The sequence below is a fragment of the Acidicapsa dinghuensis genome, from assembly GCF_025685685.1.
Taxonomy (GTDB): domain Bacteria; phylum Acidobacteriota; class Terriglobia; order Terriglobales; family Acidobacteriaceae; genus Acidicapsa; species Acidicapsa dinghuensis.
Genome location: NZ_JAGSYH010000002.1, coordinates 691,230 through 806,151 on the forward strand (window position 1 = coordinate 691,230; position 114,922 = coordinate 806,151).

The following is a 114,922-nucleotide window of genomic DNA, read 5'->3' on the forward strand; positions in this document are numbered from 1 at the left end:
TTGGCGATGGAGTAAAAGCGGGCGGCTGCGGCGAGGGTGAGATCCTGGATCTTTTTGCCGGTCGATTGCGAATGCTTTTCGGGGAGCAGGCGCAGGAGCCAGTCAGAACGTCGGGCCAGGTATTCGTGGACGTTGGTGTGCCACGAAGCAGCTAGTGGTAGCTCGCGATGATAGGCAAGGCCAGCGCCGAGCATGCCGACTTCGCTGGGGCCAGTGATGTGGATGAGATTAGGCTGAAAGCGGTCGAGGACCTCGTGCATGATGGGAATGTGGCGCGGGAAAGCGGGATCGAAGCGTAGGTCTTTCTCAAGCGCGAAGGAGAAGATGCCGCGCGGTAATTCGAGAGTCCAGACGTTACCGTCTTGCTGGAAGCTTTCTGTGCGGTCGCCCGCCCGGATGCAGAGAAATGGTATGTCGCGGCGGCGCGCGAAGGCTTCGAAGTGGCGGCTGGTGTGCGCCACTCCGTTCACCTCATGAAAAGAGTCAGGAAAATACGCTACTCGTGGTGGGGTTGATTGCATGTTCTAGACAGATAGACGGCGCGGCAACTACAAGGAAATGAATAACTGCTGATTGTTCCCTCGCTCTGTATCGACGAGCCAGGCTTATTGATCTCCGAGTTCAAAACGAAGTTGAGTAGAGTCGTCCCAAGCATATCGCAGGCTGCTTGAGACAGGCCCTTTCCCCATCATACGTATCATGGCGAGCAGCGCTGAAAGTACGCGCGGGGGACGGTTGTTAGGCCAGAGTTCGCTGAGCGGGCGAACGTCGCCTTTGCTATCGGGATGGAAGACACGCTCATCCCAGGTGCGGGAGCCTTGCGGGAACTCGGGGTAATTGCGGATAGCATCCATGGTGGACTGCAGGATGCGGTGCTTCCATGGCTCGGCGTACTGATTCATGAAGAGCACAGAGCTGCGGCGCTCTTTGCGGATCTCGTTGACAAACTCATTGAAGCTGGTGGCGCCGGTGAGGTTGATGTTCGCGTTGGGCTCGACACCGTGACGGTCGCCGCCGGAGATAAGCACCATGTTCCAGCGCTCGGCGAGACGGCGGACCTTGCGATTCTCTTCCCAGTTGCGCAGGCCGTTGAGTTCGAGCGCGTGGAGATAGGCGCCGTTCTTCTGCAGGAATTCATTGACAAGAAACTCGTGCTTGTCCTGGCCGATGCGGTAGAGATCCCACAGCGGATGGTTGAAGATGACGAGGACGTTGGACTCCTGGTTAAGAGCGACGAGAAGCTCCGATAGGCGCGCGTCCGAGGGATTGGCCGTGAAGTCGTTGAGCGTGGCCATCCACTGTGAGGCGCGGGCACTGGGCAGATTGTGAATGCCGAGGTGGAAGGACTGTTCGCCGCCGTAAGGTGCGCTCCACTCAACGGAGATGGGAATGTGACGCGTGGAGGGCACAGAGCGCAACAGTAGCGGAGCGTTGATGTTGTCGTGATCGGAGACGGAGACAAGCGGCGCGAGATTGAGCTTTTCGATCTGGCGGCTCTCAAGATCGAAGGCCAGCTTCGGAGTCAGAGGTGGGGTCCAGTAGCTGCGCGCCCAGTTAATTTGAATGCCGTGTTTGCCGGGCGAGCGGCGCTCAAGGCGGTTGAGTAAAGGACGGATGAGCTTGTACTGCGCGCCCCAGTCAGCTACGAAGTCGAGAGTCTCCTGTGACTGATTGGTATGGCTGTGCAGCGAAACCCCGGTCTGATACGTGCATGCCGCGCGAGAATCGCGCCACAGGTAAGAGATCGTTGAGTTTGGCATATACGCTCCTGTCCCCGCTCAAGTTCTGGGAATGCTGCTACAGTATGCCCAGTTACCGGTAAATATGCTGTGAAAACGGTGCGAATGTCGGTTCAAAAGCGCTAGGAATCAAGGAAATAACGTTTATGTAATAAGCAAGGCTTTATATGCTCTGAGTCGAGCATGGGAAACCCGGTTTTCGATTGTGGTTCTATGCCCTTGAATCTGCGGCTGTAAGGCTGGTCGCGCAATAACTATCTGGTTTTAGCAAACTCAGGGCCTGCCTGCTCTTCAGAAGCGGGCAATTGGGTGGATTCCTGCGCGATATTCGTTTTTAGTTGGGCCGACTGGAGATGGTGCTCGGTAAGGCCTTGCTTCAGAATCTCAAAGGCTTGTTCCGGGGTGTCCGCGAAGTGGAAGAGATCTACGTCGCCGGGTGAGATGGCGCCGGTGTCGATGAGCCATTGGAAGTTGAAAACTTTCTTCCAATAGTCAGAGCCATAGATGACAACGGTGATGTTTTTGGCGAGCTTGTGGGTCTGCACAAGAGTGAGGATCTCGAACATTTCGTCGATGGTTCCGAAGCCGCCGGGGAAAACGACAAGCGCCTTGGCCAGATAGGCAAACCAGAGCTTGCGCATGAAGAAGTAGTGAAACTCGAAGTTGAGCGCCGGGGTGATGTAGGGGTTGGGGCGCTGCTCGAAGGGCAGACGGATGTTAAGGCCGATGGTTTTGCCGCCGGCTTCGTGCGCGCCGCGGTTGGCTGCCTCCATAATGCCGGGGCCACCGCCGGAAGTGATGACGAAGCGATGGCGTTTGTTTCCATTGGAAGGAATGGTCGCCGCCCAGGTGGTGATCATGTGCGCAAGGCGGCGGGCGTCTTCGTAGTAGCGGGCCATTTCGACAGCGGCGACGGCGCGACGGCGGCCAAGTTCACTGGCTTTGCCCTCAAGAATGTCGGGAATGGACGCTGGCTGCTCATGGGGTGGCGCTGGAGTGGCAGAACCGGTGTTATCGAGCAGTTCGAGCGCATGATCGGCCTCGGCCTTACTGTGAAAGCGCGCAGAGCCGAAGAAGACCACGGTGTCCTGGATGTGTTCTCGGCGAAAACGGGAGAGAGGCTCGGTGTATTCGGCGAGGATACGGATGACGCGACCGTCGGAACTGTTGAGAAAAGCCGGGTTCTCATAGGCAAGGAGGGCTTGCTCAAGCGCGGCTGGGATCGGGTCGGAATCGGATGCGACAGCAGACGGGGTAGCGGTAATAATTTTGTTTTCCGGTAGATCGCTCATGTTCTGTCTCGATAAGTCAACTCAACACATCAACGGGCAGAGCGGACTTGCCGCTCAAAAAGATGCCCGGATGATGAGTGTAACCGGTCTGGGCTGGATTGGCAGAGCAGAAGGGGATGCCGGAAGGGGCGGACGAGATTACTTTAGCGCGGGCCAGGGCGGTAGGGGCCGCCGATGGCGTCGCGGATGGCGATCCAGAGATTGAGAAGGCCAAGGCCGGAGATCAGACCGCGCACGGCTCCATGGGCGATGAAGGCCTGTAGCGAGGGTGAGGTGGAGAAGAGCGGGTTATTGTCCCACGCGGGCGGATACCAGGGAGCACAGCAAACGAGAAGTCCGAGATACATGCGAACGATGACGCGCAGGAAGCGCTCAGCCTGCTGTAGCCAGTAAGGAATGCGATGCGGAGAAGCGACAGGTTCTGCCTGGATGGGCAATGGTGGTGGAGGCGGAGGAATAGCGGGTGCGGTTGGCATTCCTGGATTTACTGGCGCCCGCTCACCGGCTTGTCCGTTCGCCGTCTCCGGGTCGAAGAGCGGAGGATATGACTCGGTAGGCTTGGGCAAACTCTCGGGCATTCCTGATTGATGGGACACCGCTTACGCGGCGCCCATAAGTGAACGGTACCATACCGGCTGCTGATGGGTCTTCCGAAACCCGGCTACTGAGGTCCTTCTCAGAGATCTCTGCCACCCCAACGACGAAGACCTGCTGCTGGGAACCCGTACAGCGCACCTCGGGTGCCCAGAGATGAGAAAAACACTACTTTACTCCTGGTTGCGGCGCTTAGGACGCTGATTGGCCTGGAGGATTTTCTTGCGCAAACGGAGGTTCTTAGGGGTGACTTCGACCAGTTCGTCCTCGGCGATGAACTCAATGGCTTGCTCGAGATTGAGGAGACGGTGCGGGGCCAGGCGAAGGGCTTCGTCTGCGCTGGATGCGCGCATGTTGGTGAGCTTCTTTTCTCGGACGACGTTGACGTCGAGGTCATTGTCGCGGGAGTGCTCGCCGACGATCATGCCTTCGTAGACCTCTATGCCATTGCCGAGGAAAAGAATGCCGCGATCCTGCAGGCCGTGAAGCGAGTAGGTGGTCGTCGTGCCCTGGCGGTCGCTGATGAGCACGCCGGAGGGCCGCTGCGGAATCTCGCCCTGGTAGGGGATGTAGCCGTCGAAGAGCGTGTTCATGACGATGGTGCCGCGGGTTTCGGTGAGCATTTCGCTGCGCAGGCCGATGATGCCGCGGCTGGGCACGCGGAACTCCATGCGGACGCGGCCGGAGCCGTGGTTGTGCATCTTGGTCATTTCACCCTTGCGGGGTCCTAGCTTTTCGATGACCACTCCGGTGTACTCTTCGGGAACGTCGATGGTGACGTGCTCGACCGGCTCCATGCGGACACCGTCGACCATGCGGGTGACGATTTCGGGACGGCCGACCATAAGCTCGAAGCCCTCGCGGCGCATCATTTCGATGAGCACGCCAAGCTGCATTTCACCACGGCCTAGGACCTTGAATGCATCGGGACTGCCGGTCTCTTCCACTCGGATGGAGACGTTGGTGAGCAATTCGCGATCGAGGCGTTCGCGCAGGTTGCGGCTGGTGACGAGCGAGCCCTCTTTACCGCAGAAGGGCGAGTTATTGACGGAGAACTGCATCGCGATGGTCGGTTCGTCGATGACGATAAGCGGCAATGGGGCAGGACGGTCAACATTGGTGATGGTTTCGCCGATTGTGATGCCCTCGACACCGGCGATGGCTACGATGTCGCCGATCTCGGTTTCGGTGGTTTCGGTGCGCTTGAGGCCGGCGAAGGTGAAGAGCTTGGTGATGCGTGTCTTGGTCAGCGAGAGATCGCGGCGGGAGATAGCGACTTCATCACCGGCATGCAACGTGCCCTGGAAGACGCGGGCGATGGCGATACGGCCGAAGTATTCGGAGTAGTCGAGGTTGGTGACCAGGATCTGGAGCGGAGCTTCGGCATCGCCGGTGGCGGGAGGGATCTCCTTGACGATGGCCTGGAAGAGTGGCTGCAGGTCTTCACCGGGGGTGGCGAGATCTGTGGTCGCGGTGCCGAGCTTGGCTACGCAATAGAGGACCGGGAAGTCGAGCTGGTCTTCCTGGGCGTCGAGGTCGATGAAGAGGTCGTAGACCTCGTTCAGTACCTCCTGCGCGCGGGCGTCGGGGCGGTCGATCTTATTGATGACGACGATGGGCTTGAGCTTGGCTTCGAGGGCCTTGGCAAGCACGTAGCGGGTCTGCGGCAGCGGGCCTTCGGCAGCGTCGACGAGGAGCATGACGCCATCGACCATCTTGAGGCCGCGCTCGACCTCGCCGCCGAAGTCGGCGTGACCGGGCGTATCGATGATGTTGATCTTGCCGCCTTCGTAGAAGATGGCCGTGTTCTTGGCGAGAATGGTGATACCGCGCTCGCGCTCGAGGTCGTTCGAGTCCATGACGCGCTCGGCTACCTGCTCATTGGCGCGGAAGGTGCCGGACTGGCGAAGCATGGCATCGACGAGGGTTGTCTTTCCGTGGTCGACGTGGGCAATGATGGCGATGTTACGGATAGTCTGGCTCACGGGCGTAGCGGTTCCTTTTGTTTCTAAGCCTTTGGGCTATGTCTGGAGTGAATTTCTGGTGGCCGAATGTGCGGCGGACGCCGGAAGGGCATCGTGCTGCGATGCGCTACCGCTCCCATTCGAGCGGGACGAACGCGCGGCCCGAGTAACGGGCGCGACCAAAGCCAGCTTTGCTCATGTTGCGAACGAACAAAGACTGGGATGATGCACAGTACGGCATAATTCCATTCTACCAGTTTGTGCAAATGCGGTTTGTTACCGGGAGTTGAATCGGCTTTTTCACCACTGGGTTCGTCCTATGATCAGGTTTTTGTGTAATCGTTTACAAACAGTGCGGAGGAAGCGGTGAGCTTATTTGCCTCGGTGGGTCTGGGAAAATCTGTCGAACGGCTGGAGAGATGTCGGAGAGTGGTTTCGCGTAATTGGGTAGCTGCGACTCTGATGATGGTGCTGCTGGGAGTCGGGGGTGCCATTGTGCGGGCGCAGGCGAGCGGCGATGGATCCATTAAACCGGGAGCAGCGTGGCTTGATGATCGCGGGCAGGTGATTCAGGCGCATGGTGGGGGCATCCTTTACTGGCACAAGACCTACTACTGGTTTGGCGAGGATCGGTCGCAGAGCAACGATCCGGAGAAGCGCTATGTTGCCTGCTACTCATCGAAAGACCTGACGCATTGGAAGTATCACCGGCAGGTGGTGGCGATGGCTGATCCGGAGCCATGGGGTGCGCATTATGTGCTGGAGCGGCCAAAGGTTTTCTACAACCGAAAGACGAAGAAATTTGTGATGTACGTGCATCTGGACGATGCCCGCTACGGCGAGGCGCGGGTCGGAGTACTGGTCAGCGACAAGGTGGATGGGGATTACAAGTATCAGAGGAGTTTTCGGCCGCTCGACCAGGAGAGCCGCGATATCGGGCAGTTTGTGGACGATGATGGATCGGCTTATCTGATTTTTGAGTCGAGGCCTACACATGGGTTCTTTATTGCGAAGCTTTCGGATGATTATCTGAATGTTGAGAAACAGGTGAGCTTTATCAAGGCTCCGCTGGAGGGTGGAGCGGTGGTGCACTATGGCGGCCTGTATTACGTGCTGGGGTCGCACCTGAGCGGGTGGAGTCCGAACCCGAATGTCTATGCGACGGCGCCGAGCCTTGCCGGGCCGTGGACGGAGATGCAGAATGTGGCTCCGCCGGAGACGAAGACGTATGACTCACAGTCGAGCATGCTGCTGAAGGTGACGGGAACGAAGAAGACGACGGTGATTTACATGGGTGACCGCTGGGAACCGAAAACGCTTTGGGACTCGCGGTATCTTTGGATGCCGCTGGAGATTGGGGATGGGAAGATGACGCTGCCCGAACCGCGGCCGTGGAAGATTGATGTGAAGACGGGAGAGACAACTAGAGGCAATGTCGAGTGAGGCAATTCTCATGCAATAAATTGCTCCGTACACGATTTCCTAACGTGTACTCTGTTCTCTAAACCATCATGAAAAAGCAACTGAAGATCGATGCAGTCAAGCAAGCTCCGCATCTTATTTGGAACTCATTTATCGATGTGATTGCTCGTAATTACTCAGAGATTGAGGATAATCAACGTTCCGCACATCTTGTTTTTCTCTATGACGTCGAAGTGCAGAACGGTGGTCATATGCAGTACTTCGAAAACCATCGCGCGACACGACTGAACGAGACCATGCAAGCTCTCATGCTGCTTGGCGCCAACTGTCAAGCGACTATTTTGGAAGATGCTGGTAGGCAATTTTTGAGTAAGAAGCGAAAGATCATTCGATCTATTTTTGAGTATGTTGAAATCGCACGGGAAGGTGAGTTCAACCTATTCGACCAGCGATACCATCAGTGCACTCCCGACTTGACGCTTTGCCTCCAGGCGCATTTGCATAATCACCTGCCGGACTATATCGAATTCGTTTGAGTTTTTCGTTTCTCTCTGTTGAACCGCCGCGTTCGCTGAAACGATCCGGTTGCCAAACGCACATTTGTGGAGTACGGTCTTGTGCACTGCTGGCTGGACCGTTGATCTCCGCGGCCGATTGTTTGTAGGCAATACGGCAAGAGGCAAACAAGGCCAAAGTGCGGCGCTGCCGCTGATGGAACACGGGAGATTCTCTTCTTTTTAGGGTTGTCCGGATCGATTGCGGGGCTGTGCTTGGCTGCGTTTCCGGCAACTTCCTTACCTCTCCTCCGTGTTTCCCTACCCTCTGCGCAATCAATCGATGCTCTTCCCGCGCGGCACAACGCTGCGGTGGATGGTTGTTGCCATTCAGATGCTCCTGTTGCCGGGCGGGGTGAATCTCACCTGCTCTGAACCCGGAAAGAAGGAGTTGCTATGTCTGATACATCTCAACAGGACAAGATCTCTCAGTTGCAGCAAACCGGTGAAGCGATGGGAAAGCTCGCCGCGGATGAGGCTGCGTTTACACGAGCAGCGGAAGCATTTCGCGCCCAGAATGCCGCTGCATTTCAGGCGGAACTGAGCAGGATAGGACTGCTGCCACTCTGCAGGCTGGTCTGTAGCTGGTTTTGCAGCAAGCACTGCGTTTTCTACTGCCAGAAGCTATGCCCGCCGCCGGTTGCCACGGAAGCGGAGGTGCCAATCTCGGAGTGGCGCGATTTTGCGGTCGTCACGGCGAATCTGACGAAGAACCAGCCTCTGTTGGAGCAGTTTCTGGCAGCGGTTGAGGATGAAGACGCCAAGCAGTTCCAGGCGTTGCTGGCGCAGAACAAATGGCAGATCTATTGCCATCAGCTTTGCCACTTCCTATGCGGCGTACGCTGCCGGCTGGCATGCAGGCTGATGTGCCCTCCACCGCCGCTGATCACTGAGGTATCGGAGATTCCGGCGTCGCAGTTTACTCCCTCCGGACCGGGACTGGGCCTGGCATCGGGTCCGAGTTTCCCTCCGGGGCCGACTCCCACCGATAACAAGCCGGCAGGAGTCGGGGATCATCCGATTGGTGGCTTGTCGAACATCCAAGGAGTCTTTGAGATTGCATCTCCGTTTCAGTACAAGGTGGAGTTTGCAACCTCTACGGCTGGACCATGGACACCGATTCTGACGCCGATCAGTGACTACCGCTTCAATCCCGGATATCCGCCGCCACCGCTGTTTCTGTACTACTCGCGGGTTCCCGATGCGAGCGGGTGGTACAACGTTGCGGACATGGGATTGCTTGGGCCTAACTATCTGACGGACTGGAGCACTCCTGCAGCCGCCGCGAACGATCAGTACTATTTGAAGCTGACAGTGCGGAACCCGGCGCTGGCGGAGTTTGAGAGCCCGATCATTCCGGTCAGAGTTGACAATCAGGCGCCGTCGAAGCCGGTGATCACGCTGCAGTTGCAGATGCCGGATGGATCGCGACGGACGCTCGGGTGCTGCGAGACGGTGAAACAGGGCGACGGGAACCTGGTGATCATTACGCTCCAGGCCTCGGACCCCAACTTCAGCGCGATCTCGGTGGAACTGCTCGGCGGATGCGGGGCGAGCTACGCCATCGTCGACACTGGCGGCAACAGCCTTTCGAAGACCTATAACGGGAACATCAATGACACTGGCTATCCGGTGCCGACGGAGTTCAAGTGGAATCCGTGGGCGGCGAAGATCAGCCCGTGCTGCTATCTGATCGACGTGCGTATCGACGATCGGGCCGTGGTCAACAATGCGTGGTCAGGTGGCCACTCGAACGGGAATTGGCAGTCGATTACCATCGCGTGATCTGCAGTCGTCTCATTTGTGCATTTGAGGAGTCCGGCGCAGGTTATCTCGCCGGACTCCGTTGTTCTTGAGAACGGTTGAATACTGAAATTGGCTAGATGAGAATCTTCTGCGAATCGTAGTCGGGGTGAGGTGTGAACGTCAGATCGGGCAGGTCTTCGACTGCGTTGCGCAGGGAGCGCTCCCATAGAGCGTGGATGGTTTCAAGCTCGCGGTCGCCGGCGGGCAAGCGACGGTAGTTGTCCAGGTGGAAGCTGTCTTTGCGGTAGAGAAGAATCTCGATCGGCGGGCCGACCGTCACATTGGAGCGCATGGTGGCGTCGAAGCTGAGCAAGGCATATTTCGCGGCGGCTTTGAGGCTGGTTTTCTGATAGACGATGCCACGATCTAGGATGGGGCGGCCGTACTTGTATTCGCCTAGTTGCAGAAAGGGTGAGTCTTCGGTGGAGCTGAGTGGGTTTCCCTGCGGATAGATGAGGAAAGAGCGAGGCTCTTCACCGCGCACCTGTCCGCCAAGCAGCAGATGGACATTGAAATCGTACTTATCGCGTTCCAAGGCGGCACGATCAAGATCGGAGACCTGTCGGACCACCTGGCCAACTTCTCGCGCAGCCTCATACATTGACGTGGCCTGGGCAATTCCCTCCCCTGCGTCAAAGCTGGCGCGCAGCAAGTTCATGATGGATTGCGAGAGCGAGAGGCTGCCGCTGGTGAGGATGACGAAGACGCGCTCGCCGGGCTGAACGAAGGTGTGCATCTTGCGGGCGATGTTGAGATCGTCGAAGCCGGCGTTGGTGCGTGAATCCGATGCCATGACCAGACCCTCACGCGTCATGATGCTCAAGCAATAGGTCATGCCATCCCCGAAAATTTTGAATGACGAGCGACGTTCTGCTTCCATCTTTCCACGGTGAGCTGCGGGCTGCAACAGACGACGTCCAAAGCGCATCCAAGACGAGCATGCTGATTCGATTGGGCTACGATATGCAGTTCGATCTGCCTGCGCCGGTAAGCAGCATTGCCCAATTGCGAATCCATCCTTCGCGTATACAAGATCTGCGGGAAAAAGACGAATTACGCGTTGAAGGAAGCGAGGGAACGGTCGCGACTCGCGATTACATCGACGCGTACGGCAATATCTGCACCCGTTTTTATGCGCCGGCTGGCGAGTTGCGGCTATGGAACTCGACCCTGATTGAAGATAGTGGGCTGACAGATGCCGTAAATGAGGAGGCTCTTGAGGTTCCTGCCCAGGATCTGCCGGACGATGTGTTGATTTATCTGCTAAGCAGCCGATATTGTGAGGTGGATTTACTGTCGCCGGTAGCGATGGATCTATTCGGAGAGACAGCACCGGGATGGCAACGGGTGCAGGCGATCTGTAGCTGGATTCACAGCAAGGTAACGTTCAATTACGCAACAGCGAGAGCAACGCGGACGGCGCTCGGTGTGTTCACAGAACGAGTCGGAGTGTGCCGGGACTTTCAGCATCTGGCGGTAACGTTCTGCCGGTGCTTGAATATTCCAGCTCGATATGTGGCGGGCTATCTGGGAGATATTGGCGTGCCCGCGACTTCTGCACCTATGGATTTCAGTGCGTGGTTTGAAGCGTATCTGGACGGGCGATGGTGGACATTTGATGCCCGGCACAATGCTCCCCGGATTGGCCGGGTGCTGATGGCCACAGGACGCGATGCAGCTGACGTGGCCTTTTTAACTTCATTTGGGGTCGCAAGCCTGCGAAGTTTTCAGGTAACTTCGGAGGAAGTTATGCCGGTTGCGGAATAGGCTTAGACAAAGAGAGAATTTACCGGCGATTGTTGGCGAAACCGTTGCAGCGTAAAGGTCTAACGGCGTAGTCTTGGGCCATGCCTCGATGTCGTTAGTGCCGTTTGGTGCTGAAGCCGAGGCGTACTTGCGCGGATTTCGGTCGTTCCTCTGAAATCCTTCCGCCGCAAGAATGGATAACCCGGCAAAATTCAGGACCTTGACACCGAGAGCATTCATCTTCTGGAGTGTGAGGGATTTGTCATGAGCATTGCAGCGGACATAACCGAGTTGATCGGGAAAACACCCCTGGTTCGTCTGAATCGGGTCACGGCTGGACTGCCCGCCACAGTCGTAGCCAAGCTGGAAAGCCAAAACCCGATGAGCAGCGTCAAGGACCGCATCGGGCTGGCAATGATTGATGCTGCCGAGAAAGAAGGCAAGATCAAGCCAGGCGAGACTGTGCTGATTGAACCAACGAGCGGAAACACCGGTATCGGCCTTGCATTTGTTGCCGCGGTGAGGGGATACCGCATCATCCTGATAATGCCGGAGACTGCATCGATGGAGCGGCGTATCGTGTTGCGCAGCCTGGGAGCGGAACTGGTTCTTACGCCGGGAGTAAACGGCATGAAGGGGGCCATCGCAAAAGCAGCGGAGCTTCTGGCCAAGACTCCCCATGGCTTTACCCCTGGGCAGTTTGATAATCCGGCCAATCCGGCGATTCACTACGCTACAACCGGGCCGGAGATCTGGAATGATACGGACGGCAATGCAGATATTCTCATCTCCGGTATTGGAACCGGCGGAACGCTGACGGGTGTGGCAAAGTACATCAAGGAGCGCAAGCCGGAATTCAAGGCAATCGCTGTAGAGCCCACAGACAGCGCGGTTCTGAGCGGAGGCAAACCCGGTCCACACAAGATCCAGGGGCTGGGGGCCGGATTTGTTCCGTCGATTCTGGACACACACCTGATCGATGAAGTGATCACCGTAACCAATGAAGAGTCGATTGTCATGGCACGGCGGCTTCCTCAGGAAGAAGGTTTGTTTGTCGGCATCAGTTCAGGCGCAGCAGTACATGCGGCGTTGAAGGTGGCGGCGCGGCCAGAAAACGCCGGTAAGCTGATCGTGGTTGTCATCCCGAGCTTTGGCGAACGCTATCTTTCGAGCGTGCTGTTTGAAGCGATACGTGCAGAAGTGCAGGCACTGCAGCCGCAGTCGGTGAATCTGTAGAAGCAGGAGTGAGTGTGAAAGTGTGAGTGCGGTCAGCATTTACGCTTTTATGCGCTCTTAAGGGATCATTCCATGGAGTGGCTTGCCAGAATTCGCGAGGATATTGACTCGGTGATGCAACGAGACCCGGCCGCGCAATCGCGACTGCAGGTCTTTTTGTGTTCTCCAGGGTTGCATGCGGTCTGGAGCCATCGACTGAACCATTGGCTCTGGAAGCATGGCTGGAGGTTTACCGCGCGGATACTCTCACAATGGACTCGATTCTTTACCGGTGTGGAAATTCATCCGGGGGCATTGTTGGGGCGAAGGCTTCTGATTGACCATGGCATGGGGGTGGTGATCGGCGAGACATCCATTGTTGGCAGCGATGTTACGCTTTATCAGGGAGTTACGCTGGGCGGAACGGGGAATGCTGCGTTGGGGAAAAAGCGGCATCCAACGCTATGCGATGGGGTTTTCGTTGGAAATAATTCGAACATTCTGGGCGACATCACGATTGGCGCTAACTCTCGCGTGGGCGCGGGGTCTGTAGTATTGCGTGATGTTCCACCAAATTCGACGGTTGTTGGCGTTCCGGCGCATATCATTTATAGAAACGGTCAAAGGGTGCTGATTACCGATCCGCACGAAGTAAAGGATCCTCTCTCGGATGCGTTAATTGCCTTGGCCGAACGAGTGGAAAGGCTGGAGCGGGCGGAAACTGGAGTGAACGAAACCCTTGCAGCAGCGCACGCGTTTGAGGCAGAAGAGGAAGAGCGCGAAGCGTACCGGCGGGAACTGGACCAACTTCGCGATTATGTATCGATGGGTGAGGGTATCTGAGGCGGAGAAATGTACGTTGGTAACCGCTGATAGTCTCACCAGGTTGCTACTACCATCCCCCGAATTTGGGATACAAGATTTGCGCTTTTTTCGCTACTCTTTGGCCATCTACTTCGGGAAGAATGATTTCCCGTCCATGCGCAGCTTGTATCGCAAGTTTCTGCTGTTTTTTGCTTTGGCTCTCACCTCAGCCCCGTTCGCCGGGGCGAGGGTTTGGCCGGTTCCCGTCCCGCCTGAGTTACGCTCGACGCGTTTTACGGTGGCGGTTGACGGGAAGCCGGTAGACGTAGTGCATGCAGCCGCAAGCTACGACTACGTCAGCATTGAAACCAACTCCGCAATCAAGGTAACGATCACTGCCGCGCAGCAAGGTTTCTGGGATCGTGGAGTGGATGTGCAGCCGTGGCGGCTTGGATTGCGGCCGACACGCAAAGGGCAGACGATTGAGCTGGAGATCAAGGATCCGGTTAAGCTGGCAATCTCGCGGCCGCAGGATTTCCTGAATCATGCGACGATGCTTTTCTTGTTCGTGACCAAGCCTACGGTCGAACCGAAGAAAGCTGTTACCTCGCTACCCAGCTATCACTACGTTGGGCCCGGAATTCATAAGGGAAGCATCAACCCAAAGAGTGGTGAGACGTGGCTTCTCGCGCCCGGCGCAGTGGTTCTCGGTAGCCTGAATCTATTTCACGTGCACGATGTCAATGTGCTAGGCCGGGGCGTGATCGTTTATAGCGGACCGCAGAACCCCGCAGACGATGACGGGTGGATGCAGAAGCCGGACTGGCACTGCATCGGCGCGCTGGATGCACACAAGATCCACATTGAGGGAGTGACCTGTCTGGTGCGAAGCCGCACATGGTCAATCCAGATGAAAGACTCAACGGACTTCTCGTACGAGGATCTGCGAGTTATCGGCGGCAACCCCGGAAATGCGAATCAGGATGGAATGGATTGGCTTGGTGGAGGCAACACAACCGTCAAAGACTCGTTCTTCCGCACGTCGGACGATGTGTTTGCGATCCAGGGAAACTGGGATGGATATGGTCACGACAAGATGATCCTTCCGGGCCACGATGTGGCCAATATTCTGATCGAGAATTCCGAGCTTTCGACGAGCATCTCAAACATCATGCGCGCAGGATGGCCGGAGAAGATATTCAACTCGCATAACGTGACCCTGCGGAACTCCGACGTCATGCATGGAGGAATCGGCTCATGCGGCCCGTCATTTGCACTATTTACTTTTTGGGGTGCGGATGGAGCAAAGGGCACGCATACCGGCTATACCTTTGAAAATCTTTGGCTCGATGACTGGTACACGCTCTTTCAGATTGAGCAGGAGCAGCCTGGGCTAAGCGGATTTACGTTCCGCAACATATGGGCGCTGCAACAACCACCTTTGCTGTCATCGAATCTGAGGGGCCCCATTAAAAATGTGCGCATCGAGAATCTGAAGTTCGGACAGGGGGTAGTAACGTCGGATACACAGATTCCGTTGCGTGTTTCAGACGGGGCGCAGCAGCCTGTGATTACGCCTGGCGACAAGGACCTTCACGCGTCATTTCAGTTTGAGCCTGCGTTCGTTCAGCCAAATACTCCCGTGATATTCAGCGCAGATACGGTCCTGGACAAGCATGCACGCTATACCTGGTATTTCGGCGACGGAACAACAGCACACGGGCAGCAGGTAAAGCATCGCTATGAGGATGCTCTCGGAACAGAATTAGATGGTACGGCGGCAAACGGGACGGGGCGTTTTCGTGTGCTGCTGGAAGTCGAGGACAAAAAAGGGAACCAAGATTGGTCAGAGCAAACAGTGGATGTGGTAAGCCACTTACGCGATCCAGGAGCACCGGGATATAACAGCAAAACCGCGGCGCCTGGACTTGACTATCAAATCTTTCCGGGAACCTGGCCAGAGTTACCGACTTTTTCAACGCAGACGGCGGTGTTTCGCGGCGTTGCGTTGACCGTCGGCAAGGCTGACTCTCGTGGCTTTACGCGATATGCGGTGGAATATGGCGGATATCTGCATACACCCACGGATGGAGCATATACCTTCCATCTGCTGGCGCGAGACGGTGCCCGGCTGAGAATTGACGGACAGGTCGTAGCGGAGACGGGACCACCTTTCAGCGAAGTGTGTGGCTCTTCTGTCAACGCCATGCGGTATGACTCAGGCTCAATTGCACTGCGCGAGGGCTATCACGTTGTCCAGCTTGATTCACTGGAGTCCATGAGTCCCGGCGCGCCGAGACTGATGTGGAGCGGGCCTGGGTTCGCATTGCAGGAGTTACCGGCCAACGCACTCAGCCATGCGACAGGCAACTCGATTCAGACACGGCTATCAAGCGGAATCAGCACTTTGCAGCCTTGAACGCACCATTGCTGCTCATGTTCGAAATAGCTCATTAAGCAATGTTCCTGCTTTATTTGGAAAACAAATATCTGTTTTTGCTTTCCGAGTCAGGAAATAGCCTGAAGAGTTACATTTAGCTGCTGATGCTGATGTTACATACCAAGGCGCCAAGACTCGTTTTGAACAGCCCTTCTTTGCATAAAACAACGTGGCACTTGCCGCAAGCATCCATGTATCCGTTCGCTTCGTTCATAAAGCGGCGAGGCCTAACAAGGAGAAAAGCAATGACACCAGCAACTACGACAACTACAAGCACTCATGATCGCGTCGAGGGCAAGGTTCATGAAGTGAAGGGTGCGATCAAGCAAAAGGTCGCTGACGTCAAAAAGGATCCCAATCTCCATGATGAGGGAACTGCTGAGCGGATTGATGGAACCATAGAACGGAAAGTGGGCGATATTAAGAAGGTGTTCGATAAATAGTCGCCATTTAGTTAAAAATTCCGATTTATACAAAGGGGCTGGCTCTGCGCCAGCCCTTTTGCTTTACGAGGGGCGCGGGCGATACCGCTGAACTACGCTCAAGAGCGCGTCAGAAAAAAATCTGCTGGAATCTTAGAGTGGTGGCCAGAGACGGGATCGAACCGCCGACGCCGGCCTTTTCAGGGCCGCGCTCTACCACTGAGCTATCTGGCCTCAGGGTGATGGAGGTTGCTCAAATCTGCGCGGAACCGGGGTGGAGCTTCCCGGTTATCGGGACTTCCCATGGTAGGCGGGAGTACAGCGCTTGTGCAGCAACCTGAAACAGTATAGCAAGAGCCGGGCAAGCAGCCAAACGCGGGAGCTACAACTCTAAGACCTGACGGCTTCGCTAAATCGGATCGGTTCCACAGGGCTGTATGCTCATCGATGTCATGAGTATGCGGAGATCGGAAAAGGCTGGCTCGCGAAAATCTGCGATCGCAGGACTGCTGTCTTTAAGTTTTCTGATGGCCCTGGGTCCGCTGCGGCGGGATCTGCTGCCCAATCTGACCGCAGCGCATGGCTTATCGGAAAATGCCAATCAGGCTGTCGTGCTGTCGCTTGTTGCTGTGACGACGTCTGTATTCGCGGGTTTACGGCGCATCCGTTGGCCGCGTGGGACAAATCTGCTTGAGTGTGGACTGATTGGACTTGGGCTATTTGTAGCGCCATCTCTGGCGCGAGCGATGCCGGAGCCAGTTCCTGCACTCACCGCCGTGGCACTGCTTGCTCTGGCGACGGTGTTCGCAGCCGTACTGGAGCCATATCTAAGGCGGTTCGAAGCACAGCCGAGTGGGCGTATTCTGCCGGCGATGGCGTGCGTTGGAGGAATGTTCCTGATCTTTCCGATAGCGACGCCGCGAACATTCGCGGCAGCCGAAGCGTGGATTGTCACCATCGTGGCTGCGGCGTGCCTGGCAGCGACGAATTGCGCAGGCGTGGCGCTGCTGCGGAAATCGGTGAATGAGAAAGCTCCAACACTGGCTGTTGCTCCCGCGCTGGCTGTCGCTGCGGGAACGGGCGCGATGGCGTTTGTTCTTCTGGCGATATTTCGCGGAAATGCTCTGCAACGTCCACTGGAGTGGAGCGACATTGGAGTGAGTCTAGTCTGGCCGGTAATTGTTGATTTGCCTGCGATTTTTCTGCTCTTCTGGCTGATGCAGCGAATGGCAGCGGCGCAGATGACTTTGCGATTCGTGATGTGGCCATTGATGGCTGTGGTTATTGAAGCGCTCGTGTTGGCCCAACGCTTGACTCTGCAGACCTGGACTGGCCTGGCGCTTGTCACCGCAGGTTCATGGTGGGCACTGCGGAACCGTGTACCGTCGGTCGATTCGCAGGGGCTGTTCTCTACAGACGAGCCATGAGAACCGCTCTGAAATCGATCCCCGAATATTCTGGCTTCATGTCTGCTTGTTACGGCTTACTCATGATCTTCCGTTACACTTACTTTCATTCCTTTGACTTGATGTGAGGCTCTATGCGCAATTTCCTATATCGATCGAGCGTGCTGATTGTTACTACTGCAGGATTGCTTTGTGGATGGCAAGGCACTGTCTCAGCGCAGGCCGTAAGAGACATTGGTCAGGCGCGGGTAGAGCGGGCCTTTGAGGCTGCCAAGAAGCAGGGACCGCTGGCGTTGCGCGACTTTCTCGTGAACATGCCAAAGGGAGCCGATCTGCATGTGCATCTGAGCGGCGCGGTCTATGCCGAGAGCTGGATTCGTGCGGCAGGCGAGGATGGGCTATGCATCGACGAGAAGGGATTGAAATTCGCAAAGCCTGATACGGATGGATGCTCGAAGATCTCTGGTGAAATCGCAGCTTCAGACATGCTGACGCATATGCAGGTTCCGGCCAATCAGGATCTGTATGACAAGCTGATCGATGCGTTTTCGATGCGCAGCTATGTGCCGTATGCGGGATGGAGCGGACACGATCAGTTCTTCGCAACCTTTGCGCATTTTGGGGGCACGGACAAAAAACATACGGGCGAATGGGTGGATGAGGTAGCAACCCGCGCAGCCGCGCAGAATGAGCAGTATATGGAGTTGATGGATACTCCGCCATTTCAGCATGCAACGGCGATTGCCAAGCAGATTGGATGGGACGCGAACTTTGCCGAGTACCGCCAGAAGCTACTGGATGCGGGACTCGATCAGGAATTGGATGCGGCGAAGGAGCGCGTGGAGTCGGCGCTGGAGTTGCGCAACCAGCTTGAACACTGCGGACAGCCGGATGCAGCACCCGCGTGCAAGGTTGAAGTGCGATTCATTTACCAGATACTGCGCGGCAATCCGCGGGAGCAGGTCTTTGCGCAGACGCTATTGGGGTTTGAAACGATCTCGAAGGTATCGGAGTTTGTGGGCATCAACTTTGTGCAGCCTGAAGACGGATATCTCTCGATGACCGACTACACGCTGCAGATGAAGATGCTGGATTATTTGCACTCTGTATATCCGAAGGTGCATATCTCGCTGCACGCAGGTGAGCTTGCTCCGGGGGTGGTGCCGCCGGAGGGGCTGCGCTTTCATATACGGCAGGCGGTGGAAATTGGCCATGCGGAGCGCATCGGGCATGGAGTGGATGTGATGTACGAGGACCGTCCGCAGGAGTTGCTGAAAGAGATGGCTCAGAAGCACATCATGGTGGAGATAAACCTAACGTCCAATGAAGGCATTCTCGGCATCAAGGGCGTGGATCATCCGCTTCCCCTCTACCGCAAGGTCGGAGTGCCGATGGCTCTGTCGACGGATGATGAGGGTGTTTCACGTATCGATCTGACGCATGAGTATGTGAAGGCTGTCGAGGACTTCAACCTTAGCTATGCAGAGCTGAAGCAGATGGCGCGTACGGGGATGGAGCACGATTTTTTGCCTGGGAAGAGCCTCTGGGCGAAAGAAGATGTATTTGGTGCTCCGGTAAGTGAATGCGCAGGACAGCCGCTGGGGGGCGAGAAGCCGACGGCGAAGTGCACGGCATTTCTGGGAGCAAATGAAAAAGCAGCAGCACAATGGGAGCAGGAGCGACGGTTTCGGGTGTTTGAGGCGAAGTGGTAGCCGGATTCGTCCGGTAGCATGAGCGAGGAGAGTCCTGCGTACCCGTGCGAATCGTTCTTTCGAACATAGGCACCTTCGGCGACATCAATCCACTGATCGCAATCGCGCTGGAACTAAAACGGCGCGGGCATGAGCCGGTGATGGCGGTGCCGGGGGTCTATGGACCGAAGATCCTTCCGCTTGGCCTGGAGTTCCGGGCGATCCGACCTGACCTTGACCCCGCAAATACTCTATTGGCGGAGATGGTGTATGACGTACGCAAGGGGACGGAACGGGGCTTAAGGGAATTCTTGTTTCCTGCGTTGCGGCACACCTATGACGACCTGCTGGGAGCCGCTTTGAACCCAGTACGGGCGGACTTGCTGCTGTTCGGCGAACTGAACTACGCCGGGCCGATTGTGGCGGAGATCACTGGAATTCCGTGGGCGAGCTATGTGCTGGCGCCGCTGTCCTTTTTTTCCGCCTATGATCCGCCGGTGCTGCCAATGTATCCAAGGCTGGCGCGGGCCGATAAAGCTGTGCCGGGAATGGGGCATGCGATCAGGCGGCTGGCGCGGCTGGTGAGCCGGAAGTGGCCGGAGCCGATTTACGAGTTGCGGCGCGAGCTGGGTCTGCCACGGGGACGGAATCCTCTGTTCGTTGCGAAGCACTCGCCGAATATGGTGCTGGCGCTGTTTTCGCGAGTGTTGGGGCATGAGCAGCCGGACTGGCCCGAGAACACCCTGATTGCGGGATTCTGTTTTTACGACGCGGATGCTGGAAACACGGCGTTGCCGGAGCACCTAGAGAAGTTCCTTGCGGCTGGACCCGCGCCGCTGGTGTTCACGCTGGGATCTGCTGCGGTTCTGGCTGCCGGACGGTTTTACGAGGTGGGAGCCAGGGCTGCACAGCGGCTTGGGATGCGCGCGGTGCTGCTGATCGGCTCGGACGAGCGGAACCGGCCCAAGCACGCTCTGCCGGAATCGATCTGCGTGGCGGAATATGCGCCTTATTCTGCTCTGTTTTCACGGGCGGCGGCAGTGATCCACCAGGGTGGGGTTGGGACGACGGCGCAATGCCTGCGGGCTGGAAAGCCGATGCTGATCATGCCGTATAGTCACGATCAGCCGGATAACGCGCGCCGGATGCGACGCTTGAAGGTCGCGCGAATCATCCGGCGGCAGGACTTTACGCCGCGCCGAGTGGTTCGGAAATTGAAGATATTGCTGGACGAGCCCGTTTACCAGCGCCGTGCGGCCCAGGTAGGCCAACGAATTGCCACCGAGAACGGCGTGGTGACAGCGTGTGACGCGCTTGAAGATCTGCTGCGTAGAAAGACACTGCTGTCCGGCAATGCGGACACCTGAGAAGTGCTTTCAAAACGGGACAGATAAGGTCTAAGAGACCGGAGGATGCAGACAACACGCTGTGGCCCGCCGGTTTGCCGTGAGAAACCGCTCAGGAGCACCATAGAGCAAAAGGGTGAAGCACAGAGACCTCACCCTTTTGGATACTTCTTGGCAGATTCCGCCAGGAATGCCTGGGACTAGAGCGGCTGAACGTCAGCAGCTTGCCAGCCCTTGGGACCCTTCACTACGTTGAACTGAACGGCCTGACCTTCTTGCAAGCTCTTGAAACCATTCGAGTTGATTGCCGAGTAATGCACGAAGACATCCTCGCCGTTCTGACGCGAGATGAAGCCGAAGCCCTTCGCGTCATTGAACCACTTCACAGTACCTTGTTCCATTTTGTTTCGTATTTCCTGAACTTTGAATTGCGCTGGAGTGAAACGGAGCGACCACTGGCAGAATCTTGCTCGGGTTTGGGCGAGTACTGCTCACGCCCGGTTCGGATCTAACGCTGAGGTCATCTTAGCATTGAACCGAAAATACCGGTAAGAAATTCTGCAACCGTTACTAACGGAATCGTTTTAGAACCAAGGCGATAGATCATGGTATGGTTTCCATCGTATGCCTTCGGCGCTCGATCCCGATTCTCTTTTGAGGCTCCTGGAGTCACCCCTCCACCGGCTTGACCAACAATTTGAGGAGCTTCCGGACGCAGTTTCTCCAGCGAATGAGCCCGCCGTGCAGAATGCAATGGCGAGTGTTCTGGAAGAGGTCGCCACGCGCATGGGCGATAACTATCCCTACTTCCATCCGCTCTATGCCGGGCAGATGTTGAAACCTCCGCATCCGGTGGCGCGCGCAGCCTACATGCTGGCGATGGCCATCAATCCGAATAACCATGCACGTGATGGCGGACGCGCCAGTTCGGAGATGGAAATTGAGGCGGTTGCCGAGATCGCGCGGATGTTCGGATGGGGTGAGCGCGGATTTCTGGGGCATCTGACTTCGAGTGGGACCTTCGCCAACCTGGAGGCTCTGTGGGTTGCCGGTCAGCTTGCGCCCGGAAAGCGGATTGTGGCGCAGGAGAATGCCCATTACACGCACAGCCGTATCAGTGCGGTGCTGCACCTTCCCTTCTCCAAAATTGCAGCCGACCGGCAAGGGCACATGGATCTAAATGCACTTGAGAATGAACTACGGCGCGGAGATGTGGGCACGGTGGTCGTTACGATGGGCACTACAGCGCTTGGAACGGTCGATCCACTGCCAGAGATTCTTGCGCTGCGGGATCGATATGGCTTCCGGGTACATCTGGACGCTGCCTATGGCGGTTATTTCCGACTGATCGCGGAGAATCTATCTCCTTCGGTACGAGCGGCTTACGAAGCGATGGGACACGCCGATTCGATAGTGGTCGATCCTCATAAACACGGACTGCAACCATATGGATGCGGCTGCGTGCTGTTTCGCGATCCTGCGGTTGGACTGCTCTACAAGCATGATTCTCCATATACATACTTCACATCCAATGAGTTACATCTAGGCGAGATCAGCCTGGAGTGCTCGCGGGCCGGCGCGGCCGCAGTGGCATTGTGGGCGACGCAAAGGCTGCTGCAGCTAGTGCCAGATGGCGAGTTTGCACGCGGTCTGACAGACGGGCGCAAAGCAGCCCTCGAGCTTGACCGGAGATTGCGGGAAGACGGGCGATTTGACCCATTCCCCATTCCTCCGGAATTGGATATTGTGGTCTGGCGGGTTCAGTCCGGCTCGGCCGAAGTGAGCTCAAAGCATGCTCAGGGAATTTTCGATGAGGCAGCCAAGCTGAATCTGCATTTGGCGCTAGTACAATTGCCCGGAGCGATGTTTAACGGAACCGTGTCCCCGGCGGCAAGCGAGCTGGCTGGTTCGCATGTTACCTGTTTGCGCTCGGTTTTGATGAAACCCGAGCATCGTGAGTGGCTTGAAGAAATTTGGCAACGGTTGGATGCAGCGGCGCATCGCATCCTTGACTCAACCGGGGTCTGAAGACTGAACTGGAGTCTGAACCCGACTCATTGGAGTCTAAATCCAGACTCAACCGGGTCTGAACCCAGGCAGGGGATGTAAGCATGGCAAGCTCGGTGGGTCCGATTGGCGATAACGCGGCTGCGGAGGAAAACGTTGTCATTTGCTCTGGCGGCTGTTCCGTCACCCTACTCCCCGCATTCGGCGGCAAGATCAGCTCTATAGAAGTAGACGGGCAGGAACTACTGCAGACTCCGCTGAACCCTTACAGCGCGCGCGGTCCTGAGACGGGCTTTGAGGAGAGTGACGCGGGTGGCTGGGATGAATGCGTCCCTACAGTTGCGGCGTGCAGGGTCGAGTATCCGGACGGGGAACTGCATGCTCCAGATCACGGTGATTTGTGGGGTATTCCGTGGCAGGTGCTTGAATCTGCAGCAGACTCGGCGACATTGCGCGCGCGCTGCACCTCGTTACCGCTGGAGCTAACCCGGTCATCGATTCTGACAGAAACCGATTCTGGATGGACGCTGCACTTGCTCTACACACTCGTGAATACCGGCAACGCGCGCGTGCCGTGGCTCTGGTCTGCGCATCCACTGTTTGCCGTTGACCCCGGAGACCGCGTGATCTTGCCAGAGGACGTTGCATCGGTGCGTGTCGAAGGTTCAATGGACGGGAAGCTGCGCGCAGGCCAGCAGATCTTATGGCCAGTGGCGGAGCAGACAGATGGCTCTCCAAGAGATTTGAGCGTAGCGCTCGATCCTGAAGCGAAAACAGGAGACAAGCTCTTCGCAGGACCGCTGCAGGATGGCTGGTGTGTCCTGGATCGCCGGCAATCAGGTCTTCGCCTGACGATGAGCTTTGAGAGTGCGATTACTCCGTGGCTTGGGCTTTGGCTTTGTTACGGAGGATGGCCAGAGCGGCCTGGGGCAAAACAAATATGTGTTGCCATCGAACCTACTACTGCTTCAACCGATTTGCTGGCCGCTGCCGGTGAATCGACGCGATGGCTGAGCCCCGGAGTCTCGGTTACGTGGCCTCTGGAGTTATGCATCGATCGAGTGACGAGGGAGACAGTCTAGGATAATTACAACTTTCTCTTCTCCAAAACCAAGAGCGGAAAACGTTTTAACCCTTTGAGGAACAAAATGCGATGAAGGACCCTGCCGCAGTTCGCACGTTGCACGAAACGAAATATGGATCTGGAGCAAAGGTCTTTGTCGCTCCCGGACGCGTGAATCTAATCGGCGAACATACCGATTATGCGGAAGGGTTTGTAATGCCGGCCGCCATCGATTTTGCAACTGTAGCGGCCATCACGTCACGTAACGACAGCAAGATCGTGATTTACTCCGAAAACTTCCACGAAGAGCGGGTATTCGATGCCGAATCGCTGCCTGCCACGAATACGGGCCACTGGAGTGATTATCCGCTAGGCGTGATGGTGTTGTTGCGCAGCGAAGGATTCACGGTGCCACCGTTGAGCATCACGTTCTGGGGCGATGTGCCGGTAGCATCAGGATTGAGTAGTTCGGCCTCTGTTGAAGTAGCAACCGCGTCGGCGATCCTTGGCCTCACCGGCGAAACGCTTCCGGGCCCGAAGCTCGCGCGATTGTGCCAGCGCTCAGAGAACGAATTCGTCGGCGCGAACTGCGGCATCATGGACCAGTTCATCTCAGCAATGGGCGAGAAGGATCATGCGCTGATGCTGGATTGCCGTGACCTGAGCTACCTGCTGGCGCCGATTCCACATGACATCGACCTTGTGATCGCCAACACCATGGTCAAGCATTCCGTAGCAGGCGAGGGGTATACAAGCCGAAGAGCGCAGGTAGAGGAAGCCTGCCGCATTCTTGCAACACATCGGCCTGAAATCAAATTCCTGCGTGACGCAACGATGGCCGATATGGATGCGTGGGGACATGAGATTCCACCGGTCTCATTTAAGCGCGCACGCCACGTCATCACGGAAAACGAGCGCACCGTCGCAGCCGCCAATGCGTTGATAAGCGGCGACATGAAGACGCTTGGCCGTCTGATGCACGAGGCACACGTAAGCTACAGCAAGGACTTTGAGGCAAGCTGTCCGGAAGCCGACATTATGGTTGATCTCGCGCAGGATCTGCCGGGGCTTATGGGCGCACGACTCACGGGCGGCGGTTTTGGCGGATGCACCATCAATCTGGTAGATAAGGCTCATTCAAAAGCCTTTGCACAGGCGTTGAAGTCCCATTACAAGAACGCGACAGGGATCGATCCTGAAATCCACATCTGTCACGCGTCACGCGGAGCGCATCCAATCGATTAACAGGGTCAGTTGTAGAGGGATCACTACTTTCTTTGCGAGTGTCAATGGGTAATGACAACTCACAAATCGCTCTGCAAAGAGGATTTGTACTACTATTTCGCTCCCGATGCTGTTTCATCTCATTGGACGCGAGATGACTGCACCATTGTGGGATGTGCGTTTCTGAGTACTTCGGTTACGCTCCCTACAGTCAGCCATCCGGACAGAATTCGCTATTCCTGAATTTTGTGTCTTGCTAAAATCGTTTGAGCTACCCGCTCGAAAGCAAGGCTTTCGGCAAAACCGGCCGATATTACAAAACAGGTCAGGAATTGAAGAACCAGGCCGGTTAGAGGTTGCGATTGTGTGGAAGGCAAGCTCTTCCACTCGCGATTCGGAGACAACCACATCATGTCCAACTCCTCTTACAGCAATTTCTCCTCATCCTCATCTGCGCGCCAAATCTCATACGAACCGTACATGCAAAGCGGCATCGTTGCGTATTTCTCGATGGAGATCGCCATCAATCCCAGCATGCCCACGTATTCAGGAGGCTTAGGGGTTCTGGCAGGTGACACGCTTCGTTCGGCAGCGGATCTTGGCGTTCCGCTGGTGGCCTTCACTCTGTTGCATCGCAAGGGTTACTTCCGCCAGCATCTGGATGCAAACGGAAAGCAATCGGAGGAAGCCCAGCCTTGGACAGTCGGCGACTTCTGCACCGAAGAAGCCCCGCGCGTAACCGTAAATATCGAAGATCGCATCGTCACGCTGCGCGCCTGGCGTTACGACATGGTAGGCCGGTCGGGGCATACGATTCAGATTTATCTGCTCGACTCCGACTTGCCCGAGAATACGAATTGGGACCGTAGCCTGACCGATCATCTCTATGGCGGTGATTCGAACTATCGCCTGCAACAGGAGATTATTCTCGGCATGGGTGGTGTACGCATGCTCAATGCGCTGGGCCATCGTGTAAACGTCTACCACATGAACGAAGGCCACGCCGCGTTGCTCACGCTTGCGCTGCTGGAAGCCCAGATGGGTGGCGGCCCGGCAAACAAAATCACAGAGCAGGACGTGAACATCGTGCGGCAGAAGTGTGTGTTTACAACGCATACTCCAGTGCCCGCTGGTCACGACCGCTTCGGCAAAGATCAGGCGATCCGCGTTCTCGGCAGCGACCGCTTTGGGCGGCTCGAATTGCTGGGCTGCTGCCATGAAAACATGCTCAACATGACTTACGTTGCACTGCGCTTCTCGCGCTATGTGAATGGCGTCGCGCTGCAGCATGGGAATGTCTCGCGTGAGATGTTCCCCGATTACGTGATTGATGCCATCACGAATGGCGTGCATGCGCCGACCTGGATTTCTGCTCCGTTTCAGGATCTGTTTGACAAGGGCATTGCTCACTGGCGGCGCGACAATCTATATCTGCGCAACACCATCGAGATTCCGACCAGCGAGGTGCTCGCTGCACACGCCCAGTCAAAGGAAACATTGCTTGCCGAGGTTGCATCGCGCACTGGACTGGTGCTGAACCCCAAGGTGTTGACGCTTGGCTTTGCACGACGTGCCGCAACATACAAGCGCGCCGATCTGCTCTTTACTGATCCGGAGCGTCTGTTGCAGATTGCGCAGGCTGCCGGTGGATTGCAGATCCTGTATGCAGGCAAGGCGCATCCGCAGGACGAGCCCGGCAAAGCGCTGATTCACAGCGTGATTGAGAAGGCGCAGAGGTACTCAGGCTCAGACCTGCGCGTTGTGTATCTCGAAAACTACGATTGGGAGCTTGGCGCGCTGCTCACCGCGGGCGTGGACGTTTGGGTGAACACGCCGCGGAGGCCGTATGAGGCCAGCGGCACCAGCGGCATGAAGGCCGCGTTGAATGGCGTGCCGAGCCTTTCAATCCTGGATGGATGGTGGATTGAAGGCTGCCTGGAAGGCTACACCGGCTGGGCCATCGAAGATGGCGAAGACGATGCTGCTGAAGCGAACTCACTCTACGAGAAGCTGGAAAACTCAATAGTCAAGCTCTATAACAAGTCGCCCGAAGCTTGGGGCGGCATTATGAAGACTACGATCGCCTACAACGGTTCGTTCTTTAACACCAATCGGATGGTCAAGCAGTACATTCGTAATGCTTACTATCCGGTGACGATGGTGGAAGAAGCGAACGTGGAGGAGCCTGCGGCTGTCGGCCGCTGATTACAGAACGACCCATCTGACAATTCACGATAAATAACATGCGCATCTGCGCGAAATCTCTAGCGAGATTCTGCGACGATGCGCATGCTTATGTCTGCGGCCTTTGCCGAGTGCGTAAGCGCACCTACAGAGATGAAATCAACACTCGCAAGCGCGTAGTCGCGGATGTTCTCAAGAACAATACCGCCTGAGGCTTCCGTCGGAATCCAGCGTTTGGGTTTCGCGCCCGGCTCCAGGGCTGCGCCTTCGGCTTCCGCCTCTGCCTGATGAATGCGCGCGACACACTTCTCTATCTGCGCAGGCGTCATGTTATCGAGCAGGATCGCTTCTGCTCCATTCGCCAGCGCCTCATCCAACTCCTGCATGGTGCGTACTTCAATCTGCACGCGCTGGCCGGGCTTGCGTCCTGCGAGTGCTTTCTGCAGCGTCTGCTTCACGCCGCCACCGAGGGCAATGTGGTTGTTCTTGATGAGAATGCCGTCGGAGAGATCGAGGCGGTGATTGGTGCCGCCGCCGCAGAGGACTGCGTATTTGTCCAGAGAGCGCAGGCCGGGCACCGTCTTGCGTGTATCGAGCACATGAGCCTTGGTACCGGCGAGAGCATCGGCATATTGGCGGGTGTTCGTTGCAATACCGCTGAGATGCTGCATGAGATTGAGAATGACGCGCTCGCAACTCAGCAACGCACGGGCATTGTGGCGAATGACAGCAAGGGTCTGGCCATTGCGTGCGCGCACGCCGTCGAAAATCTCAGGATGGCTGATCACCTCAAAGCGTGTCTGCGCCGAGGTACGTTTATCGAGCTTGCTAAAGATCTCGAGAAAACGCGGAATGCAGCCGAGGCCACAGACGACCAGATCCTGGCGCGCGATCACCGTGGCGGTGGCGCGCAGATCGGGATCGATGATGAGATTCGTGGTCGCGTCGCTGGCGGCCTTGTCTTCGACAAGAGCCAGTTCGAGAAGAGCGTCGATACGGTGATTTTTCCAGTCCACGTTGTTTATCGAACCACCTTGGGGGTTGAGTTGACTAGTCCTGACTCTTCGCGTTGAAACTGCTGTTTCTTACGCACGAGATAGCGATAGATAGCAGACTTGGCCTCATCGGTGACAAGGCCGGTAAGAGAGCAGAAGTGAGTTCCGTCACCACGGTAGAGATCAAGTGAGAATCGCTCTGGAACACCATGGAAATGTTCCGCGAGCGTGCTGACGATTCGCTCGCCAAGCTTATCCCAAAAACCACGTTTGGTATCTGATTCGCGATTGAGCAACTCAACCTGGCCAAAGTCTTCGTAACGCAGAAGTGCGACTTTGCCAAGTGAGTCTTTGAAAATGGCACCGTGCGAGGCAAGGAGAAAGAATCGGCGGAAGCTGCCGTCATATGCCAGATCGAAAATGGCATTTGGGTAATCGAAGAAACTCAGATGCTGGCTTACGACAGCGTCGGCTGATGGCGGGAGATCAGGTGGAACAAAACAGTTGGAAATGTTGGCGAAGAGCACCGAAGGCGCGATGGAGTTCCATTGGATACTCGGATTCGGCGCAGCTTCAGTTGCTTGCTCCTCCACGCTTTCAACATCGGCTGTAGCATCGTCGATCTCGGGCTCGTCCTGAGTTTCAGGATTATGCTCTGCCAGTTCACGATAGGCTGATTGAGCCTGCTTAAAATGCTCCTCTGCCTCATGCATTTTGCCTGGTTCACTGGCAAAGCGGTCAGGGTGCCAGGCCATTGCAGCGCGACGATAAGCCTGATGAATTGCTCGACGGGAAGCAGGGAATTTCTTCAGGCCCAGTGTGGCTCCATGAATGCGGCATTGGACACACGAGCAGGACATTCCCTACGCTTCCGGAGGTAAAGATGAGAGCGCGGCGCGAGCTTTTTCGAGAAGCTGCCGGTTCTCTTCGTATTGCTTTTTGAGGCCTTCAACAATGTTGGCCGGGGCCTTGGCGAGAAAGCTTTCGTTACCTAACTGCTTTTCTGCGGAGGCGAGATTCTTTTCGAGCTTGGCGATGTCTTTGGTTAGGCGGTCGCGTTCGGCTGCTACGTCGATGGTGCGCTCGTAGAGCACTGCCAAGTCGAAGTCTGGCGTCGAACGTTTGGTAAGCGAAGGAGAGATCTCGTCAACGAAACGAATCTCGCTCACGCGAGCAAGACGCTCAATGACGGCGCGATTTTCCTCTATCGTCGAGCTACTATCTGCACCAATACGCAACTCGATCGGCACTGTAGCCTTTTCTTCGACACCGCTTTCCTTGCGCAGCGCACGGACCTCGACAATGAGGTTTTGCAATTGCTCCATAGCCCTATCCGCCTGTTCGTCGAAGTCCGGATCCTCGGAAACGGGGAAAGGCATAAGCGCGATGGATTTGACCGGAGGCCGGTCTTGATAATACGCATGCCAAAGTTCTTCGGTAAGAAAAGGCAGGAATGGAGAAAGTAAGCGAAGTGCCGATTCAAATACGGTAAGAAGAACCAGCAAAGCCAAAAGCTTTTCCGGTCCATCTGGTTTGACGGGATCAAGCGGGAGCTTGATGATCTCGAGATACCAATCGCAAAAATCACCCCAGAAAAACTGGTATACGACGGATGCCGCATCGTCGAAGCGATAGCTTTCAAGCGCAGCATTGACACCGGCTGAAGCGCGATGCAGACGGGAAAGGATCCATCGATGCTCTAACGGGGATTGGGACTCGCTGGAAGCAGGTGCTTCGGGATTGGCGGGATAGCCCAGGAGCACGGAGTTGTGCCGGTCTACCTTCGTCAAATCGAAGCGGTGAGACATCGCGCCACCAGTTTGTTCAAGGTAGCGATCACGGGTCATGAAGATGAATCGCGCGGCGTTCCAGATCTTGTTGGCGAAAGCGCGATAGCCTTCGGTTCTGGCTACGTTAAACGCGATGTCGGTACCGGGTGAAGCCATCGAGGCCAGCGTGAAGCGCACGGCGTCGGTGCCGTACTGCTTAACGATCTCAATAGGATCGATAACGTTGCCTTTGGTCTTGGACATCTTCTCGCGGTTGGCGTCGCGCACCAGCGCGTGAATATAGACCTCGCGGAAGGGTACAGAGTCTTTCAGTGTCCGCTTCGATCCGTCGGCGAGCGGAACGTCCTGCGAGAACCAGCAATCGAGCATGACCATGCGCGCCACCCAGAAGAAGAGGATGTCGAAGCCGGTAACCAGCAGGCTTGTTGGGTAGAAGTTGTGAAAGTCCGCACTCGCAGTGCCGTCCGCGTCAGGCGCGAGGAATGGCCAGCCGAAAACGCTGACCGGCAGCAGGCCTGAAGAAAACCATGTATCGAGAACGTCGGTTTCCTGCGTGATCTCGGCGCTGCTGCAGTGTGTGCATGCGCTTGGATCGTGCGCGTCGCCGGGCTTGGGCACAGTAATCTGATGGCAGACTGCGCAGTGCCATGCCGGAATGCGATGGCCCCACCAGAGCTGGCGGCTGATGCACCAGTCGCGAATGTTCGTCATCCAGTTGAGATAGGTTTTCTCATACATGGATGGCGTGAAGCGCATGGGCTGCTGGCCGTATTCATTAGCTTGCACAGCGGCAATGGCGAGCTCGGCCATCGAAACATCGCGGCCCTCGGGACGCTTGTTGACAGCGACGAACCATTGCGTCGAGAGGCGCGGCTCGATCACGTCCTTGCTGCGGTCGCAGCGGCCAACCGAGAGCTTGTGATCGTGAATGGCTCCTAGCAGCCCTTCGGCAGCGAGGTCATCGACGATGCGCTTGCGCGCTTCGTAGCGATCAAGGCCATCATACGGACTGCCCGGCAGCGCAATGCGCGCGCGGTCGTCCATGACGTTGATGGACGGAAGATTGTGGCGCTGGCCGAGCGCGAAGTCGTTGGGGTCGTGTGCTGGCGTGACCTTGACCGCGCCGGTGCCGAAGTCGCGGCTGACCCAGGTGTCAAGCACAATCGGAATCTCGCGGCCAGTTAGCGGCAGAATCAGCCGTTTGCCATGCAGATGCGTGTAGCGCTCGTCGTCTGGATGAATAGCCACAGCCACGTCGCCCAGCATGGTTTCGGGGCGTGTCGTTGCAATCGTGAGATATTCGCCATTCGAATGTACGACCGGATAGCGGATCTCCCACAGCTTGCCGAGCATTTCTTCGTGGACAACTTCGAGGTCGCTGACGGCGGTCTGGCAGCCGGGGCACCAGTTGACGACGTACGCGCCACGATAGACCAGCCCCTCATGATAGAGGCGCGTGAAAGCTTCACGAACCGCAACCGACAGGCCTGCGTCCATGGTGAAGTATTCACGGCTCCAGTCGACCGAGGCGCCGAGACGCTTCATCTGGTCGAGGATGGCCTTGCCATACTGCTCGCGCCACTGCCAGACGCGTTTCTCGAAGGCCTCGCGGCCCAGTTGCTGGCGCGATGAGCCTTCGCTGGCAAGCTGCCGCTCAACCATCATCTGGGTGGCGATGCCGGCGTGGTCGGTGCCCGGAACCCAGAGGGCCTTTTCGCCGCGCATACGGTGCCAGCGGATGAGGATATCCATCTCCGTCTGGTTGAGCATGTGGCCCATGTGCAGGCGACCGGTGACGTTAGGCGGCGGCAGCAGGATAGTGAAGGCTTCCTGACCGTCTTTCTCAGTCGGTGTATCGACGGCAAAGAGGTTTTCGCGGACCCAGTATTCGGCCCATTTATCTTCAATGGCGGTGGGGTCGTAGGCTTTGGGCAGGTCGTGAGGCATGATCGTAAGGCGGCCACAGAGGTGTACGAAACGCAGGTATTTGCGCGCCGCAACGGGAGATTTTTCCGCTCAGGGCCAACTTTTCACGATAGCACAGCAACATGTTCCAGATGAGCCGCGCCCCATACGGCGAGGGCATTCAATGCCGGCCGAAGGGTTTCTCCATAGGAGCTTAACCGGTACTCGGACTGGAGCACTTTTTCGCCATAAACGCGCCGGGTAACTATATCGGCGCCCTCAAGCTGTCGGAGCTGTTCGGTCAGCACCTTGTGGCGGACACCTGGAATGGCGCGCCGTAATTCACCAAATCGGCGAGGCCCATCCTTGAGCTCCCGCAGAATCAGAGGCTTCCATTTGCCACCAATGACGTCAATGGCGGATTTGACCGGGCAATCCTCGATACGCATGAACGTAGTTTAGCGCCCCGCGATTCACACCATCACCCGGGCACAAAATTGTGCGTAATTGAGTGGTAAGCATGCCGCGCACTATAGATGGGTTAGCAGTTTGGAGTGGGCTGATGAAAATTGCAATTTTAGGGACGGGACACATCGGCAGTGCGCTGGCAGATCTATGGTTACGACACGGTCATTCGATCGTGCTTGGCGTTCGAGACAAAGGCAAAATTTCGGCTGCGGAGTCTTCGCATACAGGCGCAACTGCAAGCCTCGTGGCGGATGCCGCGCAGTATTGCGAAGTTGTTGTTCTGGCGGTGCCATGGGATGCGGCAGAATCTGTACTGCGGACAACAGGGGATCTTGCCGGAAAGGTTCTCATCGACACTACAAATCCTCTGAAGAAAGACCTGAGCGGACTAGAGAACCTCGGCGGCCGATCAGCTGCTGAGTTAGTACAGGAAGCGCAGCCGCAGGCACGGGTCGTCAAGGCATTCAACACAGTCGGAGCTCCGTTCCTTGGTCACGGTCAGGTGGGTGGCGCTGTGGCTGGCGGGTTCTACTGCAGTGACGACCTGGGAGCCAAGGCGATCACCGCCGGGCTTGTGGAACAGGCGGGGCTTTTTCCCACCGATTGCGGCGCTCTGCGTAACGCGCGTTATCTGGAAGCGATGGCGATGCTGTGGATCGACATGGCTTTCGGGTCGCGGCGCGGCCAGCGCTTCGCTTTCCATCTTCTGAATGATAATCAACCACTCAACTAAGAGCCCCAGTCCTTTACGAGGTCAACAATGGTCGTTGAATATATCCGTTATACGGTCACCGATGCGGCTCGGCGCCAGGAACTGGTAGCCGCGTACAAAGAGGCTCGGGCGAGTCTGGACGCAGCTCCGGAGTGCCTTGCCTACGAACTCACCGAATGCGAGGAAGATGAGATCTCTGCCGTGCTGCGCATCGAGTGGATCTCGACAGAGGCGCATATGCAGGGATTTCGCAAAGGACCGCATTTTTCTTCGTTCTTCAAGGCAATCGGCGGCTTCGTGAAAGAAATCACGGAGATGCGGCACTATACCCTCACCGAAATCCACCATCGCAAATAAGTTGATTCACAAAAACACATGCCGCCCGCGAAGGGCGGCATGTCGCGTACAGTTACCGTTTTAATTCGCAGCCAACTGCCGCAATACATACTGCAGAATGCCGCCGTGTTCGTAGTAGGCAATTTCCTGCGGGGTATCGATGCGGACCTGGGTTGCAATCAACTTAGTTACGCCGTCCGTGGAAGTGACCTTGACGTGCAGGGTCTTGCCGTCGGCAAATTTTGAGTCAAGCATGGCTTTGAGACCAGAGAAGTCGTAGGTCTCTTCGCCAGTGAGGCGGTGAGATTCGACGGACTCCCCGGGCAAGAACTGCAGCGGCAAAATGCCCATGCCGACAAGGTTGGAGCGGTGAATGCGCTCGAAGCTTTCGGCAATCACCGCGCGGATGCCAAGCAGTTTAGGACCCTTGGCAGCCCAGTCGCGCGATGACCCGGAGCCGTACTCCTTGCCTGCGAGAATGATCAACGGCACTCCACGCTCGGCGTACTTCACGCTGGCGTCATAGATCGACATCGTCTCGCCCTCAGGCAACAGGCGCGTGACGCCACCCTCAGTGCCGGGCGCAAGCTTGTTGCGCAGGCGCACATTGGCAAACGTACCGCGCACCATTACCTCATGATTGCCGCGGCGCGAACCGTAGCTGTTGAAGTCAGCTTTGGTGACGCCGTGGTCCGTGAGGTAAACGCCGGCAGGTCCGGCTGCTTTGATGGAACCGGCGGGCGAGATGTGATCCGTCGTGACGCTGTCGCCGAGAATGGCGAGCACACGAGCATTGGCAATGTCTTCGACAGGCGTGGGCTTAGATGTGATGCCGTCGAAGTAGGGAGCCTTGCGGATGTAGGTGGAATCACCTTCCCATCCGTAGGTGTCGCCAGAGGGAAACTTCAGCCCCTGCCAGTTTGCATCGCCGAGTGTGACGGTCGCGTATTCATGGGTAAAGCCTTCGCTGGTAACTCCGGCAGCGATGGCGTCGCTGACTTCTTTCTGCGAGGGCCAGATATCGGCAAGATAGACCGGCTGGCCTACTTCGTCGGTGCCGAGCGGCTCCTTGTCGAAGTCATGATCTATACGGCCGGCGATGGCGTACGCCACAACCAGCGGCGGCGACATGAGGTAGTTGGCGCGCACGTCGACGTTGACGCGGCCCTCGAAGTTGCGATTACCGCTGAGAACCGAGACTGCGACAAGACCGTGATCGTTGATGGAATCGGAAACGTCAGAAGGGAGCGGACCAGAGTTGCCGATGCAGGTGGTACAGCCGTAGCCGACGACATTGAAGCGCAGCTTTTCGAGATACGGCAGCAGGCCCGACTTCTGGTAGTAGTCAGTCACGACGCGGGAGCCGGGCGCGAGCGATGTCTTGACCCACGGCGGAACGCTGAGGCCCTTTTCAACCGCTTTCTTGGCAAGAATGCCCGCGGCGATCATGACCGAGGGGTTTGAAGTGTTGGTGCAGCTTGTGATCGCGGCAATGACAACTGAGCCGTGGTCAAGATAGTCATCCGGATTGACGCCGAAGCGGCCCTTCACCGTGCCGTTGTGACCATTACCCTGTGCGACGGCCTTTTCGAAGCCGCGATCGAGGCCTTCGTTCGTACCGGCGGCAACCGCTGAGACAAGCTCGCTGTCCTGGAAGGGTGTACCGGCGGCCCAGCGCAGAGCGGCGCGCTCGCCGAGGGGCTTGGCGGCAGGTCCAAGCAGGCTTGGAAGCTGCTTGCGGAAGCTTGCGCCTGCCTCGGAGAGCAGAACGCGATCCTGCGGGCGCTTGGGACCGGCGATACTGGGCTGGATAGTCGAAAGGTCTAGCTCGAGAGTCTGCGTATACATGGCTTCGGGCGAGTCGGCCGTGTGGAAGAGCCCCTGGGCCTTGTAGTAAGCCTCAACGAGCGCAATCTGCTCTTCGCTGCGGCCAGTGAGGCGCAGATAGCGGAGCGTTTCCTCATCTACCGGAAAGATGCCGCATGTCGCACCGTATTCGGGAGCCATGTTGCTGATGGTCGCGCGGTCGGCGAGGGGCAGTTCGCTGACGCCGGAGCCGTAGAACTCGACGAATTTGCCGACGACGCCAAGCTTGCGCAGCGCCTCGGTGACGGTAAGGACGAGGTCCGTGGCTGTTGCGCCCTCGCGCAGCTTGCCCGTGAGCCTGTAGCCCACCACCTGCGGAATGAGCATCGACACCGGCTGGCCAAGCATGGCTGCCTCGGCTTCGATGCCGCCGACACCCCAGCCAAGAACACCCAGGCCGTTGATCATGGTCGTGTGGCTGTCCGTGCCTACGAGCGTATCTGGATAGGCGATGGACTCACCGTTTTCATCCTTGGTGAAGACGACGCGCGCAAGGTATTCGAGGTTGACCTGATGACAGATACCCATGCCCGGCGGCACGGCTGAGAAGTTGCGGAAGGCCGTCTGGCCCCACTTCAAAAACGCATAGCGCTCGCGGTTGCGCTGAAACTCGAGCAGCGCGTTTGCATCATAAGCGCGAGGCGAGCCAAACTCATCCACCTGCACGCTGTGATCGATAACGAGCTCTGCCGGAACGAGCGGATTAATCTTTTCCGGATCGCCACCAAGAGTTTTCATCGCGTCGCGCATCGCGGCCAGATCGACGATGGCCGGGACACCGGTAAAATCCTGCATCAGCACGCGGGCGGGCATGTAGGCAATCTCGCGGCTCGGCTCGGCCTCGGCCTTCCACGTTGCGAGGAAACAGATATCGCCTGCGGTGACATTCACACCGTCTTCGCGGCGCAGCAGGTTTTCAAGCAGGATCTTGAGACTGAAGGGCAGACGGGCTAGATCGAAGCCTTGCGTGCCAACGGCGGGAAGGCTGAAGTAGGTATAGGTGCGCTTGCCGGATGCTGTCTGAACTTCGAGGGTCTTCCGGCTTTGGAAGGTGTTCATCTTCAGATGCCTTTCTAAGGTTGCAAATTCTAGCTGGCAGGTGCGCGTCTTCGCAGCGGGCTGCAACCGGAGGACCGCACGGTGCCGCTTCTGGTTGCGAAACGCATTAGCTGCGGGAAAGCTTGGACCGGCTACTGCCACGATCAACGCGGCCAAACCGGAAGCGCTTGGGCCGCCGGACGGGTGAAACGTAGCCGGCTTGGTAAATCTGGCTTGAAACAGCCTCGATAAGAAGAAATGCGGAGCACATACGACGCCAACATTTTAAGGCATTCCAGCAAGAGTTGGCTTGCGCGGCGCAGAGGGCTTTGAAACTCTAGCATCGCTACCAATTCATGAGAAAAGCTACTTCGCCGCACCTGGAGCAGGTGGTTGCGACGCATAGCCGGGTTGTCCTTTAAAAGGTCCATTGTTGTAGGTGATGATGAGCGTCTCTGCTACATCCACGGGCTGACCGTCGAGCTTGAATGGCTCATACTTCCAGCCACCTACACAATCCGAAGCCGCCTCGTTCAGATCAGGAGGCCCGCCAAATCCGCCCCCATTGCTCTTGACGCTGCCATCTTTGTGGATCACAACGGGTACCATGATGATGCCGCTCTCGTGATTAGTCTGAGCCGACATCGGATACTCGCACTCGCTAATGTGCGTCGATACCAATGGCGCATCGGTAGCCATGTGGTTGTAGGGCTCAGGCACTGTCTTTCCAGATGGAGCGACCTGCGCCTGATCTCCCGACGCCAACGGCTCCAGTGTGGTGATTTCAGCAGCAACATCCTGCTTGCCACCGTAGTTCACATCCATCTTTGTTGCCACCGATCGATTACCAAGCGGTTTGAAATTGGCGTACGTGGTCAACCGGTAGGTCGTCTTGACGTAACGCAACGTCGAGTCTGTCTCATCGAAACACATCGTTGGGTAGAGCAGATCTGGATCGACTTTGCCGGCCAGTGAGGCTGCATTGCCGACTGTGAGACAGTCGAGCGTGAGGCCGCCGAAGGTTCCAGCTTGATTATTGAGATCCGCATTGGAGCCATAGTTGACCAGGTAGTACAGGGGATTTGTCAGAGGTGTTGCCACACGCGCATCGAGCATCACGAAGTTCAGCTTAGCGCCCTTGGTCATGACGGCGTCGCCATGCTTCAGGCTCCACTCGCTACCGGCCTGCTTCTTTTCCGTGTAGACGCGATGCCAGGTCCAGGGTCCGGAGGCCCATTCTTCCAGCGTGCCGGATTCTGACTCATTGCCGCGGTCGTAGAGTGTGTAATTGGCCTTGATATGGAATCCAGGTCCGTTGGCAGCGGTGAGTCCGGTGATGGCCACTCCTTTGTCGAGAATGGAGCGCGGTGTTGCCTGTCCATGAAGAAAGGCGGTGGCCAGGCAAAATGCGATCGATGAAAAGACGAAGGGGACGGCACGCCTCATAAATTGCATGTTGGAAAGGCTCCTCGTAAGCGAAGAAAAGTGTATAACAACGAGCCCGCTGAACGCGCTATCAAACCCTCTACACAATCGTTTTATCTCGGCTGCAGCAAAACGCTGCCCATCCTCCTTCAGATAGAGCCGGACGGGCAGCGAATGACAGGTTAGGCCTTCCCGAGAGCAGCTCGGATAAAGATCATCAGCTCCGGTTTGGGCATGTTCTTTTCGGCTTCTGGCGAGACCGTACCAGAAGGCCAGTTGGCGCGATCGGCGTAGAGCTTATTCAACCCTTCAAGCACCGCCGGATTGCCGCCGGTGAAACCTTCCACCAGCTTCATCCAACGTGCCGCAAGCGCTTTGCCTTCGTCGCTAACGGGTTCGACGTTGCGGTCGATAGCGCTCTGCACATCGGCGTACATCTGCTGCCAATCGGCAGTGACCTTGGCCTGCATCTCTGGATTCCAGAGTGGCCGGCGCTCTTCGATTGCCTGTTGCGCTTCGGGCGAATAGTACTTCTGTGTCCAGTCTTGTGTTTCCTGCATGTGAATCTCCTCAAGGATGGTCTGGTAGAGGGACCAATCGGGCTTGTCGTTCTTCTTCATCGCAGTGCTTGCGCGGTCGATCGCGTGCAAGACGCGGTCGATACCGTCGCGCCGCTGGCGCAGAACAGAGGCCTGGCGAGCGAGCGTTGCCGCGAGATCCTGTTCCGGAAGCTGAGCTCCGGTGGCGAGCAGGTCGGCAATTTCTCGCAATGAGATGCCCAGGTAGCGCAAGAAGAGAATGCGCTCAAGCTGGGCCAGATCTTCCATGCGATAGAGCCGGTAGCCGTTCGCAGAGCGGAGCGTGGGCGAAAGCAGTCCTATCCGGTCGTAGTGATGCAGCGTTCGGACAGTAACGTTGGCAAGTTTGGCGAATTGCTGGATACGGAGCATGACCTGGTGTTCCTCTACTGAAGAGGAGTCTGCGTTATGACGTTACGTCAGGGTCAAGCGATAAAGCAAAGAAATCTCCGGTTCAGTGGATGTTGTACTGGAACCGGAAGCGAAGCTGCAGGTACGGACCGTGGAACTCTCGCGGCAACGGCGGGTAGTCGGCGCCTTCGATAGATCCCCAGGCCGCGCGGTCAAGAGCTACGTCGCCGGAGCGCCCGGTCAGGGTCATCGAATGCGCCTGCACGCGCCCATTGGGCAGAATAGTGAAGACTATTTCGCACTGGCCGCGCTTCAGGATGGGTGGATTGACCTCTTCGGGAATCAGCGGATCCCAGGTGCGGTACGTCTCGCGAATCACTTTTTGCAGATATGGGTTGAAATCAACGCCCTGTGTATCGGAAAGCACCTGAACGCCGCCGTCCGCGCCGCTGTGCTGATTGAGTGAGGGGCCGCTTAATTGCCCACTATCACCTGGACGCATGGAGTCGCGCATCGCCTGGCGGAGCTGATCGGCTGGATTCTGTGAGCCGAGCGAGAAATTCGGCTTGGCCGGCACCGGCGCAGGACGCGGAGCTTCCGGGGTAATCTGCTGACTGGGCTGCGGCATCGGTGGAGGCGGAGTTACCGCAGCCTGCTGCTGTGGCTGGGGTTGTGGTTGCGGAAGAGGTGCAGATTGTTGCTGCTTTACTTCCGGCGCAGGCTCCTTGGGCTTCGGCTGCGCCTTTTCCATCGCCTTCAGTGCATCAAGTGTCTTTTTATCGACCATCGCCTCGTTTGGCTTAAGTGCCGGAGGCTTCGGTTTTAATTTCTGCGCCTGCTTGATCGCATCGGGAAGCTCGTCCAGGTATGTCAGGTCCTTACGGTTGCGAATCGCCTGAATCGGATCGATAAGCTGCACCTGATGAAAGACATAGCGCGGAATATACGCAATCCCCAGGAAAAGCAGGAAGTGCAGAATGATGGAGATCCATATGCCTTCGCGGATGCGCTGCCAGCGGCGCTCATCTTCGTACTGGGAGATCTTCTCCAGCAGTTCGTGGGTGTCGTAATCCACCCAACGTGAGCTCGAATAGCCATCTTTGTCGCGCGAATTTCCCCGCCCGGCTGCCTCGGCTTCTGAGCGGTCGCTTTCTGTGGGCTCCGGTTCTGCGAGCGCAACCCCAGTAGGCATAGAGTCGTCATGTTCACGATGCGAGGAAGGCGAATTCGAAGGCGGCTGGTTGGTTGGCATCACTTTAGGTACATGAAAAGCGGGTGGGCTGCGATGACCGTAGCTTCACCGGAACGCTCTTCAATCCAAAAATCTCCCGGTCTTCCGTTTATTCTCTCATTCTCTGGAATTAGGGCCAACCCGGACTTTATCGCTATCGGCGCTTGTAGTTGCCCAGCGTCGACGACGAAACCCCACACCGTAGAATGGCATCAGTCTAAAAGACGTGTCCTAGAAGACGTGTCAAAGTCCGGCGCAGGACTCAGCCGATTAGACGAGTTCTGACCATGGTTGTTACAGCACAACAGGTAAGAAACACAGAATCAAGCTGATCGCGCAGAAATATGTTTGAAGAGATCGAGAGATTCCTGATTGAAACAACTGATTGTAAAGTGGATGTCCCGCTGGAACCTGGTGATCGTGCCGGCACTCATCAAGATGGGTTTCTGGGGCGTCGGCCTGATCGCCCTGGCCGATTCCAGCACCATTCCGGTCCCGATGGACGCGCTGCTGGCCGTCATGGTCTGGGAGAACAAGTCCCATTTCTTCATCTACTGCCTCGCCGGAGCCGCAGGATCGGCAATCGGTGGCCTGCTTCCCTATGGACTAGGCCGCGCTGGCGGCGAGCTTTTTTTGCTCAAACGTGTAAACCGTCAGCGCTTTGAGAGCATGCGCGACAAATTTGAGCGGCAGGAATTTCTGGCGGTCCTGGTGCCGAGCATGCTGCCCCCGCCGACTCCCTGGAAGGCCTTTGTTTTTGCTGCGGGTGTCTTTGAAATGCGGGTCTGGTCATTTGTGCTCGCAGTCTTCTGCGGTCGGATGATCCGTTGGACAGTCCTGTCACTACTGGTGATGAAGCTGGGACCTGGCGCTGTTTCGCTGATGCAGAAGCTGATCAGCCAACATCTGATCCTCTTCCTGACATGTCTCGTTTTGCTGCTTACAGCGATTGCGGTCTGGGCGGTACTGAAATTTCGGCGCAAGGGCGCTGCACAAACTAACGCAGCGGATTCGTAAACAGCCGAGGTTATCGCCGGCCCTATGCGGTCAGGAGAATTGATACCTCGCTTCCGGGATGTAATTCCTCGCAATCCGAGGGAAGTACCAGCAGGCAGTTGGAGCGGGCATAGGCGGCCAGATCGCCCGAGCCATGCCATGGAACAAGCTCTACCTGTGGATTCAGACTGAAGTCGCAACGCGCCGGCAGAAAACGTGTGAGACCGGGCTTTCCGCGCCATTCGCTAGCGTAATGTGCCGCGGCAAAGCGAGGCACTGCGGCAGTGTTTCCTCCCAGCGCAGCCAACACCGGTGCAGCGAACAGATGAAAGGTTGCTGCGCTGGATATAGGGTTGCCCGGAAGCGCAAGAAACGGAACCATGCGTCCAGACTGGGGTAGTGGAACCTCGCCAACGACAACCGGCTTGCCGGGCTGCATCGCAACACCTGCGAACAGGATTCGTGCCCCTGCACGTTCCAACCCGCCCCTGCTGAAGTCAAAGCGACCAGCCGAAATGCCGCCAGTGAGCAACAACAAGTCGGGATGTTGGTGAAAAGCCGATGCCAACGCGGCATCGACCGCTGCTTCCTCATCACGAACTACCGGCAAAATGAGTGGCTGCCCACCCGCAGACGCGACGAGAGCGGCCAGCATCGGCGAATTGGAGTTGCGAATTTGGCTAAGTGCCGGTGTCTCTGCCACGGCAACGAGTTCGTCGCCCGAAGAAAGAATAGCTACGACCGGCATGCGAAACACGGTCAACTCCGGATAGCCGCATTGTGCGGCAAGCGCGATATGCTGCGCTTCCAGACGTGTACCGCGCGGGATCACGAGTTCACCAGTGCGCGCTTCCGCTCCGGCCGGAACAATATTTTCTCCCTCGGCAATCTGGCGCGGCTCGCGCATGCGCACCGTGTTCCCGATCCGCTCGGAGTGCTCCACCATAAACACTGCATCCAGTCCATCCGGAACTGGAGCGCCCGTCATAATCTCCCATGCTTCTCCCGGCCTGGCTTTACTACTAGCTATTTCACCCGCCCGAACCTGACCGGCTACATGAAGCGGCTGATATGTATTGGCATCTGCGGCGCGACAGGCAAATCCGTCACGCGTCGATCGCGGAAACGGGGGCTGGTCGCGATCAGCGCGGATCTCCTGCGCAAGCACACGGCCAGCTACGTCCAGAAGAGAAACGGCCTCGGTAACAGCAGGCGAGGGCAATTGCCCGATGTAACGGCAAATCTCTTCCGCAGCCTCGGCATAACTCAGCAAAGTCTCTGCCATGACCTGAATTGTAGCCTCCGCCAAACACACAAAAGCCGCTGCTCAGGTGAGCAACGGCTTCGGCGCATTTCGTATTGCAGCTTATTTCTTGGCCTTGTACTTGGTTTCTACCTTCTCATTGCTCTGCGCCAGGATTCCCTTCACGTCATTGGCGAACTGGCCGTTAGGGGCAAGATCCAAGTATTTCTGGTAGGCCTCCGCGCATCCGGGGGGCAGTATGATCTTGTTGGTCTTGGAGTCCATGGTTGCCTTGCCGATGAGCGCCTGGCCCTTGAGATAGTAGGCAATGGCGTTATTTGGATCGGCCGCGATTGCCTTGTCCGCAGCAGCGCCCTGCGCATCAGCGTTGCCCGCCTGCGAAAAGACGATAGTTTCGTTGGAGTAGTAGAAACCAGCCTTTGCCGGATTCGCCTTGGCTGCCGCATCGTAGTCGGTCTGTGCCTCGTCAGCCTTATTGTTGCGCGCAGCCGCTTCGCCCATGCCGGCATCGGCTCCGCCCAACAACTCAGGATTGGGCTTCTTGGAGGCCGTTCCCAGATCCACTGCCTTCTTGAAGCTCGTGGTCGCATCATCCCACTTCTTCAGGCCAAGCTGCGAATTGCCCAGTTCGTACCAGAGTAGTTCGCTGTCCGGCTTAAGCGCTGTGTCCTTGAGCATCAAGGCCTCAGCCTCGTCGTACTTCTTATCCTTGTTGTTCTGGCGCGCTGTCGCAAGGTCCGCGTTCAGGTTCTTGATCACCGCGTTGTTCTTCATGACGTCGGCGTTCTTCTTCTTGAACTCTTCGACTTGCTTGCGCTGGTCCGGAGTCATTCTGGCGAGGAATTCGGCGCGCGACATATCGTCGTCCTGTGCCGTGTCCTGCCCCGCAGTGATCTTCACGTTCTCGATCTGATCAACCACCTTATCGGGCGGCGTGTCGGGAAGACGCAGGGTCATCAGGTACGTTCCGGGTGCGATTCCATCACCTGTAAAATCGCCGCTTGCATTGACCGGGAAGCTGTACTTCGCCGTTTTACCGTTATCGGTTGACAGGCCAATGGTGGCCGGTCCCTTAGGCTGACCAGTCGGGTCTGTCACGTGCCCGTGAATTTTGCCGGTAGGCTCCTGGGCAATAGCCATCGACGCAGAGATCAAAAGCGCTCCGGCGAGAGGAAACAACGAACTTAGCTTCATAACGTTCTCCTTAGAAATAGCGAGGGTAAGAGTCCGGCACGGTCATATTGACGAGTGCTGCGGTCAGATAGTTCTTCCTTCATGCCTCATATTCCGCCGGCTTTGGACGTCCCGCCGGTCGCGGCATAAGGAATCGGATCTTCTACGCCCGCCGCCGCAAATGCCCGCAAGCGCAACACACAGCTTTCACACGCCCCACAGGCTTGCTGCTCCTCCCTGTAGCAGGACCACGTTACATCCAAAGGCGCATTGCATTCAAGACCAAGGCGCACAATCTGAGCCTTATTGAGCGCAATCAACGGGGTCACAATCTGTATATTCCCGTCCCGGGTTCCCGTACGGATAAGCTGTTGAAACGCCTCGTAATACGCGGGCCGGCAGTCTGGATAGCCGGAGCTGTCCTGCTCCACGGCTCCGATATAGACGCGCGAGGCGCCAAGCACCTCAGCCCAGCTCACGGCTGCAGACAGAAAATGCGCATTGCGGAAAGGTACGTAAGTCACCGGAACATGCTGGTCGAGAATCCCCCGCTCGCGAAACTCCGGGCTGGCGTCGGGAACTTCGATGGACGAATCGGTGAGCGCCGAGCCTCCGATCCGCCGGAAAACATCCGTGTGCAGATGCAGAAATTCGCGAATATCGAGGCGGCTGGCGACGGCGCGGGCTGCCTGCAGCTCCCGATGCTCCGTGCGCTGGCCATAACCGAAATGGATGGCGTAAGCCTCGGTGTCACGCGCCGCCAGGGCGGCGGTGACGCAGCTATCCATGCCGCCGGAAAGACAGACGACCGAACGTTCGCGATATGCTGGAGTTTCCACGTTCCTATCGTATCGCTCGCAGGCGCAAAAACGCGCGGCACGGATCACGCATGCTGAGACAACCAGCCGCCCCTACAATACCTGTAGATGGCAACTACGATTCGCAAGGCCGTCCCGGAAGACGTGCCGCAAATTCTCGAATTCATTCGCGCTCTCGCCACCTATGAGCGCGAGCCTGACGCCGTAACGGCGACGGAAGCCGACCTGCTGCGCGACGGTTTCGGCCCTAACCCGTATTACCACTGCCTCATCGCAGAACACGATAGCCGTCCGGCTGGATTCGCCTTTTATTTCTTCAACTACTCCACCTGGACGGGCAGGCCTGGACTATATCTCGAAGACTTGTTTGTGAATCCGGAGTTTCGAGGTCTGGGAATCGGCAAAGCCCTGCTGGCGCGCGTTGCCGCGATCGCAGTCGAACTGGGCTGCCCGCGCCTGCAGTGGGAAGTGCTCGACTGGAACACACCGGCAATCGATTTCTACTCCGGTTTGGGCGCCAGCTTTCTGGATGAGTGGCGCAATGTGCGAGTCACGGGTGAGGCGCTCACGAAACTTGCTGCCATGGACACTCTCGAACCGAACGACGCAGTCGTAACATCGGACGCGAAAGGCTGATGATTATGCCTCAAAAGATTCGCGTTATCGGCGGCGGCCTTGCCGGTCCCGAAGCGGCGCTGACAGCGGCTAGGCTGGGCTGTGAAGTCGATCTTTACGAGATGCGCCGCGAAGTCGCCGGCAAGCCTGTCCTGACGCCCGCCCATCAGACCATCGACTTCGGCGAACTGGTCTGCTCCAACTCGCTGAAAAGCGAATCTCCAAATACTGCTCCGTGGCTGTTGAAGCAGGAGATGCGTCGAGCAGGCTCATCGCTGCTGGCCCTCGCTGATGCCACGGCCGTGCCAGCGGGCCACGCGCTTGCTGTCGACCGGGTCGAGTTTTCCCAGCGCATCGCCGAGGCCATCGCAGCCGAGCCACGCATTCGCGTTATCCGCGAAGAAGTGACATCGCTGGAGCCAATTGCCGACACGCTGACGATTGTCGCCACTGGCCCGCTGACTTCTGACGCCTTGAGCGCCGAGATCGGCAGACTTACCGGCTCCGAGCATCTTGCCTTCTACGACTCGATCTCACCCATCGTCGATGCTGAGACAATCGACCGCGATCGCGTTTACTTTGCCGCGCGGTGGGATAAAGGCACAGCCGACTACATCAACTGCCCCATGAACCGCGAGGAATACGACGCATTCCTTGCCGCTCTGCTGGCCGCAGAACCCGCTGAAACCAAGGACTGGGAGAAGACTGAGTATTTCGAAGGCTGCCTGCCGATTGAAGTCCTGGCACGGCGTGGCCCAGACACGCTGCGATTCGGGCCAATGAAGCCCGTCGGCCTGCGCGATCCACGCACCGGCAAAAATCCGTGGGCTGTTGTGCAGTTGCGGCAGGAAAATCTGCGCGCCGACAGCTATAACCTGGTCGGATTTCAAAATCACCTGAAGTACGGCGAACAGGCTCGCGTGCTGCGGATGATCCCCGGGCTGGAAAATGCAAAGTTCCTGCGCTACGGTCAGATTCACCGCAATACGTACATATGCTCTCCGCGTCTGCTCGATAACAGGTTGCGATTGCAGATACGGCCCGATCTGTTCTTTGCCGGGCAAATTTCCGGCGTTGAGGGCTACACAGAATCCATCGCTTCAGGACTGTTGACAGGTCTCTACGCCGCGGCGATTGCCCATGGCATGGATCCGGCTCCGGTTCCACGCGCAACCGCGCTTGGATCGCTGACTCACTACATCACGCATGCGGATGCTGCGCATTTTCAGCCGGCGAACATCACCTTCGACCTTCTACCGCAACTGGAAGAAGAAATCCGCCGAAAAGTGCGCGATAAGAAGGAGCGGCACCGGATGGTCTGCGAGCGCGCGCTGTCTGCTTTTGCCGAATGGCAGGCGGTACTTCCGGTTCATGCCGCCGTATAAGTGACTGTGCTAGGCTTCTGCGCAAGCACCCATGGCAACCTATCCAGGGCCCTACACCACTCCACCGATCTTCCCGCTAACGTACTCCGCCATGGATGCGATCAGCCCTGCCATCCAGCGAACCCGCGATTATCTCTTTCGCCCTTTCCGGCTAGGCCGGTTCGTGCTTCTCGCTCTAGTGGCGACCGTTACCGAAGGTGGAGGTAGCGGTGGTGGAGGTAGCTTCCGCTCGCCGTTTCCCAGCGGCAACACTGGCAAGGTTCCGATCCAGCCGATTCCCCATCCTCACCTGCCGCCCGTTTCGGCCTGGCTGCCATTTGTGATTGCCGGTGTAATCATCCTGCTGATTCTCAGCGCAGTACTCGGCTACCTGGTGATCCGGCTTCGCTTCAGCTATTTTGACTGCGTGCTCGATCGTCATGACCAGATCGCAGCCGGTTGGCGAAAATACAAGACGCAGGCATGGCGATATTTCGTTGCCTCGTTTCTGGTTGGGCTCGGGTTTGTAGCCGTGTTTGTTGCCGTCGGCGTCGCTTTATTCCTGCATTTCAAACCGCTTCTTTCCCTCTATTTTCCGGCAATAAGGATGAAACGCAGACGGTTCATTTCGGAGCTGTTTTAGCGGCATTCGCGCTGATCGTGGTGATCATCTTCACGCTGGCGATCATAGCCATCGTCGTCGAGACTGCGATGAGCCAGTTCATACTGCCCCGATTTGCTATCGAAGATGCCTCGTTCCGCGACGCCTGCATTGACGTATGGGACGATATACGGACCGAGCCGGGACAATTCGCCTTGTTCATGCTCATGCGCATACTCGTACCGATGGCAGCTGGCATCGCCTTCTTTCTGGTGCTGCTGATTCCAATGCTGGTGCTGATCGTGGTCGGGGTAGTGATCGCGTTCGTTATACACTCCACGCCGCATGCTTCGTTTTACTTTGCCCCGTTGGCGTGGTCCGGCATTCACTTCGCCCTTGCGTTGATCTTCCTGCTGACAATCTCCTTCAGCGGAACCTTAGGCACATGGCTGCGGAATTACGGAATACTTTTCTATGCGGGCCGCTACCCTGCATTGAGGATCCGACTCTGGCCTCCGCCAGAACCCGCAGCCCCGATAGAAACAGCTTCAGCGCCGTCATAAGCAAAGTTGGTTTTACAGACGGCCAATTTCTCCCGCGCCGGTGTCTAAGGAAATAGAGGGGGACCAGCGAGCGCATGACGGACTGGGGGGGGACGGAGCTTTTGTCGAACCGGTTCGTCGCCTGTGGAATCCGTGTTGCCCTGGGCGGATACGTGGCCTGGATGGCGCGCCGCTTCTATGCCGACCCGCTGGCCTACTTTCGCCGCTGGATGCCGCAACTGCCAGAAATGCCCTGGATGCGGTCCTTCGTCCGTTTCTGGGCCGCATTTTGCATCTGGGGCGGCTGCTTCATCGTAGCCACCGCCATCGCCACGCAGATTTTTGAAATGCACGGTTGGATCCCTGGAGCGCTGCTCGTGCTGCTGTCGGTCGCTGCGGCATTTCTGCTTTTACCCCCAAAGGCCGACGAACCACCGCCAGAATATCCGGGGGAAAATTCCGTCAGCCGCTGGAAGTAACCCGCCAGCTGTCGCAACATTTCCAATTTTGCTTGCAACAGCGCCGGCTATTCCTTGTCCTTCGCGTTGCGTGCGCGTACCTTGAACCAGATTGGCGTGCCCGCAAAACCGAAAGCGGCGCGGATCTGGTTCTCCAGAAATCGCTCAAAGGCGAAGTGCAGCTTCACATCACGATCTACAAACAGCATGAATGTGGGCGGCGCAACCGCAGCCTGCGTGATGTAGAAGATGCGCATTCTGCGCGACATAGGCACAGGAGCGCGCTGGAAATCGATCTTCTCCAAAAAGCGATTCATCTGGCCCGTGGTGACACGCTTACGCCGTTGCGCCGCAACGCGCTTGATCTCCTTCTTGACCTTGTCAAGATTCATCCCTGAAGCAGCGGAGATAAAGATCAACGGCGCATAGTCGAGATACTTCAGCGCACTACGCACCTGCTCTTCGTACACTGACTTATCCGCAGGCGGCTTACCATCGGTGCGCGCCGTCGTAACAAGATCCCACTTGTTCACCAGAATGATGACGCTGCGGCCGCTCTCATGCGCATAACCGCCAATGTGCGCATCGTTGGCCGTCACGCCTTCCGTCGCATCGATCATTAGCAACGCAACATCGCTCGCTTCCAGATGGCGGCGCGCCATGACCACCGACAGCTTCTCAGCCATCAGCTCAGTCTTGCCTTTACGTCGAATGCCTGCCGTATCCACTAGCCGGATAAGCTGGCCGTCGAACTCGATCACCTCATCGACCGCATCACGCGTTGTTCCGGCAATCGGCGAAACGATAGCCCGCGAAGTACCCGTTAGAGCATTGAGCAATGTCGACTTGCCCACATTAGGCCGGCCGATGATCGCAACCGAAGTCTCGCGCTGTTGATATTCGCCATGGGTGCGATGCACAGGCTTGCCGTCTTCATCCAACACCTCTTCCGGCTCGGAATCGTCCAGCGGCTCTTCGATGTCATCCTCCGGCCCCATGTCTTCCGCGGATTCCTCTTCCTGGCCTTCGTCGAAAACAACTTCGCCGTCGATATCCGCCTCTTCTGGCTCCGGCACTTCGCTGTAAACCGCAGACTCTTCCGCAGGGGAGCCAACCGGCGCAGGCAGCCGTTCAAAAACGCCATCGAGCAGATCACCAATTCCCTGCCCATGCTCGCTGCTGACCATGTAGACATCGCGGAAGCCGAGCTGGCGAAAATTCTCTGAAGCCGCAGCAATGGCAGCCGTTTCCACCTTGTTTACCACCAGAAAGACCGGCTTGCGCCCGCGAATCAGCGTACGCGCCAGATCAATATCGGGTGAAGCCAGCTCCGTCCGCGCATCCACAACAAACAGCAGCAAATCGGCCTCATCGAGTGCCGTGCGTGCCTGCCGGTAAATCTCGCTGGGGATCAGTTCTGGATCGTCAGGGATGATGCCGCCCGTGTCCACCAGACGAATGACCCGGCCATTCCACTCTACTTCGCCGTAAATGCGATCGCGAGTTATCCCTGGCTCATCACCGACGATGGAGCGGCGGGAATGCGTGAGACGGTTAAAAAGCGTCGACTTGCCCACGTTAGGCCGCCCGACGATGGCAACAAGAGGTATCCCGGAAATCGGCAATGGGGCGGGAACGACAGACTTATGGTACTTCGACATGAATTTGGCTCCGATCGGTGTTCCTCCGATCGCGGAAACCCTGCAGAATCGAGAACCCTTAGCTCTATTGTCGCTTATCCCCAGATTCGCTGCACGCCATAAAGGTCGAAAGCCCGATCCCGGCCAACAATTGGGATTTTCATATCCAAAGCCTGGACAGCAAGCATTCGGTCGAAAGGATCTCGATGATGGCGAGGAAGAAACCCCGAGGCTATAGCCTGATCGACTGTGAACGCCAGAATCGAGAATCCCGCTGATGATTCCCTGCTTTCAAAGCCATTCAAGAGTTGTGCTGCACTAAGCTTCCCGGTTCCGGACTTGATCGCAATCTCCCATGGTGTTATGAGCGAGATGTACCCCGTATGAGATGTATTGGTGAGCAAATCCAGAACATCCGGCGGCAACAGATGCGGAGCGCTACGAAACCAGAGATAGGTATGAGTATCGAAAAGGTAGGTCATTCCGCAGATTCAGATCGAGCCCTTCCTGTATCCACAAAATCCTTGTATCGCTCATCTTTTGCGGGATTATCGAATCCGTATTCGATCATCTGTTCATCCGTGAGGGGATCAAAGACACTATCGTCAAAGGAAACAAGCCCCTCGAAACCACCAGCCATCCGACGTTTAGCCGTATCAGGAACCGATGAAATCGGGATAATCTTCGCCACCGGCTTCGACCCGCGCATGACAATCACTTCCTTTCCCGCTTCCGCTTCGCGCAGCAGTTTGGAAAACTGCGTCTTCGCCTGATGAACCGTATATGTCATGGACTAAGTCTACTTAGTCCATGTTTCTTAGTCAACCGGACCGCATTTTGCCAACGCGAGGCTTCATTTCTACCACCGGCTTCGCAGTCGCGCCCGATCCTCACTATGATGAATTAAGCGACTTTCGCCTTTTCGATGCCCCCCAACGAGCCCTCATCCCGATCTCTGCCGACCCTGCACGCGTTTTTCGCACCCGGCGGCATACTGGCCTCCAGCGCACTGCCTTATGAGTACCGTCCCGGGCAATTGGAGATGGCCAAGTCCGTTGAGCGAGCACTCGAAGAGCGGCGTCACCTCATCGTCGAAGCGGGCACAGGTACCGGCAAGACGCTCGCCTACCTGCTCCCGGCGCTCCGAACCGGCCGTCGAGTCATCATCTCCACCGGCACGAAAGCTCTGCAGGATCAGCTATATCTGCGCGACATCCCTTTTCTTGAGTCGCTGCTCGGCGAGCTGCGCGTCTGCTACATGAAGGGCCGCTCCAATTACCTGTGCCGGCATAAGCTCGTGACGCTGACCACGCATCCAGTGCTCTCCGGTCTTGAAGAGATCGACCAGTTCCACAAGATCTCCGAGTGGGAAAAAGAGACGGAAACCGGCGATAGAGCGGAACTCGCCGGTATCCCCGAGGCCAGCGCTCTCTGGTCGCGTCTCGACGCGCGAAGCGAGGCTTGCCTCGGGCAAAACTGCCCCGATTACCAGCGATGCTTCATCACCGAGATGCGCCGCAAAGCGCAGGAAACCGACATCGTCATCGTCAACCACCATCTCTTCTTCGCTGATCTGGCCGTGCGTCAGCAGGCCTCTGGCGCGCCGGACGCGGGTGTTCTGCCGGAAGCCGGCGCGGTGATCTTCGACGAAGCACATGAGCTGGAGGAGGTCGCCAGCAGCTATTTCGGCCTCTCCGTGAGCAACGCACGCTTCGAAGACCTGGTGCGCGATACCGAAGCCATGCTCCGCAAGAGCGCCAGCTACGCCAGCCCCGAGAACACCGCGATACTCACGGCGGCGCAAAATCTGCGCGACCGTGCGCGGATGTTCTTCGCGCAACTACCCATGAGCGGCGATGGACGCCAGGGCGGGCGGGAGCCATTCGACAACCGCGAAGAGTTCCTCGAAACGCAGGGCGATCTTTACCTGAGCGTCAAGAATCACCTCGTCCGGCTTGACGCGGCGCTCGATCAGTCCCGGGGTGAAGACGAAGCGCCTGCACTGCGCAAACGCGTCGTCAATCTGCGCACCGAGCTTGAGTTCCTGATGGAATCGACCTCCGGCAATATGGTCTATTGGCTGGAGCGGCGCGTGCATGGAACAGACGCCTCCGCAGCCGGCGGTCGCGGAGGTGCGGGCGCGCTTCGTCAGTCGCGAACGACCTTTCTGCAGGCTACACCCATCGACGTATCCGGTCTGCTCGACGAGCAACTGTTTCAGCGCTTCCCAACCGTCGTGCTGACCTCGGCAACGCTCACGGTGCAGGGCAGCTTCGAGCACATCCGCCGCCGTCTTGGCCTTACGAACGCGCGCGAGCTCGTCGTACCAAGCCACTACCGCTATCAGGAGCAGGCACTCCTGTATCTGCCGCCCGAGATGCCCGATCCACGCGCCGCCGAGTTTCAGCAATCCGCTGCCCGCTGCATTCAGCGCGTGCTCGAAATCACCCGTGGCCGTGCCTTCTGTCTCTTCACCAGCTATGCGCAGATGCGCGATCTCTACGAACGCCTTCTACCGGTGCTCGACTACTCGATCCTGCTGCACGGAACAGCCCCGCGCAACGTGTTGTTGCAGCAGTTTCGCGAGACGCCCAACGCCGTTCTCTTCGGCACAGCCAGCTTCTGGCAAGGCGTCGATGTACAGGGTGAAGCGCTAAGCTGTGTCATCATCGATCGGCTTCCCTTTGCGGTTCCGAACGATCCAGTTGTAGCGGCACGCATGCGATTCATCGAAGAATCCGGCGGTAAGCCATTCTTCGACTATCAGGTACCCTCAGCCGTCATTTCGCTCAAGCAGGGCTTTGGCCGCCTCATTCGCTCACTTGAAGACCGTGGCGTACTCGTACTACTTGATCCGCGCATTCGTCAGATGCGCTATGGACAAACCTTTCTCGCCAGCCTGCCGCCCTATCGCATCACCAGCACCATCACCGACGTGCAGGCATTTTTCGAATGATTCGCTAGTTTATGTTCTTTTGATTCAAAGATCGCTTTGAGCGATAGCGCTCAGGTTTCTTGGGTCTTAGTGGCGCTGAGGCAGCTTCGGGGGCTCGGGTAGGATCAGGTGAACCTTCAGTAAAATCACCCAAGCAACTGTCCTCTACTTTCCCCGCTTCACGCAGCATCAATTCCCCACTCACTGTAAAGACAAGGCGATCTCGATGATCTCGGCCAGACCAGTCTGCGCCCTCCACTTCCTTGCTTGATGCATGAAAAGGATTCCATGCTGCGTCCTGGATAAATGAAATATTCAGCCCGACACCTGGATGTTTTGGATGAGCATCAGTGGGAAGCCACGGGATATGCCTCAGTACAACGCTCCGATCATCCGTGAATCTGCCACCACCTGCGTAAGTAGTTCCCTGCGGCCAGAGCCACAAGGCATCGAGCCATGGGCTCCTGCTTATTGCACTCCATGAGTCTTTGTAATCTGTGCCCAATTTGCTGCTCTTGTGCATAAAGCATAAAAGCAATTCTCCGTTTGGGGAGAGGTCGCATCGCTCCGGATAAATGCGGCCTTTGAACCACGCTCCGTGGAAAAAGGTATCGTTATCCGTATTCCACCGGATTAGATGAAACCAAGCTGAAGGACCTCGGCGAAAAATTATGGCCTCATGCGCCTGACAGGCGAATATAACGAATAGCTTGGGCTTGGCTTGTTTACGAGGCTTCGCTGAATTTTCCGACGCATTTATTAGTGGCATTGTGAGTGGCTCAGGTCGAGACTAGGATCGTCTGACGCCAGTCGTCAACTGGACTGTAGAATCAAGATTGGCGACATCCGCCACTTGTTATGTCCCGCAACTTCTATCTACTGGCCGCAACACTCGGGCTGCTCGCACTGGTCTCCTGCGGCATGACCTTCGTGCCATCGAGTTTTCAGCCGGGGCTTCCAGCCAACGGCACTCTGTGGAAGACGCTTTCCGAGTTTCTTCTGCTCCTCGCGCTCATTTCGGCTCTAATCGGGTCTATGTCGCATCTATTCGAGCAGGTTGACCGGCGCAGCGAGGAGCGGCGGCGAACCGAGCGCAGCCGCCGCAGAAAGAATCTCTGAAATCCCGGCACGCCAACTTTGATTTAAGGAAAGAAAGCAGATAAGAGCATGTATGAAGTAACCGTAGATGCCGGTTTCTCCTCTGGCCACTATCTTCGTAACTACTACGGCAAGTGCGAAAACCCGCACGGACATAACTACAAAGTGCGCGTGACGCTCGCCGGGCGAGAGCTTGATGAGACCGGCCTGCTTCTCGACTTCAAGCTGCTAAAGAATGTGTTGCGGCCCGTGATCGACCGCATTGACCACCAGATGCTTAACGATCTCGAGCCGTTCACCGTGCTTAATCCCTCAGCGGAAAATCTGGCGCGTTACTTTTATGACCAGACCAGCGCGCAATTGCGCGAGATAACCGGCGGCCGCGTGCGCGTAAAAGACTGCACTATCTGGGAAACCGATACCACGACTGCCACATACTACGAATAATCAAAGACCCCATTTCAGAGCACATTACTTAACCATCGCCAGCATTTTCCGCATACCATCGTCCTCAGGAAAAGTCTGGAGATAACGCTCCATCGCGGCTTGCGCCTCGTCGTAGCGTTTGCCATTGATCAGACGCAGGATCAATGTCTTTTGTATCGGAGCAGCATACGGATCAAGCTCGGCGGCCTTCTTTGCCGATGCAATCGCTGCCTCATTCTGCCCGCTCTCATCCTGTGCCTTCGAAAGATCGATATACGCCTCTGTGTCCATCGCATTGAGACGAATCGCATGCTGCAGATGATCGATCGCCTCGGTCAGCTTATGATCGGCAAGATCACGATGACCAAGCGCCGCCTGCACAATTGCGTTTTCGGGTAACGATGTCTCCAGGCTGGACAATGTCTGCAACCAGGAAGCGTGAAAACGCGAATCTCCTCGCTCCAGCTGCGCATATGCCTGCAGCCTGAGAATCGCAGGCGGAGCCACCGCATTCGCGCCGCGCTCGCCCTCGGGATTCAGCTCGATCAAGTCCGGCATGGCAGCCGTAGTCTGGTGAAATGTTACGTCGGGAAACGGCTCGTCTGGCGTCTTCACTATACGATGATTCGTCGCGCTCGAGTGCGAGATCACGCGAATGTCCCGCTGCTTCATGTGACAGCCGATGCAATTGTCGGCCGGTGTCGTTGCTTCGCGAAGAGCCTTGGGAGCGGTACAGCTCGCAGTCGTGTGGCAGTTCAAACACCTCGCCTTAAAGTACGCAGGAGCCTCTTCCTTCGTTGGTTCCACATGCGGATCATGACAGCTAATACAACGCAACTGTTTATCCGGAGCCAGTCCTCGCGTCGCCCGGAAGCACTTGCTCAGGCTCATCGAGTAGTAGTGCTCCACGTGATCGTCCTGTGGCGGCTTCTCCGGTGTCGGAGGAATCTGGAAGATAGCGACAGTGTGCTCAAGAGGCTGGCCGGGGCGAAAGTCCTGATAGGTCTTGCCCGGCTGCAGTACGCGCGCATCGCCCGCCTGATGACATGACATGCAGATGTCGTCCGCGCGCGGCTCGCTCAGCCGGTAAGGATTCACAATCTTGCTCAGTCCGTTCGCAAAGTCTCCAGTGCGCATCGCTGCGACATGCGCCGCACCCGGCCCATGGCAGTTTTCGCAGCCGATTGAATTCTGCGTAAAAACCGGCGTCTGGTATCTCCCGTCCTGCCCCGCTACGGGCCGCGAGCGGCCGCTATGGCAGTAAATACAGCCGGGAAGAATCAGTCGATTGAAACTGTAATTTTCGTTTTGATAACCGGGCGACAGGTTCCAATGCGCCTCGCGCGTGTAATACGACAACGGCCCTTGAAAAAGGAAATCGTCACGCTGCAGCAACAGCCCAAAACCATTCTCACCCGTTCCGATTACCCAACTCATCGGGTGCGAATTGCGAAACACCTCGCTGCCGTCTTGCGCTGTTTCATATTCCGTCTCGATCACCTTGCCATCAACAGCGCGCACCTCGAAATGATGATTCGAGTTGGGATCGAAATAACTCGTCGCCTCCGGCGAACTGAGCGGCATTGTCTTCAGCGATTCAGGCGTAATCGTCGTCAGCGAACGCCCCATGCTTGTTTGCGCAAAGGTTTTCGCGATCCCCGTGTGGCATGTAGCGCAGGTCTCACTGCCCACATAGCCGTCTTTGGTCGCTTCAACGGGAGTAGCAGCCTTTGTCTTATTCTGCTTATCCTTACCGGCAAAACCCGCGGTAAGTAAGACGAACGCAGCAATGACACAAATTCCCCAAAGACGGCGCAGCATCGGTGACAAAACCATCGCAGGTCAAAGGAGCAGTTGTCCAGCGCCAACACGCGGACAATCGCCCCTCTTACTCATTGGCTTAACTCATGCCATCCAGGATCGAACCGACGATACCCCCAACAACACCTGCCTGTGTCGTCTCGGCTCGCCCAGTCGGCATGTATTGCTGCAACTGGTGAGCAAGGCGCGAGATCGGCAGCGTCTGCAGCCATACACGGCCTGGCCCTGTGAGCGATGCAAGGAACAGTCCATCACCACCGAAGATCAGGTTCTTCAATCCGCGCACCATGGTGATCTGGAAGTTGACGCTCGACTGGAAGGCCCCCACATGCCCCGGGTGAACGCGCAGATTTTCTCCCGGCGCAAGATCCTTCACAATGACCTCGCCGGAAAGCTCAAGCCACGCCGTGCCAACACCGTTCACACGCTGCAGCAGAAATCCATCGCCGCCAAAAATTCCCGCTCCCAGAGACTGCTGGAATCCGACTCCAAGCTGGATCTGCTCCGTCGCGCACAAAAAGCCGTGGCGATGAATCATGTACTCGTATCCCGGCTGTACTTCGAGGGGCAGAATGTGACCGGGCACGCGCGTCGCAAACGCTACTTCCCCGGCCGATCCCCACGCGCGGTACTCGGTCATAAAAAGACTGCCGCCGCCGATCACGCGCTTGAATGCGCCGAAAAAGCCGCCTCCGCCCATCATCTGCGTGTGTGTCGTCATCTGGATGGAGCTGGACATCCAGGACAGTTCACCTGTCTCCGAGATGACGCATTCATTGGGCTGCAGTAGAAATTCGAGAACGGGCATCGTCGTGCCCACGATCCTGCTTTGCATCTCTCTTCACCTCAAAAGTTGCCATACAATCGGCATCTCCGCGCTGCGGCGTTTTCTCGGGAAGTATACATGCAACCGGGACAGGGCCTGTGAGAGATTCACCGGGTGAAATGCATCTTCGCCCTACCGCCAGGCTCCGAGAATCGTTCCCATTACTACTAAAGCGAAGGTAAGATAACCACCATTGATCAGCATGTAGCGGAAAGAACGGCGCTCAAAGAGCGCGACGATGCTCAGCCCCATCGCAGCCCAACCAAATCCCGCAAGGAAACCAGCAGTAGCGCCCCAGGCGATGGTGGTTTTCGCGTCATTCAAAAACATGGCAAGATTGAAGGCCATCACCAGGCTCAGTAGAAAACTGATCGCAAAGATCTTGGGCGTCGCGGGCGGCGGCTCGTTTGCCCCAAAGCCATCCGCACGCTTCCATGCGCCGGCAAAGAGCAATGGTGAATACCAGAGGCCACCAAGCACAAAGGCTGAAGCCGCCGCCGCGAGGATCGCCCATAGATTCAGAGTTCTTATATCCATGTCGCATCACCCTCTCGTGAAATCTTTCGTGGCACCGGACATCTATTGCGAAGCGTCGTCGCCCCATTCTTTTTTCCAGTCGATGGGTCCATTCAGGAAGCGTTTATGGAGCGTGGCCATCAACTGCGCGTTTCCTACCGTCAGGTACTCATAAGCCTTATCCCATTCGGGGCCTGATTTCCACCCTGTCTCCGTCAGGCGCACGACGGTCGAGCTTCCGTTGGCGCGGAACTCAAATTTCGCGCGCATTCTTTCTACGCGAACCGTTGGAAACGCCTCCGGAGCCAGTGCAGCCAACACAATCTCCTTCTCTGAAATGAAGCTCACAATCGTTCCGCCACCCGTCTTGCCTCCCGGGAAGTGCGCGGTCCACTCGCCGCCTGGACGCAGATCGACAACCGCACCGGGAGTCAACCACGTGCTCAGACCGTCGCTGGTTGAGAAAGCATGCCAAACATCGGAGAGCGGAGCAGGAACACTGATTTCGATGACCAGCGCCTTTTCAGCGGCCGGCTCCGGCCGATCCGGCCCAGCGAACACTGCCAACGGAGTAAGTGTTGCTGACGCCACAGCAAAACCGAGAATCCAATTCTTCACGTGCATGGGATTTCACCAGCTTCTTAGTTGATCGTTCAAGTAAACCTTCGATAACCTCATTCTGGCAAGCAAAAAATGTCAGAAAAATCTCCAACGACTCGTGAGCGCCTGATCAACTCTGCCCGTTACCTCTTCTGGGAGCGTGGTTATGCAGGCACCAGCATGGCCGACCTGCTTGCGCACGCGCAGGTGAATTCAGGCAGTTTCTACCACTTCTTCGAAAGCAAAGAAGCACTGTTGCGCGCGGTACTCGAAGAGTATTTGGTGATGTTGCGCCCTATCGTTATCGATCCGGCATTCGCAAGCACCAACGATCCAGTTGCGCGAATCTTTGCTGTATTGTCGGGCTATCGTGAGCGCATTCTGATGACTGAGTGCCAGTATGGCTGCCCTCTCGGCAGGCTCGCGCTTGAGATCGATCCGGAGAATCGGCCAGCGCATAAGCTCATCGCTGAAAACTTTCAGGGGTGGATTGCCGCTATTCGCGAATGCCTTGAGCAGCTTAAGCCTCAGCTTCCAAAGAACACAGACCTCGATGCACTTGCAGCTTATGTACTCATCACCATGGAAGGTGGCGTGATGCTGGCGCGCTCATACCGCTCTGTCGAACCATTCGACAAGGCCGTGCGGCAGTTGAAGCAGCATTTCGATCTATTGCTGAGTAGCCACATGACGCGGAGTCTGAAGCCGCAGCCATCGCGGCGCAAGTCCGCATCCCACTCGAAACCATAAGTTTGCCTCGCATACCTCTCCCTCGCGCGGCATTTGTGTCGAGCCCGTGAAACGTCGCGTGCCTCTGCCGCACTAATTCCACAAAGGCGGCAGGCAATGGTAGTGGTTTCTGCGCGGCCCGCTGTTGGACTCACCTGAGCCATTCCAAGGAGGGGTCAACATGTACACGAAACAGTTCGTCGAGAAGCAGATCGCGGTTGATAAGGAATTCAAGCGCGAATACAAGGAAATCAAGGACAAAGACAAGGAAAAAGAGAAAGAGAAGGAAAAGGAGAAGGAGAAGGAGAAGGAGAAGGAGAAAGAGGCATACAAGGAGCAGCACAAGGAAATCAGCAAGGAGCTTTATAAAGAAGCCCTGCTTGAGTATCCTCAAGGGCTCCCTCAGGCTGCTTCTCCAGAAACGGCCAAAGCTGAAGCAACGCCAGACTTGACCACCAACAAACTCGTTGAGCAAAAGCAGATCGTCGAGAAGTACATCTCGAAGGAATACAAAGTCGAGAAGCTTGAGCACAAAGAGTTCAAGGAGTACAAGGCCGAGATCAAGGAGTTTGCCAAAGAAAGCATTTTCGAAGGCAAGCAACTTGTCGACAACACTGGCTACGGACAGGTTGGCGGCGATCCTTATGAGCAGCGGCTTAGCGCTCTTGAAGCTGCAGTATCACAGCTTTCGCACTTTATTCCTGCAGAACTCCGTCCCGATCTTAGCCAGGGCGCGTTGAAGCAGGAGCCGGATGCACCCCAGGCAGCAGCGTCCGCTTCAGCTCCGACGAAAGATGTGAAGAAGTAAACCAACCCAACATCCTCTCGGGCAGGATTGTCGCACCTGGCGCCTGCCCGGATTCGGGAGTTCATGCCATGTGGCTCGTATTGTGTTCCTCGTCAGATGCGTCGGCGCACTGGGCCTTTCAGGGCCTGCTGCAGATGGGCCTTGCACCCTTGCAACTGGTCACTGCCGAAAGCCTCGCCTCGGCGCGTGCCTGGGAGCACCACGTAAACAGCAGTGGAGCACACGTTACGATAACGCTCGCTAATGGTGCCGTCATTCGCAGCTCGCAGATTCGCGGAGTGCTCAATCGCCTGGTTGCTCCAAGCGACTTCACTGCTCGCTGCGCAGTCGATGCGTATCGTCAATACGCGGCCGCCGAGACGCAGGCCTTTTACTTGAGTTGGCTTCATGCGCTGCCCGGAGCGGTTATCAATCGGCCCGCGCCACTTGGTCTCTCCGGTCCCTGGTTCCACGCGTCCGAATGGACATTGCGTGCGAGCCGCGCAGGTCTGCGCACATGCACCTATCGTCAAAGCGCGCGTGATTCAGCGGCAATCACTGATGCGCGACGCGCTTCTTTCAGCCGCGAACGCACTGCCGCCCATCATGTGATAGCACTGCACGGAGAGATCTTTGGAGCACAGGTGCCCTCTGATGTAGCACACGCCTGCGGACGACTTGCAAAAGCTGCAAATACCCGGATGCTGGGCCTTCAGCTCAATTCGCGCGAAGGCGACGAATGGACCTTTGCCGACGCGACTGTGCTGCCCGATCTTCGTGCCGGTGGAGTGCCCTTGCTGCGCCGCATGGCGCAGATTCTCGTAACTGGAGAACCATCATGATACTTCTATGCGGCATTCCCTCCGAAGCTCCTTTGCGCATGATCGCTTCACGCCTTGAAGAGATGAGCGCCGATTTCGTTCTGCTCAATCAGCGCGATTTCGCAAAGTGCGATCTATGGTTTGAGATTGAAAGTAGCGACATCACCGGCGAACTGAAGACGCAGGATCGCATCTTTCGTCTTGAAGACTTTACCGGCATCTATCCTCGCCTGATGGACGACCGCCTGTTGCCGGAACTGATGGGTGAAGCAGATGATTCTCCTCTGCGCGCTTTCTGCCGCGGATTTCATGACACGCTCATTCGCTGGATGGAGATAGCGCCGGCGTGCGTAATCAACCGGTGCGCGCCGATGGCCAGTAACTCGTCCAAGCCCTATCAGGCACAGCTCATCCGCCAACACGGCTTCTATGTCCCCGAGACACTGATCACCAACGACCCGCAGCTTGTGCGCGAATTTCGAAAGAAACATGGACGCATCATCTACAAATCCATCAGCGCCATCCGCTCCATCGTGCAGCAGCTTGACTCGGAAGACGAAGCGCGGCTTGAGCAGATTCGCTGGTGTCCAACACAGTTTCAGGCCTATGTCGACGGCGTCGACGTGAGAGTGCACACCATCAACGGCGAAGCATTTGCAACTGCTATCGACAGTGATGCAACCGACTATCGCTATGCTGGCCAGCAATCAGGACGCCCCGCCGGATTGCGTGAGGTAGAGCTCTGCGATGAATTGAAACAAAAGTGCATCGGCCTCACTCAATCGCTCGGGCTGGAGTTTGCAGGGATTGACCTGAGAATCACGCCTGAAGACGAAGTGTATTGCTTCGAAGCGAACCCCAGCCCCGCATTCAGCTATTACGAATCGCACACTGGGCAGCCAATTTCGCAGGCCGTCGCGCACAGGCTGGCAAGCCGCCCTTTCGTTCGCCATGAGCCAGAATTGGCGCTCATGGCGAGCTGACTCCTAAAATGCCGACATCAGTTCCAGGCACCTAGCAGACGACGTAAAAGGATGAGTTGGCCGACGTGGTAGGCATTATGGTCCGCAGTCAGGAGTGCTTGGCGCAGAATCGTCTGGCCCTCGCCATGAGGAATCTTCGCGTAGAGATCTGTCGCCGCATCTGTAACCAGATCGCATATTTCTTTCCGGTCGGAAAGAAATTTCTCTACGCTTTCATCCCACGCATTGTCATCGGCAGGCTCAGGCGATTTAGGCCAATAATCTTCAGGCCACCTCATATGCTCGTACTTCGGATTGCGCGAGAAATCGAGAATATCCCACTGAGCGATGCGCAGGTGTTCCAGCAGTTGCCACGCGGAGTACTCTGCTCCGTCAGGCACGATACCGCGCAAGCGCACCGGGAAATTCTCCACAGCCGCTTCAAAGTTTGCGTGAGCCTCGCTGCCAGTCAGAAGTCGAATCAGATGCTGGCGTAAGAGTGCGTCGTGATCCATTGTGATTTCCTTTTTTGTGATCTTGAATAAGTTTGACGATTTTGACGAGTTGGGCCGGTCTTCCTGGCTGCGCTTGAGTTAGGAAGCAATTTTCACCCTTAAGAGATGGCTGAGCAGGCATCAGCGGCGCAGAGGATTTTCAAGAACGGCAATAGCGGATCGGATCGGCCAACTACCAGTAGGTGTTGCGGTAAGGCATGAAATAGGTTTGAAGGTACCAATTGATTAAGAAGAGCACGAACAACACCGCGGTGGTCCAGCAGAAGATCTGCACTGGGAAGCTGCGGTAGAGACGCAGGATTGGATCTGTAGGCCTCATGTGCTGGGCGTAGAAGCTGCGGTCGTACCAGGGAATATCGTCCAGCGGATCACGTTCTGGAAACGTCAGACCGCTCAGCAACGCTATGCCTGCGGCGATAACCAGCATGCAAAGCGTGTTGTAGACACGCTGCTGAAAATCGATCTCAGGGCCGAAAAACGCAGTGCGGAGCAGCACCAGCAGCGACAGGATGGTGCCGAGCAGCGTGACCGGCCTGACCAGCTCAAGCCACATGCGTAAGTCTCTCCCGGAAGAAGTGTAGCGCGATTCTTTTAGCAGCGTCTCCTCCCACAAATCTAAAAGTTTCTCCCAAAAAAGATTGCACGAGGAATCAAAATAGTCATATTATAGGCGAACAAAAGGCGTATTCGTCTTTTGTTCGCCATTATATCGCTGTTTTGAGTAGGCTTTCTCAGAATTGCGTATTCGATGCAATCAACCAACCGAGGAGACAGGAGCATGGGAACCCAAGGATTTACCCAGAAGATGTTTGGAAATGGAGAAGAAGCAGTTCGTCTGTTTAACGCAGCGGTTGATCAGACCACTCTTTCGATGTCGCCGCAGATCATCGGTGTGAACCAAACTACGGCCGTTGTTACTACACAGCACAATCGCATCGCTGCATTGAAAAGACACTTTTGCGTGAAAAAGCATGATGCGACAAGACTGCATTACGATTTCAGGCTGGAATGGAACGGCGTGCTGTTGAGTTGGGCGCTTCCAACGGGTCCGAGCTATTGCATCGAAGACCGCCGGGAAGCAATTGAAATGGAAGACCACGACCCCGCAAATATCGCCTTCGAAGGAGTAATTCCTGAAGGAAGATATGGGGCTGGTGTCGTGATGTTGTGGGAGGTTGGGTACTGGGAGCCATTGCCCGAATATCAGGATGTTGAGCTTTGGATGAGGTATGGATACTTGAAATTTCGGCTGATCGGCAACAAATTGCAGGGTATTTGGATACTTCGCCGATGTCCAAATCGATATGCCAAAGGTGGTCAGCCTATCTGGTACCTCATTAAGGAATCTGACAGCTTTGCAAGAACCAAATCCGAGCCGGACATTCTGAAAGATATGCCAAATGGAGTACTTTCCCGAAGAACTTTGGCGGAGATTGAGCATTATTGGTTCGAGGGAGAAGACAAGGACTGCTTGCTTTATCCGAGACTTTTTGAGTTCTAACCAACCTCACACATTAATGTAGAAAATCACATGTTGCCCTCAAGAGATCCCATCCCAGAGAACGTCTGGGATGGGATCAGGTATTTAGTGGGGGTTGGCCAGCGATCCAGAAGGGTTCTGGGGCGGGAACGAATTTGATTGGGACTTCGGAGATGAAGGATTTTAGCCAGTCGGCGGCGAGGATCATGCCGCCTTGTTCGCTGAGGACGTGGCCGACTACGATCAGGGCTTTTTTGTTGCCAGCGCGGATGGAGTCCTGGCAGTACTCAACGAGCTCCCACTCGCGGGTTTCGCCGCAGATCAGGACTTCGGTGTCCGGTGAGGCGAAAACTGGGATACCTGATTCGCGCCCCATGTAGCCCCAGCTTGTGGTCACGTTGTGCACCGGCAGTGCGGGGTCGCCGAGGACTCTGATGCTGCGGGCGTTCAGGCTTTGGCGCATCTGGTCTACGAACTGCGCGAGCGGGATGCCGTCGAACTGGAGTTTCTTTGGATTTGCGGGATCGACTACGTTCTTTTGCCAGCCTAGCTGCGCGACCATGCCCTGGGCTATGCCGTCGGGATGGTGGGCATGCCAGTGGTCGTGGAAGTGGAAGATGGCGATGTCGCGCTGCTTGCAGTAGTCGAGTTTGTAGTTGAGGGTGGGATCGGACTTGATGTCTTCGATGTGATCCTGGTGGAGGTAGAACGGGGTTTCGTGGGTGACGATCATGTTGAGGTCATGTTCGGCGCAGTGCTGGACTACTTCGAGAGTGGCCATCATGGTGGTGGCGATTCCTTTCACCTGCGTTTGGGGCGTGGCGGTGAGGAGGTTGTCGACGGTTCTTGGAAACCACGGAACGCCGACGTTTTTCTTGATGCGGTCTATTACTTCACCTGCTGTTAGCTGACCGGAGGGGGCAAGCTGGGCCTGAGCTAAGTCCGTGCGGCTGAATGCGAGGTTGGCTGCGAAGGCGCTGCCTGCGGCTACGAAGGTGCGGCGGTTGAGCGTGGTCATTGGTCCTCTTTGCTTTCAGAGGACGAGTGTAGCGGATGCCGGGGCGGCTGGGTTTGGCCCTTCAAGTGTGCGGCTAGCGGGGGTGGGCGTGTGATTTTCGCAGGAAATGCGGCTTAGCCTATTGATTATGCTCAAGATGTTTCTTTTTGCATGGTGCGTCTAAGGCGGGTTTTCATGCGTTTTTGGTGCGTATTTCGACGTGTTTTTTAATGCCTGCTCTGTGCCTGATGGATGAATGTGAGAGCCGCCATGCTTCGATTGTGCCTGAGGTGCGGGTAATTCTACGCAACGGGCGAATTGAGGCAGGACACGGATGGGTGGCGGCGGAAAACATCGTTTACAAGTGGCAATGCGCGTGTGACGTTGCGCAATATTTGTCGAGCAATGCGCAATCGGTGTGCTGCAAAGTGCAATCCGCGCGCGACGATGTGCAATCGGCATCACGCAAAGCGCAGTCCTTGTGTGGAATGGAGACTTGACATGTGTTCGGTTCCGACGATGTCGTCTCGCGCTGAACTGATGGGGTGCCGTTCTGCCGGTAAAAGCGGCGCTTCGGGGATGAGAGATAGAAAGGCAAGAACAAAAAAGGTTCGCGCTATTCGCGAATTTGGTTTGCGGACTCAGTGTGTAAGCCTGAGCTGTTTCCCACCCTTTCCGCATAGTACGCGGAAAGGATGGGGCACCCCGAGTGGTGGTGATTCGAGCGAGAGGTCGGTTGTGTTGCGCCAGTTCTTACCAGACGTGGCAGGCGTTGGTGGGCATCATGGGCTGACCGGCTTTGCAGCCGAACGCTTTGCCGAATTCGGGCATGTTCTGGACTACTCCGAGGATGCGGAATTCTCGTGGGGAGTGAGGGTCGGTCTGGACTTGCAAGCGAATCTGCGCGGGACGGTTTTCGCCGCACCAGTCCTGGCCGTAGGAGAGGAAGAACTGCTGGACGGGCGTGAGGCCGGATGAGTCTTTGGCTTCAAGGTCGACGCCTTTACGCTTTGCGTCGATTTCGAGAGCTTTGAGGGCGAGGCGCAAGCCGCCGTTGTCGGCGGTGTTTTCGCCGAGAGTGAGCTTACCGTTGATCTTGAGGTCATCGACGGCGGTGAAGTTGCCGTACTCTTTCACTTCGCAATCGGTCATGCCTTCGAACTTCTTCTGATCGTCGGGTGTCCACCAGTTGGAGAGGTCGCCGCTACCGTTGAACTGGCTGCCTTCGTCGTCGAAGCCATGGGTGAGCTCATGGCCGATGATGGCACCGACGTGGCCGTAGTTTTCGGCGTCGGTGGCTCCGGGCGCGAAGAATGGCGCCTGCAGGATGGCGGCGGGGAAGTTGATGTCATTCATGCTGGGGTTGTAGTAGGCGTTAACGGTGGAGGGTGACATGCCCCACTCGCCGCGATCGACGGGCTTGCCGATCTTGTTGAGCTCGCGGTGAGCCTCAAATTCGACAGAACGCTCGGCGTTACCGATGGTGTCGCCGCGGACGATCTTGAGCGCTGAGTAGTCGCGGAAGTGATCGGGATAGCCGATTTTGTCGGCGACCTGATGGAGCTTGGCCTTGGCTTTTACTTTCGTGTCGGGGCTCATCCAGTCGAGCGTGTCGATCTCCTGATCCATGGCGTTCTCGATGTCTTTGACCATCTGGACGGTCTTGGCTTTGTTCTCAGGTGGGAAGTAGGTTTTGACATAGACCTGGCCGATGGCCTCGCCGAGCGCATCATCGGTGGCCTGGGCGCAGCGCTTGTAACGGGCGCGCTGCTCAGGCTGGCCGCGCAGATCGTGGCCGAAGAAGGCGAAATCTTCATCGTCGAGCTTGGTGGGCAGCGCATAGCCAGGAACACTGTTGACGTATTGCCAGCGAAGGTAGGTCTTGATGGTGTCGAGATCGGTAGATTCTAGAACGGTCTGAAGAGTTTTGAAGAACTCTGGGTTGGTTACGTTGAGATCGGTAAAGGTGGGCGCGCCAGTGGCGGCGAAGAACTTTGGCCAGTCGATGGCGGGCGTCAGCTTTGTGAGATCGCTGACGGACATCGGGTGGTAGATGTTATGCGGATCGCGCTCGGAGGTGATGTCGAGCGAAGCCTTGGCCAGCGTGGTCTCGAGATCCATGATTTTGTGCGCGTCGGCAGTGGCTTCGGTGTCTGACTCGCCGATGAGCTTGAGCATGTTTGCAACGTGTTCAACGTATTGCTGGCGGGTCTTTTCAGCAGCGTCGCCGGTGCGGAGGTAGTAGTCGCGCTCGGGAAGGCCCAGGCCGCCCTGATCGACGGTGGCGATCTGTTTCTTCGCATCCTTGAAGTCCTGCTGCTCGCCGTAGCCGAGGAAGGCATTCGCGTTGATTAGCTGGAAGTGGGCGAGGAGCGTTGTGAGCCCGGACTTGTCTTTCATGGCTGCGATGCGATCGAGCTCCGGCTGCAGAGGCTTGAGGCCGAGAGCGTCGATAGCGGCGGTGTCCATGCAGCTCGCGTAGTAGTCGCCGACCTTTTGTTCGGCGGGGGTACGGGATGAATTGTTTACCTGCATCTTATCGAGCAGGGTGTGTAGTTCGGCTTCGGTGCGGTCGAAGACGATTGCGCCGGTGCCGTAGCTGGAGCGATCAGAGGGGATGGGGTAGTACTTTGAGAAATTACCGCAGGCGTATTTAGCGAAATCGACGCACGGGTCGACGGACTTATCAAGAAAACGGTTGTCGACGGGCGCTGGAGCGGGCGGTACGCCTGCTACATCGGGAGAGAGAGCGTTTTGCGCTTGCATAGCCGGAGCGAGAGTGAGGAGCGAAGCACTGGCGAGGGTAAAGACAAATTTTGGAATTCTCATTCTGTCTGCTTTCTGAGTGAAAAGTCACTGGCCGGACGGTAGCGAAGCGATTGTCGCATATCGGTTGGCTCGCACGCCGTATGGAAAAGTGCTTAGGTGGCGCCTCAACCGTTTGTTGTAGCAGCTGATCGAAGTGGCCGGATGCAGAGCAAGGCGTTCGATTCACATACGTTACGCGGACGTGCAAAAGCCAGTTCCCTTTTTGTGGTGAACAGGGTAACTGGCTTTGTGTATGAAAAGCAGATTATCTACGGCGAAAACCGCCGCGACCGCCGCGGTCCCCATAGCCGCCACGAGAAGGCATGGTTGGGGTGGGGGCGGGAAGGTGGGTTTTGCCCTTGGGATAGACGACCAGGTAGCGCTCCTGACCCTCGCCGAGCGAGTGGGACTCGACGTCTTCCATGTCTTTGAAGGCGAGGTGAAGCATACGGCGCTCGCGAGAGTTGGAGGGCGGGAAGGCATAGGGCTGGCCGGATTCGCGAACCTTGTTGGCTGCGGTCTCAGCGGCCATCTGGATCTCCTGTGCGCGGAGGGCCTTGAAGTTGAGGGCGTCGAAGCTGACGAGGTCGTGCTCGCGCGGGTCGAGGCGGAGGATCTGTAGGGCGATGTGCTCGAGGGAGCGGAGAAGTTCACCGCCGCGCTGTGTGAGCATGGGAGCGTCGGGGCCGGCGATCTCAACGTTGAGCACCTGAGCTTCCGAGTCATCGATCAGCGAATCGGCAGGAAGGGCGCTGGCGCTGATGCGGTACTTGAGACGGAGACCGCCTAGACGGATAACGTTGTTTAGAAAGTTGGCGACTTGCTGGGCGGCCTGTTGCAGGTTGGCGAGGGGCATAACTTGTCAGTATCGCAAATCTGGGGTCGAGACGGACTCAGACCCCCCATTTCTTTATTTCTTTTACCCGGAAAAATCGCGGGTAGAAGAAACATGAGTTCAGGAAAGGATAACAACTCGAACGAGCTTTGCGGATGAGCGATAAGTTTGAGTTACAAAGTGGAGTGAGTAGGTAGAGCACGATTGTGCGCGAAGTGGCGGATGGCTACGGGCACTCCGAAGGCGAGAGTGAGCACGATGCCGGTGGAGAGCAGGTCGCGGCCATAGAAGGGCACGCCGGCGATGTAGCTGGTCATCAAGCCGGAAAAGGTCGGCGCGTAGATGCCGCCTGGCTTGCTCATGCCGAGCCACGCGGCGTAGTTGGAGGCGAGGAAGAAAGCTGTGGGGCCGAGCAACGTGGCAGAAGCTACGCGAACCACGGAGACCCGCGTGGAGAGCAGGATATGGCCGAGGACGATGGCGGCGGCGTACCAGGCCCAGGTGATGGTGTAATCCTGCCAGGCGAAGGCGTAGCCGTAGACGTGGGTGGTGAGGTAGTAGTCGACGCCAGCGAGGACGGCTACGGGAAGGAGTGCCTCGCGCCAGTTGCGGCGCGCGCCGAAGTAGAGCAGGGCTGCGCCGAGCATAGAGAAGTCGAGCCAACCGGGATGGGGCAGGATGCCGGGGCGAATCAGAATCGCGGCGAGTAGAAGCAGATAGGCGACCATGCGCACCTCAAAATCAGGAAAATCGAACGTTTGAGCCAGTGACTGGCTGAAACCGGAACAGGTCTTATTGTGAGGATAGGCCGGTTCGGGGTCAACTTTGATTGTTTCATAGAAACAGGGACCAGGAATCAGGGATCAGGGACCTGCCAGAAAACTCGCCACTGGATCAGATTTCGCCACCAGCCGGTTTCAGTACGGCGAAACTACTTCTGTTCGCGGCGGCCCATGAACTCGCCGGCGTCTTCGTGGCCGTCGAGGATGTAGACCCAAGCGGAGAGTCCGGTATGGGCGACCATGTGATCCAGTTGCTGGTTGGAGCTGCCGGCCATGCCTGTGTCGAGATAGGCGTAGGCGAAACGGAGGTCACTGAACTCGACGGAGGACCAGTCGCGGTTGGGGGCGACGCTGGGCGGGTCCTGATCAGGAATGGCCTGCTTGCCGAAGTCGCGGACGACGGGCCAGCTTGACCAGTCGAGGTAGACCTTGCCTAGCTCAGTCTGTTTGGCGGCCTGCACGGCTGGGGTAAGCGGAGGTTTATAGAGAGTATCAATATGCGGGTCGCTCTCGACTGCGCCGGTGCGAGTGTCGACCTCGGCGGTTTGCCAGGTGGCGTCGGTTTCGAGCAGGGCGTGCCAGCGCCACGGGTTGCTGGGGTACGGCTCCAGGGCGATGCGCTTTGCGGGGGTGGGGGTGACGAGGGCGGCCTGGACGAGATTGTAGGCGTCGGTGTGCTGCACCCAGCGGTAGCACCAGAGGAAGACCATGCCGCAGAGGGCGAAGATGGCCCATCCGCGGCCACGGAAGCGCTTGCGGCGCGCGCCGACTTCCCGGTCGGCGAGGGCGAAGATGGCGGGGAATAGCAGCGCGGCAACGAGCAGTCCCCAGAGGATGGGCTCGGCGATAAAGACGAGGTCGCCCTCGTACCAGTGGCCGTTGAAGGGATAGAAAGGGCGGATGCCGTAGTTGTTGGTCCAGTCGAGGAGCAGGTGGCTCATGTGAGCGATGAGAGCGGAGAGCCAGACCCACCACCAGCGGATGGGCTGGGCATCGGTTTTTTTGTTGCGAGAGAAGATGAAGCGGTCGAGGAGCCAGATGAAGCCGGTGATGGCAGCAGCCATGAAGGGCGCGGCGATGAAGGTGTGCGTAATGCCGCGATGATGCTTGAGGCCGATGACGGGGCCGAAGAAGTCCCAGATAACGTCCATGTCGGGCGCTTCGGCGGCGAGTGTAGCGGCCAGAGTGGCGTAGGCGGTTTTGCGGTTGAGCCCGGCGCGTCCGATGCAGGCCCCTGTAAGGAAGTGAGTGACGGGCTCCATGCTGGACCCATTCTAGTGGCTTGTTTTCCCTGGCGCTGCGTCTGAAGGCGCAGAGGATGGTTATAATCGCTGCCATGCCTCGCCCGTCATCTTTGCTTGGGGCAGAACGAGCCATCGTTCGCGCCGACGCATCGGATCCTGATCTGCGCATTTTCAAGACCAACATCTTTGTTCACGATCAGGACCGCAGCCTGGATTTTTATGTGAATCAGCTTGGATTTGATTTGCTGGCCGATGCGAGGTTTACGAACAACACGCGCTGGATAGCGGTTGCTCCCCCGAACGGAAGCGCGATACTGGCGCTGCTTTGCGGGACGCCGGGATCTGCGGAAGAGAAGTTGATCGGCAGGGAAACGCAACTGGCCTTTATCACCGAAGACATTCACGGCACATACGATCGCTGGCGCGCGCGTGGGGTGCGGTTTACGCAACCGCCAACAAGCATCGGTTGGGGAGGAACGCTGGCGCGCTTCGAGGACATAGACGGCAATCATTTTGAGCTGATGACTTCTGCTCACCTGAATCAGGAGATCGAGGGGGTGCGCCGCGAGCAGCAGACAAAACTGGAAGCAGAGCGGCGAGCGGCGCAGGAGCTGGAGATTGCACGGGATGTGCAGGCACGGCTGTTTCCGCAGGCCAGGCCGCAGCTTGAAACGCTTGAATATGCGGGGTTGTGTTTGCAGGCGCGGCATGTGGGTGGCGACTACTTCGACTATCTGTCGCTGGGTGGCGGACGGGTTGGGCTGGTGGTGGGAGACGTTTCAGGCAAAGGCATTGCCGCGGCGCTGCTGATGGCGAATCTGCAAGCGAATGTTCGCAGCCAGTGTGCGGGTGGGGGGTGCGATCCGGCGGGGATGCTGCGGCGGGTTAACGACCTTTTCTATGCCAGCTCGGCGCAAAGTTCATATGCGACGCTGTTTTTCGGGGAATATGACGACTGCTCGCGGCGGCTGCGCTATGCCAACTGCGGCCATCTGCCGGGTATGGTTTTGCGTGCGGACGGCGGGGTTGAGATGCTTGAAGCAACCTGCACGCTGGTTGGTTTGTTTGCCGAGTGGGACTGCTTTATCGGAGAGTGTCAACTCAATGCGGGAGACACTCTGCTGCTGTACACCGATGGCGTGACGGAGGCCTTCAGCGGCGATGAGGAGTTTGGGCAGCAACGGCTGCTGGATGCGCTGTGCCGCAGCCGGGGCAAAACAGCGATCGAAACGATAGAAGCCATTGCCGATGAGGTGCGGAGGTTTAATCCAGGCGAACAGAGCGACGACATTACTCTGATTGCGGCGCAGGTCAAAGATACGGCGGCTGAGAGTGCGGGAACGGCTGAACAGGCAAGTGCGTAGAGGTTCATCGGAACGGAGGATGCTTCGGGAGCTGCAGCTTGAATTAACTGGCTGACTCTGGCAGCATCGGTTCAACCCTCATGCGTAAGTCTCGCGAAGTACCTCTTACTCTTCTTGCCGTCGCGGCTTTGGCTTCGGTAGGCGCTGTTGGAACTACTGGATGTCATGAGCAGCCGGGGCATTGTGTCGATCAGCAAAACCGGTTGATGCCGGACCAATATTGCCGGGATCATGCTTCGGCGGGTTATCACTACATCTATGGCGGATCGAGCGGCGGCCACATTGGCGATATGGTCGTTGGCGGCAGTGTCAGCCGTGGTGGGTTTGGCGGCTTTGGCGGCGGCGATGGCGGGGGTGAGTGATGCGACGCCATACGATTGAGCCCCGGCGCAACTGGCAGTCCACGGTGGAACGCGTGGGGCTGACGTATCACACGCTCGACAATGGCGCGCCGTACTGGGATGAGTCGGCTTACTGGGAGTTTTCTGCTGCGGAGATTGACCGGCTTGAGGCTGCTACGGCGGAGATTCAGCGGCTGGCGCTGGCGGCGGGGGATGAGATTATCAACCGCGGCTGGATGGACAGGATGCATATTCCGGCGAAGGCGCAGCAGGCGATTCGCGATACGTGGGTGAGTGAGCCTCCGGCGCTGTATGGACGGCTGGACCTGGCGTATGACGGGCGGAAGATCAGGCTGCTGGAGTACAACGCGGATACGCCGACTTGCCTGGTGGAAGCTGCTGTCGCGCAGTGGTATTGGCTGGAGGAGCGGTTCAAGGGAGCGGACCAGTTCAATTCGCTGCACGAAAAGCTTGTGGCGAAGTGGAAGGATCTTGGGCCGTATGTTTCGGAGCCGGTGTACTTCTGCTTCGACGGGCCTGAAGAAGATGCGATGACGGTGACGTATCTGCGCGATACTGCACATCAGGCTGGGCTGAAGACGGTTGGGCTTGCGATGCGCGATATTGGGTGGGATGCGCAACGGCATGTGTTTGTCGATCTGAAGAATCATCCGATGGAGACGGTGTTCAAGCTGTATCCGTGGGAGTGGCTGCTGAATGACCGGTTTGGCGATGCCGCGATCGCTACGATGGATGCGCAGAGCCAGAAGCCGGTGCGCGGCAAGGTGCAGTGGATTGAGCCGGCGTGGAAGATGCTCTGGTCGAACAAGGCGCTGCTGGCGATTTTGTGGGAGCTGTTTCCGAATCATGAGCTGCTGTTGCCTGCTTATCTTGACGGGCCGCACAACATGCAGAACTATGTGCGCAAGCCGCTGATTGGACGCGAGGGCGCGGGGGTTACGGTGTTTCGCAACTGGGCTGAGGATGGGGTTGCTGCGCCGGCTAACTCACGCGATGCGTTTGCTGCAGATGGCGGTTATGTCTACCAGGAGATGGCGCGGCTGGCGGAAGCAGACGGGCGCTATGCAGTGCTGGGGAGCTGGCTGATCGATGGCGAGCCAGCGGGGATGGGGATTCGGGAATCGGAGGGGTTGGTTACGAATAACTTCAGCCGGTTTGTGCCGCATTTGTTTCGGTGAGGCTTCCGGACGAGAAGCGTCGCTGGGTTTGGCGGTTGGTTCTTTGTTAGCTCGGCTACAGGAATATACTGGTGCTGTCCGCGGAGCAAAACTAGGCGCTGGATAGTTCTAGGCGGCGTGCTGACGCGCTTATGACGGAGCCTAATTGGGGTAGACGCGATGAACAATACAGCGGCTGAAAAGGATAATCCACGAGTTCAAGAAGAACGGATAGTGCGGATTATCTCAAAGATAAACCCCATTTTCCGCGTGGAATTTTACCGTAACCGCGTAAATCCGCGCACGACAGGCATTCGATTCAAAATCTACGATACTTCCACCGATAGGATTATTTACTCGATAAAAGCGGACGGGGAATGGGAGTCGAGCGAGATAGCAGACAAGAGCGATTCAGAATTGCGGCGACGAATTATCGCTCTTATAAATGGCCAAGGTGCTGTCCAGAAAACACCTTAGGCTGGTATCCGTCCGGCGTGCTGCGCCCAATGCAGGCCTCACAGCGGATACTGCGTCGCTAGTTTTTGCGGTTCCCACTCTTACTGCAAAAAAGCTCTGGAAAAATGGGGCACATGGCCTCTTCCCCACGGTCCAAATTATCTGGTTTGGTGACATAAAATGGCTCCGAAAGGGAAAGCTGGAGATGAACAAAGAGGCCTTCGTGAGATTTGTCTCGATTGTCGCTGTACTGGTTGGCTCTATTTTGATTTACGGCAATGTGTTTAGCTACATTGACAACCTTGTGGTTCCGTACCATCCAGAAATTGGCGCCGGTTTAGGCGTAATCGTCCTTGCGGGTGGAATTACTGGATTATGGATAAAGAGACGGTAAGCTAAGGCTGAATTGGCGGCGTATATCGTGCTGTCATCCCCACGTCAAAGCAGGAATATCCGAGCAGTCATCTCGTCATACTAGCGGCTTCCGTGGCGGGAGTTGAAAAGCTCGCATCAGGCGCTGAAGCGCCCGTTACTTTGCTGGTTTTCGTGCCGGGGATGAATCCCCGGTCTACCTTGAAAGCAAAGACAAAAGCAAGTGCAAGAACAAATACGCGTTGATAGAGCTTGTGGCTTCTTCATGGAGAAGCAGATCCCCTTCGGGGATGACAGACAGAAAAACAAGAGCAAAAACAACGACCAATCTGCCGGTGCATGAGGGCTTCAAAATGGTTTTGGCATATACTTATGTATATGCCAGAGCGGGAGGCTTCCGTGCAACGTACAGCCAAGCTTTTTATGAACAATCGCAGTCAATCGGTACGCCTGCCGAAGGAGTTTCAATTCAACGTACAAGAAGTATTCATTCGCAAGGAAGGCGATGAGGTGATTCTTTCACCCAGGCCAAACGATTGGTCCGAATACCTGGCCACCGGTCCTGTAGCGTCCGAAGATTTCATGGAAAACGTGGAGGATCTGCCGGTACAGGAGCGGGATCTCTGATGCCGGTCTACTTGCTCGATACGGACATCTCCTCCTACATCATGAAGCGTAACAACGCGATGGTCCTGCGACGGTTGCAGACGATTTCCATGGGCGACTTAGCCATCTCCGTTATTACCAAAGGGGAATTGATGTTCGGCGTGGAAGTCTCTCCGCGCAAGCTCCAAGACCGCCTCGCGCTTGAGGGATACCTGAAGCATGTCGAAGTGCTCGATTATCCCGCTGACGCAGCCCAACACTACGCCGAGATTCGTGCGGCGCTTAAGGTTGCCGGGACGATGATTGGTGCGAATGATCTGCTGATTGCGGCGCACGCACGCTGTCTTGGCCTCACTCTGGTTACCAACAACATACGTGAGTTCGGGCGGGTTAAGGGACTTGCTCTTGAGAACTGGACTGCCGGTGTCCTAAAGAAATTGCAGAGTTAGCCTGTCCCTTTGCTCTTGGTGTGAATCAGCTAACAAGCTTGAAAAGCTCGCCTCAGGCGCTGAAGCGCCGTTTGCTTTGATGGGTTTGTGCCGGGGATGAATCCCCGGCCTACCTTAAGAACGAATGCAACTGCAAAAGCAACGACAAGAGCAAGGGCAAAAGCAACGGTAGTGAAATGAGTCACAGCAAAGGCGAGACTCATACAAAGACGCGTTGATGGGGTGGCGTGAGTTAGAAGCAGATTCCCCTAAGGGGAATGACAGAAAGAAAAGCAAGTGCAACAGCAAAAGCAGATCCTGCGCTGCGCTCAGGATGACAAATCTTTGGAGAGCTAATTCTCTTTGAAGAATTGGCTCTCCTTGAAGAAGCGAGTCGCCTTGGAGAATTGGATCGGGAGTGAGCCGCGTTTATTCGCGGCCCATGAATTCCTGGACTTCTAACATGGTTGGCATGGAGGCTTGTGCGCCTTTTCTTGTTACTGAGATGGCGCTGGCTGCGCTGGCAAACATGGCTGCTTCGAGTTTGGACTGGCCTAGCATCAGGGCGGCGGCGAAGGCTCCGTTGAAGCAGTCGCCTGCGGCTGTGGTGTCGATGGCGTTGACTTTGAAGGCCTGGATTTTGACTTCGCTGCCGTTGGCCTGGGCGAAGTAGCTGCCGCGGCTGCCGAGCTTTAGGATGACGCCTTTGGTTCCCTTTTTCATGAGCTGCTGCGCGGCGTCTTCTGCTCCGTTGTCGGGGATGGCGCGGCCCAGGTAGAAAGCGGCTTCGGTTTCGTTTGGGGTGATCCAAGCGAGCTTGCTGTAGAGCTCGGCGGGGAGCTTGCACGCGGGTGCCGGGTCGAGCATCAGCGGGACGTTGGCCTGGGCGCAGAGATCGGCGAGGTGGGTGATGGTTTCGAGAGGGATCTCAAGCTGGGCGAGGACGATGCCTGCTTTTTGAATGAGGGCGGCGTGCTGGTCGAGATGAGCGGGCGTGACCTGGAGGTTAGCTCCCTGGGCGACGATGATGCTGTTTTCGCCACTGGCGGCGACGCTGATGAGAGCGACGCCGGATGTGCCCTGGACTGTGCCGACACCCGTGGTATCGACTCCGGCCATGTTGAGGCCGCCGCGGAGCTGCTTGCCTATGTCATCGGAACCGAGCTGACCTATCATTTGCACACTTGCGCCGAGGCGCGCTGCGGCTACGGCCTGATTGGCTCCTTTGCCGCCGGGGTGGGTCTGGAAGTCGGTTCCGAGAATGGTTTCGCCGGGCTTGGGGATATGCGGCGCGGAGGCTACGAGATCCATGTTGATGCTGCCGACGACGACGACTGGCTTGGATGATGGCATGGTATAAGCTCGCTGGTCTTAAGAATGAATGACTGGCTGGTGATGAGTGAACAGTGCACGGCGGACAGTGTCCAGCAGTGATTAGTACAACGGAGCCAGGGCAACCAGGAGTAAACCGAACAGAAATAGTACGAACATCCAAAATAGCAGGCGCTTCGCACTGGATGGTGCAGAAGAAAACTCTTTCCAGATGAAAACACCCCATGCGGCCGTTACCATTGTGGCACCCTGCCCGATGGAGTAGGAAACGGCGGGGCCGACGATGGTGGTGCGGGAGGCGACGAAGTTGAGGGTGGCTCCGGCGCACCATATGAGGCCGCCGACGATTCCCCAGAGATGCCAGGAGGGCCTGGCTGCGGCGTATCCGCTCATGGCTACGGGGGCGCTGCCGTCGAGGGGTTTGCGCATGAGCAGGTAGTTCACAGGGATGGAGCAGAGGGCGACGCCGAGGGTGAAGATGAGGGATGTGGCGTAAGGGCCGGCTGCGTCGGAGCCTGACATGGCGCGCGAGACAAAGGGATAGAAGGTGCCCATGAGCAGGCCGGCGATGAGGCTGATGAGGATGCCACGGACGCTGGTGGTCTGGCGTGAGCCTGTTGCACTTTCGCGGGCGCGGTAGGCGAGGGCGTCACAGACAATGGCGGCGAGTACGAGAGCTACTCCGCCGAAGAGCATGAGGGGGTTGCCCTGGGGTGATTGCGCGTAGCTGGTGACTGCTCCGACGACGAGGGCGATGCCGATACCGATGGGGAAAGCGACGGCGAGGCCAGCGATGTCGATGGCGGCGACGAGGAGCAGGTTGGCGATGTTGAAGTCGATGCCGGCGATGAGCGCCCACTCAATGCTACTACTGCTGGCGTGATGGAGGTCTGCGAGGAAGGGCAGGCCGGTGTTGCCGATGCTGCCGAGAGTGAAACCGAAGAGGAGTGCGCCCAGAATGAGGCCTACGACGTAGTCCCAGTAGAAGAGCTGGAAGCGATAGCCGGGGGTGAGCTTGAGAGTGTTGGCCCAGGAGCCCCAGCACAGCATGGTGACGATCATGAAGGCCAGGGCTACGGCGTAGGATTCGGGCTGATACATGGGCTCGCCTTACGCTAGATGCGTTGTGGCGGAATCTTAATGCATTGGGGTTGGAGCATGTTGAATTTCGATGACGGATTTAGGCTGGGCCTGATGTTTATGCGGGCTTAATGGCCAGTTCGCTTCCTGAGCTGGGCTGGCACGGGTGCATGAAGGGCAGCAAGCTTTCAAGGCTTAGGGATGTTTTTCGAATGATCGGATTACTTCGATGGGACCGATGATCTGTGCATTGAATTCATCCATCCGCTCGGCCGGAATCCAATACTCGAGTGCCTCACGCGAACCGACCTTCTGCACGTCAAACTGGCTTAGATAGTCGGTCTTCACAGAAAAGCGGGTAACAAATCCGTCAAATCCAGAGGCTTCATCTTTCGTGTTCCACTCGCGCGCAATGAAGTCCGCATATTCCTCCGTCAACACCGGGTAAAAGATCGGCTGATGCTCCAGCCGAGGCGGAAACGCCTGAAACCCGCTTATCGCGATCAGCTCCAGTTCTTTTCGACCTACTGGCCGGTACAAGGTTGTTGTCTGTATCTCCATCAATTCGTCACCGATAAACATCGTGGTGAAAGCTCCCTTATATACTCCACTTAACGCTCCATCCCCGGTACATTTTCAACAGAAAGCTTTTGGAGACCGCCCGCAGGATGCCGCTCAAACGTTTCAGTTATCCACTCTGGATCGCCTTTCTGGTTGTTATGGCGGCCCTGCATGCCTGGCATCTGCGCGCCGATTTTCCTAATTTTTCCCCGTGGGAAGACTGGTCCAAGTATACGGACGAGGGTTGGTACGGGAACGCCGCCATTCGCGCTCATCTCTTTGGCAACTGGTACATTCCAGGCGACTTCAACCCAGCTGCAGCCTTGCCCGTCTGGCCATTTCTGCTGTGGATTATCTTTTTCGCCACTGGCGTCACCATCCAGGCTGCCCGCGGACTCGCGGTCGCCATCTTCTTCGTCAACCTCTTCCTCTCCTACAAGCTCTTCCGTGATCGCGGACCCCGCTGGGCTGGCCTGCTTGCGGTCACTTTCCTCGTCACCAGTCCGTTCCTCTACTGCTTCAGCCGCCTTGCCCTGCTGGAACCACTGCTGCTGTGCCTGACTCTGAGCGCGATGAATTTGTCGGTTCGCCTGTCGCGATTCCGTCATCCGGAAGCCATCGGAGCGCTCATCGGCCTGCTTTTCACAGCGATGATGCTCACCAAGACCACCGCTCTCTTTCTGCTGCCAGCCCTGGCGTGGACCATTGCCCAGCCCTTCTGGCGTGAGAAGGAAAGAATGTTTCGCCTGCTGGCTGCGGCCGGTGGCTCGGCTGCCATCAGCTTCTGCATCTGGATGTACCTGGTGGTCAGCAATGGCCTCTTTGCCGACTACAAATATCTCTTCTTCATTAACAGCTATAAAAGGCCGCACGACTTCTACGGGCACGTCATGAGCGCATGGTGGGCCTTCCACGGCGCGCTCTGGGCCGATATCATCCTGATTCCGCTCTCGGGCGCTCTGGTCGTCATCGCGATTACGCACACGATTGCGCATCGTCGTGAGCCCCGCCAGATACGCTCGGAGCGCTGGACTGCGGGTTTCTGGTCCGACCCGCTCTGCACCGGCTCTGTACTCGCCGCCTTCGGCTACATCGGCTTCATGGCCTACCAGAACCATCCGCAGCCGCGTTATTTCGTGGTGGTCGCTTTCTTCTGTTTCATTATCGTGGCGCGGGTCATCGCTCAGCTCTCGTACGCGCATCGTTCGCTCAATCCGTTGTCTGCGCGCAATCTTGGATTGGCCGCACTCACGGTTGCTCTGGCGACCGCCGCATTCAACACACTCTGGACTATCCGCTACGCGATTCATCCTCAGTACACCTGGATAGCCGCGGCGCAGAACCTGACCAATTACATCGACGAGCACCCCAATGGCAACCGCATCCTGCTGTCGATCAGCGGCGATGAAATCACGCTGATAACTCATCTTCCATCACTTTGCGACGACTTCAGCACCATCGATCTGCCTGCCAAGATCGCCCGCTATCAGCCAGGCTGGTACGCCACGTGGGACGATCTCGATCCTGACACACTCGAAGATCTGCATGTCCACGATTCGCTCGAACAGGCCGGCAGCTTCCCCGCCTTCGACGACCCCGATCGCAACATGCTTTACCTGCTCAAGATGCATCCGCTGCCCAATGGAGGGGCGCGCGACCCTGATAAGCAGAATCTCAAAGTCCAGCTGCCGGACGACAAATTCACGATCGATGTGGATTAGTGCGGAGCAATAAAAAAGGCGGCCGCAGCCGCCTCTTCGCTGTGATCGAGATTTCTTATTTTCCCAGATAACTCCGGTACTGCAGCTCAAGTACGCCTGTGCTGCGCGCCAGCCCAAGCTTGGCTACGTTGTACTGATACAAGCTCTGCACCAGATTGCTCTGCGCGCTTTGCAGCGTCGCCTGCGCCTGCACCAGTGGCAGCGTATCGTCGACGCCCGACCGGAAGCGATCTGTCTCATCCGAGAGCGACTGCTTCGCCAGATCGACGTTTGACTGTGCTACCGCAACCAGCTCGTGCGCCGCGTTCACGTCCAGAACCGAGGAGCGCACCTGCTGATCAATTCGCCCGCGCAACTCGTCGAGTTGTTGATTCACCTGGTCAAGCTGTGCCCGTGCGGCAGTACTGTCGCCGCGCAGCGAAGCTTCGCGGAAGATCGGGAAAGACAGCGTACCCATTGCCAGCAGAGTTCCGTGGGCACCGGCTCCGGTAACATCCGTCACACCATAGTTGCCGTTGAATTTCAGCGTCGGCAGCCGTTCCTGCTTCGTCGCGCCCAGTTCCATCCGGGCTTCTTTCTGTTCGTACTGAGTGTTCTGGTAATCCTGGCGGTTTGTATACGCTTCGGTCTTCAGATCATCGATTGATCGCGTGGCCAGATCGCAGTAAGGATTCGGATCGGTCAGTTCGATCTTCTGTCCCGGCGTGATACCGATCTCGCGCTTCAGCAGAATCTCGGCCTTTTCAAGCCGGTTCTGCGCGGCAATGACTGTCTGCTCCTGCTGCTGATACTGCACACGCGCTCGCAACTCATCCAGATTCGCCGCCACACCGGCGACATGCTTGTCATGCGCCTGATCGGCCAGCACCTTATCGGCATCGAGCAGCGCCTTGGCATTCGCCACGTCGGCCTGATCGGCAATGATCGCCAGATAGGCCGTCGCTACGCGCTGCACCACCTCGCCGCGGGCCGACATCTTCGCGTAATAAGCGGACTTTTCCGCCGCCCGCACCGCGCGATAGCCATCGATTACCGGTCCGGAAAACAGCGTTTGCGTGTAGTTGATCTGCCCCTGCGTCACGTCGGCTTTGGTAATGGTCGAAAACGTGGTTGTACCCGACGCGGGAATCAACGAGCTGAACTTTTTCACCACACCCGAACTGAAACCCAAGGCCACCAGGTTGTACTCGTTGTATCCGGTGTTGCCTGTCACAGTGATCGTTGGCAAAAAGTATTGCAGTGCCTCGTTTTCCTCGCCGTGCAGGTTCTTTTCACTCATCTCGGCTTCGCGCAGCCCGAGATTGGTTCCGAGTCCCCGCTGCACCGCATCGTCCAGCGACAACTTCAACACCTCATCCGTAGCAGGCTTGAGCGTAACACTGCCGTAATAGGGGCTCGACAGAGAGCTGGGGTTCGGATTTGGATTAGACGGCAGGTTGGCGTTCTGCGCCATGGCAGCTACAGAGGCAAGCAACCCGACGCCGGATAGTCCCGCGGCGCAGATTCCTGCCACAAACACCGCCTTCCGGCGCAATGTCAGACCTGTCTCGTGCATAAACATCATTGTCTCAGATGAAAAATCCGCCGCCAGGATTCTCGGATTCATCGATTTCCGAGCGATTTCTCATAAACCGCTAAGGCCTCAGCCCGTTCAAGCACCCTGCCCAATCCCGTCACTTAGCGTCCGTTCTTCTTATACTTCTTGGGATGCGCCTCGCCATACTTCTCGCAATTTCTGTCCTTCCCGTCGCCGCACAAACTGCCGTGCAGCAACAGATTCGGGCTGCCGCTCTCGCCGCCCACGGTAAGGTGTCGGTCGCCTGCTCGCTCCCGCAATCGCAGCTCAACTGCGACCTCGACCCACATGCTCATCCGCCGATGCAATCCGTCTTCAAGCTGCCGCTGGCAATCGTTGCCTTGCACCAGGTCGAGCAGGGCAAGTTCTCTCTCGATATGCCTGTCCGCTTTCGTCCAGAAGACCGTATCCCGCACGCCTACAGCCCGTTACAGGACAAGTATCCCGACGCCAACACCGATGTGCCTCTGCGCGAGCTCCTTCGCCTGTCCGTCTCTCTGAGCGACAACGTGGCCGCCGATATCGTCCTGCGAAAAATCGGCGGCGCTGAGGCAGCCAACGCCTACATTGCGTCTCTCGGCGTTCGCGGATTTCACCTGCGCGATGGTGAGGCCGCTTTGCATCGCGACAAACCGTTGCAATATCGCAACTGGTTTGAGCCCGCAGGCGCCGTGGCTCTGCTGCGCCGTATCGCCGATACATCTCCGCTCACCCCGGAACACACGGCGCTGCTCATCGACTGGATGAAAACTTCGCGGTTGTCCACACGCCTCAGCGGCGATCTCCCCGCCGGTACGCCTGTGGCTCACAAATCGGGAACCTCCGATGTCGATAACGGCCTTGCGGCCGCGACCAATGACATCGGTCTCATCACCCTGCCAGACGGGCGGCAACTCGCCATTGCCGTCTTCGTCACCGACTCGACCGCCGACGAGCGGATTCGCGACGAGGCGATCGCAACGATCGTCCGGGTTGCCTACGACGCCGCAGTCGCACAAAGAGAAAACGCCGAAGGCTACGTTTAGCGCAATTTTGAACGCACTTTTCGTTCGGACTCGCCGTTTCCTGGTGGTCTTGCGGTTGAAAACGTATCGCAAGCAACAGTAGTCCGCCATCGCGCTTCCTATCCATCGTGCTTCGTATCGGGCGTACAACTTGTCTGCATGTCGCGCGATCGAGGCGCAACAACAATGAGAGGACCTAATGTCACATCCATCGACGACCCTGCAAAATCAGGAATACGCGCTGCAAAACATCATCAAAGCACTCATTGACGGACAGCAGGGATTTCAATCCATTGGCGAATCCATGCAAGATGAAGCCCTTAAAACTTTTTTCCTTGCCGAATCGCTCGAACAAGCCAGATTCCGTGGAGAGCTTGAAGCCGATCTCCATATTGAAGGCGTCCGCGATATCGAGACTCACGGCACAGCCAACGGCACACTGCTCCGCATCTGGGGTGAGCTCAAGAACAAGCTTGGGGGCGGAGACAAAGCGCTGCTCACGACTGCAGAAGAAGCAACCCGCGACACGCTGCAAACCTACAATGAAGCGCTCGGCTATGAGCTACCCCTGCCCGTACGCCAGATCCTCGTAAACCAGGGCACACATCTCGAAGCCGTTCACGACCAGATCGAAGCGGCGCTGCTCGCCCGCGGTTAACTCAATAAAAATGCCCATGCCAGGAACACCTGACATGGGCATCTTTGTTTCACTTGGCGATCTATTCTTCTTCCGTCTCCACAGGCTTCTTCGCCGTAGCCAGAATTTTCTCGGCTACAGCCTGCGGCACCACATCGTAATGCTTCAGCTCCATGTGGAAGCTGCCGCGTCCCTGCGTCAGAGAGGTCAGTATCGTGCCGTAGCTCAACATCTCGGCCATCGGCACCTCCGCCTCAATCACTGTCGACTTGCCGCGCGGATTCATACCCTGCACACGTCCGCGCCGTCCGTTCATGTCGCCCATGAGCGCTCCGGCAAACTCCTCTGGAGCCTCGACTTCGACCTTCATGATTGGCTCGAGCAGGCATGGCCGCGCCTGTTCCATCGCCTTGCGAAAAGCCAATCGCCCCGCCACCTTGAACGACAGCTCGTTCGAGTCGACCTCGTGATAGCTACCGTCATACACCGTCGCCTTGAAGTCCACCATTGGGTAGCCTGCGAGATATCCGCGTAGCGCTGTCTCGATGATGCCTTTCTCGACCGCCGGCACATACTGCCTCGGAATCGACCCGCCAAATATTTCACTGGCAAACTCGAATCCCGCGCCGCGCGGCAAGGGCTCAAAGCGCACCTTGCAGTCGCCAAACTGCCCGTGACCGCCTGACTGCTTCTTGTGTCTCCCTTGCGCATCGGCCTTGCCGCGAATGGTCTCGCGATAAGGCACTTTGGGAGCTTTCAGTGTCACCTGCGTGTTGTAACGCCGCTTCAGCTTCGAGACAATCGCCTCAATGTGCTGTTGGCCAGAACCTGCCACGAGAAATTCATGCGTCTCGGCATCACGGAAGAAACGCACGAGCTGATCTTCTTCCATGATTTTGTGCAGTGCGCCGGCCAGTTTGTCTTCATCGGCGCGCGTCTTCGGTTCGATTGCGTAGGTCATCGAAGGCTCGGGCATCTCATAGAGCTCCACGCGAATCTCGCTGCCCTTCTGCCCCAGCGTGTCGCCGGTGAAGGTGTCGCGCAGCTTCGCGACGGCGCCCAGATCGCCTGCATGCAGCTCCGGTACCTCAACTGCCTTGCGTCCTTGCATCACGCTCAGATGGCTTAGCTTCTCCTGCCCTTTGCGCGCGTAGTTCTCAAGACACATATCCGTCTTCACCACGCCGCTTACCACTTTGAAGAAACTGATGCGCCCAGCAAATGGGTCACTCATTGTCTTGTACACAAAGATCGCTACCGGCTCATGGTCATCGACTGATCGCAGCATAATGCCGCTGTCGCTTTTGTCCATGCCGCGACCGTTGCCGAGACCTGTGCCGTAACCCGAAGGCTCTCCTTCAGTATGCCCGTTCGAAGCAGTAGCGACACTATTGCCGCCATTGCCGGCGGCTACCGCCTCCATCACTCCATTCGCAGCGCTCATCACCGCCATTGCTGTGCGTTCAGCGGCTGCCGGTGCATATACTTTGATGAAGTCCAGCAGATGATCCGTCGCAATATTCGTCTCGCCGCTTGCGAACAGCACCGGGAAAATTCGATCCTCACGAATCGCCTCATGCAGAGCTGTAATCAGATGCTGCTCTGGGATCGTGCCCTCGGCAAAGAACTCCTCCATGAGCTCGTCTTTGCCCTCGGCCACCAGCTCCACCAGCGCCTCATGCGCTGCCTTGGCCTGCGGCATCATATGTGCCGGAATCTCCGCGATTCTTCCCGAGCCGCTTCCATTCGGCTCATAGAAAAATGCCTGCATCGTCACCAGATCCACAACGCCCTGAAATCCCTCAGGCCCGGTGATCGGCAACTGCACCGGCACGCATGTTCGTCCCCAGCGGTCGTGCAGATCTTCCATCAACGCCGCGAGCCCACCACTGCCACCGGCACGTGGAGAATCCATCTGATTCAGCACCACGAAGCGCGGCAGATTCGCCTCTTCGGCAAATCTCCAGACCCGCTCCGTTACTGCTTCCACGCCGTTCTGCGCATTTACCAGCACCATCGCAGCCTCTGCCGGCAGCATTGCCGCACGCGACTCATGGGAAAACATATGAAAGCCTGGCGTGTCGATCAGATTTACCTTTACGCCCTGCCACTCGGCGAACGCCACTGCATTTTGCATCGTAGTGCCGCGGGCAATCTCTTCCTCGTCGTACGCAGTCACTGCCGATCCATCGGCCACACGGCCCTGTGTATTCGTCATTTTTGCGGCATGCAGCAGCGCGGCAATCATCGTGGTCTTGCCACTGCGCGCATGCCCCACTACAGCTACGTTGCGGATCTCACTTCCCTGGTACGTTTTCATGCAATCTCTCCTTGGGGGAAAAGAAATAAAGACAGCCGCTTCAGCAGCGATGACCGTTCATGCGCTTAAATTCGACGCAATGTTCGTCATCCTATACGAAACGAAGGATCTGCTTTTTTTCAGCGCCGGAAGTTCAATGACCCGCCCGCCCACAGCCGAGGAAATCCGTACTGAAGATTCCCCGGCGTGGGCACACCATGTCTCGCCTGCGAGACCTTGATTCGTAGAACTGTGCGTGGAAAGAGACCGTCCCGAGCCACAGGGACTTCGTTGCGGCGTCCAAAGGGGCGTCTGACCGGCCACCGAAGCCATTGTCTCCAGCGACCCATTCTCCGCTACTTCTGCCGACCATCGTCATGCCGACGTCTCCGGCAGGCGCATTTACCGGCCAGTAATACAGCGGCCACAAATGCGTCGTCACTTAAGAACGGAAAGGCTATCACAGCCGCGCACGACCCTCAATGTGATCTGGAACACCTTGAGTCGCATTGCCGCGTACATAATCCGCATCCATCGCGGACTTTGCTTCATCAAAATATTTGTTGCAACAACTATTTTCAAGGTGCGCCATGCTCGAAACTACCAAGCCAGACTCCACCAACCGTCAGCCCGTCATCTTCCTCCCCCACGGCGGAGGCCCGTGTTTTTTCATGCGCTGGACCTGGGGTCCGGCTGACACATGGGATAAGACCCGCGCCTTCCTTGAAAGCATCGCTGCCTCGCTGCCCGAAAAGCCCAAAGCGCTGCTGGTTATCAGCGGCCACTGGGAAGAATCCGTCCCTACCGTCAGCACCGCCGCCCATCCTGAGCTGATCTTTGATTACTCCGGCTTTCCGCCGGAAACCTACCAGATCACCTGGTCCGCTCCCGGTTCACCCGCCCTGGCCGCGCGCGTTCAGTCCCTGCTGCAGCAGGCCAATCTGCCCGTCGCGGCAAGCCCAGATCGCGGCTATGACCACGGCGTCTTCGTTCCGCTCAAAGTAGTCTTCCCAGCCGCAGACATTCCGGTCGTTACGCTTTCGCTGGCCAGTTCTCTCGATCCTGCATTTCACATCGCCGTGGGCCGCGCGCTTGCTCCGCTGCGCGATGAAGGCGTCCTTATCATTGCCAGCGGTATGAGCTTTCACAACCTGCACGCTTACTTCGGTGCGGATACACTCGCGCGCTCCGAAGAGTTTGACCAGTGGCTAACGGGCGCTGTCCAAGCCCATCCTGCCGAAAGCCACGCGCTTCTCACGAAGTGGTCCAGCGCACCGAGCGGCCGCTTTGCCCATCCCCGCGAGGAACACCTGATTCCGCTCATCGTCGCTGCCGGAGCAGGTCAGCCGGACCATGGCAAACAGGTCTTCCACGACACGCCTATGCTGGCCGCCATCTCTGCTTACCGCTGGGGATGATCTGCGTTACGATGGCGCATTCACATTAGCTCGCCCGGATATGCCATCCTGTCCTCAGCCGTGAAATACCTTTTTCTCCTCACCATTCTTGTTCTCGTCGGTGTCACGCTCTATGCCGACTACCTCTGGAAACGCTGGCTTCGCAGCCGTCAGGCGGAACACGACCGGGACCGCCGCGCTTAGCATCATAGCGATCGCCTTCCCCCGCCTGCACCGTTACAATCGCAGCGAGGCCCAGTCCAAACGCTATGTCCTTTTCTTTTCAGCTTCACTTCCGTGCATTCCTCTTCGGCACGTTTGCCGCATTTTTTGCCGTTACGCCTAATGTGAATGCGCAGACGCCGCAGTCTCCAACTCCAGCAGCGCTGAGGCCGCCAGCCGGTTCGCGCGTCGCTATTGTCGAGTTTGCTGATCTTGAGTGCCCCTTCTGCGGCAGCATGAACTCAACCGTCACCGCCGCTGCCGAGAAGTATCACATTCCCCTGGTACGCCACGACTTCCCGCTCTCGATGCACCCCTGGGCATTCCAGGCAGCGGTCGACGCACGCTGGTTCGATTCGCAATCCAAAAAGCTCGGCGAGGAGTACCGCAACGCCGTCTTCTCCAACCAGTCCTCCATCTACAACCTCGGCGTGCTGCACAACTTTACTGAAGATTTCGCATCCGCTCACAAGCTCCAGCTTCCCAGCCCCATCGATCCGCAGAACAAATTCGCGGACGAAGTGAAAGCCGATCAGGCCCTCGGTCTCAAGCTGGGCGTCCACCTGACGCCTACCATCTGGATCGTCGCCAGCCCCACCAAAGGGGCGCCCTATACCGAAGTCAAAGATCCGCAACGCGATCTCTACACCACTATCGACCAGGCCCTGGCTGACTCCAAAGCCGCCAAATAGGGCTTCGCCAAGGGGGCTCCGTTCGGATCGCCGCCATCAGCCGATTCCCGGCGCGTCACGCCGGTGTTCTCGCTACAATAAAACTCAAAGGACGCCGTCCAACGCATATGGCCCGAATTCGTCTCATTCCTCTTTCGATTGCCGCCCTTGCCCTGATCAGCCTTTCTTCAGGCCTTTCTGCCCACGCCCAGTTCGCCGGCTCGCAGGGCACACAGGTCCATGATGCTACCGCTCTCAAGCCCCCCGCCGGAGCGCGCGTTGCCATCGTTGAGTTTGAAGACATGGAGTGTCCGGATTGCGCCCGTGCTAATCCGCTGCTCAGGGAAGCTGCCGAGCAGTACAAGATTCCGTGGGTTCGTCACGACTTTCCGCTCAGCTTCCATCCCTGGAGCTTCCAGGCCGCCGTCAATGCGCGCTGGTTCGACCTGAAATCGAAGAAGATCGGCGACGACTACCGCGACGCAGTTTTCGCCAGCCAATCCTCTCTGACTTCGTTGAATGATCTCCGCAGCTTCTCCGAAAAGTTTGCCAAGGATCACGGTATCGCTCTGCCATTCGCTGTCGATCCCACGGGCAAACTGACCGCTGAAGTCAAAGCAGACTACGCTCTTGGTCAGCGTGTCGGAATTGAGCACACGCCTACCATCTGGGTCGTTACCAACCACACCAACGGCGCACCGCCGTTTGTCGAAGTGGTTGATCGTACCAAGCTCTATCAGCTTATCGATGCTGCTTTGGCCGAGACACGCGCGAGCAAGTAAACGAGCTACTGAAACGAGAAATGGCGTGTCTTAGGACACGCCATTTCTCGTTTTCGATTCAAATCGTAGCGTCCGCTCATTCGGGCGTGCGCACCATCCTTTTATTTATGCCAGACGTGAGATTTTCAAGTAATTTTGAAAATTAATTTCGCGGTTAATTTGCTTACCGGTTGCCTCCAGTAACTGGACTTGCTTTTGGTGCTCGGCCCATGTGGCAGATATGCTTCCGTTTTTCAACATATGAAGAACAACACCCGAATCGTATTTTTTGCGTGCACCAAAGTTCTTCGTCAATAAAATCGTATCATCTTGAAAAAGTGTGTGATATTTAACTCCAAACTGGAGCGCGTGGGCATATGTAGTTCTGTCACTCGAATTGAGAATTGAGTATCCAAACACCAATTTTGATCCATCTTCTATGCTTGCCACCTCTCGATTCAACACCATTATCGTAAAAAGAAAAGCTGGGTAAATCAGAAGAAGCCGATACAGTGGAAAAGCCTCGCCATGGGAAAATAACGGGCTAAATTCCAAATCTCGCAATTGGTTTAATTGAGAACGATATCGATGTTGGATTCTACGTTCAAATCCGGGGGAAACAATTTGTATACACTCAACGGTTCCAACAAGATATTTGCCAAATAAAGACAATATCCAAAACAAAACGAGGATTGCAATTTGGACCTCCCCAGACACGTGGGCAATCTGCAGTAGAGCGTTAAAAGCTCCTAATAATAAAACTGTCAAAACAAGAAATCTCACAATGCCCACGTAATTCTCCTCGTAAATTGGAGCAATTGAAGAACAACGCCGAAACTCAATTGAGGGAGTGTTCTCGAAGACTAACACAACCCGGCAGCCAATCGGAAAGCACTGATCGACTGGCTACACGCCTGCAGTTATCCTGCTTTGAATGTGCTCTGACGAATGGGAATTGTTTTCTTTGCGCACTCTCTCAGTTCATCTCCGCTTATCTGGACAGAGGCAACCGCCTCGATCCTTTTGCGTGGAGAATCACAATGATCTTCTATGGCTGGGGCAAGCGCGTACATCCACTACTTAACATCGGCACCTATCACTGCTCGCAGTGCGGCGACCGCCCATTCCACATCATCGTCAACTACTCCTACTTCCATCTCTACTGGATCTTCGGGTTCATCACCGGCCGCCGCTACATCGCCGCCTGCACTAACTGCAGCCGTGGAGCACTGCTTGAGAAAAGACAGGTTGCTCCACTCTTCGCACCCAAGCCAATCGCAGATCCTATCCCGTTCATGGAGCGCTGGGGCTTCGCCGTCCTCGCTTCGGCAGCTATTGTTTTCTTTATGGCCGCCGCGCATCGCTAATGAGCTTTCGCAGCTTCCAGGCGATCAGAGCTGAGTCATACTAACCAAATCGCGCGACTCAGTTTTCGCTCCGAATAAATCCATTGTGTGCTGAAGACTTTCGTCCTAACATCGCAGCATCATGGTCACCGCGGGCCCCGAGTCCAACTTCCTCCTCGATACCAGCCGCCAACGCCGTTCTCTCTGGACAGCCATCTTTGCCGGCCTCTTCGCGGCGCTGTCCGCGGCAATGCTCCTCTGCCGCTCGCCGCAGACAAGCATCTCTCAGATGACCGTGGTCCTGCTCGCAGGTGCGTATCTGACCGCCACGGCCCTCTTTGGCACCACTGGCAGCTATCTCTACTGGGTTCGCTCCTACGCCCGCTCTGCATCCAGCATTGCATCGGGGCTTCCGGCGCTGCTGCAAAGCACCGTCCGCGGCTGGTACTGGATTCCCGCCATCGTTCTGCTCTTCCGCAAAGACTCCGCATTCGCCCCTGCCGTCGCTGCTGCCGGGGCCGCCATCCTTGCGTTCTCACTTCGTCGCGAGGGCCCTGCTGCACTCACTCCCGAGTTACCTGCGGCGTCAGAGCAGCTCGACCATACCCTCTTCGCCCAGTCCCTGCGGACCGCGCGCGCCGAATGGTCGGGCTATGCTGTCGCCATCTGCGTCTACGCCGCTGTTCTCGTCCTAACCCGCGGATGGCTCTTTCTTGCCTGCACATTCCTCGCGCTCGCCGCCTTTGTCTTCGCGTGGAACCGCACACCTGCCTCCAACGCGGCCCAGTACAGCCTCAAGCTGCGTTCCATCAATCTTGGCCAGGCCCGCTCCGCCATCCCTGCCCTTATCGTGACCGCGCTCGCCATGCTCGCCGGCGCCGGTCACGATCTCCATCTCTGGGGCATGGGTCTTGGCCACGGCGGAGCCACAGATCTACCGAAGCTTCACCATCCACCCGTACCGGCTGGCCTTTCCGGCCACGTCAGCATCATCCTGCTCACCGCACCGCAAAAGCAGCAGTTCTTCGCTCCGCACCCCACGCAACCACTGCTGCAGGGTACACATCTCAACAAGCCCCTCGTCATCCAGTTCGACGGTGAATACTGGTATTTTCAGCCGCCCGACTCCGGCCCCGGACCCGGCGCATATATTGCCCGCGAGAGCCCGCTCGTGGCTAACGTTCACTCCGTGCTGCACATCCCGCTGCTTATGCAGGCTCATCAGCGCCTTGACTCGCCGCTGCCGCTCACCTGCTGCCATGCAATTGAAATCGATCTCGAAAACCGCGACCAAAGCCCCGGCGCACTCGACCTGAGCATGTCGGTTTCGAACTCTGCCAATCCCGGCAAACCGGTTCTGCTTGGGCTTCAGCATCTTCAATCGAGCGAGGGCAATCTCTGGCAGACGCACGCCACTCCAGCGCACGAAACCCTGCGGTTTTCCATCCCCGTGCACGCCGACATCAACCAGTTCAACCAGATCGATATGCTCATCATTCCCGGCCTCACACGCATGCAATCCGGAGCAAAAATCGCTATCCAGACCATTCGATTGCTTCCATGAATCAGGCAAAATACGGTCGTCTGCACGAGTCATCCGTGCAATCCTGAGCTACTATCATGTGAGAGAATTTTGAATCGGCCGGTTCTCCTGCCAGACTCCGGCTCGATTCCGACTCATTCCAATGCGATTTGGTACTCACAAGCACACGCTCGCCGCACGCCTGCCTCAATGGCTGGCCATACGCGCAGCTGTGTGCCTGTTCCTGCTTGTCAGCGTCAGCTTCGCAGGCGTCGCACATAACCATACTCTCGGCCTCTCAAGCGCCAGCGGTCCGACGACCGTCGTAGCGGCGCACCACGGCCCGCATTCGAATCTCCCTGGCAGCGAAGAGACCTGTCTCCTCTGCGTCACGATGCACTCGGTGCTGATCGGCACCGTTGTCATCGCCATCGCGACAGCGCTGCTTGCCATCCTGGCAGCTACTCTTTTCCAGCAGCGGCCGATCGCGCAGCTCTGGCATTTCTGCCTTTTCAGCCGTCCTCCGCCCTGCCTCCTCTAAAGCGAATTCCGAGTTTCCGTTCCGCTGAGCTGTTCAGACGCGCCGTTCATTCCGCGTCTGAATATGCTTCGCCGACTCACGCAAACTCCGGACTCGCTCCATATCTCTCCATCGGATATTCCAGAACACCGAATCGCTCGCGCTCCGCAGGAGTTCGCGCATTCGTCCATCCGTCTCGTCCGCAGCTCATCGCGGACGAAGAGATCAGGAGTCTTTATGAAGGCGGCCAATCGTCGCAGTCGTTTCCTATTCGCATATTGCCTGCGAAATGCATTCATCCTCGCTCTTATTGCAACCGTTCTCCCTGTGGCACTTCTTGCGCAGAGCACCTCGGGCGTTCTCACGGGCACCGTCAAAGACCCAACGGGCGCAGCCATCGTGGGCGCTACCGTTACTCTGCAAAACCAGGTCAGCGGTTACTCCCACACGGTGAAGACTGGCTTTGACGGCACCTTCCGTTTCCCCAACGTGCCTTTCAATCCTTACCAACTCGTCGTCACCAATTCCGGCTTCCAGGCGCAGAGCAAGACCCTCGACGTTGAAACATCTGTTCCGCAAACCATTTCTGTCACTTTGCAGATTGGCGCCAGCACTACCGTCAGCGTTGACGCAGGTCCGGAGCTGGTCGAGAGCGATCCAACTTTCCACGCCGATATCGACCGCTCCGTAATCGACCGCCTGCCGGTCGAGAGCCCGTCGAGTGCTTTGAGTTCGATCGTCACGCTGGCCTCGCCCGGCGTCGCTGCCGACTCCAACGGGCTCATGCACGGCCTTGGCGACCACGCAGAAAACTCTTTCAGCATCGACGGCGAGCCGATCACCGATCAGCAAAGCAAGGTCTTCTCCAATCAGGTGCCCGCTGCCGCTGTGCAGTCGCTTGAGGTCATCGATGGCGCACCACCGGCCGAGTTTGGCGACAAGACTTCGCTCGTCGTCAAAGTCACGACTCGCTCGGGCCAGGGCATCACCACCCCCACCGGCAACGTGCGCTTCTCTTATGGATCCTTCGGCTCAAGCGATGTTGCCTTCGACACCGCATACGGCGGAACGAACTGGGGCAACTTCATCGCCGCTGACGCTCTCGAGAGCGGACGCTTTCTGGACGCTCCCGAGTTCTCTGTCTTCCATGACAAGGGCAACGAAGAAAATTTCTTCGACCGCGTTGACTACAACTTCTCCAACCACGACTCTGTGCACCTTAACGCGCAATACACGCGATCCTGGTTCCAGACACCCAACGATTTCGAAAACGTCGGCGTCCTCGATCCCTCGGGCAACAACATCGGTGACACAGACCAGCGCTCCAAGATCGGGACCATTAACGTTGCTCCTACCTGGACGCATATCCTTAATCCCAACTCCGTCGCCAATCTCGGGTTCTACTTCCGCCGCGACGCCTACAACTACTACCCCAGTAACAATCCATTCGCCGACTACGCTCTGGATCAGCAGCAGGAGACCGTCACACAGGACCGCACCCTGACCAACACGGGCGCCCATGGCGACATCTCCTATGTTCGCGGCATCCATAGCGCCAAGTTCGGAGCCACCTACGAGCAAACGTTCCTGCGCGAAAACGACTACGTCGGCATCATCGATCCCTCTGTTAACCCGCAGTGCCTCGACGCCAACGGCAACCCTGCAAGCTGCACTACAGCGGCAGCCACTCCCAACCCCAACTACAACCCCATCCTCGCTCCGTATGACCTGACGCAGGGCGGATCGGACTATGGATGGCACGGCCGCACTGATGTGAAAGAGCTTGCCCTCTACGGTGAAGACCAGATCACCGCAGGCGACTGGCAGTTTAATCTCGGCCTTCGCGGTGACTTCTACAACGGGCTCACCGTCCAGCGTCAGGCTGAACCTCGCGCAGGCATCTCTTACAACGCGCACAAAACCCACACGGTACTGCGCATCTCCTACGCTCGCACCCAGGAGACGCCCTTCAACGAAAACCTGGTGCTCTCCTCTACCGGCTGCGCCGATCCGGTCGTCTTCAGCATCTTCGCCACCCTTCCCGCAGGCAGTTGCGCGCAGGAAGCAGTCACGCCGTTCAACCCCGGCTTCCGCAATGAATTCCACGCGGGCTTCGGCCAGTCGATCGGACGCCACTTCGCTTTCAATGGCGAATACCTATGGAAATACACTCACAACGCCTACGACTTCAGCGTCTTTGGCACCACCCCTATCACTTTCCCGATCGAGTGGCATAACTCCAAGATTCCCGGTGTTGCCATGAGCGCCACCTTCACCGATTGGAAAGGCCTTTCGGTCCGCTTCAATGCCTCATCTGTAGCGGCCCGCTTCTTCAATCCGCAGATTGGAGGCGTGGGGGCCACTCCCGGCATCGCAGGAAGCAACTTCCCCTTCCGTATCGATCACGACGAGCACTTCAACGAAACCACGCACTTCGAATATGCAATGCCATTCCGCAAGAGCCTCTATTACGCCTTCAACTGGCGCTATGACTCAGGCCTCGTCGCCGGAGCAGTGCCCTGCTACGGCATCACCGATCCCAACAGTGGCTGCGGTGCTACTTCCATCACCATTAATGGGCAGCCGGGCGTCAATCTCTCTGGTCTGAGCCCTGACCAGCAGTTCCAGGCCGGTATTACCTGCGACGGAGTTCGTGCCACGCGTACCGCTGGCCTCACGCAGTGCCTGGCTTCGCAATACACATCTAATCTGGTCAAGATCCCCGCGGCAGGCACCGAGGATGATGACCTTAACCCGCCCCGTATCCAGCCGCGCAATGTTTTCGACATGAGCCTCGGGGATGACCGGATCCTGCAGTTCGGTGAAAACGACCGCTATCGTCTCGGTCTGCGCCTGACCGCCATCAACATCGCGAACAAATACGCGCTTTACAACTTCCTCTCTACCTTCTCAGGCACACACTACCTGACCCCAAGAGCCATGACCGCTGAAGTGGCCTTCCACTTCTAACGGAAGTCAACCGCAACCGGGGCGCCCTATTTCTTTCGGAGCATGTTGCGAATGAATGGGGCGCCACCAGAGCACGCACCACCACCGAAGGCAAGACTCCACGGAGAACCCCATGAAGCCCACCATGCGCGTCATCCGTCAGGCTCTTCAAAAACAAACCGTCTGGTATGGCAAGCTCCGCAAAGATTCGTTCGCGGTTCACTTCACTCGCGACGAACTGATCAGCCTCTTGCCCTGGATTGTCGCCATCCTCATTGCCATGGCGGTTGGCACCTGGCTTGGCCTGACCTTCCCCGGCGATATCATTTCTGACTGAAAACGGAACCCGAGCTTCTCAGAGGCACCCGAGCATCGACTAAGTCACAATCTGGGCGCAAGTACTAAGCTTGCGCTTGTTCCAGAGCCTTTTTCATGCCGGCCCAGCTTATGCGGGTGGAGGCTTCGGGGGTGCCTGCGCCGCGCCAGTGGGTTTCGAGGCTGACGGCCTGGTGATAGCCGATAGCTTTGAGCGCTTTGAACTGGGCGACCCAGTCAGGCAGTCCACCGCCTACGGGAGCCCACTCGAAGCCGGATTTGGTGCCGGGTTTAGAGACGGCGCATTTGACGTGGCAATGGCCGATGCGGTCTTTGGGCAGAGCATCCCATCCGCCGGGGAAGGCGTCGAGCTCGCCGCGGGCTACAGCGTTTCCGGGGTCCCAGTTGAGCCTGAGGTGCGGCGACTGCACGGCGGCGAGGGTGCGGGCGGCTTCGCGGCCGGTGGCGGTGTTGCACTCGTATTCGTTTTCGAGGACGAGAAGGATGTTGTGCTTACCTGCTGTGCCTGCGGCTTCGATGAGCTTCTCGTCGATGGATTTGCGATAGGGAGCCTGATTGTCGAGACGCCAGAAGTCGAAGCAGCGGACGCGGTCGGTCTTGAATTTCTTGGCCAGCTCGATGCTCTTTTCGAGCACTTCCTGCTGCTGCTTGAAGGTGAAGTCAGCTTTGAAGGTGTCGGACTTCTCTTTCTTTTGCGGGCTGTAGCTGGAGACCGGCGCGCCGGGCCAATCAACTTTAAAGAGTGGGCTACCGATGTCGGTAACGCGCAGCTTGTACTTGTCGAGGACGGCGTTGGCTTTGGCGATATCGGCGTCATCGAGGTCCATGATGTTTTTGCCCCACATGCCGCGCAGCTCGACCCAGCTTAGGCCGAAGTCATTGGCGATGACGGAGCAGGCATGGTCGAAATCCCGCGATATTTCGTCGCTGATGACGGCTACGCGAAAGGGCGACGCGAAGGTAGCGGCGCGCAGAGCGGGAGCGAGTGTAAAGGCAGCAGCGGTACCAGTTGCGGCTTTGAGGAAAGTACGGCGAGAAGTAGGTGACATCGATGAATCCTCACAGGGAAAGACGGTTGAGGCGTGCGGATAGTCGCGAATGGAATGGCGTATTGAAAGCCGTGAAGTTGCGGTTTAGTGAATTTAGTTCGAAGACTGGACAAAATCAGCGAAGCAAGTTTAGTATCCCGGCCATGAGGAATGCAACGGTGACGGATGCAGTGAAGATGGACGCGATGAATTTGCAGGCAACTAGCCGCAGAGGATTTTTGCGAACGGGAGCGATGGCAGCCGCAGCGGCATGTGCGCTTGGTTCCGATGGCTTAAGCCTGAAGGCTGGCGCGATGAGTGGCATGGCGAAGAGTGAGGGCAAGCCGAAAATCAGGCTTGGCGTGTGCAGTTACTCGTTTCACGAGCTGGACCGCGCACATGTGATTGAGGGTATGAAGCAGCTCAATGTGAAGTGGCTGAACGCGAAGGATGCGAAGGATCATTTGCCGATGTCGCCACCGTCTGCCACGCTGGAAGCAGTTGCCGCATATAAGGCTGCGGGCATTGAGCTGACATCAGCGGGGGTTATCTATTTCCAGAAGAAGGACAGTGCCGATATTCGCGCGAAGTTTGACTATGCACAGCGAGCTGGTGTTTCGCTGATCATCGGCGCGCCGACGCGCGAGGTGCTGCCGGATGTGGAGAGCTTTGTGAAGGAGTACGACATGCGGCTGGCGATTCACAACCACGGGCCGGAGGATAAGGAATGGCCTTCACCTCTGGATGTGTTGAAGGCCGTGGAACACATGGATAAGCGCATCGGGTTGTGCATCGATGTGGGACATACGGAGCGGGCGGGAACTGATCCGATTGAGGCAATTCACAAGGCGGGGCCGCGATTGTTTGATTTGCACATGAAGGATCTGGCCGACCTGAAGGTGAAGGAGAGCCAGGTGGCGGTGGGTGATGGAAAGATACCGATACGCGGCATCTTTGAGGCGCTGCACGCGATTGGGTACAACGGCTATGCGGATCTGGAGTACGAAATTCATGCGGATGATCCGCTGCCGGGGATGATCAAGAGCTTTGCTTATATGCGGGGTGTGCTGAATGGGATGGGGTATGAGGATTAGTTAGCAGTGGACAGTGCGCAGTGGATAGTGATTTGTGGTTTGTATATTAGATTATTCACACGCCTAAGTCGGATATAAAGGAACAAGCTGGAAAGGGGGGCTTCGTTGAAGCTCCCTTTTCTACTTTGGCGAAGTCTTTGGGCTACAGCGGGATGGATTGATGTGTATTCGGATACGTTATAGAACGCCGATGGCAAAGTAAGGCGCCTAACTACGCTGAATTGTGACGGCAGTAACGCCTGTGATTGCTATCCCGTGGAAAATTGCGCTTCACTTTATTGTGCTGGAGCATCGGAGAGAGGTGAGATTAGCTGTATGTAGCTGAATACGTACAACGCAAGCCTGAGTGAAGCGTGACGACTGAGGTGCAATTGTGTACAGGCGGCTATTGGTTTGACGCGAAAGAATGTTGATATTCCAGCGGCTTCAATGCGATACGAAATCATGAGGGCCGCAGAACGAGGATATAGAAATGAAGATTTCCCCCCGAGCACAAATCTCTCTGTTTGTAGCAGCAGCCGTGATCGCACTGGGAGCGGCTGGCTGCAAGTCGAAACAACAGCAGGCAATTGATCAGGCGCAGGCACAGGCCGCGAAGACGGGCCAGCCGCAGACGATTACAACGACGGACAGCAATGGTAATACGGTAACGACGACAGTGCAGCCGCCTGCGCCGGGACAGAAGGAAGGCGCGGTAACAACGACGGTCACTCCGAAACCTGCTGCGGGTACGGCTGCGAGCAGCGCCGCTACGAGCAGCGGCGCAACGGGTAGCGATGCGAGCGCATCGGGCGGCCAGACGGCAGGTTCCGCTACACCACAGCCTGCTCCTGCACCTGCTCCGCCTCCAACGATTGAGGTTGCCGCCGGAACGCCGCTGACTATCCGCATCAATGAGCGGCTCAGTGCAAGAAGGAGCCATGCGGGCGAGCGGTTTACGGGTGAGGTGGTGGACCCGGTGATGGATAGCGCGGGCAATGCGGTGATTCCGAAGGGTGCGCCGGTGACGGGCAAGGTGGTGTTTGCGAAGGCTGCCGGACATTTCAAGGGTGCGGCTCATCTGGATTTGCGGCTGACATCGTTGACGCTGAACGGCAAAGAATATCCGCTGGATACGAAGAGCGTGCAGCGTTCGAAGAAGGGCAAGGGCAAGCGCACGGGCGCTTTCATCGGAGGCGGAACCGGCCTTGGGTTGCTGCTGGGCGGCGTTGCCGGTGGCGGCAGTGGGGCTCTGATTGGCGGACTGGCTGGCGCGGGCGCGGGAACAGCGGGCGCGGGCCTGACGGGTAACCGTGATCTGGTGATCCCTTCGGAGTCGATTGTGCGGTTTAAGCTGGCGGATGATCTGGAGATCCAGACGGCGGGATAGATCACGCGAAATACTCGAAGGAACCGAGGGCGCTTGCATGGAATTGCAGGCGCCTTTTGGCTTTTGCAACGAAGTCAGTAAATACGCATTGTTTTAGAGAAGCTGGTCTATAGTGCTTGCATGCAAAGCGACAGATTTACCAAGTTTCTTCTGGCGGTGATTGCCTTATCGCTTGTGGCGCTCGTGGGCGAGGGCTGGAGACGACAACCGGTGGTGCTGGCTGCGGATGGGACGGCGGCAAAACAGGTGTGGGAGTACAAGGTGATCGAGCGGTCGTTTCGATGGAAAGACAATTACGTGACCGGCGTGGATAAGTGGTACGAAGACGGCAGGGCGCTGCCTGCTCCGGGAGAGGATGGGTGGGGTGCGCTGCGAACGAAGCTTGCGGAGCTTGGAGCGCAGGGATGGGAGCTGGTTAGTGTGACGCCTTACTCCGATGGCATGCGCATGACGCTGAATACGAATAAAAGCCCGCTGGGACTGACGCTGCCGGTGTCGGAGGCGAGCTCGCTCAGCGGTTTCTCTGCGGGCGGAATGACAACAAACGATCAGTGGGTGTTTAAACGGATCAAGCCTTGATTGCCCGTTCATTGTCATATCGGAATCGTGAGTGGCCATACGCGCTAACTCAGGTAAGAAGCTACTTTTTCTTTAAGCGTGGCTACCAGTTCGTCGTCCATGTATGTGTAGCGATCAGGTATGCCAAGTACAATCACTCTCCGGTCTTTGAGCAGGTGAGGAAATCGCTGTTTCAGCTTGTTCTTGTGCGCTGTTTCCATCGCGAAAATCATGTCCGCCCACTCGACCAAATCGGCTGAGACCACATTTTCGGCATCCGCAGCGGTTCCAGCAGATGCCGTAGCTATCCTGGGATAGCCGGAAAATACAGTTTCAGCGGTAGGGCTACGGAGTCTATTCCGACTGCAAACAAACAAGACATTCACTCATTCAGAATAGTTGAAGACTTGCTCCCTCGAAAAAGCCCTCTACGGTAACTAACTCAGCGTTGAGATGTTAGCTAAGGCTGAACTGCCCCCAGCATATGAATTGTGTGCAGCCATTTGTCTACCAGATGCGGCCATGCGGTGACGGGCCAGTTGGCTTGGGGGCGCAGGCCGTAGCCGTGGCCGCCTTCGGTGTAGATGTGCAGCTCGGCGGGGACTTTTGCCTGTTTTAGCGCGAGGAAATAGGTGGTGACGTTCTCGACGTGGACCGGATCGTTTTCGGCCTGGACGAGGATGGTGGGCGGGTTGTTGGCGTCGGGATGGATGTCGAGTTCGTCAAGCATGCTGTGTTCTGTGTCGGCCAGATAGCCGGGGTAGATGACGACTGCGAAGTTGGGCTTGCAGGAGAGCTGGTCGGCTGCGTCGATGGGGGTGTATAGGCGCTTGTCGTAGTGGGTGCTTAGGGCTACGGAGAGATGACCACCAGCGGAGAAGCCGAGGACGCCGATGCGGTTGGGATCGATGTGCCACTCTGCAGCGTGACTACGGACTAGACCGACGGCGCGCTGGGCATCTTCGAGCGCGGCCTTGGATTTGGGATAGGGGCCGGTGGCGGCGAACTTTTGATCTGTACCGGGGACGCGGTATTTGACGAGAATGCAGCTGACGCCCTCGGCGTTGAGCCACGCGCAGACTTCTGTGCCTTCGAGATCGATGGCGAGGATGCGGTAGCCGCCGCCGGGGAAGACGACGACGGCTGCGCCTGTGTTTTTGCCTTTGGGCGCGTAGAGCGTCATGGTGGGATCGTTAACGTTGCCGAGGCGGATCAGGGGCTTACCGGCGATGAGGTTGTTGTTGCCGGGGCCGGTGGTGTCGACTTCAGAGCCGGAGGTTACGGGGCCATCTGGCGCGGCGCCGGGCCAAAGGCGGACCTCTTTATGGCCGGGGGCGGGCTGCCATGCGGGTTTTTGTGCATATGACGTTATAGCGAAGAACGCAGCGGCTGCTGCGAGAGCTAGGAGTGGTTTACGCGCCAAGTTGCCCCCTGAAGAATGAACGCTGTCATGATTGCAGCCCCGCGTGAGGATGGCAACCGGGGATTCAAGGAAGAGTGTAGAGCGTGGATGTTCGTCGGGAAGCACCGGTTTCGGTGGGGTGCAGACAAAAAGCAACGGTGATTCGTGCTTTCGCACGAATTTGGACCAACATCTCTCCACACAAGACGCGGATAGACATGAGGCACCCGGCGTCAGTAGACGAACTTCTGCGGTAGCATGGCTGGCATGAACCTTAGAGACCGCGCTCGCTGGACAGTGTTTGCTATCGCAGTCTCTTTCAGTTTGTATGTGTCCTTTTGGGGTACGGCCTTTATGGGACTATGCTCCGGACCCTCCGCAATCCAATGCTGGCCGCACACCTTCGCATGGACACTTCTGGCTCCATCTCTGCTACTGGTTAAATTGTCTTTTCGCGCTACTGCAATCGCAGCAGCATTGCTTCTTATCACGCATTTATATGTTGAGCTTCATTTTTATGGGGAGAATATCGCGGCTCTTTGGGACACAGACATGGGACTGGATAAATGCTTCTTCGCAGTAGTGGTTCTTTTAGTCGTTTCAGCATTGTTCCCGAGGGAAATTTCAAACCGACCCACTACCCAATAGAGGATTCATTTACCGGAAGTATGGCCCATGATTTATCTTGGCTTGCAGCCGACTAGAAAGCTCGCAGTACAGCATGAGTGGCGGGCAGCCGCGGCCGGGGACGCATGAATTGGACGATGCGAGGCCGCCTGGGCCTCATGATGTTTATGGAGTACTTCATTTGGGGCGCCTGGTATGTGACGTTTACGACCTGGCTCTCGCAAACGCTGAACTTCTCAGGCACAGAGGCTGGCGTGGCGGCAGGCGCTACGGCGATTGGCGCGATGGTTTCGCCATTCTTTGTCGGGCTGGTGGCGGACAGGTTCTTTGCTACACAACGCTTACTCGCTGTGCTGCATGGATTTGGCGGCATCGTGCTTTTCCTGGCGGCGCGGCAGGTGCAATTCACCGGTCTTTACAGCCTGGTGCTGATTTATTGCCTGTGCTACATGCCGACGATGGCGCTGACGAATTCGCTGGCGTTCCGGCAGATGAGCGATCCGCAGACTGAGTTTGGGCCGATTCGCGTGATGGGCACGGCGGGATGGATTGTGGCCGGGCTGACGATTGGGTCGCTGCGCATTGAGGCGACCGCGGTGCCGATGCAGATTGCGGCCGGATGCTCGGTTCTGATGGGCATTTATTGCCTGACGCTGCCAGATACGCCTCCGCTGAAGACGGCGGATGAACTAACGCTGGCGTCGGTCTTCCCTGTGGATGCGTTCAAGCTGCTGGCAGAGCGATCGATGGCTATCTTTGCGATTGCTTCGTTCCTGATCTGCATTCCGCTGCAGTTTTATTACGCGTTTACGAATCCGTTTCTGAACGAGATCGGCGTGACGAATGCCGCGGGCAAGATGTCGGGCGGGCAAATGTCGGAACTGATCTGCATGCTGCTGATTCCGTGGTTCTTCCGGAGGCTGGGTGTGAAATACATGCTGGTGGCCGGCATGTCGGCTTGGGTGCTGCGGTATCTGTGCTTCGCTTACGGCAATGCGCATGCGGGCATGTGGATGCTGTGGGTGGGCATCGTGCTACATGGCATCTGCTACGACTTCTTCTTTGTGACGGGGCAGATCTATATCGACCGCAAGGCGAAAAAGGAGCTGCGAGCCGCGGCGCAGGGATTGATCACCTTCCTGACGTATGGCGTGGGCATGTTTGTCGGCTCGTGGATTTCGGGGGCGGTGGTACAGCGCTACTCGACGAGCGCGACACAGCATAACTGGCCGGCGATCTGGCTGGTGCCTGCGGCGGGGGCTGGCGCGATTCTGCTGCTGTTCCTGGTGACGTTCTCGGATAGAGCGAAGGGGCGCGTGGTGATCGATCCAGCGCTTGAGCCGCAGACTCCGTAAGAGCAAGTTTGAGGCAGCGTGATGTGCTGCCTTTGTTTTTTGCACGACACAAATATTCGGCCAGGGAGGGCACCTTGATGAACGCGATTTCACGACGTGATTTCTTGTCGCGCACGGCATATGCCGGTGCGGGCGCGGTGGCGTTATCGGCTTTGCCGCGAGCTTCATGGGCGAATCCGCTGGGGCTGCCGATCGGCATTCAGCTTTACGCGGTGAGCAAGCCGCTGCATGACGATCCGGCGGGGACGCTGAAGGAGCTTTACAGCATTGGGTATCGCGAAGTGGAGTCGGCGGGTTCGCAGGCTGGAATGACGACTGAAGCTTTTCGCAAGCTGATTGATGATGCGGGCTTGAAGTGCCCGAGCGCTCATTTGCAGCTCGCCGAGGGCGACCTTGGCAAGCAGTTCGATCAGGCACATGCGTTGGGCGCGCACTATGCGGTGAGCTCGGTGTTGCGATCATTCAGTCCCGAGTTTATGAAAGCGGTGAAGGCTGCCATGGATAGTGGCGGTAAGATTCCGGCTCCGAAGATGGCGCCCATGGGACTGGATGATTTCAAACGCACTGCCGAGCGCATGAATGTAGTGGGCAAGGCGGCGAAGGCGGCGGGGCTACAGTACACCTATCACAACCACAATTTCGAGTTTGTGAAGATGCCGGATGGCGGCCCCGGATATGACGTTCTGCTGAAAGAGACCGATCCGGAGCTAGTGAAGTTTGAGGTGGACTGCGGCTGGATGGTGGTAGCCGGAGGCAATCCGCCAGAGTATTTTGCGAAATATCCGGGACGGTTCCGCATGCTGCATATCAAGGACTTCAAGCCGGTTGCAGCGCCGACGACAGACCTGATGGGCAAGGGGCGCCCACTGGGGACGGATCTCGGGACTGGGTTTATCGACTATGGGCCGATTTTTGCCGCGGCGAAAAGTGTGGGGATCAAGCATATTTTTGTGGAACAGGAAGCTCCTTTTGCTGTGTCGCAGATGGCGTCGGCGAAGGTGGATTACGCGTATCTGCAGAAGTGGAGTTAGGCAGAGGCGAGTGTGATGCTTCGTCAGGGAAAAGCAGATCCCCTTCGGGGATGACAGGCAAGAGAGACAAGAACAAAAGCAAAAACAACAAAGCTTAAGACACAAACAATTTGCGTTATTGAATTATTGGAAGGCAGACACAACAGTAGAAAAAAACAACGGAGGGGTTGCAGAGGAGATGTTTGAAATCAATCGAAGGAAGTTTTTGAAGACTGCCAGTATTGCGGCAGGCTCTATTGCCGGAACCAAATTGCATGCCTTGGCTTCAGCGCCCATGGAAGGCGCACGCACGATCTCAGCCAACGATCACATTCAACTCGCTCTGATCGGCGCAGGTGGCCAGGGACAGGGCGATACAAAGACAGCGCTGGAAGTACCCGGCGTAAAACTGGTAGCTGTTTCCGACTGCTATGAAGGGCGTCTGGAACACAGTAAGGAGCTGTGGGGCGAAGACATCTTCACCACAAAACGTTATGAGGAGATTCTGCAGCGGAAGGATGTGGACGCAGTACTGATTGCAACGCCTGACCACTGGCATAAGCAGATTGCCGTGGACGCAATGAAGGCGGGCAAGGATGTGTATTGCGAGAAGCCGATGATCCATCTGTACTCGGATGGCCCGGAGTTTATCGAAACAGCGAAGTCGACGGGGCAGATCATTCAGATCGGCAGCCAGCGCGTGAGCTCAAAGATATACATCAAGGCGAAGGAACTGCTGGAGTCGGGAGCGATCGGCCAGTTGAACATGATTACGGCGTACTGGGATCGTAACTCATCGATTGGCGCGTGGAACTACACGGTTCCGCTGGATGCTTCGCCGGAGACCTGCGACTGGCCGCGCTTTCTGGGTACGGCGCCGAAGATTCCGTGGAATGCGGAACACTTTTTCCAGTGGCGTAAATGGAAGGCTTATGGCTCGGGCGTTGCGGGCGATCTGTTCGTGCATCTCTTCAGCGGCACGCATTTCATCACCAGCTCGAAGGGACCGACGCGGGCCGTGGCAAGCGGTGCGCTGCGCTACTGGAAAGATGGGCGCGATGTACCGGATGTGATGCTGGGTATCTTCGATTATCCCGAAGGCTTCAACCTGAATCTGCGCGTGAACTTTGTGGACGGAGGCGAGGAAAGTGAAGGCTTCCTGTTTGCCGGTTCGGAAGGCACGATGGAGATCAGTTGGAAGGGTGTGTCGGTGCATCGTTCGCCGCGTGAAAAGGGACCGGGATACACGGTGAATACGTTCACGGAAGCGATGCAGGCGCGGCTGCTTGCGCAGTATGACAAGAAGTATCCGCCGCAGCATACGGGCCAGAGCTACCAGAACGAAGAGATGTATGATGTGCCGCCGGGTTATTCGGATAGCTATGATCACTTCGCGAACTTCTTTGAAGCAGTGCGGACGCGCAAGCCAGTAGTGGAGGATGCGGTTTTTGGCTTCCGTGCGGCGGGTGCGGCGCTGCTCTCGAATCTCAGCTACGAACGCGATGCAGTCGTGCACTGGGATCCGGTGGCGATGAAGATTGTGGAGAAGGGGTAATGCTGCGACCGTCAGATTTCCGCGTTGTCTCAGGTCTCAAAAGCGAGACCTAGGGCAATCGGTAATACATCCCTCAGCGGCTGAAGCCGCGTTTATTTGTGGCTTTTAGGGCACGAGTAAACTCGTGCCCTTTCAAAGCAGAGATTTCAGCGGTCTAACGAGGTGTCCGGAAGCGGACGCCTCGTTTTGTTTTTGAACATAGAAGATGCCGCTTACGTACCGGAAGTGCAAGGAAAGCAGTGTGCGCCGAATGGCGTTTGGGTTGCAGCTAGTACTTTACTTGATTTCTCGGTTTGCTTTCCGTTCCCTTTCCGTTGAATCCAAATGAGGAGGCTTGGCATGTACGCAGTTTGGCAGGATTTGCGTTTGGCGTGGAGACAGTTGCGGCGGTCGCCTGCGTTTACGATCGCGGTGATTCTGACGCTGGCTGCGGGCATTGGCCTGAATGCGGCGATCTTTACGATGGTGGATTGCGTGCTGCTGCGGCCTCTTGGCTATCACGATGCCGACCGGATTTATGGACTGAACACGCGGTTTCTGGATGAGCATCGCGCGATTCCGCGGCTGGGTGGTGGCGATTATGCGGATTTGTCGCAACACATGCAGTCGCTGGAATATTCGGCGTATTACCAGGGAGCGTTTGATGACGGCCTTGAAGTCAGAGGACGGACGCTCTATCTGCGTATCGCCAATGTGAGCCCGGAGTTTGGCCAGGTAATGGGCGTGGAGCCGGTGGCCGGGCGGATCTTTCTCGCGACGACGGGGCAGGTAACGGCTCATGGCAAGGAGAACGTCAAGGATCCAACGGAGGCGATGGTTTCGAATGCCTTTGCGCGTGAAAACTTTGGCGGCGCAGCACAGGCACTGGGTCAGACGCTGACAAACAACGGCAAGCTGCGGACGATTGTCGGAGTGCTGCCGGATGGATTTGGTTTTCCGGACAAGGCGCAGGTCTGGCTGGAGGCACCGTCCGTGCCGGAAATTGCCGCGCGGTCTGCATATAATCAGCGCGCTATCGGGAAAGTTAAACCCGGAGTCAGCGCCGAGCAGTTGAATGCAGAGATGGACACACTGTCGAAGCAACTGGCCAGGGCCTATCCAGAAGACAAACGAAAAGCGTTGGAAGCAGTGCCGCTGCAAGAGCAGATTGTGGGCAAGATCAAGCCGGTGCTGCGGCTGCTGATGGGCTCGGTGGGCGTGCTGCTGCTGATTGTGTGCGCCAATATTACTCATTTGCAGCTTGTACGTGGAACGCAATTGAAGCGCGAGATTACGATCCGGACAGCGTTGGGAGCTTCGCGATGGGTGCTGGCGCGCCGCGCTGCGCTTGAGGTGCTGGTGCTGGCTGTTTCTGGATGCGTGGCCGGCATATTGGTGGCAATGCCGGCACTGAAGCTGCTGATCAGGATGGCTCCGCCGGAGATTCCGCGACTTGGGGATGTGCATTTGAATCTGGACGTGATTCTGTTTTCATTCCTGATCAGCTTGGTGACGATGGCGGCTACGGCGCTGCTGCCACTGTGGCGAAGCTGGCAGGTTGATCCTGCCTCGGCGATAAAACAGGATGCGGCGCGCGGAATGGAAAGCCGCGGATCAGGGAAATTGCGGCAGACTCTGGTTGTGGGCGAGGTAGCGTTGACGCTGATGCTGAGCGTGGCGGCGATTCTGCTGGTGCGGCAGTTAATTGCGCAAGCACAGCAGGATCTTGGCTTCTCGCCAGAGAAGCTGGTGGTGCTGGACACGCATATGACGAGTCATGTGCTGCCATTGCTGATGGCTCAAATACCGAATTCACAGCCCACAAAGGAACAACAGGCGGCGATTGCACAGGCAGTGACGATGGATGTGCAGGCGCTTCATTCGCTATTGGAAAGCATTCGCGCGATACCGGGAGTGGCTGGCGCCGATGCGATCTATAGTGCACCGATGCGGCCCGCGGGCTCCGATGTGTCCTATGCGGTGCACGGGGTCAGCAAATTCGAGCCGGGCGCGAAGCTTCCGGATGCCAACATCACGTCGATGACGCCGGGTTATCTGGCGACGATGGGGATTCCATTGCTTAAAGGTCGAAACTTCACCGATGCGGATGGGCAAGGGTCGGAAAAGGTGCTGTTGATCAGCGAATCGATGGTGCAACAGAGTTTTGCGGGGGTTGATCCGATCGGCAAGCAGATCATGTGTGGCTGGGACTCGAGCGGAGACTGGATGACGATTGTGGGCGTGGTGGGCGATGTGCGGCAGGATTCGCCGGGCAGTCTGCCCGCGCCGACTATCTATGTGCCGGTGACGCAGCATCCTTTTTCTGCGTCGGAGATGCAGGTGGTAGTAAGGACGCATGCCGATACGGGCGCGATGATTCTGACGCTGACACAGTTGCTGAAGCGGCAGTATCCACAGGTCGCGGTGAAGACCACCACCATGCGTGAGGATGTGGGTGAGAGCGAGCGGGCGCAGCACTTTCGCACGCTGCTGTTTGGCAGCTTTGCGGGGGTGAGCATTCTGCTGGCAGTGGTTGGAATGTTTGGCGTAACAGCCTATACCGTGGCGCAGAAGCGGTTTGAGTTTGCTCTGCGATTTGCTTTAGGCGCGCAGCGCGGGCAGGTGCTGGGGTCGGTGGTGGGCAGTGCACTGATGATTTCTGCCATAGGGGTGGTGTGCGGAGCGGCTTTGAGCGTGGCGCTGATGCGGGTGATGGGAACGCTGCTGGGCAAGGTGGCAGGGTTCGATCCGGTGGCGTATGGTATTGCTGTAGCGGGGGTGCTGCTGGTGGCGCTGCTGGCCACGCTGCAGCCTGCGTGGCGGGCGGCTACGGTGGATCCTATGTGCGTGCTGCGGGATGAGTAGTTAACAGGGCTTGGTGTGGCCGCGGCTTCAGGCGGTGGTGATTCCCACCCTTTCCGCAACGAACGCGTCAAGGATGGGGCACCCGAATTCCCGAAAGAAGCAGATCCTTCGCTACGCTCAGGATGACAACCTTACAGAATTAATGACTACTCGGCCAGTGGCTTGAGCATGACGGTGCGGCCGGTTTTGGCGGATTCGCGGGCTGCTGCGAGAATCTGAACCACGATCATGTTCGTTGGCAGCGAGGTCAGGTCGTGGTCGGGCTGGATCTGACCGTGAAGGACGCCAGCGAGGTAGTCGAGCGAATCCTGCTGGCCGTTTTCTAGGGCGGGAACATTGACCTGCGATTCGGCCTTTTCGGGGACGTAGCGAGCGCGCATGTGATCACTGGCTTCGGTTACGACGTAGCCCTTGTCGCCGTAGACTTCCATATCTTTGCGGGCGAAGCTCCATGCCCATGAGGGCTGCAGCACGGCCTCTGCGCCCTTGTAGCGGACGATGATGGTGGCGTCGTCCTCGACTTTGGGGTAAATGTTGGGCTTGTCCTGGAGAGCGACTGCGGTGACACTGACTGGTGTTTCGTCGTGCATAAGCACCGTCATCAGGTCCGCGCCGTAGCAGCCGAAGTCGAACATGGCGCCTGCGCCGTTCTTGACCGGGTCGGTGAGCCAGCCAAAAAATGTGGGGCTGACGCCGATCTCCTTTGGCCCCTCGTGGCCGTCGTGGACGACGACGCGACGAATGGTGCCGAGCTTGCCATCGTTGGCTTCGCGGATGGCTTCGGCATTGCTGGAGTACCAGGTGGTTTCATAGTTGACGAGAACCTGGACGTGGTGTTCAAGAGCGGTTTTGCGGATGGCGAGGGCGTCTTCGACGGTGGTGGCGAGCGGCTTCTCGACCATGGAGGGAATGCCGCGCTGGGCGGCGGCCTCGATGACTTTGCGGTGGTCAAGAATGTCGGTGTAGACGAGAACGGCGTCGGGATGGAGCTTGTCCATCATCGTGTTCATATCGGTGTAGAAGAGGGCGTGGTCGAGATGGAAGCGGTGCTCGTACTGCTCGGCCAGCTTGGTATCGGGCTCTGCGATGCCGACGAGTTGAACACTGCTGTTGGTGGGCAGCGCGTGCAGCAGCCCCAGGGCATGGTCATGCACCAGCCCGATGATGGCTACTCGCACGGGAGTGTTGGCGGCTACGGGAGCGCCGGCGGAAGCGAAGAGTGGAGTGAGCGAAAGAGCCAGGGCGGGAGCGAGAGCTGCGCGAAGAATTCGATGCACGGGAGACCTCATGTTTGACAGGAAGTGGGTGTAGGCGCGATTTCCGGGCGATGGAACCGATACCAATCCTATTCCCCGAGGCTCGCTATGGCAACGGACGTGTGTCCTGGAGAAAAGTTGCAGATGAGAGATTGTGGTGGAATTGCGGAGGATGGAAACGGTCCCAATCGGATATACTTCGGCCACGGTACGGCGGCACGGCTCAAGCGTAACGAAATGTTGCGTGTCGATTTCGAAGTAAAGATTGCATTCACGTAAATCGAGGCCGACTCCATCTCCGCTGCCGGTTGCTGTCCGCTCCTCAGCTTTACGGATTGCGCCGGATGTATCGAGATAACTTACGATGCGATTCAATTCTTCCCGTCCCATTGCCTTGGCCGCCCTGCTCGCCGTGGCTGCTCCGTTGCTGGTTCAAACAGCGATCGCTCAACAAACAGAAAAGATGAAACCGGAAGACACCGAGATCTGGCAGCCTGTTCCCAAGGTTGTTACGCCGGGCGCAACGTGCAGCTCCGCACCATCTGACGCCATCGTTCTCTTCGACGGTAAGAATGAAGACGAGTGGGTTTCGGCGCAGGATCAGACACCGGCGAAGTGGGTTGTTCACGACGGCATTCTGACTGTGAATAAAGATCATGGCGTCGGCAATATTGAAACCAAGCGCAAGTTCAAGGACTATCAGCTTCATCTTGAGTTTCGTATTCCGGCGGACATTGCGGGAACGGGCCAGGGACGTGGCAACAGTGGCGTCTTTCTTGCCTCGACGGGACCGGGCGACGATGGTTATGAGCTGCAGGTACTGGATGGATATAACAATCCCACGTATGTGAACGGCATGGTCGGCAGCCTGTATAAGCAGGCGATTCCGCTGGCGAACCCGGCGCGCAAGCCCGGCGAGTGGGAGACGTATGATGTGGTTTGGACCGCACCTCGTTTTAACGAGGATGGTTCACTGAAGTCACCGGCCTTCGCCACGGTCTTTCTGAACGGCGTGCTGGTTGAGAACCACTTTGAGCTGAAAGGGGAGACGCGGTATATCGGTAAGCCGTTCTATAAGGCATTTGACGGCGCTCCGATCAAGCTGCAGGCGCACGGGGACAAGAGCGAGCCGCTGAGCTTCCGGAATATCTGGGTGCGGGAGATCGAGTAGCTGTTCAAGTAACCTGCGTCATGAGAGTTGCGGGCATCTTGACGGCGGAGATGCTCGCGCTAGGATAGCCGCGAGGCTTCGTCCGGGCGCTTGTGGAGTGCAGCTACCTTGGAAACGCTATAGGATAGCGACCATGCGTCTCCACCGTTGTGCTGCACTTGTCGCCGCTGTTGCCGTTCTGCCCACACTATTCGCGCAGAAAACGCCGGTCCCTCTCAATGAGAGCAAGGGATTTGCGGGCCTGAACGAAGCCTCGTTGCGTGCTGATCTGAGGTATATCGCCTCTGACAAGCTGGCGGGCCGCATGAGCCTGCAGGCTGGCGATGATGCCGCGATCCAGTGGATTGCGGATCAATTTGCGAGGGCAGGCTTGAATCCCGCGGCGACAGGCCCGGACGGCAAGTCGAGCTATCTGCAGAGCTTTGAGCTGATTGAATATCGGCCTGACAGAGACGAATCGAGCATTGAGATTTCGCGGAAGTATCCTGCCGGTACATGGATGCCGATTGAATGGAAGGCTCCGAACGCTATTGGCGCCTACAAACAACAGGTGGATATCAAGGATGCGCCGGTGGTGTTCGCCGGGTATGGCATTACTGCGCCCGAGCTGGGATATGACGACTATAAGGGCATCGATGCGAAGGGGAAGATTGTCTTCGTTTTCGATCATGAGCCGCAGGAAGACGATCCACACTCGATTTTTAACGGCACTGGCAATACACGTTATGCCACAACGCGCGTGAAGCTGCTGAATGCGCAGGCTCATGGGGCGGTTGCTCTGATGGTGGTTGCCGAGCCAAACCGCAAGCACCCCACCAACGCGGAGCGTGCGGCACGCATTGGGGGCAGGTCCAATCAGTCCCCGCCTATACCGAGTCAGGCAATTGCGGACGATGAACTGTACATTCCAGCCATTGTGATTCGCGATGAGGTTGCTGTGCAACTTTTCTCGACATCGGGAAAAACGGGAAGTGCATTGCAGGCGGCGATTGACAAAAATTTGAAGCCGCAGAGCATGGACCTGCCGGAGACGAAGATGTCGATTCATCTGCGCAATACCATTTCGCGGCGAGGCATGACGAGCAACGTAGCCGGCATATTAGAGGGCAGCGATCCGACGCTGAAGGCGGAGACGATTTTGATCACGGCGCATCACGATCACAATGGAGAGACGCCGTGCCCTGAAGGCGAGGGCGGAGTGGACGAACACGGCAACGCTACGCCTGCTGGCCCAGGATGCATGTACATATTTCACGGTGCGGACGATAACGGGTCGGGGACGGTAGGTGTGGTGAATCTGGCAAGGGCCTTTGCCGCAAATGGTTTGCGGCCGAAGCGGTCGATTCTGTTTGTCGTGTTTGCCTCAGAAGAACGTGGCTTACTTGGCGCCTACTGGATGTCAGCGCATCCGTTGCGTCCGCTGACGACTACGCGTGCGCAGATTAACTTTGACATGATTGGCCGCGATGAGAAACCAAGTCCGCAGACCGATGGGGCTATCGAAATTCCAGCAGACACCACCAATCGGCTGAACCTCATTGGGGCGCTTTACTCGCCGGACTACGACCGCGTCGTGAAGCAGGAGAATGAACACATTGGCCTGACGCTTGATGACCGCTTCGATCACGAGAATGCGCTCAATGTTTTCTTTCGCTCGGATCAGTTTCCGTTTGTATTGCACAATGTTCCGGCGTTCTGGTGGTTTACCGGGTTTCACCCCGATTATCACCACATTACCGATACGGTGGAGAAGATCGACTATGCGAAGATGAACCGAATTCTGCAGCTTGCGTATTTAAGTGCGTGGCGGTTTGCGGACGATGCGCGCACGCCAAAATTTGTGGAGAATCCGATGCCAGCTGGGGCACGGCGTTGAGAGCTTAGGTTGGGAATGGGTGCTGGGTCGCGAACTTCGATACACTGGAGAGAGAAACGGGCCTATAGCTCAATCGGTTAGAGCAGCGGACTCATAATCCGTTGGTTCCAGGTTCAAGTCCTGGTGGGCCCACCAGGTTTACGCACAACAAGAAAGGCCCGGATACGCTGATTCGCGTACGGGCCTTTCTTGTTGTGGCTGATCTGAGTCTATGGCTGCTCGTCGCCCAGGGAAGGCGGTGCGTCGTTTGCGGCTGATCCCCAGGACTCGTTGGGAGATGCGCCGAGGACGAAGCTGATGGATCCGCCGTTGCTGATGCTATGGAAGTCGATCCAGTTGTGCGTGTTGTTTGCTCCGTTGAGTTTCACACTCTGGATGTAGGGTGTGCTTTCAGGGTTAGGAGTGGCCTCGATGGTGAAGGTCTTGCCCTTATAAGGCGCCTGCAGGTGGATGACGACCTTAGTGAAGACGGGGCTGGTCAGCTCGTAGGCGAGACTCGCGGGATCGACCGAGTAGAAACCCATCATGCTCATGGCTGCCCAGGAGGACATTTCGCCGCAGTCATCGTTGCCGGGGATGCCGTCTGGGGTATCGGGATAGTCTTCCCTGAGTACACGGCGCACGACACGCTGCGTCTCCCACGGCTTGCCTGAGAAGTTAAATTCGAAGGGTGCTTCGAGATCCGTTTCGTTGTAGGGGTTGTAGTATTGGCCGTACCAGCCGGGGGTTTTGTAATTGAAGAATTCGGTGAGGCGCTTGTTGAAGAGATCCTCGCCGACGGCGTTCACCAGCCATTTCAGATCAGCCGGAGCGAACCACTGATAATGCCAGCCGGAGCCTTCGATAAAGCCGTGACCGTCCTGCGCGGGATCGAATGGCTCAACCCACTTTCCGTCGGCATTGCGCGGGCGGAAGTAGCGGTCTTCTGTGTCGAATAGGTTGCGGTGAAAGAGGGCGCGTTCGTAGAGTTTTTTCGCGTCATCCGTCTTGCCGAGCGCTTTCGCGAGCCTGTAGAGCGAGGCATAGGCGATTGTGTCCTCTTGTAACTGAGAGACTGAGCCGTAGTCGACTTTATCGTTGGGAACATAGTGGACGTTGTTGATCCAGTCCATTCCGAGCTGGCCCTGATAGAACTTGCCTGCGGGCGCGGCTTCGGTAGCGTCCTTCCACATGCCTTCCCACGCGGTATTGATATCGAAGTCATGCAAGCCGTCGAGATATGCGGTGCTGACGATGACGGAGAGCGGGCTGCCGGCCATGACGTTGGTGTAGGCATTGATCTGAGGCCAGCGATCGATCCAGCCGCCCTGCCGGTACATGAGGGCTACGGATTCAGCCATGTCTTCGGTACGCTTTGGCTCAAGCAGGGCAACGAGAGGCATCTGGCTTCGATAGATATCCCAGCCCGAGAAATTGCCGTAGAGCAGGTGGCCCGGTTTGACCTGGTGGATGGCGTGGTCGAAGCCAATGTAACGGCCATCAACATCGCTCAGGATATTTGGCATGAGCAGGCTGTGATAGAGAGCGGTGTAGAAGACGCGCTCATCGGTTTCTGTTCCGCCGGAAACGTCAATGACGCTCAGGGCCTCGTTCCATGCGGCCTCGGTGCTGTGGTGAATCTGATCGAAGGTCTTGCCGGTGGCTTCGGTTTTGAGGTTGTTCTTTGCGCCTGCGAGATCGACGTAAGAGATACCGATTTGCGCGGTTACGATTTGCGGTTGCGCAGAGGAGGGCCATGTTGCATAGGCGCCGACCCACTGATCTTGATTTGTCTGCGTGATAGAGCGGGTGCCTGCGGCTGGTGCGGCTGCTCCTCCCTTAAGAGTGCCGTTCCAGGTACCGAACTGGCTGAAGGCTCGGTCGAAGTGAATGATGAAGTAAGTTTTGTAGGTCTGCTTGACGTCGCAGAATGCTTCGTTTTCAACGTAGCCTTCGATGTCGCGACCGCCCACGATGCGCGCCTCGGCGGCCGTGGTGTGATTGAGCGTGTGGCTGATGGGAAGCAGGAAGTTAGCAGGCTGACCGGCGGGATAAGTGAAGCGCACCATGCCGGTGCGTTCTGTCGCTGTTAGCTCAGCGTTGACGCCTGAACGGTCGAGACGGACCTGAAAGTAGCCGGGCGAGGCTGACTCCTGATTGTGCGAATAGGGCGACTGGAACTCGGACTCCTGCGTGGCGACTGCGCCGGTGGTCGGCATCATGAAGACTTCGCCTTCATTGGGACATCCCACGCCGCTCATGTGGGTCATGCTGAAGCCCTTGATCGTCATCTGGTCATAGTGGTAGCCGAGGCCGTGATCTTCCGTGTCAGGGCTGAGCTGCACCATCCCGAAAGGCGCGACCGGACCTGGGTAGAGATTTTCGGTGTCTCCCGGTCCTTTTCCTGTTCCGATGAAGGAATTGACCTTGCGCGCGAGGGTTGCTTCGCTGGCGGTTTTACCGGCGAAGGCGCTGGCAGTTGTTCCATTGATGGCGAGAGAGACCAAGACCAGTGAAACGACGCCTATCCGGCTCGTGGAAGAGAGTTGCAGGAAGGGAGATCGGACGGACATATGCTGCTCCTGACTGAGTTTGTAGCCGTTGCGCGAGGCAGAACAGAAGGCGGAGCGGAAGTGGCCTGCGGCGGTTCGCAACAATGGTATCGTTTCCACCGCTGTTCTGGATAGGGACGTTACACTGCAGTTTGCGTAAGATCAATCGTGGCGCAGAGCTTGCCTGAAACCATCGATTTCTACGCATACGAGGAGACATTGACTGAACAGCGCGCAGAGATAGCCGTTGTAGGAGCAGGAATACTGGGCCTGGCGCATGCGTATCTGGCCGCGAAGGCTGGCAAGCGCGTCGTGGTGCTTGAAAAGAGCCCCCGCGTGACTGGGGCATCGATTCGCAACTTTGGCATGATCTGGCCGATTGGGCAGCCTGCAGGAGAGATGCTTTCGCTGGCCCTGCACAGCCGCGAGCTTTGGATGGAGATTTTGCGCGAAGCTGGACTGCCGTTTCGCGAGACGGGTTCGCTGCACCTGACGTATCGAAGCGATGAGGCGCACGTAGCGCAAGAATTTGCCGCGGTTGCGCCGGGGCTTGGCTATCGCTGTGCGTGGCTTGACGCCGCAGGAGTGTTGGAGCGATCAGGAGCTGTGCGGTCCGAGGGGCTGCTCGGTGGACTTTGGAGTGATACTGAGTTCACTGTCGATCCGCGGCAAATCATTGCTTCACTGCCACTATTTCTTGAGGAGCGCTACGGGGTGCGGTTCGTCTTCGGCACGCTCGTGCGCGAGATTACGCTGCCGGAGATTCACACGAGCCGTGGCATCTGGCATGCTGACGCAGCGGTAGTGTGCAGCGGCGATGATTTTCAGAGTCTGTATCCGCAGGAGTTTGCCGCGAGCGGGTTGACGCGCTGCAAGCTGCAGATGATGCGCACCGTGCCGCAGCCTAATGGATGGCAACTTGGACCATCGCTGGCTGCGGGGTTGACGCTGCGGTTTTATCCCGCATTTCAGGTATGTCAGTCGCTGCCGGCTCTGGCACGGCGCATTGGCGAAGAGACGCCTGAGCTTGACCGTTGGGGGATTCATGCGCTGGTTTCGCAGACGGCGGATGGTGCGCTGACGCTTGGCGATTCGCATGAGTATGGGCTTGACGTGGATATCTTCAACAAGCAGGTGATCGACGACTTGATTCTCGATTACACGCGGGGATTTTTGCGTGCGCCTGATCTAACGATTACGGAACGATGGCATGGCGTGTATGCGAAGCATCCGGAGAAGGCGGTGGTGACGATGACGCCTGCCCCTGGGGTGCGGATTGTTGTTTCGCCGGGAGGGTCGG

At 57.1% G+C, this 114,922-nt stretch carries 102 protein-coding genes, 2 tRNA genes and 1 pseudogene (2 of these 105 only partly in view); 61 read left to right on the forward strand and 44 right to left on the reverse strand.

The features are described from left to right. The 5 genes from OHL22_RS06505 to typA form a co-directional block, all read right to left on the reverse strand. Positions 1–461, reverse strand: the start of a protein-coding gene (locus OHL22_RS06505; RefSeq protein WP_263334555.1) for a glycosyltransferase. It extends 697 nt beyond the left edge of the window; only the first 461 of its 1,158 coding nucleotides appear in the window; the start codon lies at positions 459–461; its stop codon lies off the left edge, out of view. A 144-nt stretch (positions 462–605) separates the two neighbouring features. After that, the gene (locus OHL22_RS06510; protein WP_263334560.1) at positions 606–1,760 is read right to left on the reverse strand and encodes a hypothetical protein; all 1,155 of its coding nucleotides are present in this window, start codon (positions 1,758–1,760) and stop codon (positions 606–608) included. A gap of 233 nt (positions 1,761–1,993) precedes the next feature. Further along, positions 1,994–3,031 (reverse strand): LOG family protein, encoded by a 1,038-nt coding sequence (locus tag OHL22_RS06515; protein ID WP_263334562.1) that lies wholly within the window; start codon positions 3,029–3,031, stop codon positions 1,994–1,996. A gap of 143 nt (positions 3,032–3,174) precedes the next feature. Next, positions 3,175–3,597 (reverse strand): hypothetical protein, encoded by a 423-nt coding sequence (locus tag OHL22_RS06520; protein WP_263334564.1) that lies wholly within the window; start codon positions 3,595–3,597, stop codon positions 3,175–3,177. A gap of 201 nt (positions 3,598–3,798) precedes the next feature. Beyond that, entirely contained in the window at positions 3,799–5,610 is a 1,812-nt protein-coding gene (gene typA / locus OHL22_RS06525) for a translational GTPase TypA (protein WP_263334567.1), read from the reverse strand. A 408-nt stretch (positions 5,611–6,018) separates the two neighbouring features. On the opposite strand from typA, the gene OHL22_RS06530 reads away from it, so the two are divergent. The 3 genes from OHL22_RS06530 (at position 6,019) to OHL22_RS06540 (ending at position 9,350) form a co-directional block, all read left to right on the forward strand. Beyond that, a complete protein-coding gene (locus tag OHL22_RS06530) occupies positions 6,019–7,032 on the forward strand; it encodes a family 43 glycosylhydrolase (protein WP_263334569.1) in 1,014 nt (337 codons plus the stop codon). A 68-nt stretch (positions 7,033–7,100) separates the two neighbouring features. Continuing rightward, positions 7,101–7,547 (forward strand): DMP19 family protein, encoded by a 447-nt coding sequence (locus OHL22_RS06535; RefSeq protein WP_263334570.1) that lies wholly within the window; start codon positions 7,101–7,103, stop codon positions 7,545–7,547. A 414-nt stretch (positions 7,548–7,961) separates the two neighbouring features. Beyond that, positions 7,962–9,350: a hypothetical protein gene (locus tag OHL22_RS06540; protein ID WP_263334572.1), complete on the forward strand. Its 1,389-nt coding sequence runs from the start codon at positions 7,962–7,964 to the stop codon at positions 9,348–9,350. A 94-nt stretch (positions 9,351–9,444) separates the two neighbouring features. Here the strand turns inward: OHL22_RS06540 and OHL22_RS06545 are convergent, their stop codons facing one another. Next, positions 9,445–10,164: a peptidase gene (locus tag OHL22_RS06545; protein WP_263334575.1), complete on the reverse strand. Its 720-nt coding sequence runs from the start codon at positions 10,162–10,164 to the stop codon at positions 9,445–9,447. A 62-nt stretch (positions 10,165–10,226) separates the two neighbouring features. Here OHL22_RS06545 and OHL22_RS06550 point away from each other — a divergent pair, with 62 nt between their 5' ends. The 5 genes and pseudogenes from OHL22_RS06550 (at position 10,227) to OHL22_RS06570 (ending at position 16,019) form a co-directional block, all read left to right on the forward strand. After that, on the forward strand, positions 10,227–11,138 hold the full coding sequence (locus OHL22_RS06550) for a transglutaminase-like domain-containing protein (RefSeq protein WP_263334577.1): 912 nt from the start codon (positions 10,227–10,229) through the stop codon (positions 11,136–11,138). A 243-nt stretch (positions 11,139–11,381) separates the two neighbouring features. Further along, entirely contained in the window at positions 11,382–12,353 is a 972-nt protein-coding gene (gene cysK / locus OHL22_RS06555; protein ID WP_263334579.1) for a cysteine synthase A, read from the forward strand. Positions 12,354–12,425: 72 nt separating this feature from the next. Then, positions 12,426–12,930: pseudogene (gene cysE / locus OHL22_RS06560) on the forward strand (serine O-acetyltransferase); the annotation flags it as partial. Between the two features lie 324 nt (positions 12,931–13,254). After that, positions 13,255–15,555: a PKD domain-containing protein gene (locus OHL22_RS06565; RefSeq protein ID WP_263334583.1), complete on the forward strand. Its 2,301-nt coding sequence runs from the start codon at positions 13,255–13,257 to the stop codon at positions 15,553–15,555. A 266-nt stretch (positions 15,556–15,821) separates the two neighbouring features. After that, positions 15,822–16,019: a CsbD family protein gene (locus OHL22_RS06570; protein WP_263334585.1), complete on the forward strand. Its 198-nt coding sequence runs from the start codon at positions 15,822–15,824 to the stop codon at positions 16,017–16,019. 138 nt (positions 16,020–16,157) lie between these two features. Here the strand turns inward: OHL22_RS06570 and OHL22_RS06575 are convergent. Then, positions 16,158–16,232, reverse strand: a tRNA-Phe gene (locus tag OHL22_RS06575). Between the two features lie 224 nt (positions 16,233–16,456). Between OHL22_RS06575 and OHL22_RS06580 the strand changes: the two genes are divergently transcribed. The 3 genes from OHL22_RS06580 to OHL22_RS06590 all read left to right on the forward strand — a co-directional run bounded on the left by OHL22_RS06580 (position 16,457) and on the right by OHL22_RS06590 (position 20,462). Continuing rightward, on the forward strand, positions 16,457–17,425 hold the full coding sequence (locus OHL22_RS06580; protein WP_263334587.1) for an EamA family transporter: 969 nt from the start codon (positions 16,457–16,459) through the stop codon (positions 17,423–17,425). A 113-nt stretch (positions 17,426–17,538) separates the two neighbouring features. After that, complete coding sequence (locus OHL22_RS06585; protein WP_263334589.1) at positions 17,539–19,116, forward strand: adenosine deaminase family protein; 1,578 nt, start codon at positions 17,539–17,541, stop codon at positions 19,114–19,116. A gap of 44 nt (positions 19,117–19,160) precedes the next feature. Further along, complete coding sequence (locus OHL22_RS06590) at positions 19,161–20,462, forward strand: glycosyltransferase (protein ID WP_263334592.1); 1,302 nt, start codon at positions 19,161–19,163, stop codon at positions 20,460–20,462. Between the two features lie 179 nt (positions 20,463–20,641). Here the strand turns inward: OHL22_RS06590 and OHL22_RS06595 are convergent, their stop codons facing one another. Beyond that, the gene (locus tag OHL22_RS06595) at positions 20,642–20,842 is read right to left on the reverse strand and encodes a cold-shock protein (protein ID WP_117300112.1); all 201 of its coding nucleotides are present in this window, start codon (positions 20,840–20,842) and stop codon (positions 20,642–20,644) included. Between the two features lie 352 nt (positions 20,843–21,194). Here OHL22_RS06595 and OHL22_RS06600 point away from each other — a divergent pair, with 352 nt between their 5' ends. The 4 genes from OHL22_RS06600 (at position 21,195) to glgP (ending at position 26,940) form a co-directional block, all read left to right on the forward strand. Next, positions 21,195–22,469 (forward strand): pyridoxal phosphate-dependent decarboxylase family protein, encoded by a 1,275-nt coding sequence (locus OHL22_RS06600; RefSeq protein ID WP_263334600.1) that lies wholly within the window; start codon positions 21,195–21,197, stop codon positions 22,467–22,469. Between the two features lie 83 nt (positions 22,470–22,552). Further along, positions 22,553–23,530, forward strand: a complete 978-nt coding sequence (locus tag OHL22_RS06605) for an aldose epimerase family protein (RefSeq protein ID WP_263334602.1) — start codon at positions 22,553–22,555, stop codon at positions 23,528–23,530. A 71-nt stretch (positions 23,531–23,601) separates the two neighbouring features. Next, positions 23,602–24,756 carry a galactokinase gene (galK, locus tag OHL22_RS06610; RefSeq protein ID WP_263334604.1) on the forward strand — a complete coding sequence of 385 codons (1,155 nt, stop codon included), beginning with the start codon at positions 23,602–23,604 and terminating at the stop codon, positions 24,754–24,756. A 390-nt stretch (positions 24,757–25,146) separates the two neighbouring features. Then, positions 25,147–26,940 carry an alpha-glucan family phosphorylase gene (glgP, locus tag OHL22_RS06615; RefSeq protein WP_263334607.1) on the forward strand — a complete coding sequence of 598 codons (1,794 nt, stop codon included), beginning with the start codon at positions 25,147–25,149 and terminating at the stop codon, positions 26,938–26,940. 59 nt (positions 26,941–26,999) lie between these two features. On the opposite strand, the gene nadC is transcribed toward glgP, so the two are convergent. The 4 genes from nadC to OHL22_RS06635 form a co-directional block, all read right to left on the reverse strand. After that, positions 27,000–27,935 carry a carboxylating nicotinate-nucleotide diphosphorylase gene (gene nadC / locus OHL22_RS06620; RefSeq protein ID WP_263334610.1) on the reverse strand — a complete coding sequence of 312 codons (936 nt, stop codon included), beginning with the start codon at positions 27,933–27,935 and terminating at the stop codon, positions 27,000–27,002. A gap of 5 nt (positions 27,936–27,940) precedes the next feature. Further along, positions 27,941–28,774: a J domain-containing protein gene (locus OHL22_RS06625; RefSeq protein ID WP_263334612.1), complete on the reverse strand. Its 834-nt coding sequence runs from the start codon at positions 28,772–28,774 to the stop codon at positions 27,941–27,943. A gap of 3 nt (positions 28,775–28,777) precedes the next feature. After that, on the reverse strand, positions 28,778–31,651 hold the full coding sequence (locus tag OHL22_RS06630) for a valine--tRNA ligase (protein ID WP_263334615.1): 2,874 nt from the start codon (positions 31,649–31,651) through the stop codon (positions 28,778–28,780). Positions 31,652–31,734: 83 nt separating this feature from the next. Then, a complete protein-coding gene (locus tag OHL22_RS06635) occupies positions 31,735–32,058 on the reverse strand; it encodes a winged helix-turn-helix transcriptional regulator (RefSeq protein WP_263334618.1) in 324 nt (107 codons plus the stop codon). A gap of 113 nt (positions 32,059–32,171) precedes the next feature. On the opposite strand from OHL22_RS06635, the gene OHL22_RS06640 reads away from it, so the two are divergent. Both OHL22_RS06640 and OHL22_RS06645 read left to right on the forward strand, forming a co-directional pair. Continuing rightward, positions 32,172–32,810, forward strand: a complete 639-nt coding sequence (locus tag OHL22_RS06640; RefSeq protein ID WP_263334620.1) for an NADPH-dependent F420 reductase — start codon at positions 32,172–32,174, stop codon at positions 32,808–32,810. A gap of 27 nt (positions 32,811–32,837) precedes the next feature. After that, positions 32,838–33,146: a putative quinol monooxygenase gene (locus OHL22_RS06645; RefSeq protein WP_263334622.1), complete on the forward strand. Its 309-nt coding sequence runs from the start codon at positions 32,838–32,840 to the stop codon at positions 33,144–33,146. A 60-nt stretch (positions 33,147–33,206) separates the two neighbouring features. Here OHL22_RS06645 and acnA read toward each other — a convergent pair whose 3' ends face one another. From acnA to OHL22_RS06665, 4 genes are all read right to left on the reverse strand, one after another. Continuing rightward, positions 33,207–36,050: an aconitate hydratase gene (gene acnA / locus OHL22_RS06650; RefSeq protein ID WP_263334624.1), complete on the reverse strand. Its 2,844-nt coding sequence runs from the start codon at positions 36,048–36,050 to the stop codon at positions 33,207–33,209. A gap of 345 nt (positions 36,051–36,395) precedes the next feature. After that, positions 36,396–37,484, reverse strand: a complete 1,089-nt coding sequence (locus tag OHL22_RS06655) for an energy transducer TonB (protein ID WP_263334626.1) — start codon at positions 37,482–37,484, stop codon at positions 36,396–36,398. Between the two features lie 152 nt (positions 37,485–37,636). Further along, positions 37,637–38,404, reverse strand: a complete 768-nt coding sequence (locus OHL22_RS06660) for a MerR family transcriptional regulator (protein ID WP_263334629.1) — start codon at positions 38,402–38,404, stop codon at positions 37,637–37,639. Between the two features lie 82 nt (positions 38,405–38,486). Then, on the reverse strand, positions 38,487–39,575 hold the full coding sequence (locus tag OHL22_RS06665; protein WP_263334630.1) for an energy transducer TonB: 1,089 nt from the start codon (positions 39,573–39,575) through the stop codon (positions 38,487–38,489). Positions 39,576–39,986: 411 nt separating this feature from the next. Here OHL22_RS06665 and OHL22_RS06670 point away from each other — a divergent pair, with 411 nt between their 5' ends. Next, entirely contained in the window at positions 39,987–40,631 is a 645-nt protein-coding gene (locus tag OHL22_RS06670; RefSeq protein ID WP_263334632.1) for a YqaA family protein, read from the forward strand. A gap of 22 nt (positions 40,632–40,653) precedes the next feature. Here OHL22_RS06670 and OHL22_RS06675 read toward each other — a convergent pair whose 3' ends face one another. The 3 genes from OHL22_RS06675 to queC all read right to left on the reverse strand — a co-directional run bounded on the left by OHL22_RS06675 (position 40,654) and on the right by queC (position 43,886). After that, positions 40,654–41,895 (reverse strand): molybdopterin molybdotransferase MoeA, encoded by a 1,242-nt coding sequence (locus OHL22_RS06675; protein ID WP_263334634.1) that lies wholly within the window; start codon positions 41,893–41,895, stop codon positions 40,654–40,656. Positions 41,896–41,976: 81 nt separating this feature from the next. Further along, complete coding sequence (locus OHL22_RS06680) at positions 41,977–43,068, reverse strand: carboxypeptidase regulatory-like domain-containing protein (RefSeq protein WP_263334636.1); 1,092 nt, start codon at positions 43,066–43,068, stop codon at positions 41,977–41,979. Positions 43,069–43,154: 86 nt separating this feature from the next. Next, the gene (gene queC / locus OHL22_RS06685) at positions 43,155–43,886 is read right to left on the reverse strand and encodes a 7-cyano-7-deazaguanine synthase QueC (protein WP_263334639.1); all 732 of its coding nucleotides are present in this window, start codon (positions 43,884–43,886) and stop codon (positions 43,155–43,157) included. Between the two features lie 87 nt (positions 43,887–43,973). Between queC and OHL22_RS06690 the strand changes: the two genes are divergently transcribed. From OHL22_RS06690 to OHL22_RS06710, 5 genes are all read left to right on the forward strand, one after another. Further along, a complete protein-coding gene (locus OHL22_RS06690) occupies positions 43,974–44,501 on the forward strand; it encodes a GNAT family N-acetyltransferase (RefSeq protein ID WP_263334640.1) in 528 nt (175 codons plus the stop codon). A 5-nt stretch (positions 44,502–44,506) separates the two neighbouring features. Next, a complete protein-coding gene (trmFO, locus tag OHL22_RS06695; protein WP_263334641.1) occupies positions 44,507–45,865 on the forward strand; it encodes a methylenetetrahydrofolate--tRNA-(uracil(54)-C(5))-methyltransferase (FADH(2)-oxidizing) TrmFO in 1,359 nt (452 codons plus the stop codon). Positions 45,866–45,896: 31 nt separating this feature from the next. Next, the gene (locus OHL22_RS06700; protein WP_263334642.1) at positions 45,897–46,487 is read left to right on the forward strand and encodes a DUF7544 domain-containing protein; all 591 of its coding nucleotides are present in this window, start codon (positions 45,897–45,899) and stop codon (positions 46,485–46,487) included. A gap of 17 nt (positions 46,488–46,504) precedes the next feature. Then, positions 46,505–47,008: a DUF7544 domain-containing protein gene (locus OHL22_RS06705; protein ID WP_263334644.1), complete on the forward strand. Its 504-nt coding sequence runs from the start codon at positions 46,505–46,507 to the stop codon at positions 47,006–47,008. 74 nt (positions 47,009–47,082) lie between these two features. After that, positions 47,083–47,466 (forward strand): hypothetical protein, encoded by a 384-nt coding sequence (locus OHL22_RS06710; protein ID WP_263334646.1) that lies wholly within the window; start codon positions 47,083–47,085, stop codon positions 47,464–47,466. A gap of 47 nt (positions 47,467–47,513) precedes the next feature. Here the strand turns inward: OHL22_RS06710 and der are convergent, their stop codons facing one another. From der to OHL22_RS06725, 3 genes are all read right to left on the reverse strand, one after another. After that, on the reverse strand, positions 47,514–49,106 hold the full coding sequence (gene der, locus OHL22_RS06715) for a ribosome biogenesis GTPase Der (RefSeq protein WP_263334648.1): 1,593 nt from the start codon (positions 49,104–49,106) through the stop codon (positions 47,514–47,516). A 74-nt stretch (positions 49,107–49,180) separates the two neighbouring features. Further along, positions 49,181–49,567, reverse strand: a complete 387-nt coding sequence (locus OHL22_RS06720) for a type II toxin-antitoxin system VapC family toxin (protein WP_263334650.1) — start codon at positions 49,565–49,567, stop codon at positions 49,181–49,183. Then, positions 49,564–49,875 (reverse strand): type II toxin-antitoxin system Phd/YefM family antitoxin, encoded by a 312-nt coding sequence (locus tag OHL22_RS06725; RefSeq protein WP_263334652.1) that lies wholly within the window; start codon positions 49,873–49,875, stop codon positions 49,564–49,566. The genes OHL22_RS06720 and OHL22_RS06725 overlap by 4 nt, the downstream gene beginning before the upstream one ends. A gap of 135 nt (positions 49,876–50,010) precedes the next feature. Between OHL22_RS06725 and OHL22_RS06730 the strand changes: the two genes are divergently transcribed. From OHL22_RS06730 to queD, 3 genes are all read left to right on the forward strand, one after another. Continuing rightward, positions 50,011–52,041, forward strand: coding sequence for an ATP-dependent DNA helicase (locus tag OHL22_RS06730; protein WP_263334655.1), 2,031 nt, complete (start codon positions 50,011–50,013; stop codon positions 52,039–52,041). A gap of 837 nt (positions 52,042–52,878) precedes the next feature. After that, on the forward strand, positions 52,879–53,139 hold the full coding sequence (locus OHL22_RS06735; RefSeq protein ID WP_263334657.1) for a hypothetical protein: 261 nt from the start codon (positions 52,879–52,881) through the stop codon (positions 53,137–53,139). Positions 53,140–53,187: 48 nt separating this feature from the next. Next, positions 53,188–53,565: a 6-carboxytetrahydropterin synthase QueD gene (queD, locus tag OHL22_RS06740; RefSeq protein WP_263334660.1), complete on the forward strand. Its 378-nt coding sequence runs from the start codon at positions 53,188–53,190 to the stop codon at positions 53,563–53,565. A gap of 24 nt (positions 53,566–53,589) precedes the next feature. On the opposite strand, the gene OHL22_RS06745 is transcribed toward queD, so the two are convergent. From OHL22_RS06745 to OHL22_RS06760, 4 genes are all read right to left on the reverse strand, one after another. Then, a complete protein-coding gene (locus OHL22_RS06745; protein ID WP_263334663.1) occupies positions 53,590–55,365 on the reverse strand; it encodes a tetratricopeptide repeat protein in 1,776 nt (591 codons plus the stop codon). 79 nt (positions 55,366–55,444) lie between these two features. After that, positions 55,445–56,200: a TIGR00266 family protein gene (locus tag OHL22_RS06750; RefSeq protein ID WP_263334665.1), complete on the reverse strand. Its 756-nt coding sequence runs from the start codon at positions 56,198–56,200 to the stop codon at positions 55,445–55,447. Between the two features lie 123 nt (positions 56,201–56,323). Beyond that, positions 56,324–56,728: a DUF1761 domain-containing protein gene (locus OHL22_RS06755; RefSeq protein ID WP_263334667.1), complete on the reverse strand. Its 405-nt coding sequence runs from the start codon at positions 56,726–56,728 to the stop codon at positions 56,324–56,326. Between the two features lie 42 nt (positions 56,729–56,770). Then, complete coding sequence (locus OHL22_RS06760; protein WP_263334669.1) at positions 56,771–57,331, reverse strand: SRPBCC family protein; 561 nt, start codon at positions 57,329–57,331, stop codon at positions 56,771–56,773. Positions 57,332–57,400: 69 nt separating this feature from the next. On the opposite strand from OHL22_RS06760, the gene OHL22_RS06765 reads away from it, so the two are divergent. From OHL22_RS06765 to OHL22_RS06780, 4 genes are all read left to right on the forward strand, one after another. Continuing rightward, complete coding sequence (locus tag OHL22_RS06765; protein ID WP_263334671.1) at positions 57,401–58,057, forward strand: TetR/AcrR family transcriptional regulator; 657 nt, start codon at positions 57,401–57,403, stop codon at positions 58,055–58,057. A gap of 160 nt (positions 58,058–58,217) precedes the next feature. After that, a complete protein-coding gene (locus tag OHL22_RS06770) occupies positions 58,218–58,844 on the forward strand; it encodes a hypothetical protein (RefSeq protein WP_263334673.1) in 627 nt (208 codons plus the stop codon). A 68-nt stretch (positions 58,845–58,912) separates the two neighbouring features. Further along, positions 58,913–59,665 (forward strand): hypothetical protein, encoded by a 753-nt coding sequence (locus tag OHL22_RS06775; protein ID WP_263334676.1) that lies wholly within the window; start codon positions 58,913–58,915, stop codon positions 59,663–59,665. Beyond that, positions 59,662–60,627: an ATP-grasp domain-containing protein gene (locus tag OHL22_RS06780; protein WP_263334678.1), complete on the forward strand. Its 966-nt coding sequence runs from the start codon at positions 59,662–59,664 to the stop codon at positions 60,625–60,627. The genes OHL22_RS06775 and OHL22_RS06780 overlap by 4 nt, the downstream gene beginning before the upstream one ends. A gap of 17 nt (positions 60,628–60,644) precedes the next feature. On the opposite strand, the gene OHL22_RS06785 is transcribed toward OHL22_RS06780, so the two are convergent. Together OHL22_RS06785 and OHL22_RS06790 are read right to left on the reverse strand one after the other, a co-directional pair. After that, positions 60,645–61,121, reverse strand: coding sequence for a DinB family protein (locus OHL22_RS06785; protein ID WP_263334680.1), 477 nt, complete (start codon positions 61,119–61,121; stop codon positions 60,645–60,647). Positions 61,122–61,293: 172 nt separating this feature from the next. Beyond that, a complete protein-coding gene (locus OHL22_RS06790; protein WP_263334682.1) occupies positions 61,294–61,674 on the reverse strand; it encodes a hypothetical protein in 381 nt (126 codons plus the stop codon). 225 nt (positions 61,675–61,899) lie between these two features. On the opposite strand from OHL22_RS06790, the gene OHL22_RS06795 reads away from it, so the two are divergent. Continuing rightward, on the forward strand, positions 61,900–62,622 hold the full coding sequence (locus tag OHL22_RS06795) for a DNA polymerase ligase N-terminal domain-containing protein (RefSeq protein ID WP_263334683.1): 723 nt from the start codon (positions 61,900–61,902) through the stop codon (positions 62,620–62,622). Positions 62,623–62,698: 76 nt separating this feature from the next. Here the strand turns inward: OHL22_RS06795 and OHL22_RS06800 are convergent, their stop codons facing one another. The 5 genes from OHL22_RS06800 to OHL22_RS06820 form a co-directional block, all read right to left on the reverse strand. Further along, a complete protein-coding gene (locus tag OHL22_RS06800; protein ID WP_263334686.1) occupies positions 62,699–63,619 on the reverse strand; it encodes a Nif3-like dinuclear metal center hexameric protein in 921 nt (306 codons plus the stop codon). 732 nt (positions 63,620–64,351) lie between these two features. Beyond that, positions 64,352–66,427 (reverse strand): M13 family metallopeptidase, encoded by a 2,076-nt coding sequence (locus OHL22_RS06805; RefSeq protein ID WP_263334688.1) that lies wholly within the window; start codon positions 66,425–66,427, stop codon positions 64,352–64,354. A 244-nt stretch (positions 66,428–66,671) separates the two neighbouring features. Then, entirely contained in the window at positions 66,672–67,262 is a 591-nt protein-coding gene (locus tag OHL22_RS06810) for a Jag family protein (RefSeq protein WP_263334691.1), read from the reverse strand. A 152-nt stretch (positions 67,263–67,414) separates the two neighbouring features. After that, the gene (locus tag OHL22_RS06815) at positions 67,415–67,969 is read right to left on the reverse strand and encodes a DUF6580 family putative transport protein (RefSeq protein WP_263334693.1); all 555 of its coding nucleotides are present in this window, start codon (positions 67,967–67,969) and stop codon (positions 67,415–67,417) included. A 203-nt stretch (positions 67,970–68,172) separates the two neighbouring features. Beyond that, positions 68,173–69,285: a metal-dependent hydrolase gene (locus tag OHL22_RS06820; protein WP_263334695.1), complete on the reverse strand. Its 1,113-nt coding sequence runs from the start codon at positions 69,283–69,285 to the stop codon at positions 68,173–68,175. A gap of 56 nt (positions 69,286–69,341) precedes the next feature. Between OHL22_RS06820 and OHL22_RS06825 the strand changes: the two genes are divergently transcribed. The 6 genes from OHL22_RS06825 (at position 69,342) to vapC (ending at position 74,033) form a co-directional block, all read left to right on the forward strand. Then, positions 69,342–70,631 (forward strand): PP2C family protein-serine/threonine phosphatase, encoded by a 1,290-nt coding sequence (locus OHL22_RS06825; protein ID WP_263334697.1) that lies wholly within the window; start codon positions 69,342–69,344, stop codon positions 70,629–70,631. Between the two features lie 80 nt (positions 70,632–70,711). Continuing rightward, positions 70,712–70,993 carry a hypothetical protein gene (locus OHL22_RS06830; protein WP_263334700.1) on the forward strand — a complete coding sequence of 94 codons (282 nt, stop codon included), beginning with the start codon at positions 70,712–70,714 and terminating at the stop codon, positions 70,991–70,993. After that, complete coding sequence (locus OHL22_RS06835) at positions 70,993–72,171, forward strand: glutathionylspermidine synthase family protein (RefSeq protein WP_263334702.1); 1,179 nt, start codon at positions 70,993–70,995, stop codon at positions 72,169–72,171. Before OHL22_RS06830 ends, OHL22_RS06835 begins: the two co-directional genes overlap by 1 nt. Positions 72,172–72,595: 424 nt before the next feature. Then, positions 72,596–73,000 carry a hypothetical protein gene (locus OHL22_RS06840; protein ID WP_263334705.1) on the forward strand — a complete coding sequence of 135 codons (405 nt, stop codon included), beginning with the start codon at positions 72,596–72,598 and terminating at the stop codon, positions 72,998–73,000. A 377-nt stretch (positions 73,001–73,377) separates the two neighbouring features. After that, complete coding sequence (locus tag OHL22_RS06845) at positions 73,378–73,605, forward strand: antitoxin (RefSeq protein ID WP_263334707.1); 228 nt, start codon at positions 73,378–73,380, stop codon at positions 73,603–73,605. Beyond that, positions 73,605–74,033 carry a type II toxin-antitoxin system tRNA(fMet)-specific endonuclease VapC gene (gene vapC, locus OHL22_RS06850; protein WP_263334709.1) on the forward strand — a complete coding sequence of 143 codons (429 nt, stop codon included), beginning with the start codon at positions 73,605–73,607 and terminating at the stop codon, positions 74,031–74,033. Before OHL22_RS06845 ends, vapC begins: the two co-directional genes overlap by 1 nt. Positions 74,034–74,441: 408 nt before the next feature. Here the strand turns inward: vapC and rbsK are convergent, their stop codons facing one another. The 3 genes from rbsK to OHL22_RS06865 form a co-directional block, all read right to left on the reverse strand. Next, the gene (gene rbsK / locus OHL22_RS06855; protein ID WP_263334712.1) at positions 74,442–75,365 is read right to left on the reverse strand and encodes a ribokinase; all 924 of its coding nucleotides are present in this window, start codon (positions 75,363–75,365) and stop codon (positions 74,442–74,444) included. A gap of 81 nt (positions 75,366–75,446) precedes the next feature. Next, positions 75,447–76,445, reverse strand: coding sequence for a GRP family sugar transporter (locus tag OHL22_RS06860; RefSeq protein ID WP_263334713.1), 999 nt, complete (start codon positions 76,443–76,445; stop codon positions 75,447–75,449). Positions 76,446–76,619: 174 nt separating this feature from the next. Next, positions 76,620–77,006, reverse strand: coding sequence for a hypothetical protein (locus tag OHL22_RS06865; protein ID WP_263334716.1), 387 nt, complete (start codon positions 77,004–77,006; stop codon positions 76,620–76,622). An 86-nt stretch (positions 77,007–77,092) separates the two neighbouring features. On the opposite strand from OHL22_RS06865, the gene OHL22_RS06870 reads away from it, so the two are divergent. Next, complete coding sequence (locus OHL22_RS06870) at positions 77,093–78,706, forward strand: ArnT family glycosyltransferase (RefSeq protein WP_263334718.1); 1,614 nt, start codon at positions 77,093–77,095, stop codon at positions 78,704–78,706. 55 nt (positions 78,707–78,761) lie between these two features. Here OHL22_RS06870 and OHL22_RS06875 read toward each other — a convergent pair whose 3' ends face one another. Beyond that, a complete protein-coding gene (locus OHL22_RS06875; RefSeq protein ID WP_263334720.1) occupies positions 78,762–80,312 on the reverse strand; it encodes a TolC family protein in 1,551 nt (516 codons plus the stop codon). 101 nt (positions 80,313–80,413) lie between these two features. Here OHL22_RS06875 and bla point away from each other — a divergent pair, with 101 nt between their 5' ends. Both bla and OHL22_RS06885 read left to right on the forward strand, forming a co-directional pair. Next, a complete protein-coding gene (gene bla / locus OHL22_RS06880) occupies positions 80,414–81,307 on the forward strand; it encodes a class A beta-lactamase (protein WP_263334723.1) in 894 nt (297 codons plus the stop codon). 178 nt (positions 81,308–81,485) lie between these two features. Continuing rightward, complete coding sequence (locus tag OHL22_RS06885) at positions 81,486–81,944, forward strand: PA2169 family four-helix-bundle protein (RefSeq protein ID WP_263334725.1); 459 nt, start codon at positions 81,486–81,488, stop codon at positions 81,942–81,944. Between the two features lie 61 nt (positions 81,945–82,005). Here the strand turns inward: OHL22_RS06885 and OHL22_RS06890 are convergent, their stop codons facing one another. Further along, complete coding sequence (locus OHL22_RS06890; RefSeq protein WP_263334728.1) at positions 82,006–84,243, reverse strand: elongation factor G; 2,238 nt, start codon at positions 84,241–84,243, stop codon at positions 82,006–82,008. A gap of 569 nt (positions 84,244–84,812) precedes the next feature. On the opposite strand from OHL22_RS06890, the gene OHL22_RS06895 reads away from it, so the two are divergent. From OHL22_RS06895 to OHL22_RS06910, 4 genes are all read left to right on the forward strand, one after another. Further along, positions 84,813–85,640, forward strand: a complete 828-nt coding sequence (locus OHL22_RS06895; RefSeq protein ID WP_263334729.1) for a DODA-type extradiol aromatic ring-opening family dioxygenase — start codon at positions 84,813–84,815, stop codon at positions 85,638–85,640. Between the two features lie 60 nt (positions 85,641–85,700). Beyond that, a complete protein-coding gene (locus tag OHL22_RS06900) occupies positions 85,701–85,823 on the forward strand; it encodes a hypothetical protein (RefSeq protein WP_263334731.1) in 123 nt (40 codons plus the stop codon). Between the two features lie 65 nt (positions 85,824–85,888). Continuing rightward, complete coding sequence (locus tag OHL22_RS06905) at positions 85,889–86,533, forward strand: DsbA family protein (protein ID WP_263334733.1); 645 nt, start codon at positions 85,889–85,891, stop codon at positions 86,531–86,533. Between the two features lie 107 nt (positions 86,534–86,640). Next, positions 86,641–87,294, forward strand: coding sequence for a DsbA family protein (locus OHL22_RS06910; RefSeq protein ID WP_263334735.1), 654 nt, complete (start codon positions 86,641–86,643; stop codon positions 87,292–87,294). A gap of 105 nt (positions 87,295–87,399) precedes the next feature. On the opposite strand, the gene OHL22_RS06915 is transcribed toward OHL22_RS06910, so the two are convergent. Continuing rightward, positions 87,400–88,065: a hypothetical protein gene (locus OHL22_RS06915; RefSeq protein WP_263334737.1), complete on the reverse strand. Its 666-nt coding sequence runs from the start codon at positions 88,063–88,065 to the stop codon at positions 87,400–87,402. Positions 88,066–88,313: 248 nt separating this feature from the next. Here OHL22_RS06915 and OHL22_RS06920 point away from each other — a divergent pair, with 248 nt between their 5' ends. The 5 genes from OHL22_RS06920 to OHL22_RS06940 all read left to right on the forward strand — a co-directional run bounded on the left by OHL22_RS06920 (position 88,314) and on the right by OHL22_RS06940 (position 93,947). After that, on the forward strand, positions 88,314–88,640 hold the full coding sequence (locus OHL22_RS06920; protein WP_263334739.1) for a hypothetical protein: 327 nt from the start codon (positions 88,314–88,316) through the stop codon (positions 88,638–88,640). Positions 88,641–88,761: 121 nt separating this feature from the next. Further along, the gene (locus OHL22_RS06925; RefSeq protein WP_263334741.1) at positions 88,762–90,183 is read left to right on the forward strand and encodes a hypothetical protein; all 1,422 of its coding nucleotides are present in this window, start codon (positions 88,762–88,764) and stop codon (positions 90,181–90,183) included. Between the two features lie 121 nt (positions 90,184–90,304). After that, complete coding sequence (locus OHL22_RS06930; RefSeq protein WP_263334743.1) at positions 90,305–90,682, forward strand: hypothetical protein; 378 nt, start codon at positions 90,305–90,307, stop codon at positions 90,680–90,682. Positions 90,683–90,898: 216 nt separating this feature from the next. Beyond that, positions 90,899–93,631 carry a TonB-dependent receptor gene (locus OHL22_RS06935; RefSeq protein WP_263334745.1) on the forward strand — a complete coding sequence of 911 codons (2,733 nt, stop codon included), beginning with the start codon at positions 90,899–90,901 and terminating at the stop codon, positions 93,629–93,631. Between the two features lie 112 nt (positions 93,632–93,743). Next, positions 93,744–93,947 carry a hypothetical protein gene (locus tag OHL22_RS06940; protein WP_263334747.1) on the forward strand — a complete coding sequence of 68 codons (204 nt, stop codon included), beginning with the start codon at positions 93,744–93,746 and terminating at the stop codon, positions 93,945–93,947. Positions 93,948–94,011: 64 nt separating this feature from the next. On the opposite strand, the gene OHL22_RS06945 is transcribed toward OHL22_RS06940, so the two are convergent. Beyond that, positions 94,012–94,995: a sugar phosphate isomerase/epimerase family protein gene (locus OHL22_RS06945; protein WP_263334750.1), complete on the reverse strand. Its 984-nt coding sequence runs from the start codon at positions 94,993–94,995 to the stop codon at positions 94,012–94,014. Between the two features lie 143 nt (positions 94,996–95,138). On the opposite strand from OHL22_RS06945, the gene OHL22_RS06950 reads away from it, so the two are divergent. The 3 genes from OHL22_RS06950 (at position 95,139) to OHL22_RS06960 (ending at position 98,016) form a co-directional block, all read left to right on the forward strand. Beyond that, on the forward strand, positions 95,139–96,068 hold the full coding sequence (locus OHL22_RS06950) for a sugar phosphate isomerase/epimerase family protein (protein ID WP_263334752.1): 930 nt from the start codon (positions 95,139–95,141) through the stop codon (positions 96,066–96,068). Positions 96,069–96,540: 472 nt separating this feature from the next. Further along, entirely contained in the window at positions 96,541–97,437 is an 897-nt protein-coding gene (locus OHL22_RS06955) for a hypothetical protein (protein WP_263334755.1), read from the forward strand. Between the two features lie 120 nt (positions 97,438–97,557). Then, the gene (locus OHL22_RS06960) at positions 97,558–98,016 is read left to right on the forward strand and encodes a DUF4177 domain-containing protein (RefSeq protein ID WP_263334756.1); all 459 of its coding nucleotides are present in this window, start codon (positions 97,558–97,560) and stop codon (positions 98,014–98,016) included. A gap of 44 nt (positions 98,017–98,060) precedes the next feature. Here the strand turns inward: OHL22_RS06960 and OHL22_RS06965 are convergent, their stop codons facing one another. After that, entirely contained in the window at positions 98,061–98,216 is a 156-nt protein-coding gene (locus tag OHL22_RS06965; protein ID WP_263334759.1) for a hypothetical protein, read from the reverse strand. 239 nt (positions 98,217–98,455) lie between these two features. Continuing rightward, a complete protein-coding gene (locus tag OHL22_RS06970) occupies positions 98,456–99,418 on the reverse strand; it encodes an alpha/beta hydrolase (protein WP_263334761.1) in 963 nt (320 codons plus the stop codon). Positions 99,419–100,161: 743 nt separating this feature from the next. Between OHL22_RS06970 and OHL22_RS06975 the strand changes: the two genes are divergently transcribed. The 4 genes from OHL22_RS06975 to OHL22_RS06990 all read left to right on the forward strand — a co-directional run bounded on the left by OHL22_RS06975 (position 100,162) and on the right by OHL22_RS06990 (position 106,788). Further along, the gene (locus OHL22_RS06975) at positions 100,162–101,379 is read left to right on the forward strand and encodes a nucleoside permease (protein WP_263334764.1); all 1,218 of its coding nucleotides are present in this window, start codon (positions 100,162–100,164) and stop codon (positions 101,377–101,379) included. Positions 101,380–101,456: 77 nt separating this feature from the next. After that, positions 101,457–102,410: a TIM barrel protein gene (locus tag OHL22_RS06980; RefSeq protein ID WP_263334766.1), complete on the forward strand. Its 954-nt coding sequence runs from the start codon at positions 101,457–101,459 to the stop codon at positions 102,408–102,410. Between the two features lie 205 nt (positions 102,411–102,615). After that, positions 102,616–103,944 carry a Gfo/Idh/MocA family protein gene (locus tag OHL22_RS06985; protein ID WP_263334769.1) on the forward strand — a complete coding sequence of 443 codons (1,329 nt, stop codon included), beginning with the start codon at positions 102,616–102,618 and terminating at the stop codon, positions 103,942–103,944. A 339-nt stretch (positions 103,945–104,283) separates the two neighbouring features. Beyond that, positions 104,284–106,788 carry an ABC transporter permease gene (locus OHL22_RS06990; protein ID WP_263334772.1) on the forward strand — a complete coding sequence of 835 codons (2,505 nt, stop codon included), beginning with the start codon at positions 104,284–104,286 and terminating at the stop codon, positions 106,786–106,788. 146 nt (positions 106,789–106,934) lie between these two features. On the opposite strand, the gene OHL22_RS06995 is transcribed toward OHL22_RS06990, so the two are convergent. Next, a complete protein-coding gene (locus OHL22_RS06995) occupies positions 106,935–108,065 on the reverse strand; it encodes a Gfo/Idh/MocA family protein (RefSeq protein ID WP_263334774.1) in 1,131 nt (376 codons plus the stop codon). 123 nt (positions 108,066–108,188) lie between these two features. Here OHL22_RS06995 and OHL22_RS07000 point away from each other — a divergent pair, with 123 nt between their 5' ends. The 4 genes from OHL22_RS07000 to OHL22_RS07015 all read left to right on the forward strand — a co-directional run bounded on the left by OHL22_RS07000 (position 108,189) and on the right by OHL22_RS07015 (position 111,226). Next, entirely contained in the window at positions 108,189–108,323 is a 135-nt protein-coding gene (locus OHL22_RS07000; RefSeq protein ID WP_263334776.1) for a hypothetical protein, read from the forward strand. Between the two features lie 85 nt (positions 108,324–108,408). Next, complete coding sequence (locus OHL22_RS07005; RefSeq protein ID WP_263334778.1) at positions 108,409–109,215, forward strand: 3-keto-disaccharide hydrolase; 807 nt, start codon at positions 108,409–108,411, stop codon at positions 109,213–109,215. 133 nt (positions 109,216–109,348) lie between these two features. Further along, positions 109,349–111,091, forward strand: coding sequence for a M20/M25/M40 family metallo-hydrolase (locus tag OHL22_RS07010; RefSeq protein ID WP_263334781.1), 1,743 nt, complete (start codon positions 109,349–109,351; stop codon positions 111,089–111,091). 58 nt (positions 111,092–111,149) lie between these two features. After that, positions 111,150–111,226, forward strand: a tRNA-Ile gene (locus OHL22_RS07015). Positions 111,227–111,300: 74 nt separating this feature from the next. Here OHL22_RS07015 and OHL22_RS07020 read toward each other — a convergent pair. Beyond that, positions 111,301–113,643 carry a GH92 family glycosyl hydrolase gene (locus OHL22_RS07020; RefSeq protein WP_263334783.1) on the reverse strand — a complete coding sequence of 781 codons (2,343 nt, stop codon included), beginning with the start codon at positions 113,641–113,643 and terminating at the stop codon, positions 111,301–111,303. A gap of 147 nt (positions 113,644–113,790) precedes the next feature. On the opposite strand from OHL22_RS07020, the gene OHL22_RS07025 reads away from it, so the two are divergent. Next, positions 113,791–114,922 carry the 5' portion of a TIGR03364 family FAD-dependent oxidoreductase gene (locus OHL22_RS07025; RefSeq protein WP_263334785.1) on the forward strand. The gene runs 68 nt beyond the window's last position, so only the first 1,132 of its 1,200 coding nucleotides appear in the window; its start codon is at positions 113,791–113,793; its stop codon lies off the right edge, out of view.

Excerpts from the sequence above, each read along its gene's own strand:
- OHL22_RS06950 (WP_263334752.1), top strand. The coding sequence starts at position 95,139 with ATGAGGAATGCAACGGTGACGGATGCAGTGAAGATGGACGCGATGAAT.
- galK (WP_263334604.1), top strand. The coding sequence starts at position 23,602 with ATGAAGGACCCTGCCGCAGTTCGCACGTTGCACGAAACGAAATATGGA.
- OHL22_RS06540 (WP_263334572.1), top strand. The coding sequence starts at position 7,962 with ATGTCTGATACATCTCAACAGGACAAGATCTCTCAGTTGCAGCAAACC.
- OHL22_RS06875 (WP_263334720.1), bottom strand. The coding sequence starts at position 80,312 with ATGAATCCGAGAATCCTGGCGGCGGATTTTTCATCTGAGACAATGATG.
- OHL22_RS06655 (WP_263334626.1), bottom strand. The coding sequence starts at position 37,484 with ATGCAATTTATGAGGCGTGCCGTCCCCTTCGTCTTTTCATCGATCGCA.
- OHL22_RS06665 (WP_263334630.1), bottom strand. The coding sequence starts at position 39,575 with ATGCCTACTGGGGTTGCGCTCGCAGAACCGGAGCCCACAGAAAGCGAC.
- OHL22_RS06820 (WP_263334695.1), bottom strand. The coding sequence starts at position 69,285 with ATGGAGCCCGTCACTCACTTCCTTACAGGGGCCTGCATCGGACGCGCC.
- OHL22_RS06770 (WP_263334673.1), top strand. The coding sequence starts at position 58,218 with ATGTACACGAAACAGTTCGTCGAGAAGCAGATCGCGGTTGATAAGGAA.
- OHL22_RS06730 (WP_263334655.1), top strand. The coding sequence starts at position 50,011 with ATGCCCCCCAACGAGCCCTCATCCCGATCTCTGCCGACCCTGCACGCG.
- OHL22_RS06735 (WP_263334657.1), top strand. The coding sequence starts at position 52,879 with ATGTCCCGCAACTTCTATCTACTGGCCGCAACACTCGGGCTGCTCGCA.
- OHL22_RS06645 (WP_263334622.1), top strand. The coding sequence starts at position 32,838 with ATGGTCGTTGAATATATCCGTTATACGGTCACCGATGCGGCTCGGCGC.
- OHL22_RS06745 (WP_263334663.1), bottom strand. The coding sequence starts at position 55,365 with ATGCTGCGCCGTCTTTGGGGAATTTGTGTCATTGCTGCGTTCGTCTTA.
- OHL22_RS06805 (WP_263334688.1), bottom strand. The coding sequence starts at position 66,427 with ATGAGAATTCCAAAATTTGTCTTTACCCTCGCCAGTGCTTCGCTCCTC.
- OHL22_RS06905 (WP_263334733.1), top strand. The coding sequence starts at position 85,889 with ATGTCCTTTTCTTTTCAGCTTCACTTCCGTGCATTCCTCTTCGGCACG.
- OHL22_RS06920 (WP_263334739.1), top strand. The coding sequence starts at position 88,314 with ATGATCTTCTATGGCTGGGGCAAGCGCGTACATCCACTACTTAACATC.
- OHL22_RS06595 (WP_117300112.1), bottom strand. The coding sequence starts at position 20,842 with ATGGAACAAGGTACTGTGAAGTGGTTCAATGACGCGAAGGGCTTCGGC.
- rbsK (WP_263334712.1), bottom strand. The coding sequence starts at position 75,365 with ATGCCATCATCCAAGCCAGTCGTCGTCGTCGGCAGCATCAACATGGAT.
- OHL22_RS06765 (WP_263334671.1), top strand. The coding sequence starts at position 57,401 with ATGTCAGAAAAATCTCCAACGACTCGTGAGCGCCTGATCAACTCTGCC.
- OHL22_RS06680 (WP_263334636.1), bottom strand. The coding sequence starts at position 43,068 with ATGAAGCTAAGTTCGTTGTTTCCTCTCGCCGGAGCGCTTTTGATCTCT.
- OHL22_RS07000 (WP_263334776.1), top strand. The coding sequence starts at position 108,189 with ATGAGAGATTGTGGTGGAATTGCGGAGGATGGAAACGGTCCCAATCGG.
- OHL22_RS06825 (WP_263334697.1), top strand. The coding sequence starts at position 69,342 with ATGGTTATAATCGCTGCCATGCCTCGCCCGTCATCTTTGCTTGGGGCA.
- OHL22_RS06510 (WP_263334560.1), bottom strand. The coding sequence starts at position 1,760 with ATGCCAAACTCAACGATCTCTTACCTGTGGCGCGATTCTCGCGCGGCA.
- OHL22_RS07005 (WP_263334778.1), top strand. The coding sequence starts at position 108,409 with ATGCGATTCAATTCTTCCCGTCCCATTGCCTTGGCCGCCCTGCTCGCC.
- OHL22_RS06760 (WP_263334669.1), bottom strand. The coding sequence starts at position 57,331 with ATGCACGTGAAGAATTGGATTCTCGGTTTTGCTGTGGCGTCAGCAACA.
- vapC (WP_263334709.1), top strand. The coding sequence starts at position 73,605 with ATGCCGGTCTACTTGCTCGATACGGACATCTCCTCCTACATCATGAAG.
- OHL22_RS06885 (WP_263334725.1), top strand. The coding sequence starts at position 81,486 with ATGTCACATCCATCGACGACCCTGCAAAATCAGGAATACGCGCTGCAA.
- OHL22_RS06835 (WP_263334702.1), top strand. The coding sequence starts at position 70,993 with ATGCGACGCCATACGATTGAGCCCCGGCGCAACTGGCAGTCCACGGTG.
- OHL22_RS06780 (WP_263334678.1), top strand. The coding sequence starts at position 59,662 with ATGATACTTCTATGCGGCATTCCCTCCGAAGCTCCTTTGCGCATGATC.
- OHL22_RS06975 (WP_263334764.1), top strand. The coding sequence starts at position 100,162 with ATGCGAGGCCGCCTGGGCCTCATGATGTTTATGGAGTACTTCATTTGG.
- glgP (WP_263334607.1), top strand. The coding sequence starts at position 25,147 with ATGTCCAACTCCTCTTACAGCAATTTCTCCTCATCCTCATCTGCGCGC.
- acnA (WP_263334624.1), bottom strand. The coding sequence starts at position 36,050 with ATGAACACCTTCCAAAGCCGGAAGACCCTCGAAGTTCAGACAGCATCC.
- OHL22_RS06860 (WP_263334713.1), bottom strand. The coding sequence starts at position 76,445 with ATGTATCAGCCCGAATCCTACGCCGTAGCCCTGGCCTTCATGATCGTC.
- OHL22_RS06750 (WP_263334665.1), bottom strand. The coding sequence starts at position 56,200 with ATGCAAAGCAGGATCGTGGGCACGACGATGCCCGTTCTCGAATTTCTA.
- bla (WP_263334723.1), top strand. The coding sequence starts at position 80,414 with ATGCGCCTCGCCATACTTCTCGCAATTTCTGTCCTTCCCGTCGCCGCA.
- OHL22_RS06940 (WP_263334747.1), top strand. The coding sequence starts at position 93,744 with ATGAAGCCCACCATGCGCGTCATCCGTCAGGCTCTTCAAAAACAAACC.
- trmFO (WP_263334641.1), top strand. The coding sequence starts at position 44,507 with ATGCCTCAAAAGATTCGCGTTATCGGCGGCGGCCTTGCCGGTCCCGAA.
- queD (WP_263334660.1), top strand. The coding sequence starts at position 53,188 with ATGTATGAAGTAACCGTAGATGCCGGTTTCTCCTCTGGCCACTATCTT.
- OHL22_RS06640 (WP_263334620.1), top strand. The coding sequence starts at position 32,172 with ATGAAAATTGCAATTTTAGGGACGGGACACATCGGCAGTGCGCTGGCA.
- OHL22_RS06535 (WP_263334570.1), top strand. The coding sequence starts at position 7,101 with ATGAAAAAGCAACTGAAGATCGATGCAGTCAAGCAAGCTCCGCATCTT.
- OHL22_RS06830 (WP_263334700.1), top strand. The coding sequence starts at position 70,712 with ATGCGTAAGTCTCGCGAAGTACCTCTTACTCTTCTTGCCGTCGCGGCT.
- OHL22_RS06795 (WP_263334683.1), top strand. The coding sequence starts at position 61,900 with ATGGGAACCCAAGGATTTACCCAGAAGATGTTTGGAAATGGAGAAGAA.
- OHL22_RS06725 (WP_263334652.1), bottom strand. The coding sequence starts at position 49,875 with ATGACATATACGGTTCATCAGGCGAAGACGCAGTTTTCCAAACTGCTG.
- OHL22_RS06700 (WP_263334642.1), top strand. The coding sequence starts at position 45,897 with ATGGCAACCTATCCAGGGCCCTACACCACTCCACCGATCTTCCCGCTA.
- OHL22_RS07010 (WP_263334781.1), top strand. The coding sequence starts at position 109,349 with ATGCGTCTCCACCGTTGTGCTGCACTTGTCGCCGCTGTTGCCGTTCTG.
- OHL22_RS06895 (WP_263334729.1), top strand. The coding sequence starts at position 84,813 with ATGCTCGAAACTACCAAGCCAGACTCCACCAACCGTCAGCCCGTCATC.
- der (WP_263334648.1), bottom strand. The coding sequence starts at position 49,106 with ATGTCGAAGTACCATAAGTCTGTCGTTCCCGCCCCATTGCCGATTTCC.
- OHL22_RS06660 (WP_263334629.1), bottom strand. The coding sequence starts at position 38,404 with ATGCTCCGTATCCAGCAATTCGCCAAACTTGCCAACGTTACTGTCCGA.
- OHL22_RS06755 (WP_263334667.1), bottom strand. The coding sequence starts at position 56,728 with ATGGATATAAGAACTCTGAATCTATGGGCGATCCTCGCGGCGGCGGCT.
- cysK (WP_263334579.1), top strand. The coding sequence starts at position 11,382 with ATGAGCATTGCAGCGGACATAACCGAGTTGATCGGGAAAACACCCCTG.
- OHL22_RS06815 (WP_263334693.1), bottom strand. The coding sequence starts at position 67,969 with ATGGTCGCCTATCTGCTTCTACTCGCCGCGATTCTGATTCGCCCCGGC.
- OHL22_RS06585 (WP_263334589.1), top strand. The coding sequence starts at position 17,539 with ATGCGCAATTTCCTATATCGATCGAGCGTGCTGATTGTTACTACTGCA.
- OHL22_RS06945 (WP_263334750.1), bottom strand. The coding sequence starts at position 94,995 with ATGTCACCTACTTCTCGCCGTACTTTCCTCAAAGCCGCAACTGGTACC.
- OHL22_RS06600 (WP_263334600.1), top strand. The coding sequence starts at position 21,195 with ATGGCGAGTGTTCTGGAAGAGGTCGCCACGCGCATGGGCGATAACTAT.
- OHL22_RS06635 (WP_263334618.1), bottom strand. The coding sequence starts at position 32,058 with ATGCGTATCGAGGATTGCCCGGTCAAATCCGCCATTGACGTCATTGGT.
- OHL22_RS06910 (WP_263334735.1), top strand. The coding sequence starts at position 86,641 with ATGGCCCGAATTCGTCTCATTCCTCTTTCGATTGCCGCCCTTGCCCTG.
- OHL22_RS06790 (WP_263334682.1), bottom strand. The coding sequence starts at position 61,674 with ATGTGGCTTGAGCTGGTCAGGCCGGTCACGCTGCTCGGCACCATCCTG.
- OHL22_RS06580 (WP_263334587.1), top strand. The coding sequence starts at position 16,457 with ATGCGGAGATCGGAAAAGGCTGGCTCGCGAAAATCTGCGATCGCAGGA.
- OHL22_RS06550 (WP_263334577.1), top strand. The coding sequence starts at position 10,227 with ATGACGAGCGACGTTCTGCTTCCATCTTTCCACGGTGAGCTGCGGGCT.
- OHL22_RS06870 (WP_263334718.1), top strand. The coding sequence starts at position 77,093 with ATGCCGCTCAAACGTTTCAGTTATCCACTCTGGATCGCCTTTCTGGTT.
- OHL22_RS06515 (WP_263334562.1), bottom strand. The coding sequence starts at position 3,031 with ATGAGCGATCTACCGGAAAACAAAATTATTACCGCTACCCCGTCTGCT.
- OHL22_RS06990 (WP_263334772.1), top strand. The coding sequence starts at position 104,284 with ATGTACGCAGTTTGGCAGGATTTGCGTTTGGCGTGGAGACAGTTGCGG.
- OHL22_RS06935 (WP_263334745.1), top strand. The coding sequence starts at position 90,899 with ATGAAGGCGGCCAATCGTCGCAGTCGTTTCCTATTCGCATATTGCCTG.
- OHL22_RS06710 (WP_263334646.1), top strand. The coding sequence starts at position 47,083 with ATGACGGACTGGGGGGGGACGGAGCTTTTGTCGAACCGGTTCGTCGCC.
- OHL22_RS06605 (WP_263334602.1), top strand. The coding sequence starts at position 22,553 with ATGGCAAGCTCGGTGGGTCCGATTGGCGATAACGCGGCTGCGGAGGAA.
- OHL22_RS06630 (WP_263334615.1), bottom strand. The coding sequence starts at position 31,651 with ATGCCTCACGACCTGCCCAAAGCCTACGACCCCACCGCCATTGAAGAT.
- OHL22_RS06890 (WP_263334728.1), bottom strand. The coding sequence starts at position 84,243 with ATGAAAACGTACCAGGGAAGTGAGATCCGCAACGTAGCTGTAGTGGGG.
- OHL22_RS06865 (WP_263334716.1), bottom strand. The coding sequence starts at position 77,006 with ATGTTTATCGGTGACGAATTGATGGAGATACAGACAACAACCTTGTAC.
- OHL22_RS06955 (WP_263334755.1), top strand. The coding sequence starts at position 96,541 with ATGAAGATTTCCCCCCGAGCACAAATCTCTCTGTTTGTAGCAGCAGCC.
- OHL22_RS06775 (WP_263334676.1), top strand. The coding sequence starts at position 58,913 with ATGTGGCTCGTATTGTGTTCCTCGTCAGATGCGTCGGCGCACTGGGCC.
- OHL22_RS06720 (WP_263334650.1), bottom strand. The coding sequence starts at position 49,567 with ATGACCTACCTTTTCGATACTCATACCTATCTCTGGTTTCGTAGCGCT.
- OHL22_RS07020 (WP_263334783.1), bottom strand. The coding sequence starts at position 113,643 with ATGTCCGTCCGATCTCCCTTCCTGCAACTCTCTTCCACGAGCCGGATA.
- OHL22_RS06980 (WP_263334766.1), top strand. The coding sequence starts at position 101,457 with ATGAACGCGATTTCACGACGTGATTTCTTGTCGCGCACGGCATATGCC.
- OHL22_RS06625 (WP_263334612.1), bottom strand. The coding sequence starts at position 28,774 with ATGTCCTGCTCGTGTGTCCAATGCCGCATTCATGGAGCCACACTGGGC.
- OHL22_RS06965 (WP_263334759.1), bottom strand. The coding sequence starts at position 98,216 with ATGGAAACAGCGCACAAGAACAAGCTGAAACAGCGATTTCCTCACCTG.
- OHL22_RS06800 (WP_263334686.1), bottom strand. The coding sequence starts at position 63,619 with ATGACCACGCTCAACCGCCGCACCTTCGTAGCCGCAGGCAGCGCCTTC.
- OHL22_RS06690 (WP_263334640.1), top strand. The coding sequence starts at position 43,974 with ATGGCAACTACGATTCGCAAGGCCGTCCCGGAAGACGTGCCGCAAATT.
- OHL22_RS06840 (WP_263334705.1), top strand. The coding sequence starts at position 72,596 with ATGGCCAAGGTGCTGTCCAGAAAACACCTTAGGCTGGTATCCGTCCGG.
- OHL22_RS06925 (WP_263334741.1), top strand. The coding sequence starts at position 88,762 with ATGGTCACCGCGGGCCCCGAGTCCAACTTCCTCCTCGATACCAGCCGC.
- OHL22_RS06545 (WP_263334575.1), bottom strand. The coding sequence starts at position 10,164 with ATGGCATCGGATTCACGCACCAACGCCGGCTTCGACGATCTCAACATC.
- OHL22_RS06675 (WP_263334634.1), bottom strand. The coding sequence starts at position 41,895 with ATGGCAGAGACTTTGCTGAGTTATGCCGAGGCTGCGGAAGAGATTTGC.
- OHL22_RS06930 (WP_263334743.1), top strand. The coding sequence starts at position 90,305 with ATGCGATTTGGTACTCACAAGCACACGCTCGCCGCACGCCTGCCTCAA.
- OHL22_RS06570 (WP_263334585.1), top strand. The coding sequence starts at position 15,822 with ATGACACCAGCAACTACGACAACTACAAGCACTCATGATCGCGTCGAG.
- OHL22_RS06960 (WP_263334756.1), top strand. The coding sequence starts at position 97,558 with ATGCAAAGCGACAGATTTACCAAGTTTCTTCTGGCGGTGATTGCCTTA.
- OHL22_RS06785 (WP_263334680.1), bottom strand. The coding sequence starts at position 61,121 with ATGGATCACGACGCACTCTTACGCCAGCATCTGATTCGACTTCTGACT.
- OHL22_RS06810 (WP_263334691.1), bottom strand. The coding sequence starts at position 67,262 with ATGCCCCTCGCCAACCTGCAACAGGCCGCCCAGCAAGTCGCCAACTTT.